At 72.5% G+C, this 112,275-nt stretch carries 109 protein-coding genes, 1 tRNA gene and 2 pseudogenes (2 of these 112 cut by a window edge); 59 read left to right on the forward strand and 53 right to left on the reverse strand.

The features are described from left to right. On the forward strand, window positions 1-787 hold the 3' portion of the coding sequence (locus ACLQ2X_RS11205; protein WP_425680914.1) for an NlpC/P60 family protein. 248 nt of this gene lie to the left of the window's left edge; only the last 787 of its 1,035 coding nucleotides appear in the window; the start codon falls outside the window, past its left edge; its stop codon occupies window positions 785-787. A gap of 74 nt (window positions 788-861) precedes the next feature. On the opposite strand, the gene dcd is transcribed toward ACLQ2X_RS11205, so the two are convergent. Continuing rightward, the gene (gene dcd / locus ACLQ2X_RS11210) at window positions 862-1,440 is read right to left on the reverse strand and encodes a dCTP deaminase (RefSeq protein ID WP_425680915.1); all 579 of its coding nucleotides are present in this window, start codon (window positions 1,438-1,440) and stop codon (window positions 862-864) included. A gap of 78 nt (window positions 1,441-1,518) precedes the next feature. Here dcd and ACLQ2X_RS11215 point away from each other — a divergent pair, with 78 nt between their 5' ends. Further along, complete coding sequence (locus ACLQ2X_RS11215) at window positions 1,519-2,064, forward strand: pyridoxamine 5'-phosphate oxidase family protein (protein WP_425680916.1); 546 nt, start codon at window positions 1,519-1,521, stop codon at window positions 2,062-2,064. A gap of 69 nt (window positions 2,065-2,133) precedes the next feature. On the opposite strand, the gene ACLQ2X_RS11220 is transcribed toward ACLQ2X_RS11215, so the two are convergent. Then, window positions 2,134-3,117: a zinc metalloprotease gene (locus tag ACLQ2X_RS11220; protein ID WP_425680917.1), complete on the reverse strand. Its 984-nt coding sequence runs from the start codon at window positions 3,115-3,117 to the stop codon at window positions 2,134-2,136. 271 nt (window positions 3,118-3,388) lie between these two features. Between ACLQ2X_RS11220 and ACLQ2X_RS11225 the strand changes: the two genes are divergently transcribed. Continuing rightward, a tRNA-Gly gene (locus ACLQ2X_RS11225) sits at window positions 3,389-3,462 on the forward strand. 38 nt (window positions 3,463-3,500) lie between these two features. Here the strand turns inward: ACLQ2X_RS11225 and ACLQ2X_RS11230 are convergent. Beyond that, window positions 3,501-3,871, reverse strand: a pseudogene (locus ACLQ2X_RS11230) (transposase); the annotation flags it as partial. A gap of 66 nt (window positions 3,872-3,937) precedes the next feature. Continuing rightward, window positions 3,938-4,396 carry a hypothetical protein gene (locus ACLQ2X_RS11235; protein WP_425680918.1) on the reverse strand — a complete coding sequence of 153 codons (459 nt, stop codon included), beginning with the start codon at window positions 4,394-4,396 and terminating at the stop codon, window positions 3,938-3,940. A 462-nt stretch (window positions 4,397-4,858) separates the two neighbouring features. On the opposite strand from ACLQ2X_RS11235, the gene ACLQ2X_RS11240 reads away from it, so the two are divergent. The 3 genes from ACLQ2X_RS11240 to ACLQ2X_RS11250 all read left to right on the forward strand — a co-directional run bounded on the left by ACLQ2X_RS11240 (window position 4,859) and on the right by ACLQ2X_RS11250 (window position 7,076). Next, on the forward strand, window positions 4,859-5,512 hold the full coding sequence (locus ACLQ2X_RS11240) for a Type 1 glutamine amidotransferase-like domain-containing protein (RefSeq protein ID WP_425680919.1): 654 nt from the start codon (window positions 4,859-4,861) through the stop codon (window positions 5,510-5,512). A 179-nt stretch (window positions 5,513-5,691) separates the two neighbouring features. Continuing rightward, the gene (locus ACLQ2X_RS11245; protein ID WP_425680920.1) at window positions 5,692-6,276 is read left to right on the forward strand and encodes an RNA polymerase sigma factor; all 585 of its coding nucleotides are present in this window, start codon (window positions 5,692-5,694) and stop codon (window positions 6,274-6,276) included. 20 nt (window positions 6,277-6,296) lie between these two features. Further along, window positions 6,297-7,076, forward strand: a complete 780-nt coding sequence (locus ACLQ2X_RS11250) for a hypothetical protein (RefSeq protein ID WP_425680921.1) — start codon at window positions 6,297-6,299, stop codon at window positions 7,074-7,076. A gap of 57 nt (window positions 7,077-7,133) precedes the next feature. Here ACLQ2X_RS11250 and ACLQ2X_RS11255 read toward each other — a convergent pair whose 3' ends face one another. The 3 genes from ACLQ2X_RS11255 to ACLQ2X_RS11265 form a co-directional block, all read right to left on the reverse strand. Then, window positions 7,134-7,535, reverse strand: coding sequence for a hypothetical protein (locus ACLQ2X_RS11255; RefSeq protein WP_425680922.1), 402 nt, complete (start codon window positions 7,533-7,535; stop codon window positions 7,134-7,136). A gap of 149 nt (window positions 7,536-7,684) precedes the next feature. After that, window positions 7,685-8,662 carry a phosphotransferase family protein gene (locus ACLQ2X_RS11260; RefSeq protein WP_425680923.1) on the reverse strand — a complete coding sequence of 326 codons (978 nt, stop codon included), beginning with the start codon at window positions 8,660-8,662 and terminating at the stop codon, window positions 7,685-7,687. Between the two features lie 67 nt (window positions 8,663-8,729). Next, on the reverse strand, window positions 8,730-9,347 hold the full coding sequence (locus ACLQ2X_RS11265; protein WP_425680924.1) for a hypothetical protein: 618 nt from the start codon (window positions 9,345-9,347) through the stop codon (window positions 8,730-8,732). 129 nt (window positions 9,348-9,476) lie between these two features. On the opposite strand from ACLQ2X_RS11265, the gene ACLQ2X_RS11270 reads away from it, so the two are divergent. Further along, a complete protein-coding gene (locus ACLQ2X_RS11270; protein WP_425680925.1) occupies window positions 9,477-10,361 on the forward strand; it encodes an aminoglycoside phosphotransferase family protein in 885 nt (294 codons plus the stop codon). Window positions 10,362-10,375: 14 nt separating this feature from the next. On the opposite strand, the gene ACLQ2X_RS11275 is transcribed toward ACLQ2X_RS11270, so the two are convergent. After that, window positions 10,376-11,221, reverse strand: coding sequence for an aminopeptidase (locus ACLQ2X_RS11275; protein WP_425680926.1), 846 nt, complete (start codon window positions 11,219-11,221; stop codon window positions 10,376-10,378). A gap of 48 nt (window positions 11,222-11,269) precedes the next feature. Further along, window positions 11,270-11,782, reverse strand: coding sequence for a GNAT family N-acetyltransferase (locus tag ACLQ2X_RS11280; protein WP_425680927.1), 513 nt, complete (start codon window positions 11,780-11,782; stop codon window positions 11,270-11,272). An 87-nt stretch (window positions 11,783-11,869) separates the two neighbouring features. Here ACLQ2X_RS11280 and ACLQ2X_RS11285 point away from each other — a divergent pair, with 87 nt between their 5' ends. The 3 genes from ACLQ2X_RS11285 (at window position 11,870) to ACLQ2X_RS11295 (ending at window position 14,496) form a co-directional block, all read left to right on the forward strand. Continuing rightward, entirely contained in the window at window positions 11,870-12,436 is a 567-nt protein-coding gene (locus ACLQ2X_RS11285) for an NUDIX hydrolase (RefSeq protein WP_425680928.1), read from the forward strand. A gap of 88 nt (window positions 12,437-12,524) precedes the next feature. Further along, complete coding sequence (locus ACLQ2X_RS11290; RefSeq protein ID WP_425680929.1) at window positions 12,525-13,565, forward strand: MerR family transcriptional regulator; 1,041 nt, start codon at window positions 12,525-12,527, stop codon at window positions 13,563-13,565. Window positions 13,566-13,614: 49 nt separating this feature from the next. After that, window positions 13,615-14,496: an LLM class flavin-dependent oxidoreductase gene (locus tag ACLQ2X_RS11295; RefSeq protein ID WP_425680930.1), complete on the forward strand. Its 882-nt coding sequence runs from the start codon at window positions 13,615-13,617 to the stop codon at window positions 14,494-14,496. On the opposite strand, the gene ACLQ2X_RS11300 is transcribed toward ACLQ2X_RS11295, so the two are convergent. Then, a complete protein-coding gene (locus ACLQ2X_RS11300) occupies window positions 14,493-14,906 on the reverse strand; it encodes an ASCH domain-containing protein (protein ID WP_425680931.1) in 414 nt (137 codons plus the stop codon). The genes ACLQ2X_RS11295 and ACLQ2X_RS11300 overlap by 4 nt on opposite strands. Before the next feature lie 117 nt (window positions 14,907-15,023). Further along, complete coding sequence (locus ACLQ2X_RS11305; protein WP_425680932.1) at window positions 15,024-15,563, reverse strand: phosphoribosyltransferase family protein; 540 nt, start codon at window positions 15,561-15,563, stop codon at window positions 15,024-15,026. A gap of 170 nt (window positions 15,564-15,733) precedes the next feature. Between ACLQ2X_RS11305 and ACLQ2X_RS11310 the strand changes: the two genes are divergently transcribed. From ACLQ2X_RS11310 to ACLQ2X_RS11325, 4 genes are all read left to right on the forward strand, one after another. Further along, on the forward strand, window positions 15,734-16,366 hold the full coding sequence (locus tag ACLQ2X_RS11310; RefSeq protein WP_425680933.1) for a septal ring lytic transglycosylase RlpA family protein: 633 nt from the start codon (window positions 15,734-15,736) through the stop codon (window positions 16,364-16,366). 64 nt (window positions 16,367-16,430) lie between these two features. Further along, the gene (locus ACLQ2X_RS11315; RefSeq protein ID WP_425680934.1) at window positions 16,431-17,558 is read left to right on the forward strand and encodes a PP2C family protein-serine/threonine phosphatase; all 1,128 of its coding nucleotides are present in this window, start codon (window positions 16,431-16,433) and stop codon (window positions 17,556-17,558) included. Window positions 17,559-17,672: 114 nt separating this feature from the next. Further along, window positions 17,673-19,529, forward strand: a complete 1,857-nt coding sequence (locus tag ACLQ2X_RS11320; protein WP_425680935.1) for an acyl-CoA dehydrogenase — start codon at window positions 17,673-17,675, stop codon at window positions 19,527-19,529. Window positions 19,530-19,705: 176 nt separating this feature from the next. Further along, a complete protein-coding gene (locus ACLQ2X_RS11325; RefSeq protein ID WP_013283345.1) occupies window positions 19,706-19,975 on the forward strand; it encodes a DUF6458 family protein in 270 nt (89 codons plus the stop codon). A 9-nt stretch (window positions 19,976-19,984) separates the two neighbouring features. Here the strand turns inward: ACLQ2X_RS11325 and ACLQ2X_RS11330 are convergent, their stop codons facing one another. Both ACLQ2X_RS11330 and ACLQ2X_RS11335 read right to left on the reverse strand, forming a co-directional pair. After that, a complete protein-coding gene (locus ACLQ2X_RS11330; RefSeq protein ID WP_425680936.1) occupies window positions 19,985-20,140 on the reverse strand; it encodes a hypothetical protein in 156 nt (51 codons plus the stop codon). Between the two features lie 10 nt (window positions 20,141-20,150). After that, window positions 20,151-20,531: a winged helix-turn-helix transcriptional regulator gene (locus ACLQ2X_RS11335; RefSeq protein ID WP_425680937.1), complete on the reverse strand. Its 381-nt coding sequence runs from the start codon at window positions 20,529-20,531 to the stop codon at window positions 20,151-20,153. A gap of 120 nt (window positions 20,532-20,651) precedes the next feature. Between ACLQ2X_RS11335 and ACLQ2X_RS11340 the strand changes: the two genes are divergently transcribed. After that, complete coding sequence (locus tag ACLQ2X_RS11340; RefSeq protein ID WP_425680938.1) at window positions 20,652-21,533, forward strand: NAD(P)-dependent oxidoreductase; 882 nt, start codon at window positions 20,652-20,654, stop codon at window positions 21,531-21,533. 27 nt (window positions 21,534-21,560) lie between these two features. On the opposite strand, the gene ACLQ2X_RS11345 is transcribed toward ACLQ2X_RS11340, so the two are convergent. Further along, on the reverse strand, window positions 21,561-22,097 hold the full coding sequence (locus ACLQ2X_RS11345) for a SixA phosphatase family protein (protein WP_425680939.1): 537 nt from the start codon (window positions 22,095-22,097) through the stop codon (window positions 21,561-21,563). A gap of 115 nt (window positions 22,098-22,212) precedes the next feature. On the opposite strand from ACLQ2X_RS11345, the gene ACLQ2X_RS11350 reads away from it, so the two are divergent. Next, window positions 22,213-22,500 carry a DUF6458 family protein gene (locus tag ACLQ2X_RS11350; protein ID WP_425680940.1) on the forward strand — a complete coding sequence of 96 codons (288 nt, stop codon included), beginning with the start codon at window positions 22,213-22,215 and terminating at the stop codon, window positions 22,498-22,500. A 60-nt stretch (window positions 22,501-22,560) separates the two neighbouring features. On the opposite strand, the gene trhA is transcribed toward ACLQ2X_RS11350, so the two are convergent. Next, window positions 22,561-23,238 (reverse strand): PAQR family membrane homeostasis protein TrhA, encoded by a 678-nt coding sequence (gene trhA / locus ACLQ2X_RS11355; RefSeq protein ID WP_425680941.1) that lies wholly within the window; start codon window positions 23,236-23,238, stop codon window positions 22,561-22,563. 75 nt (window positions 23,239-23,313) lie between these two features. Here trhA and ACLQ2X_RS11360 point away from each other — a divergent pair, with 75 nt between their 5' ends. Genes ACLQ2X_RS11360 through ACLQ2X_RS11370 form a run of 3 tightly spaced genes read left to right on the forward strand, consistent with a single transcriptional unit; the run spans window position 23,314 to window position 25,554 of the window. Continuing rightward, a complete protein-coding gene (locus ACLQ2X_RS11360) occupies window positions 23,314-23,928 on the forward strand; it encodes a 5-oxoprolinase subunit B family protein (RefSeq protein ID WP_425680942.1) in 615 nt (204 codons plus the stop codon). After that, complete coding sequence (locus ACLQ2X_RS11365) at window positions 23,925-24,821, forward strand: biotin-dependent carboxyltransferase family protein (protein ID WP_425680943.1); 897 nt, start codon at window positions 23,925-23,927, stop codon at window positions 24,819-24,821. The genes ACLQ2X_RS11360 and ACLQ2X_RS11365 overlap by 4 nt, the downstream gene beginning before the upstream one ends. Continuing rightward, window positions 24,805-25,554, forward strand: coding sequence for a LamB/YcsF family protein (locus tag ACLQ2X_RS11370; RefSeq protein WP_425680944.1), 750 nt, complete (start codon window positions 24,805-24,807; stop codon window positions 25,552-25,554). Before ACLQ2X_RS11365 ends, ACLQ2X_RS11370 begins: the two co-directional genes overlap by 17 nt. 64 nt (window positions 25,555-25,618) lie before the next feature. On the opposite strand, the gene ACLQ2X_RS11375 is transcribed toward ACLQ2X_RS11370, so the two are convergent. The 10 genes from ACLQ2X_RS11375 to ACLQ2X_RS11420 all read right to left on the reverse strand — a co-directional run bounded on the left by ACLQ2X_RS11375 (window position 25,619) and on the right by ACLQ2X_RS11420 (window position 40,961). Then, window positions 25,619-27,451, reverse strand: coding sequence for an NHL domain-containing thioredoxin family protein (locus ACLQ2X_RS11375; protein WP_425680945.1), 1,833 nt, complete (start codon window positions 27,449-27,451; stop codon window positions 25,619-25,621). A gap of 156 nt (window positions 27,452-27,607) precedes the next feature. After that, window positions 27,608-30,436: an LppU/SCO3897 family protein gene (locus ACLQ2X_RS11380; protein WP_425680946.1), complete on the reverse strand. Its 2,829-nt coding sequence runs from the start codon at window positions 30,434-30,436 to the stop codon at window positions 27,608-27,610. Window positions 30,437-30,779: 343 nt separating this feature from the next. Next, the gene (locus ACLQ2X_RS11385) at window positions 30,780-30,917 is read right to left on the reverse strand and encodes a hypothetical protein (protein ID WP_425680947.1); all 138 of its coding nucleotides are present in this window, start codon (window positions 30,915-30,917) and stop codon (window positions 30,780-30,782) included. Between the two features lie 219 nt (window positions 30,918-31,136). Then, window positions 31,137-32,621 carry a dihydrolipoamide acetyltransferase family protein gene (locus ACLQ2X_RS11390; protein ID WP_425680948.1) on the reverse strand — a complete coding sequence of 495 codons (1,485 nt, stop codon included), beginning with the start codon at window positions 32,619-32,621 and terminating at the stop codon, window positions 31,137-31,139. Beyond that, window positions 32,618-33,607 carry an alpha-ketoacid dehydrogenase subunit beta gene (locus ACLQ2X_RS11395; protein ID WP_425680949.1) on the reverse strand — a complete coding sequence of 330 codons (990 nt, stop codon included), beginning with the start codon at window positions 33,605-33,607 and terminating at the stop codon, window positions 32,618-32,620. Before ACLQ2X_RS11395 ends, ACLQ2X_RS11390 begins: the two co-directional genes overlap by 4 nt. Beyond that, window positions 33,607-34,782 (reverse strand): pyruvate dehydrogenase (acetyl-transferring) E1 component subunit alpha, encoded by a 1,176-nt coding sequence (gene pdhA / locus ACLQ2X_RS11400; RefSeq protein ID WP_425680950.1) that lies wholly within the window; start codon window positions 34,780-34,782, stop codon window positions 33,607-33,609. The genes ACLQ2X_RS11395 and pdhA overlap by 1 nt, the downstream gene beginning before the upstream one ends. A 775-nt stretch (window positions 34,783-35,557) precedes the next feature. Beyond that, complete coding sequence (locus tag ACLQ2X_RS11405; RefSeq protein ID WP_425680951.1) at window positions 35,558-36,037, reverse strand: hypothetical protein; 480 nt, start codon at window positions 36,035-36,037, stop codon at window positions 35,558-35,560. A gap of 71 nt (window positions 36,038-36,108) precedes the next feature. Next, window positions 36,109-37,335 (reverse strand): hypothetical protein, encoded by a 1,227-nt coding sequence (locus ACLQ2X_RS11410; protein WP_425680952.1) that lies wholly within the window; start codon window positions 37,333-37,335, stop codon window positions 36,109-36,111. Window positions 37,336-37,387: 52 nt separating this feature from the next. Next, window positions 37,388-39,058, reverse strand: a complete 1,671-nt coding sequence (locus ACLQ2X_RS11415; RefSeq protein ID WP_425681083.1) for a GTPase — start codon at window positions 39,056-39,058, stop codon at window positions 37,388-37,390. Window positions 39,059-39,122: 64 nt separating this feature from the next. Further along, on the reverse strand, window positions 39,123-40,961 hold the full coding sequence (locus tag ACLQ2X_RS11420; RefSeq protein WP_425680953.1) for an ABC transporter: 1,839 nt from the start codon (window positions 40,959-40,961) through the stop codon (window positions 39,123-39,125). A 213-nt stretch (window positions 40,962-41,174) separates the two neighbouring features. Between ACLQ2X_RS11420 and dnaK the strand changes: the two genes are divergently transcribed. From dnaK to ACLQ2X_RS11445, 5 genes are all read left to right on the forward strand, one after another. Further along, window positions 41,175-43,046: a molecular chaperone DnaK gene (gene dnaK, locus ACLQ2X_RS11425; RefSeq protein WP_425680954.1), complete on the forward strand. Its 1,872-nt coding sequence runs from the start codon at window positions 41,175-41,177 to the stop codon at window positions 43,044-43,046. 48 nt (window positions 43,047-43,094) lie between these two features. Further along, window positions 43,095-43,832: a nucleotide exchange factor GrpE gene (grpE, locus tag ACLQ2X_RS11430; RefSeq protein WP_425680955.1), complete on the forward strand. Its 738-nt coding sequence runs from the start codon at window positions 43,095-43,097 to the stop codon at window positions 43,830-43,832. A 79-nt stretch (window positions 43,833-43,911) separates the two neighbouring features. Then, window positions 43,912-45,096, forward strand: coding sequence for a molecular chaperone DnaJ (gene dnaJ, locus ACLQ2X_RS11435; protein WP_425680956.1), 1,185 nt, complete (start codon window positions 43,912-43,914; stop codon window positions 45,094-45,096). Window positions 45,097-45,120: 24 nt separating this feature from the next. Next, window positions 45,121-45,561 (forward strand): heat shock protein transcriptional repressor HspR, encoded by a 441-nt coding sequence (locus ACLQ2X_RS11440; protein WP_425680957.1) that lies wholly within the window; start codon window positions 45,121-45,123, stop codon window positions 45,559-45,561. Window positions 45,562-45,722: 161 nt separating this feature from the next. Beyond that, on the forward strand, window positions 45,723-45,929 hold the full coding sequence (locus ACLQ2X_RS11445; protein ID WP_425680958.1) for a hypothetical protein: 207 nt from the start codon (window positions 45,723-45,725) through the stop codon (window positions 45,927-45,929). Window positions 45,930-46,005: 76 nt separating this feature from the next. On the opposite strand, the gene ACLQ2X_RS11450 is transcribed toward ACLQ2X_RS11445, so the two are convergent. From ACLQ2X_RS11450 to ACLQ2X_RS11460, 3 genes are all read right to left on the reverse strand, one after another. Then, on the reverse strand, window positions 46,006-46,434 hold the full coding sequence (locus ACLQ2X_RS11450) for a hypothetical protein (RefSeq protein WP_425680959.1): 429 nt from the start codon (window positions 46,432-46,434) through the stop codon (window positions 46,006-46,008). Window positions 46,435-46,605: 171 nt separating this feature from the next. Next, entirely contained in the window at window positions 46,606-47,823 is a 1,218-nt protein-coding gene (locus ACLQ2X_RS11455; RefSeq protein WP_425680960.1) for a cation:proton antiporter, read from the reverse strand. A gap of 5 nt (window positions 47,824-47,828) precedes the next feature. Next, window positions 47,829-48,329 (reverse strand): cation:proton antiporter regulatory subunit, encoded by a 501-nt coding sequence (locus tag ACLQ2X_RS11460; protein ID WP_425680961.1) that lies wholly within the window; start codon window positions 48,327-48,329, stop codon window positions 47,829-47,831. A 174-nt stretch (window positions 48,330-48,503) separates the two neighbouring features. On the opposite strand from ACLQ2X_RS11460, the gene clpB reads away from it, so the two are divergent. From clpB to ACLQ2X_RS11540, 16 genes are all read left to right on the forward strand, one after another. Next, window positions 48,504-51,095, forward strand: a complete 2,592-nt coding sequence (gene clpB / locus ACLQ2X_RS11465; protein ID WP_425680962.1) for an ATP-dependent chaperone ClpB — start codon at window positions 48,504-48,506, stop codon at window positions 51,093-51,095. A 98-nt stretch (window positions 51,096-51,193) separates the two neighbouring features. Continuing rightward, window positions 51,194-51,574: a hypothetical protein gene (locus tag ACLQ2X_RS11470; protein WP_425680963.1), complete on the forward strand. Its 381-nt coding sequence runs from the start codon at window positions 51,194-51,196 to the stop codon at window positions 51,572-51,574. Window positions 51,575-51,654: 80 nt separating this feature from the next. Beyond that, window positions 51,655-52,293, forward strand: a complete 639-nt coding sequence (locus ACLQ2X_RS11475) for a DUF4178 domain-containing protein (RefSeq protein ID WP_425680964.1) — start codon at window positions 51,655-51,657, stop codon at window positions 52,291-52,293. A 1-nt stretch (window position 52,294) separates the two neighbouring features. Next, window positions 52,295-52,789 (forward strand): DUF2617 family protein, encoded by a 495-nt coding sequence (locus ACLQ2X_RS11480; RefSeq protein ID WP_425680965.1) that lies wholly within the window; start codon window positions 52,295-52,297, stop codon window positions 52,787-52,789. Beyond that, complete coding sequence (locus ACLQ2X_RS11485) at window positions 52,786-53,211, forward strand: DUF4247 domain-containing protein (protein ID WP_425680966.1); 426 nt, start codon at window positions 52,786-52,788, stop codon at window positions 53,209-53,211. Before ACLQ2X_RS11480 ends, ACLQ2X_RS11485 begins: the two co-directional genes overlap by 4 nt. Before the next feature lie 29 nt (window positions 53,212-53,240). Continuing rightward, window positions 53,241-53,663 carry a DUF350 domain-containing protein gene (locus tag ACLQ2X_RS11490; protein WP_425680967.1) on the forward strand — a complete coding sequence of 141 codons (423 nt, stop codon included), beginning with the start codon at window positions 53,241-53,243 and terminating at the stop codon, window positions 53,661-53,663. After that, window positions 53,663-54,415, forward strand: a complete 753-nt coding sequence (locus ACLQ2X_RS11495) for a hypothetical protein (RefSeq protein ID WP_425680968.1) — start codon at window positions 53,663-53,665, stop codon at window positions 54,413-54,415. The genes ACLQ2X_RS11490 and ACLQ2X_RS11495 overlap by 1 nt, the downstream gene beginning before the upstream one ends. Window positions 54,416-54,449: 34 nt before the next feature. Further along, window positions 54,450-54,872, forward strand: a complete 423-nt coding sequence (locus ACLQ2X_RS11500; protein WP_425680969.1) for a DUF350 domain-containing protein — start codon at window positions 54,450-54,452, stop codon at window positions 54,870-54,872. Continuing rightward, window positions 54,872-55,693, forward strand: a complete 822-nt coding sequence (locus tag ACLQ2X_RS11505; RefSeq protein ID WP_425680970.1) for a hypothetical protein — start codon at window positions 54,872-54,874, stop codon at window positions 55,691-55,693. The genes ACLQ2X_RS11500 and ACLQ2X_RS11505 overlap by 1 nt, the downstream gene beginning before the upstream one ends. Beyond that, on the forward strand, window positions 55,690-57,258 hold the full coding sequence (locus ACLQ2X_RS11510; protein WP_425680971.1) for a polyamine aminopropyltransferase: 1,569 nt from the start codon (window positions 55,690-55,692) through the stop codon (window positions 57,256-57,258). The genes ACLQ2X_RS11505 and ACLQ2X_RS11510 overlap by 4 nt, the downstream gene beginning before the upstream one ends. A gap of 9 nt (window positions 57,259-57,267) precedes the next feature. Continuing rightward, window positions 57,268-58,320, forward strand: coding sequence for a hypothetical protein (locus tag ACLQ2X_RS11515; protein ID WP_425680972.1), 1,053 nt, complete (start codon window positions 57,268-57,270; stop codon window positions 58,318-58,320). A gap of 112 nt (window positions 58,321-58,432) precedes the next feature. Then, window positions 58,433-59,173, forward strand: coding sequence for a hypothetical protein (locus ACLQ2X_RS11520; RefSeq protein ID WP_425680973.1), 741 nt, complete (start codon window positions 58,433-58,435; stop codon window positions 59,171-59,173). Window positions 59,174-59,245: 72 nt separating this feature from the next. After that, a complete protein-coding gene (locus tag ACLQ2X_RS11525) occupies window positions 59,246-59,974 on the forward strand; it encodes a hypothetical protein (protein ID WP_425680974.1) in 729 nt (242 codons plus the stop codon). Further along, window positions 59,971-60,780, forward strand: coding sequence for an SDR family NAD(P)-dependent oxidoreductase (locus ACLQ2X_RS11530; protein WP_425680975.1), 810 nt, complete (start codon window positions 59,971-59,973; stop codon window positions 60,778-60,780). Before ACLQ2X_RS11525 ends, ACLQ2X_RS11530 begins: the two co-directional genes overlap by 4 nt. 144 nt (window positions 60,781-60,924) lie before the next feature. Then, window positions 60,925-61,464, forward strand: coding sequence for an orotate phosphoribosyltransferase (gene pyrE / locus ACLQ2X_RS11535; protein ID WP_425680976.1), 540 nt, complete (start codon window positions 60,925-60,927; stop codon window positions 61,462-61,464). A 57-nt stretch (window positions 61,465-61,521) separates the two neighbouring features. Beyond that, window positions 61,522-61,899 carry an ArsR/SmtB family transcription factor gene (locus ACLQ2X_RS11540; RefSeq protein WP_007454255.1) on the forward strand — a complete coding sequence of 126 codons (378 nt, stop codon included), beginning with the start codon at window positions 61,522-61,524 and terminating at the stop codon, window positions 61,897-61,899. A gap of 182 nt (window positions 61,900-62,081) precedes the next feature. On the opposite strand, the gene ACLQ2X_RS11545 is transcribed toward ACLQ2X_RS11540, so the two are convergent. From ACLQ2X_RS11545 to ACLQ2X_RS11560, 4 genes are all read right to left on the reverse strand, one after another. Beyond that, window positions 62,082-62,927: a DedA family protein gene (locus tag ACLQ2X_RS11545; protein ID WP_425680977.1), complete on the reverse strand. Its 846-nt coding sequence runs from the start codon at window positions 62,925-62,927 to the stop codon at window positions 62,082-62,084. 23 nt (window positions 62,928-62,950) lie between these two features. After that, entirely contained in the window at window positions 62,951-65,467 is a 2,517-nt protein-coding gene (locus ACLQ2X_RS11550; protein WP_425680978.1) for a polynucleotide kinase-phosphatase, read from the reverse strand. Then, window positions 65,464-66,927 (reverse strand): 3' terminal RNA ribose 2'-O-methyltransferase Hen1, encoded by a 1,464-nt coding sequence (locus ACLQ2X_RS11555; protein ID WP_425680979.1) that lies wholly within the window; start codon window positions 66,925-66,927, stop codon window positions 65,464-65,466. The genes ACLQ2X_RS11550 and ACLQ2X_RS11555 overlap by 4 nt, the downstream gene beginning before the upstream one ends. 136 nt (window positions 66,928-67,063) lie before the next feature. After that, window positions 67,064-68,638 carry an LPXTG cell wall anchor domain-containing protein gene (locus ACLQ2X_RS11560; RefSeq protein WP_425680980.1) on the reverse strand — a complete coding sequence of 525 codons (1,575 nt, stop codon included), beginning with the start codon at window positions 68,636-68,638 and terminating at the stop codon, window positions 67,064-67,066. Between the two features lie 169 nt (window positions 68,639-68,807). On the opposite strand from ACLQ2X_RS11560, the gene ACLQ2X_RS11565 reads away from it, so the two are divergent. Both ACLQ2X_RS11565 and ACLQ2X_RS11570 read left to right on the forward strand, forming a co-directional pair. Further along, window positions 68,808-69,290 (forward strand): SigE family RNA polymerase sigma factor, encoded by a 483-nt coding sequence (locus ACLQ2X_RS11565; protein ID WP_425680981.1) that lies wholly within the window; start codon window positions 68,808-68,810, stop codon window positions 69,288-69,290. After that, window positions 69,290-70,342, forward strand: coding sequence for an LCP family protein (locus ACLQ2X_RS11570; RefSeq protein ID WP_425680982.1), 1,053 nt, complete (start codon window positions 69,290-69,292; stop codon window positions 70,340-70,342). Before ACLQ2X_RS11565 ends, ACLQ2X_RS11570 begins: the two co-directional genes overlap by 1 nt. Window positions 70,343-70,355: 13 nt before the next feature. On the opposite strand, the gene ACLQ2X_RS11575 is transcribed toward ACLQ2X_RS11570, so the two are convergent. Beyond that, a complete protein-coding gene (locus ACLQ2X_RS11575; protein WP_425680983.1) occupies window positions 70,356-70,568 on the reverse strand; it encodes a hypothetical protein in 213 nt (70 codons plus the stop codon). Window positions 70,569-70,705: 137 nt separating this feature from the next. On the opposite strand from ACLQ2X_RS11575, the gene ACLQ2X_RS11580 reads away from it, so the two are divergent. Beyond that, the gene (locus tag ACLQ2X_RS11580; RefSeq protein ID WP_425680984.1) at window positions 70,706-71,089 is read left to right on the forward strand and encodes a phage holin family protein; all 384 of its coding nucleotides are present in this window, start codon (window positions 70,706-70,708) and stop codon (window positions 71,087-71,089) included. Between the two features lie 164 nt (window positions 71,090-71,253). Then, complete coding sequence (gene fbaA / locus ACLQ2X_RS11585) at window positions 71,254-72,276, forward strand: class II fructose-bisphosphate aldolase (RefSeq protein WP_425680985.1); 1,023 nt, start codon at window positions 71,254-71,256, stop codon at window positions 72,274-72,276. Between the two features lie 100 nt (window positions 72,277-72,376). Here fbaA and ACLQ2X_RS11590 read toward each other — a convergent pair whose 3' ends face one another. Next, the gene (locus ACLQ2X_RS11590; protein ID WP_425680986.1) at window positions 72,377-73,588 is read right to left on the reverse strand and encodes an LOG family protein; all 1,212 of its coding nucleotides are present in this window, start codon (window positions 73,586-73,588) and stop codon (window positions 72,377-72,379) included. A 264-nt stretch (window positions 73,589-73,852) separates the two neighbouring features. On the opposite strand from ACLQ2X_RS11590, the gene ACLQ2X_RS11595 reads away from it, so the two are divergent. Then, the gene (locus ACLQ2X_RS11595; protein ID WP_425680987.1) at window positions 73,853-74,281 is read left to right on the forward strand and encodes a DUF3151 domain-containing protein; all 429 of its coding nucleotides are present in this window, start codon (window positions 73,853-73,855) and stop codon (window positions 74,279-74,281) included. Window positions 74,282-74,328: 47 nt separating this feature from the next. Here the strand turns inward: ACLQ2X_RS11595 and ACLQ2X_RS11600 are convergent, their stop codons facing one another. Then, window positions 74,329-76,425: a chromosome partitioning protein gene (locus tag ACLQ2X_RS11600; RefSeq protein ID WP_425680988.1), complete on the reverse strand. Its 2,097-nt coding sequence runs from the start codon at window positions 76,423-76,425 to the stop codon at window positions 74,329-74,331. A 72-nt stretch (window positions 76,426-76,497) separates the two neighbouring features. Beyond that, window positions 76,498-77,496: a hypothetical protein gene (locus ACLQ2X_RS11605; protein WP_425680989.1), complete on the reverse strand. Its 999-nt coding sequence runs from the start codon at window positions 77,494-77,496 to the stop codon at window positions 76,498-76,500. Window positions 77,497-77,618: 122 nt separating this feature from the next. Here ACLQ2X_RS11605 and ACLQ2X_RS11610 point away from each other — a divergent pair, with 122 nt between their 5' ends. Together ACLQ2X_RS11610 and purD are read left to right on the forward strand one after the other, a co-directional pair. Continuing rightward, complete coding sequence (locus tag ACLQ2X_RS11610) at window positions 77,619-78,908, forward strand: adenylosuccinate synthase (protein WP_425680990.1); 1,290 nt, start codon at window positions 77,619-77,621, stop codon at window positions 78,906-78,908. Between the two features lie 110 nt (window positions 78,909-79,018). Beyond that, window positions 79,019-80,266, forward strand: coding sequence for a phosphoribosylamine--glycine ligase (gene purD / locus ACLQ2X_RS11615; protein WP_425680991.1), 1,248 nt, complete (start codon window positions 79,019-79,021; stop codon window positions 80,264-80,266). Here purD and ACLQ2X_RS11620 read toward each other — a convergent pair. The 5 genes from ACLQ2X_RS11620 to ACLQ2X_RS11640 form a co-directional block, all read right to left on the reverse strand. Continuing rightward, on the reverse strand, window positions 80,250-81,491 hold the full coding sequence (locus ACLQ2X_RS11620) for a serine hydrolase domain-containing protein (protein ID WP_425680992.1): 1,242 nt from the start codon (window positions 81,489-81,491) through the stop codon (window positions 80,250-80,252). The genes purD and ACLQ2X_RS11620 overlap by 17 nt on opposite strands. Window positions 81,492-81,583: 92 nt before the next feature. Then, on the reverse strand, window positions 81,584-83,119 hold the full coding sequence (locus tag ACLQ2X_RS11625; protein WP_425680993.1) for a N,N-dimethylformamidase beta subunit family domain-containing protein: 1,536 nt from the start codon (window positions 83,117-83,119) through the stop codon (window positions 81,584-81,586). An 83-nt stretch (window positions 83,120-83,202) separates the two neighbouring features. Continuing rightward, entirely contained in the window at window positions 83,203-84,768 is a 1,566-nt protein-coding gene (locus ACLQ2X_RS11630) for an AMP-binding protein (RefSeq protein ID WP_425680994.1), read from the reverse strand. 180 nt (window positions 84,769-84,948) lie between these two features. Then, window positions 84,949-86,163 carry an acyl-CoA dehydrogenase family protein gene (locus tag ACLQ2X_RS11635; protein WP_425680995.1) on the reverse strand — a complete coding sequence of 405 codons (1,215 nt, stop codon included), beginning with the start codon at window positions 86,161-86,163 and terminating at the stop codon, window positions 84,949-84,951. Between the two features lies 1 nt (window position 86,164). Beyond that, window positions 86,165-86,617: an SCP2 sterol-binding domain-containing protein gene (locus ACLQ2X_RS11640; RefSeq protein WP_425680996.1), complete on the reverse strand. Its 453-nt coding sequence runs from the start codon at window positions 86,615-86,617 to the stop codon at window positions 86,165-86,167. Window positions 86,618-86,695: 78 nt separating this feature from the next. On the opposite strand from ACLQ2X_RS11640, the gene ACLQ2X_RS11645 reads away from it, so the two are divergent. Continuing rightward, the gene (locus ACLQ2X_RS11645) at window positions 86,696-87,334 is read left to right on the forward strand and encodes a TetR/AcrR family transcriptional regulator (protein ID WP_425680997.1); all 639 of its coding nucleotides are present in this window, start codon (window positions 86,696-86,698) and stop codon (window positions 87,332-87,334) included. A 45-nt stretch (window positions 87,335-87,379) separates the two neighbouring features. On the opposite strand, the gene ACLQ2X_RS11650 is transcribed toward ACLQ2X_RS11645, so the two are convergent. From ACLQ2X_RS11650 to ACLQ2X_RS11680, 7 genes are all read right to left on the reverse strand, one after another. Then, on the reverse strand, window positions 87,380-88,006 hold the full coding sequence (locus tag ACLQ2X_RS11650; RefSeq protein WP_425680998.1) for a DedA family protein: 627 nt from the start codon (window positions 88,004-88,006) through the stop codon (window positions 87,380-87,382). Window positions 88,007-88,031: 25 nt separating this feature from the next. Next, window positions 88,032-89,291 carry an adenylosuccinate synthetase gene (locus ACLQ2X_RS11655; RefSeq protein ID WP_425680999.1) on the reverse strand — a complete coding sequence of 420 codons (1,260 nt, stop codon included), beginning with the start codon at window positions 89,289-89,291 and terminating at the stop codon, window positions 88,032-88,034. Next, the gene (locus ACLQ2X_RS11660) at window positions 89,288-90,247 is read right to left on the reverse strand and encodes a hypothetical protein (RefSeq protein WP_425681000.1); all 960 of its coding nucleotides are present in this window, start codon (window positions 90,245-90,247) and stop codon (window positions 89,288-89,290) included. Before ACLQ2X_RS11660 ends, ACLQ2X_RS11655 begins: the two co-directional genes overlap by 4 nt. A 10-nt stretch (window positions 90,248-90,257) precedes the next feature. Continuing rightward, window positions 90,258-91,244, reverse strand: coding sequence for a serine/threonine protein kinase (locus ACLQ2X_RS11665; RefSeq protein WP_425681001.1), 987 nt, complete (start codon window positions 91,242-91,244; stop codon window positions 90,258-90,260). Continuing rightward, a complete protein-coding gene (locus ACLQ2X_RS11670; protein WP_425681002.1) occupies window positions 91,241-91,993 on the reverse strand; it encodes an NUDIX hydrolase in 753 nt (250 codons plus the stop codon). The genes ACLQ2X_RS11665 and ACLQ2X_RS11670 overlap by 4 nt, the downstream gene beginning before the upstream one ends. 85 nt (window positions 91,994-92,078) lie before the next feature. Then, on the reverse strand, window positions 92,079-93,134 hold the full coding sequence (locus ACLQ2X_RS11675) for a MaoC/PaaZ C-terminal domain-containing protein (protein ID WP_425681084.1): 1,056 nt from the start codon (window positions 93,132-93,134) through the stop codon (window positions 92,079-92,081). Continuing rightward, on the reverse strand, window positions 93,134-94,492 hold the full coding sequence (locus tag ACLQ2X_RS11680; protein WP_425681003.1) for a 3-oxoacyl-ACP reductase: 1,359 nt from the start codon (window positions 94,490-94,492) through the stop codon (window positions 93,134-93,136). The genes ACLQ2X_RS11675 and ACLQ2X_RS11680 overlap by 1 nt, the downstream gene beginning before the upstream one ends. A 54-nt stretch (window positions 94,493-94,546) precedes the next feature. Between ACLQ2X_RS11680 and ACLQ2X_RS11685 the strand changes: the two genes are divergently transcribed. Together ACLQ2X_RS11685 and purB are read left to right on the forward strand one after the other, a co-directional pair. Continuing rightward, a complete protein-coding gene (locus ACLQ2X_RS11685; protein ID WP_425681004.1) occupies window positions 94,547-95,839 on the forward strand; it encodes an acetyl-CoA C-acetyltransferase in 1,293 nt (430 codons plus the stop codon). 368 nt (window positions 95,840-96,207) lie between these two features. Beyond that, window positions 96,208-97,632, forward strand: coding sequence for an adenylosuccinate lyase (gene purB, locus ACLQ2X_RS11690; protein ID WP_425681005.1), 1,425 nt, complete (start codon window positions 96,208-96,210; stop codon window positions 97,630-97,632). 44 nt (window positions 97,633-97,676) lie between these two features. Here purB and ACLQ2X_RS11695 read toward each other — a convergent pair whose 3' ends face one another. Together ACLQ2X_RS11695 and ACLQ2X_RS11700 are read right to left on the reverse strand one after the other, a co-directional pair. Beyond that, window positions 97,677-98,195, reverse strand: a complete 519-nt coding sequence (locus ACLQ2X_RS11695; protein WP_425681085.1) for a YbjQ family protein — start codon at window positions 98,193-98,195, stop codon at window positions 97,677-97,679. 70 nt (window positions 98,196-98,265) lie between these two features. After that, window positions 98,266-98,949, reverse strand: coding sequence for a S1 family peptidase (locus tag ACLQ2X_RS11700; RefSeq protein ID WP_425681006.1), 684 nt, complete (start codon window positions 98,947-98,949; stop codon window positions 98,266-98,268). A 468-nt stretch (window positions 98,950-99,417) separates the two neighbouring features. On the opposite strand from ACLQ2X_RS11700, the gene purS reads away from it, so the two are divergent. From purS to ACLQ2X_RS11720, 4 genes and pseudogenes are all read left to right on the forward strand, one after another. Then, window positions 99,418-99,681, forward strand: a complete 264-nt coding sequence (purS, locus tag ACLQ2X_RS11705; protein ID WP_425681007.1) for a phosphoribosylformylglycinamidine synthase subunit PurS — start codon at window positions 99,418-99,420, stop codon at window positions 99,679-99,681. Next, on the forward strand, window positions 99,678-100,361 hold the full coding sequence (gene purQ, locus ACLQ2X_RS11710) for a phosphoribosylformylglycinamidine synthase subunit PurQ (RefSeq protein WP_425681008.1): 684 nt from the start codon (window positions 99,678-99,680) through the stop codon (window positions 100,359-100,361). Before purS ends, purQ begins: the two co-directional genes overlap by 4 nt. 28 nt (window positions 100,362-100,389) lie before the next feature. Further along, window positions 100,390-102,756 (forward strand): annotated as a pseudogene (gene purL, locus ACLQ2X_RS11715) (phosphoribosylformylglycinamidine synthase subunit PurL); the annotation flags it as partial. A 594-nt stretch (window positions 102,757-103,350) separates the two neighbouring features. Then, window positions 103,351-104,100 carry a 2-phosphosulfolactate phosphatase gene (locus ACLQ2X_RS11720; RefSeq protein ID WP_425681009.1) on the forward strand — a complete coding sequence of 250 codons (750 nt, stop codon included), beginning with the start codon at window positions 103,351-103,353 and terminating at the stop codon, window positions 104,098-104,100. A 124-nt stretch (window positions 104,101-104,224) separates the two neighbouring features. On the opposite strand, the gene ACLQ2X_RS11725 is transcribed toward ACLQ2X_RS11720, so the two are convergent. Further along, window positions 104,225-106,486, reverse strand: a complete 2,262-nt coding sequence (locus tag ACLQ2X_RS11725; protein WP_425681010.1) for a carboxypeptidase-like regulatory domain-containing protein — start codon at window positions 106,484-106,486, stop codon at window positions 104,225-104,227. 189 nt (window positions 106,487-106,675) lie between these two features. Here ACLQ2X_RS11725 and ACLQ2X_RS11730 point away from each other — a divergent pair, with 189 nt between their 5' ends. The 5 genes from ACLQ2X_RS11730 to amcA all read left to right on the forward strand — a co-directional run bounded on the left by ACLQ2X_RS11730 (window position 106,676) and on the right by amcA (window position 111,304). After that, on the forward strand, window positions 106,676-106,999 hold the full coding sequence (locus tag ACLQ2X_RS11730; RefSeq protein WP_425681086.1) for a sterol carrier family protein: 324 nt from the start codon (window positions 106,676-106,678) through the stop codon (window positions 106,997-106,999). A 166-nt stretch (window positions 107,000-107,165) separates the two neighbouring features. Then, entirely contained in the window at window positions 107,166-108,680 is a 1,515-nt protein-coding gene (gene purF / locus ACLQ2X_RS11735; RefSeq protein WP_425681011.1) for an amidophosphoribosyltransferase, read from the forward strand. 55 nt (window positions 108,681-108,735) lie between these two features. Beyond that, the gene (gene purM / locus ACLQ2X_RS11740; RefSeq protein ID WP_425681012.1) at window positions 108,736-109,890 is read left to right on the forward strand and encodes a phosphoribosylformylglycinamidine cyclo-ligase; all 1,155 of its coding nucleotides are present in this window, start codon (window positions 108,736-108,738) and stop codon (window positions 109,888-109,890) included. A 129-nt stretch (window positions 109,891-110,019) separates the two neighbouring features. Next, window positions 110,020-111,111 carry a cyclophane-forming radical SAM peptide maturase AmcB gene (amcB, locus tag ACLQ2X_RS11745; protein WP_425681087.1) on the forward strand — a complete coding sequence of 364 codons (1,092 nt, stop codon included), beginning with the start codon at window positions 110,020-110,022 and terminating at the stop codon, window positions 111,109-111,111. After that, a complete protein-coding gene (gene amcA / locus ACLQ2X_RS11750; protein WP_425681013.1) occupies window positions 111,092-111,304 on the forward strand; it encodes a multiple cyclophane-containing RiPP AmcA in 213 nt (70 codons plus the stop codon). Before amcB ends, amcA begins: the two co-directional genes overlap by 20 nt. A gap of 147 nt (window positions 111,305-111,451) precedes the next feature. Here the strand turns inward: amcA and ACLQ2X_RS11755 are convergent, their stop codons facing one another. Both ACLQ2X_RS11755 and ACLQ2X_RS11760 read right to left on the reverse strand, forming a co-directional pair. Beyond that, the gene (locus tag ACLQ2X_RS11755; RefSeq protein WP_073826739.1) at window positions 111,452-111,667 is read right to left on the reverse strand and encodes a DUF3073 domain-containing protein; all 216 of its coding nucleotides are present in this window, start codon (window positions 111,665-111,667) and stop codon (window positions 111,452-111,454) included. 302 nt (window positions 111,668-111,969) lie between these two features. Continuing rightward, on the reverse strand, window positions 111,970-112,275 hold the end of the coding sequence (locus ACLQ2X_RS11760; protein ID WP_425681014.1) for a Glu/Leu/Phe/Val family dehydrogenase. Its footprint extends 777 nt past the window's final position; only the last 306 of its 1,083 coding nucleotides appear in the window; its start codon lies beyond the right edge, outside the window — the gene reads right to left on this strand; the stop codon is at window positions 111,970-111,972.

Genomic DNA, 112,275 nt, shown 5'->3' on the forward strand with positions numbered 1-112,275 from the left:
CGCGGCGCGGCGCAAGCAGGCCGACGCCCTCGGCCGGCAGATCGCCCCGCTCCAGGCCCGGGTGGACGCCGCGCTCGGGCAGGTCGGCGGGCTCGCCGCCGACGCCTACAAGGGCGACAACCTCTCCACCGTCAACGTGCTGCTGGGCAGCCGGTCCCCCGGTGACCTGGTCAACGGCCTGGAACTGCTCGACCGCTTCGCGCATCACCAGCGCGAGCAGGTGCGATCGGTCGCCGCGCTGCGCGACGAACTGGCGGCCAGGAAGAAGCCGCTGGACGAGATGATCGTCGGCCTGGCCCGCACCGAGGCCCAGCTCGCGGCGAAGAAGAAGCAGATCGACGCCGAGATCGCCCGGCTGCAGAAGTTGCGGCTGAAGGTCTACGGCAACGGGGGTGGCGGGCCGCTACGCCCGGCGCCCTGCCCGGCCGGCTACCCCGGCGGCGCGGCGGGCACGGCGGTCAAGTTCGCCTGCGCCCAGATCGGCAAGATCTACGTCTGGGGCGCGGCCGGTCCGGACCACTTCGACTGCTCCGGCCTGACCCTCGCGGCCTGGGGCAGGGCCGGCGTCTCGCTGCCGCACAACGCCCGCCAGCAGCACGGCGTGACGAAGCGGGTGAGCCGCGCCGAGCTGCGCGCCGGTGACCTGGTCTTCTACTACGGGGACCTGCACCACGTGGCGATGTACGTGGGCGAGGGCTGGGTGGTGCACGCCTCCCAGTCCGGCAAGCCGATCACCATGAAGCGCGTCGAGGACGGCCCCATCCACAGCTACGGCCGCCCCGGCTGAGGTGTGTAAGGAAGGGCCCCTTCTTAACGCCTCCGGTAGAGGAAGGGGCCCTTCTTGACAGGTGTGGGGCGCGATCAGCGCGTCGGCCAGGTGCGCCAGCTCTGCCACGACCGGCTCGGCGTCGGGCCGCGCTGCCCCTGGTAGCGCGAGCCGTAGACGGCCGAACCGTACGGGTGCTCGGCCGGCGAGGACAGCCGGAAGATGCACAACTGGCCGATCTTCATCCCCGGTCGGAGCGTGATCGGCAGGTTCGCCACGTTCGACAGTTCCAGCGTGACGTGTCCGGAGAAGCCGGGGTCGATGAAGCCCGCGGTCGAGTGGGTGAGCAGGCCCAGCCGGCCCAGGCTCGACTTGCCCTCCAGTCGCCCGGCGAGCTGGTCGCCGAGCGAGATCACCTCAAGCGTGGAGGCGAGCACGAACTCGCCCGGGTGCAGCACGAACGCCTGGCCCTCGGGCACCTCCACCATCGACGTCAGGTCGTCCTGCTGGATCGACGGGTCGATGTGTGTGTAGAGGTGGTTGTTGAAGACCCGGAACAGCCGGTCCAGGCGTACGTCGATGCTCGACGGCTGCACCAGCGTCGGCTCGAAGGGCTCCAGCGCGAGCGTGCCGGCCTTGATCTCGGAGACCAGGTCGCGGTCGGAGAGCAGCATCGGAACACCATAGCGACCGGTATGGGTGACCTGCGTGTCGCACTACATCTTCGTACACGTGTTCGATAGGATGTCCGCATGGCTTCCTGGTCCGAATTCGCCGTCGACGAGCCTCGACTCGCCGACGAGATCCGCCTCCTGATGCAGCAGTACGGGCCGGGCTTCGGCTATCTCGCCACGGTCCGCGCCGACGGAGCCCCCCGGGTGCATCCGGTCTCCCCGGTGATCACCGACGACGGGCTCTGGTGCTTCGTCATCGACTCGCCGAAGCGCCGAGACCTCGAACGCGACGGCCGCTACGCCCTGCACTCCTTCCCCCCGGAGGACAGCGACGACGAGGCCTACGTGGCGGGCCGGGCCCGGCCGGTGACCGACCCGGCCACCGTGGCGAAGCTGGCCCGGATCAGCCGGGCGGCACCGCACGGCGACTGGCGGCTGTTCGAGTTCACCGTCGAGGCGGCCATGTTGACCCGCCGCGACCCGGTGGCCCAGCCCGGCGCGGGTCGGCCGCAGGTCCGCGTCTGGCTCGACCCGCGCGGAGCGGCGCCGGCCCGCCGGGACTCGCTCGTCGGGGAGGGCCGGCGCGGCCGGCACGGCTTCGACACCCGTCGCCCGGCCGCCTGACCCGGGCCCCCACGAGCGGTGCCGGCCCCGTCCGAGGACAGGGCCGGCACCGGTACGCGGTGACGGCGGTCAGGCCGCGCGGTAGGTGTTCCACGCGGTCAGCATCCGGCTCGCCTGGCCGGTGGTGAACTGGTTCATGCAGGTGTCGTACGTGTAGTCCATGAAGTTGTTGATCGGGTCCTTGCCGCTGGTGGAGCAGGTGTCCCGGCCGGTCGGGCACTGGTATGCCGGGGAGGCCTCGGCGGGGGTGTCGGAGACGCTGTCGCCTGAGCCGGAGCAGCCGCCCTGGAAGGTGTGGTAGAGGTTCAGCCAGTGGCCGACCTCGTGGGTGCCGGTGTCACCCTGGTTGTAGTTGGCCGCCGTGCCGCCCGGCAGCGACTCGGCGAGGACGACCACGCCGTCCATCTTGTCCAGCGTCCGCTTCGGGAAGGTCGCCCAGCCCAGCAGGCCGTCGCTCAGCTCGCCCAGGTAGATGTTCAGCGTGTTCTTGCCGCCCTGCCGCAGCGAGGTCTTCATCGAGCGCTCGGCGGAGGAGCCCTGCACGATCGGGTACCACGACGTGTTCGTCACCCGGTTGATCTTCGAGAGTTGGAACGCGAAGGCGGTGGCGGCGCCGCCGGTCGAGCCCGCGTACGACTGGTTGAGCACGCTGATCTGCTGGGTGATCAGCGAGTCCGGGATGTTGCCGCCGGCCCGGGTGCTGTTCTCCTGGATGACGTGCACGACGACCGGAATGGTCACCGTGGCGAGCGGGGCGACCGCCTCGGTCCGGAAGGCGGCCCGCTCGCGCTGCGCGGCGGCGAAGTCGGCCTCACGCTCGCGTACCTGCTTGGCGGTCAGCTCGTTCGGGTCGTGCTTGGCCTTGCCACCCTTGGCGACTCGGGCGGCGGTGTGGGCATCGGCCGGCTCGGCGCAGGCGGCACCGGTCGGGGCGGCCGAGAAGGCCGAGGCAGCGGGGACGACGCCGACGGCGGCGGTGCTGAGCAGCAGCGCGAGGGTCGACGTCGCGACACCGGCGGTACGCCGGGTCAGCAGGTTGGGACGGAGTCCCATGGGCCCACCTCTTTCTGACGGCGTGGCAGGGGGGTGTGTCACGCCGGTGCGGAAACGTGGGGCAGACGTTACAACCCATCGATGCATTTGAGAACGGCCGAATGTTGCCGGGAGGCAACATCCCTTGCTCAGCCGTGTTGCGGACTCTTGATCAACTCAATCTCGGTGAGGTGGTGCGGTCCGACACCCTCCGCGACCGCCACCGCGCCAACGTGGCGAGGGGGCACCTGGGTGCAGGGCGAGAAGGCGGTCAGGTAGAGTGGGGCCGCCTGCGGGTGTAGTTCAATGGCAGAACATCAGCTTCCCAAGCTGACAGTGCGGGTTCGATTCCCGTCACCCGCTCCACGCGAAAGGCCCTGGCCAGGACGACAGTCCCAGCCAGGGCCTTCGATCTTCTGGTCGATGCCGGAGGTGCGGTAGACGATGTTGTCGTTGCGGTTGCCGGGCTGCGGTTCACCCAGGGCCACGACGAGACGGGTGTGGGCGTCGATGGCGACGTGCAGGTTCGTCGAGTAGCGGTAGTTCTTGCTCGGTGCCGCGAGGTGGTGGTCGCGGGTCGGGACCAGGGTGCCGTCGACGATGGCGATCTGGTCAACCCGACGCCGGCGTACCGGAGGCAGGGCCAGCAGCGGCCCGAGGGTGTCGACGACTGCCGCCCCGGCCGCCCGTACGCGATCGCGTCAGCGCCGCGTTCAGCGACCAGCCGGACCAGCAGGCGGAACTGGACGGGCTGCAACCCGGTGAACGGGAAGATCTACTCCTGGCGGGCCGCCGGAATCACCTGCACCCCGGCACGATCCACCATGGACGGCCGACGGAACTACGAGACGTCCCTTAGACCGATACCAGGCCAAGGCGCGTGATCGGTCGCCGTGTGCCGGTTGTCGCGGCAGCGCAGCCAGCCCGCAACGACCACGGCGGGCAAGGCGAGGAACATGCCGACCAGATGGGAAGCCACTGCCCATGAGTCGAGGCCGGACCCGTCCATCCCCTCGTGGTCGATGAACAATGCCAAGCCGCCACACGGGGCTAACAGCACTGCCATCACGGCGGCACCCACCCATAGCAGAGCCGTCGAACGACGGATAGCAGCCGTCATCAAAACGACGCTCACCGCGATCGGCACGCCCAACAACACGCCCGCCCGACTCCAGTCGATCCCCTGCGGGCCGTCGGTCGCGAGACGAAGCTCGGCGTCAACCAAGGCCCAACTCCAACCAGCCGCGATGTTGGACAAGCTGAGAAACGCACCCGCCCACAGGAACGACACAGCCCGCACGGCGGCAGCGTAGTCGCCGCGTCAACTCACGGTCGACACTGCCAGCTTCCGCTCGGCGACTTGGCGGTGTGGCCAGACAGCGAAGGCCGTTCCGTCCGACCCCACGCCGACCGCCTCGGGCTCGGACTGCTGTCTCGATCGCGTCGGTCGTGCTCTTCACAGGTCGCCCGGAAAGGGTCAGCCCTCGACCGGGTCGAGAGTCAAGAACTACCCGCCTCGGGTCCTGGCCGAAGGGGCAGGCGGGGCTATCCGAGGGAAAACCTGGATGGTGTACGGCGGAGCGTCGCGACTGGTCCTGTGGGATGCCATCAGTCAGGTGACCGGTGAGAGGGCGGTGGAGGAAATCGCCGAAGCAGTGCCCAGCTGCGATCAGTTTGGTCATCGGGTCCGGTCTTTACCCCCGTGCACACCATCCCCGACTTTCGGGGAGAGCGTCATGACCGCTACGTACAGGAGGCAAGCATGAAGCTTCTGCTCACGTCCGCAGGCGTTCAGAACCCGAGCATCCGCGATGCGCTTGTCGACCTGTTGGGCAAGCCGATCGCCGACTCCAGTGCCCTCTGCATCCCTACCGCGGTCCACCCCATGGGCGGGCCGGCCTCGGCCTGGCGCTTCATCACCGGTGAGACGCCGCTACCCATGTCCGGCCTGGGTTGGAAGTCGCTTGGCGTCCTCGAACTGACAGCGCTGCCCAGCGTCGGCGAGGAGCGGTGGGTCCCGTGGGTCCGGGAGGCTGACGTCATGCTGGTGGCCGGCGGCGATGCGACGTACCTGTGCCACTGGATGCGGCAGTCCGGCTTGGCGGACCTCCTGCCGTCGCTGCGGGACACCGTCTGGGTGGGGTTGAGTGCCGGGAGCATGGTGCTGACACCCCGGATCGGTGCGGACTTCGTCGAGTGGCAGTCTGCCCCCGACGACCGCACGCTGGGGGTCGTCGACTTCTCGATCTTCCCGCACCTGGGCCTCGAGCCGGACAACACCATGGCTGATGCCGAGAGGTGGGCGGCCGAGATCGCGAGTCCGGCGTACGCGATCGACGACCAGACGGCCATCAAGGTGACCGACGGCAGCGTCGAGGTCGTCTCCGAAGGGCACTGGAAGCTGTTCTCCGCGTAGCCGCGGGCCAACGACGAAAGGCGGTTGGCGGCGCGCACAACCCGGTACCGAACGTCCCGTGGCCGGAAACCGAGTACTACTGACCCGGCGACGTAGCCAGCTTCGGGGCAGTCCGCACCTGGCTGGTCAGCACGATTCTCCAGCCGCAACAGGTTCGTTCCCGCCGGCGATAGTGGGGTGTGACGAGCCAGATGCAACCGTCTGACCAGGATCTGTGGTCGGCTATCGCGGTCGGTGACGAGATCGCTTTCGGTCGGCTCTTCGACCGGTACGCGCGGGCGGTGTACAACCACGCGTTCCGGCTCACTGGCTCCTGGACGCTCGCGGAAGACGTCACGCAATCGACCTTCCTGGTCGCGTGGCGCAGGCGGGGTGAGGCGAGCCTCGCTGACGGGTTGGCGTTGCCCTGGCTGCTGGTGGTCGCCACCAATGTGACCCGCACCGAGTGGCGTTCAGCCCGCCGTTGGTTGGCAGCCCTACGTAGGTTGCCGCCGGAGCGGGAGGCCGACGTGGACCCGGCCGGCGACGTAGCCGCGCGGCTCGATGACGAACGGCGGATGGCCAGGATCCTGCCGGTGGTCCGCCGGCTCCCCCGCGCGGAACGCGAAGCCGTTGCTCTGTGTCTGTGGTCCGGCGTGCCGTACGGGGAGGCGGCGAAGGTGCTCGGGGTCAGCGAAGGCGCCGTCCGTTCGCGCGTGAGTCGCGCACGGGCCCGGCTGGCACGGACGGCAAGTGACGACGACAAGCAGGAGGAGGAACGATGAGAGACATCCTCGACGCCCCTGTGGAGCGGGATCTGCCGGCCGGAACGGCGGCGCGGATGCGGGCGGATCTGATGAGGTCGATCCACCGGCCGCCGCCTCGCCGGTCGGTGCGACTGGGGATCGCCGCCATGGTTGCCGCAGCGGCGGTGGTGGTCGGCGTGGCGGTGGCGCCGGACAACGACGATGTGCAGCATCTGGCGATGGGGCCGCACGAGCTGTCACCGACGCTGCGCCGGGCGATGGAGCAGTGCCTGTCGTGGAACGCGCAGGCCGAGCGGCTTCCGGTGTCGATGGCCCACCTGGTCGTGGCCGCCGAACAGGACCACCGCGCCGTGGCGGTGTTCATCACGGATACCGGCTACTTCACCTGCGATGTCTCGATGCGCCCAGGCGCTGAGATCAGTGGGGGAATCGGCGGGGAACGCGATTGGCCACAACAGGGCTGGCTACCCGGCCCGGTCCAGCGACTCCTCCTCACGTCGACCGAAGTGGACGGTGGCGACGTCGCCGTGACCGGCCGGGTCAGCGCTCGGGTGCACCGGCTGGTGCTCGAACACGGCGACGGGCACACAACCACGGCACGGCTGAGCGGCGGCGTGTTCGGCCTGCTCACCGAGGGTGGCACGGTCAGGAGGGACGCCGAGTTGGTCAGCTATGACGCCAACGGCACCGAACTCGACCGACGACTGCTGTTCCGTCCCTCCGACGAGTTCGATCACTGCTTCACCGACTCATCCGGCAAGGTCGTCTACGGCAAGCCTGGCCCAGACTGCCTCCCGGCCGAGCGCTGGAGTCGATAGGCGACCCTGCGGTCGCGGTTCCCCGCGAGGCTACTGTCCGTCAGGGGCGCCGTACGACTACCAGGTGCGCCAGCGGTCGGTGATCTCCCACCGTTCGAGCCCTTGCCTGGCGGTCAGCGCGTCGGTGTCGACGCCTGCACCCACAAGCGCCTGATCGATGTAGTCACATAGCGCTTCGCGCTCGTCCGTGTCGTACGCAGCGTCGCTGTGGTTCGCGTTGGCGGCGTTGAGCGCGAGGACGACGTGCTGTACCGCGCCGAGGACGGCGGTGTCCGACTCCGGATCTGTCCGGGTGAGCACCTGCTCGAAGTCGGCGAGCGCGGTATCCGTCGCCGCTATGAGTGAGTCCGGGTAGGCCTCAAGTGCCCAGTCCTCGCCCTCCTTCAGCGTCCCCGCCCGGCGCTGAGCCCTCTGCTCTTCGAGGTGGTGGCGCCACCCGGCTGTCGGTCGTTCGGGCATGACGGGAGTATGCCGGAGCCGGGTGGTGGTGTCGTGGGCCGGTAACCGTCGTGCGCGACGGTCACGGGACGCATTCGCGCCCGCCCCGGCCTGAGCGCTGTGGCCCGGCCGTCGGGGAGATGCCGGGCCGGCCGCGGGAACGGGATGCGTCAGGTCGCGGCGAGTGCTTTGGTGATGTGGTGCTCGGCCAGGTCCAGCATCCACTCGCGGTCCGGGAAGTCGGTGTCCGCGATCCGTAGTGGGCCCTCGATCAGGGACAGCGTCTGCGCGTACCGGTAGAGCTCCAGGCGGTGCGGGTCGAGATCGACCGGACGTAGCGCGGGGTAGCTGTCGCCGAAGCGCATCTGCAGCCAGGCGTGGTCCCACTCGACGTCGAAGTAGGTCAGACCCTCAAAGTCGATCATGACGGGTTCGCCGGTCGGTGTGACGAGCACGTGGTCGGGGCCGAGTTCGCCGTGCACCAGCCCGTACTCCTTCCGCGCGGTGACCGCGCCCCTGAGCCGGCGTACGTGGGCGGCGATCCGGTGGTGCGCGTCGGCCAGCCGGGCGTCGCGGGCCGCCGCGGCGTCGAGGTGCCCGAGCGCGCGGTCGACGATCACGTCCTGCGGGGGTCGGGTCTGCGACGCCTCGCCGCGGGCGATGGCCGCGAGCTTGCCGTAGTCCGGGCCGAACGTGGTGTGCATGCGGCGCAGGGCGTCGCCGAGCGCGGACAGCGGCCCGGCGGCCGCGGCGGGATCGCGGTGCAGCAACGCCTCCAGCCGCAGCGCGCCGGCATCCTCGACCAACGCGAGGTCAGCGTCGAGATAGCGGCCGTCACGGTCGAGCATCATCAGGTGCGGCACCCGCACTCCGGCCGCGGTGAGCGCCGCGTGGCCGGCGGCGAACAGATCCGCGCCCGACGCGTCGGTGAACGGGTCGTCCGGGACAGCCGGCGACGGTGGCCAGTAGTTCTCCCCCGCGGCCCACACGTACAGCATCACGGTGCTCCGGTCGTCCAACCCGAGCCGGTAGACGCCCTTCTTGCTGCCGCCCGTCACCCGCTCCAGGACGGCGACCCGCCGGTCGCCGCCGAACTGTTCCACCACCAGCGCGTGCAGATCACCCGGCCGCAGAAACACCCGCGTCATGGCCGCCCCCCGCTACGCGCCGCTGCTCGGCCAGGCAGGGTGGCCGTTCGACCTGACGAGGGCATGCTCAGGTGCGCTCATGCAGTGCTCCATCCGGCTGGCGGAGTGTCCGCCGCCGACGGGCGACGCGGACCGCGACGAGCAAGCCGGCGAGCGTTCCCAGAATCACCATCGCCGAACCGATGGCGGTGTCCGAAACCGGCGCACCCAAGGTCACCATGCGGAAGGGGCCGCTGTGGCGAAGATCGTAGGACCAGGGGGCCGCGCCGATGGACAGCGTCGAGCCGGACGCCCCGGAACCCTCGCAGACGAGCCGGTAGGTGTCCGCGGGACTGCCGAGGAGCGCCAACGTCCCGCGCCATCGCTCGCCGTCGACGGTGAGCTCATACACGTCGCTCAGTGGGAATTCCTGGGTCATCGAGGCAAGCGCACCCGGCGTCGCCTCCTCGCACTGCACACTCGACACACCGTCCGCTTCCCTTGCCCACACCATCTGCGGCGACGAAGGGTGCAGCCGCACGCTCACCGGTTGTCCCGGCGTGAATCGTTGGCCGAGTTCCCCGTCAGGGGCCAGCAGCAGCACGATCCCGGACGTCAGTGCGCCGGCGGCGACCAGCCCTGCGACGACGAGCCACAAGCGGGTGGGTCGCGGCACCCGCCGACCGGCCGGTGGGGTGAGGGCCATGAGACTCACTTTCGACGGTGCCGCCGGCAGTGCCAGGGCACCTGCAAGCGTATGGGAACACACGGCGGTGCACGTTCCCGGTCCGAATGCGATGGACGGGACGTTCCGGCGGCTTCTAGGGTCACGCCGATGCGCCCCGGAGAGATCGTCGTCGCTGTCGAGCAGGTACGCGCCCTGATCGACGAGCAGTTCCCGCAGTGGTCGGACCTGCCGATCGTTGCGCAGCCGTTGACCGGCACCGACAACGCGCTGTTCCGGCTGGGTGATTCCCTGACGGCACGGCTGCCACGGGCACCGTGGGCGGTGGACCAGGTGGCGACCGACGCGACCTGGCTGCCGCGGCTGGCCCCGCACCTGCCGGTGCCGGTGCCGGTGCCGCTCGCGGTCGGCCGGCCGGGCGCGGACTATCCGTGGCCGTGGACGGTCGTGCCGTGGCTGGACGGGCGCAACCCGGAAGTGGGACAGGACCTCGTCGACCTCGCCGTCGACCTCGCCGGCTTCGTGCGGGCGATGATCGCGATCGACCCGATGGGCGGGCCGGTCCGGGAGGGGATTCAGCGCGGCGTACCCCTGGCGCAGCGGGACGAGCTGACCCGCCGGTCGATCGCGGCGCTCGGCGACCGGATCGACGGGCGGGCGGTGACCGCGGCGTGGGACGAGGCGATGGCGGCCGACGAGTGGCAGGGACCGCCGGTGTGGCTGCACGGTGATCTTCTGGAAGGCAACCTGCTGGTCGACCGGGGCCGGCTCACCGGGGTAATCGACTTCGGCGGTCTCGGCCGCGGCGATCCGGCGGTCGAGGTGCGGCCGGGCTGGAGCCTGTTCGACGCCCGTGCGCGGGCCGCCTACCGGGAGGCGCTCGGGTTCGACGAGGCGACCTGGGTGCGGGGGTGGGCCTGGATGCTGTCTGGTTCGCTCTACTGGCTGGCGGATCTGTGGGACTCGATAAGCGAGGACGACCGCGAGGACACGATCCGCCACCTCGACCACATCCTGCGGCACCGTCACGACTGACCGGGACGTGGAGCTCAGTGCGTCTCCCGCGCGCTGCCCAGCGCGCCGGCCACCACCAGCGCGGTGGCGGCGAACACCGCCAGGGTCGTACCGACGAGGGGCAGCACCACCTCGATCGCCGGGGGCGCATCGGTGGCGGCGGCCGCGAATCTCATCCCTGGTTCGAGGAAGGAGTCGCCGGCCGGTTCGGTCAGATCCCGCCAGAACGACCATGTTCCGGCCAGGGCCGCGTACGCCTGTGCCGCCGTGAGGGACAGCAGCACCAACCCCGACGGGAGCAGCCAACGCCTGTCGGTCCGCCACCCGGACACGGCGAGCGCCCCGAGGGCGGCCAGGGTGGCGAGCAGCGCCGGCCAGACCGTGCCGAGCAGGTCCGGCAGCGGATGGTCGCGCACGGTCCGCGCGTTGTCCACCCCGAACCAGACGAGCAGGAGCAGCGCCGCGCCCGTCGTCAACGCGCCACGTCCTGGGCGGCGCACCGGTAGTGCCAGCACGCCGGCCGCGAGGCAGACGACACCGGCCGCCGTACCGAGCGCGGCCAGCTTCTCCCGCTCGATCACCTCCGCCAACCGCGTTGCCACCGCCGGCGTCCCGCCGGGTGCCAGCAGGCCGAGTTCGTGGAACTGTTCCTGCGGCCAGAACAACCTGGCCGCGGTGACCACCGTGAACACCCCGACACCAGCGGCGAGGGGCCAGGTGACCGGGCGTACGCCTCGATCCGTCAGCACGTACCCCAGCAGGGCGAGAAGCGCGACGAGGCCGCACAACGACGACGCGCTCGGCAGGGCGAACGTCGCCGCGACGGCGGAGGCCAGACCGGCGGCGGCGGAGGTGAGAAGCAGTCCCGTCGGAAGACGCACGGGTGAGATCGTGACACATGGATGGGACGTCGGGGGCGGGCCGGCAGCCTACGGGGACGCTGTCGCGTCAGCGCCCGCACCGGCAAGGTCGCGGACGTGCCGCACGCCGGGCTCGCCGTCCAGCCACACGTCGCCGTCGGGTACGAACCCGGTCCGCCGCAGGACCGCCAGCGAGGCCGGGTTCGCCAGCGCCGCCGAGGCGACCAGCCGGCGCAACCCGTACGCGTCGCGGGCCAGCGCACAGACGCGCCGGACACCTTCCTGGGCGAGCCCACGCCCGACGGCGCGCTCGGCCACCCGGTAGCCCAGCTCGGCGCTGCCGTCGGCCACGTCGACCAGGTTGAACCGTCCGAGCACGGTGCCGTCGTCGTCGACGAGCACGTGGAAGTGGCAGGTGCCGCGTTCCTGCTCGTTCAGCAGGGCCGCGTGCCGGGCGGCGAACCCGGCGAAGTAGTCGTCGCCCCGGTCGGGCACGTACCGGGCGAAGTAGGCCCGGCTGTCCCGCTCGAACCGCAGCACGGCCGGGGCATGGTGGGCGGCGAGACGTTCCAGTTCCGGCACCGGCTCAGATTAGGCGGCCGGGCAACCACGTGCGACGGTGTTGCCGCCGGACTGCCGTTGTCGTACCCCGCTGGCAGTATCCCGGGGATGCGAGACGAGATCCGGGCCCTGGTCGAGGAGCTGACGCCGGCCGACGAGCAGGAGGCGCGGCACCAGGAGGCGGCACTGGCCTGGCTGGCCGGCACCGAGGACATCTTCCGCCGGGCCAAGCCCCGCACCCCGTCGCCGCACCTGGTCGCCTACTTCCTGCTCCGCGACCGGTCCGACGGCGCGGTGCTGCTTGTCGACCACCGCCTCGCGGGGATGTGGCTGCCGAGCGGCGGCCACGTCGAGCCGGGCGAGCATCCGGCCGACACGGTGTGCCGGGAGTTGCGGGAGGAACTGGGCGTGACAGCGGTCTTCGCGCCGCCGTTCGGCGCGCGCCCGGCGTTCCTCACCGTCACCGAGACGGTCGGCCCGCCTGAGCACCGGCACACCGACGTGAGCCTCTGGTACGTGGTGGACTCGCACCGTGACCAGCGGTTCACGCCCGATCCGGTGGAGTTCTCCGCCATCCGCTGGTGGACGGCGGCCGAGGTGGCCGACGCGCCCGCCGGCACGATCGAGCCGCATCTGGGTCGGATGCTGACCAAACTGGCGGCCGTTGCGCCTTGACCCGGCCCCTGCGGCAAGGCCCAGCGTGGTCCGTGCCGGTCACGGTGGCCGGCACGAGGAGCGCGACCGGCGCGCGAGGGAGGTCACGGTGCGGCTGTTGACCATCGGGGCGTTCGCCCGCGCGGCCCACCTGAGCACCAAGGCGCTGCGGATCTACGACGACTGCGGGCTGCTGCCGCCGGCCGCGGTGGACCCGCACTCGGGCTACCGCTACTACGCGCCGGAGCAGGTGGACCGGGCGCGACTGATCGCCGAGTTGCGCCGGGCCGGGATGCCACTGGCCGAGATCCGGACCGTCTGCGGCCTGCCGCCCGCTGCCGCCGCCGAGGCGCTCGACGTCTGGTGGCTGCGGGTCCGCGCGGACACCGCGGCGCGCGGCCGGGCCGTCGCGCTCCTTGTCGACCAGCTCAGCGAGAGGGGCACCACCATGTCCGACACCACCTTCCGGTACGCGGTGCGCTGCGAGACCGGCGGCGTCCGCGACTCCAACGAGGACACCGCGTACGCCAGTGGCACGCTGCTCGCGGTCGCCGACGGCGTACGGGGCCCCGGCGGTGCCGCCGCCAGCACCGCCGCGGTGGACGCGCTGCGGTCGCTGGAGCCGGCCGACGACCTGCTGGCCGCGGTGGCCGACGCGGTGACCAGGGCGGACCGGGCGGTACGCGCGCACGGCACCGACGCCGACCAGCCCGCGAGCACGCTCACCGCGATCGTGCGCCGCGGCACCCGGCTCGCGCTGGCACACGTCGGGGACACCCGGGCGTATCTGCTGCGCGCGGGCGAACTGTCCCGGCTCACCCAGGACCACACGTACGTGCAGACGCTCGTGGACCAGGGGCGGCTGACACCGGCCGAGGCGGGGGCGCACCCGCAGCGGGCGCTGCTGGCCCGGGCGCTCGGGTCCGGCACCGAGGTGGAGGCGGATCTGGCGTTGCGTACCGCCCTGCCCGGTGACCGTTACCTGCTCTGCTCCGACGGCCTGTCCGCCGTGGTCGACCCGGGTGCGGTGCACGCGGCGCTGACCGGGGCCGACGATCCGGAAGCCGCCGTCGCGCGCCTGGTGGAGCTGGCGTACGCGGCGGGCGCGCCGGACAACATCGCCTGCGTGGTCGCCGACCTGGCGGCATGAGCCCGCGACCCGGGTCGGCGTGTCCGACCCGGGTCGTACGCTGGCGACCATGCGAATCGGCATCGTGATCCTGCCCGACCAGCGCTGGTCGGAAGCGCGGCGGCGGTGGGCGCAGGTCGACGAGTGGGGTTTCGACCACGCCTGGACCTACGACCACCTCGGCTGGCGTGACCTGGTCGACGGCCCCTGGTTCGACTCGTGGACGACGCTGACCGCGGCGGCGGGCGTCACCTCCCGGATCCGGCTCGGCACGCTCGTCGCCTCGCCGAACTTCCGCCACCCGGCTGCGTTCGCCCGGCAGGTGACCGCGCTCGACGACATCTCCGGCGGTCGGGTGCTGCTGGGTCTGGGGGCGGGCGGCATCGGCTTCGACTCGGCGGTGCTCGGCGGCGAGACGTTGCCGCCGAAGCAGCGCGTGGACCGGTTCGCCGAGTTCACCGAGCTGCTCGACGCGATCCTGCGGGAGGACGGCACGACCTGGCGCGGTGAGTGGTTCACCGCGGTCGACGCGCGCAGCAACCCCGGTTGTGTGCAGCAGCCCCGGGTGCCGTTCGTGATGGCCGCGAACGGTCCCCGTTCGATGCGGCTGGCCGCCCGGTTCGGGCAGGGCTGGGTGACCATCGGGCAGGGCAGCGACGACGTGGACAGCTGGTGGGGCACGGTGGCCGAGCTGTCCGAGCGGATGGACCGCACGCTGGAGCGGGCCGGGCGCGACCCGGCGACGCTCGACCGCTACCTCTCGCTCGACTCGGCGCCGGTGTTCTCGCTTACCAGCGCCGACTTCTTCGCCGAGCAGGTCGACCGGGCAGCCCGGCTGGGCTTCACCGACGTGGTGACGCACTGGCCGCGGGCCAGCAGCTGGTACGCCGGTGACGAGGCGGTGCTGGTGGAGGCGGCGGCGCTGCTGCCGGAGCTGCGCCGGGCCGGTTAGGTGCCGACGCTGCCCTCGGTGCAGGTCAGCCGGAACCGGAGACAGACGACAGGGGTGTCGTCGGTGACCGGGGTGCCCTGCCGCGCCCAGTAGGCGCCGTGGCCTTCGCGCCACTCCTCGATCGACCGGTCGCCTTCGCCCTCGGCGCGGGCGAAGTCCCACGGCACGTCGGCGAAGCGCACCACCTCGACGCCGGTGACCTCCACGACGCCGACGAGCGCGTCGTTGTCGTCGACCAGGGCGAGCCGTTCGCCGACGTACTCCACCTCCTCGCCGTCCTCGGCGTACTCCTGGACCAGCCCGGCGGTGGCGGTCTTCACGCCGGCCAGCACGAGGGTGTTGAGTCGGGTCCGCAGCTCACCGGGCGTGCCGAGGGCGAGCGCGCGCAATCCACCGATGCGGGGCCACATCCTGCCGACGCTACGGCAGCCGCCGTGGCCGTCGGCGGGAAAGGCCACTCGTCCGGCCGACCCGGTACGGCGGCGCGGGCCGGGGACGGCTTGTCGGTCGCCGGCCCGCCCGGCGCCTCAGGGCAGGTGTTCGTCGGTGAGCAGGGCGCGTAGCCGCAGCCGCTCACCGACGTCGGGTGTGCAGGTCGCCACCAGTGCGGCGGTGCCGACCAGTTCGGCGCCGACGTCGCGGAGCACCCGGCACAGCGCGTCCAGTTGCGCGCCGGTGTCGACCCAGTCGTCGACCAGCAGCACCCGGTCCCCGGTGTGCAGCCGGCGACCGTCCACGCCGATCCGCAGTCGCCGTCCCCGGTAGTCGGTCGGCGTCTGCGCCCACCGCATCGGCGCGACCCGGCGCCGCTCGCCGCCGTCCTTGTACGCGGGCAGGAAACCGACGCCCGCCGCGACCGCGACCAGCGGGCCGAGCATCAGGCCGGTCGCCTCGGGGGCGATCACGAGGGTGGGGCGGGCGTCCGGGAACAGTCCGGCCAGTGCCGGACCGACCTGGGTGAGCACGTCGGGATCGCCCCACCAGGCGGAGGTGTCACTTATCAGGTGGGTGCTTGCCGGTCCGGGGTCGACCCACCGGAACAACTCGATCAGTCGCCTGTTCAGCACGGTCCCATCCTGGTGGGTCGGTGGGCCGTTCGGCGGAGCGCCGCTGGCTTGATCGGCTACACGTAACAGGGTAAATGCGGGCATAACATCATGATCACGTTGACGTCGGAAGTGCTTCTCTCGCTACGGTCCGGGCCGGTTTGTTCAGCTGACGAAAGGACCCCGGGCCGGTGACTGCTAGGCACCTTCGTACCCGCACGTTCTCCTCGCCCGCGGCCATCGCCGCCACCGCGGCGGTCGGCGTGGCGCTCGCGGTCGGCGGCACGGTCGGCGCGGTGCGGCTCACCTCGGCCGAGCCGCCCGCCGCCCCGGTCGTGGTCCAGGCCCCGCCCAGCACGCCCGCCCCCACCTCGGCCGCCCCCTCGCCGAGCGCGTCGCCCTCGCCGAGCGCGAGCCTCAGCCCGTCGCCGAAGGCCACGCCGAGCCCGAAGGCGAGCCGTACGCAGGCGGCCTCCCGGGGCAAGGCCCGCACCGCCGCGCCGGCGCCGAGCGCGAAGAAGACCAGCACGCCGAAGGTGGTGGACAGCGGGTCGTGCGGGGCCTCCTTCTACGCCGAGGGCCAGATGACCGCGAACGGCGAGACGTTCAACCCGAACGCGTTGACCGCCGCGCACAAGACACTGCCGTTCAACACGAAGGTCCGGGTCACCAACCCGGCCAACGGCAAGTCCGTCGTGGTGCGGATCAACGACCGCGGCCCGTTCATCGACGGCCGCTGCCTCGACCTGTCCCGGGCGGCGTTCGCCACCATCGCCGCCACGGGTCTCGGCCACGTCCAGGTCCGGTACGAGGTCCTGGGCTGACCAATCGGGCAGAACTTCCACGAACGACGGGCCAGGTTCGTTCTCCTGCTCACGTCCATCAGGCATGCTGTCCGGTGTACGTACCAAACGTCACCAGCCGGGCCGCGGCCCGCTGAGTCCCGGGTCCCGCGCCGGTCTCGGCGCGGCCCTCGCGCTGCTCGCGATCGTCGCCGCCGTGGAGTTCGCCGACGGTCCTCGGACGCACTACCTGGCGCTGATGGCCGCCGCGCCGTTCATCGCCGCGTCGTTGGCGTCCTGGCGGGTGGTCCTCGCCGTCGGCGGACTGGCCACCGCGACCGGCGTCGTCTTCGCCATGGGTGAGCCGGGCGCCCCGCTGGTGACCATGGTCAACGTGGCCGCGATCGCGGTGAGCACGGCCATCGCGGCCGCCACCGCGGGGGTGCGGCAGCGCCAGGTGGAGCGGATCGACGAGTTGACCCGACTCGCCTCGGTCGCCCAGCAGGCGGTGCTGCGCCCGCTCGGCCCGCAGGTCGGCACGCTTGCGGTGGCGGCCCGCTACATCTCCTCCACGGCCACCGCCGAGATCGGCGGCGACCTGTACGAGGCGATGGACACCCCGTACGGCGTCCGCATGATCATCGGTGATGTCCGGGGCAAGGGGCTCGACGCGGTCCGCCTGGCGAGCATCGTGCTCGGTTCCTACCGGCATGTGGCGTACGAGCGGGCCGACCTGCGCGCGGTGGTGACCGACCTGGACCGGGCGGTGGCCCGCAACGTGGGTGACGAGGACTTCGTCACCGCCGCGCTCGTCGAGGAGCGTGGCGGCACCCTCACCATCGTCAACTGCGGGCATCCGCCGCCGTTGCTGCTGCGTCGGGGCGCGGTGATCCCGCTGGAGCCGCCGGCGCCCGCGCCGCCGCTGGGCTTCATGCCTGTGGTCCGGCCCCGGGTGGAGCGGCTGGAGCCGGGCGACCGGCTGCTGTTGTTCACCGACGGGTTGGGTGAGGCGCGGCGGGACGGCGAGTTCTTCCCGACCGCAGACCGGGCCTGGCGGCTGCTCGGTCACGGCACGGTCGCCGACGGGCTGGCCTCGCTGCAGACCGCCCTGGTCGAGTGGGTGCACGGCCGGCTCGACGACGACATCGCATTGGTACTCATGGAATACACGGGTCCGCGCAGTGTTACTGCGGCGGCGGTGCCGAGCTGGGAGGTCGGCGCAACCGACGGGTAAGCGTGAAGTGTGTAATCTGTCACTTCCGAGATCCGCTTGTCGTTGCCTACCGATCAGTAATACAGTCTGGAGTTACTGATCGGTAACACCTGTCCGGAAGCGGGGCCAGCGAGCATGACCCACTACAAGAGCAACGTTCGGGACCTCGAGTTCAACCTGTTCGAGGTGTTCGGGGCGGACCGCACGATCGGCCAGGCCCCGTTCACGGAGCTGGACGTCGACACCGCCCGCAGCTTCCTCGCTGAGGTCGACCGCCTCGCCCGCGAGGACCTGGCCGCCAGCTACACGGACAGCGACCGCAACCCCCCGGTCTTCGACCCGGCGACGCACACCGCGCCGCTGCCGGAGTCGTTCAAGAAGTCGTTCAAGGCGTTCATGGACTCCGAGTTCTGGCGCCTGGACCTGCCGGAGTCCCTGGGCGGCACCAACGCCCCGCGCGCCCTCTGGTGGTCCCTGGCCGAGCTGGTGCTCGGCGCCAACGCCCCGATCTGGATGTACGCCTCCGGCCCGTCCTTCGCCCACGTGCTGCACGTCGAGGGCACCGAGGAGCAGAAGAAGTGGGCCCGGCTGTTCATCGAGAAGCAGTGGGGCTCGACCATGGTGCTGACCGAGCCGGACGCCGGCTCCGACGTCGGCGCCGGCCGCGCCCGGGCGGTCCAGCAGCCGGACGGCTCCTGGCACATCGAGGGCGTGAAGCGCTTCATCACCTCCGGTGAGCACGACCTGAGCGACAACATCGTCCACTACGTGCTGGCCCGCCCGGTCGGCGTGGAGGGCGTCGGAGGCCCGGGCACCAAGGGCCTGTCGCTGTTCGTCGTGCCGAAGTACCACTTCGACGCCGAGACCGGTGAGCTGGGCGAGCGCAACGGCGTCTTCGCGACGAACGTCGAGCACAAGATGGGCCTCAAGGTCTCGAACACCTGCGAGCTGACCTTCGGCGAGCACGGCGTACCGGCCAAGGGCTGGCTGCTGGGCGAGAAGCACGACGGCATCCGTCAGATGTTCATGATCATCGAGTACGCCCGGATGCTCGTCGGCACCAAGGCGATCGCCACCCTCTCCACCGGATACCTGAACGCGCTGGAGTACGCGAAGAACCGGGTGCAGGGCGCCGACCTGACCAAGCAGGCCGACAAGACCGCCCCCCGGGTGACCATCACCCACCACCCGGACGTGCGCCGCTCGCTGCTGATGCAGAAGTCGTACGCCGAGGGCCTGCGCGCGCTGGTCTGCTACACCGCGAGCTGGCAGGACAAGGTCTCGGTGGCCGAGGCGGCCGGCGACGAGAAGGCGACCAAGCTGGCCAAGCGGGTCAACGACCTGCTGCTCCCGCTGGTCAAGGGCGTCGGCTCGGAGCGCGCGTACGAGCTGCTCGGGCACGAGGCGCTGCAGACCTACGGCGGCTCCGGCTTCCTGCAGGACTACCCGCTGGAGCAGTACGTCCGGGACGCCAAGATCGACACCCTCTACGAGGGCACCACGGCCATCCAGAGCCTCGACCTGATCTTCCGGAAGATCGTCCGGGACAACGGCAAGGCCCTGATGGCGGTGGCCGCCGAGATCCAGGAGCACATCACCTCCGAGGCCGGCAACGGTCAGCTCAAGGAGGAGCGGCAGGCGCTCGGCAAGGCGCTCGCCGAGATCCAGAACATCCTCGGCGTGATGACCGGCTGGCTGGGCGAGGCGCAGGGTGGCGACACCCGGGCCCTCTACAAGGTCGGCCTGAGCAGCCGCCGGTTCCTGCTGGCGATCGGCGACCTGGTCGTCGGCTGGCTGCTGCAGAAGCAGGCGGACGTGGCGCTGAAGGCGCTCGCCGGTGAGGTGTCCGCCGCCGACAAGGCGTTCTACACCGGCAAGGTGGCCTCGGCCCGGTTCTTCGCCCGCGAGGTGCTGCCGCGCATCGGCGCCGACCGGCGGATCATCGAGGGCACCGACCTGGAGATCATGGACCTCCCGGAGGAGGCGTTCTGAGCCCTGGTGAGGGCTTTCTCCCCTGATGTGGCAATGCCGGTGGCCGGCGGGCGCCAGCCCGCCGGCCACCGTCGTCGCTGCGCCCCGGGGTGGATAGCCGGGCCGGTCGCGGGTAACCGTCGCGGACCACGACCGGAGCACGCCCAAGGGCCATCGCACGGGGGAGTGCAGCGCACATGGGCATTGGCAGCGCCATCTTTCTCATCGCGCTCGGCGCGATCATGACCTTCGCCATCCGAGCAAACGTCTGGTGGATCGACCTACGCGCGGTCGGCTGGGTGTTCATCCTGGCCGGGTTGGGCGTCCTGCTGACCACGCTGTGGTTCTGGCAGGACCGGCGCAAGCGCGCCCGCACCCTCATCGTGGAGGAGAACCGGCTCTCCCATCCGACCGCGATGATGCCGCCGCCGCCCGACCCGCCGCCGCCGACGGCCCCGCCGTCCTGACGTCGGGCGTCAGCGGCCGATCCGGTCCAGCTCGACGAGGTCGGCGTCGGACAGGAGCAGGCCGACGCCCGCGATGTTCTCGCGCGGGTGCGCGGTGGACTTCGTGCCGGCGATCAGCAGGATGTTGGGGAGCGCCGCAGCAGCCAGGCGGAGGGCGACGGACACCTGATTCCCGTCAGGTGTCGCCTACTGCTTCGCCAACGTCGACGGAAATCTTTTCCGCGCCGATTCGCCGGATGCGTTCGCTGCCCCATCTACCCAACGACGCCAGCGCGGCGTTGAGAGACACACCGTGCTCTGTCAGGGAGTACTCCACCTTCGGCGGCACCTCTCGGTAAACCTCACGATGCACGAGCCCGTCTTCTTCCATCTCCCGCAGATGTTGGATGAGCATCTTCTCGCTGACGCCCGGCAGGCCGCGCCGCAGCTCGGCGAACCGGCGGGTCCCGTAGTGGTGCAACTCCCAGAGGATCAGCGACTTCCACTTGCCGGCCACCACGTCCATCGCGGCGTCGATGCCGCAGAAGTAGGGGCCACGTCGTTTTGACGCTCGCATCCGCCCTTCCAAGGCCTACTTACCCGAAGGTGGGTACCTGACTAATTAGTCCGTACTGGTCAACAGTAACGGCAGCGGACAGGATCTCCCCTAACGACGAGCACGAGGGGAGCCGGGAACATGGCAACCAACGACACCGCTTCGGTGAGCGTTCTCGGACTGGGCGCGATGGGTAGCACACTGGCAGCCGCCCTGGTGAAGGCCGGATACCCGACAACGGTCTGGAACCGCTCGGCGGGAAAGGCGGACGACCTGGTCTCGCACGGCGTACGGGCCGCCGCCACGGCAGGCGACGCGGTCCGGGCCAGCCGGCTGGTGATCACTTGTCTGCTGGACCACGCGTCGGTCCGCGAGGTGCTCGATCCGCTCGCCGACGAGCTGGCCGGACGCGCCTTGATCAACGTGACCACGACGACACCGGAGCAGGCACGCGAGATGGCTGCCTGGGCCGGGCGTGCTGCGGTCGCGTACCTGGACGGCGGCATCATGGCCGTTCCATCGATGATCGGCCACCCAGGGTCATCGATCCTCTACAGCGGATCGGCCGCGGTTTTCCACAAGTACAAGCCGCTGCTCGACCTGTGGGGCGGCAGCACCTACGTCGGTGCGGATGACGGGCTGGCGTCCCTGTACGACCTCGCCCTGCTCACGGGCATGTACGCCATGTTCGCCGGCTTCATGCACGGCACCGCCATGGTCGCGCCCGCCGGCGTGACGGCGGGCGAGTTCGCCGCCATGGCCGGACCGTGGCAGACCGCCATGACCGGTGCGTTCCCACGGTTCGCCGCGGTCATCGACAACGGGGACTACACCGTCGAAGGGCAGCAGAGCCTGGAGTTCTCGGAACTCGCCCTCCGCGGAATCCTGGCCGCCAGTGCCGACCAGGACGTCAGCACCGAAGTGCCCGCCATGGTCCAGCGCCTCATGCAACGCCAGATGGACGCCGGTCACGGAGAAGAAGGCTTCACGCGGATCATCGAGAGCATCAAGCAACCGCGATGAGGAATGCGGCACGGGGGCCGGCCGGGCTCAGGCACGGGCGACGTGGTGGGCGGTGAGCGGGGCGCCCGCCGGCACGAGATCGGCCCAGCGGGTCGTCGGTCGGTGCACCGCCAGACCTGCGGTGCGCAGGCCCTCCGGTGCGGCGCGTGGCGGATCGAGCGACGCCGACAACAGCGAGATGCCCGGGTTGTGGGCGACCAGCAGCACCGTGACCGCCGCCGGATCCACCGCTCGGACCAGCTCCAGCAACTGCTCCGGGTGTGCGTCGTACGCGGACGGTTCGTAGCGGACCGCGGGTGTCGAACCGGCGGGACCGCGCTCCGGCGGCGCGCCGGTCATCCCCGTCGCCACGTCGTGCCAGGTCTGCCGGGTACGCCGGGCCGGCGAGCAGAGCACCACGTCGGGGAGCAGGCCGTGCCGGGCCAGCCAGGCACCGGCCGCCGCGGCGTCGGCGTGCCCCCGCACGGTCAGCACCCGTCGGGGGTCCGGGATGCCCGGGGACTGTTCGGCCTTCGCGTGCCGCAGCAGCACGAGTGTCCGCCGTCCGTTCCCGCCGTCCGTCATTCGCCCAGCTTGCCTGATTGACGATCAAACCGCCTGGGTATGTCGATGGGTGCCGCAACCTCATCCATGGCCGCGGCGGTAGGAAACGCCAGCAGTACGCCAAGGAGGCGACGTCATGGGCATCGGTGCCAGCATCTTCCTCATCGCGCTCGGCGCGATCTTCGCGTTCGCCATCGACGCTGATCTGGGATGGCTGAACCTCAACGTGGTGGGCTGGGTGCTCATGCTCGCCGGCCTGGCCGGCCTGCTCACCACGCTCTACTTCTGGAACAGCCGCCGCCGGGTGGTGGCCGCGCCGGTGCAGCGGGTCGTCGCCGAGCCGGTGGCCCCGGTGCAGGACGACCGGGTGGTCCGCGAGGAGTACCGCGAGGTGCGCCGCCCGGGCTCGGGTTACCCGGCCTGACCCTTCCCCTGACCCGAGGACCCCGCAACGGCGCGGGGTCCTCGTGCGTCCGGGGTGGGTTCAGGCGAACAACGCGAAGTAGATCGCGATGTGGTGGCAGATCGCCGCGAGCAGCGTGCAGGCGTGGAAGAACTCGTGGTGGCCGAAGACGGTGGGCCACGGGTTCGGCCGGCGCAGCGCGTAGAACACCGCGCCGGCGCTGTAGATCGCGCCACCGGTGGACAGCAGGACCAGTGCGGTGACGCCACCGGCGTGCAGGATCTGCGGCAGCATGGCCACGGCGACCCAGCCGAGCGCCAGGTAGAGCGGGGCGGAGACCCAGCGCGGCGCGTGCGGCCAGACCAGCTTGACCGCGACGCCGGCCAACGCGCCGCCCCAGACCAGGCTCAGCATGATCGTGGCCGACCGGGTGTCCAGCAGCAGCGCGCAGAACGGCGTGTAGGTGCCCGCGATGAACACGAAGATCATCGAGTGGTCCATCCGGCGCATGATCTGGTAGCCGCGTTCGGACCACACCCGCCTGTGGTAAAGCGCGCTGGTGCCGAACAGCCCGCACACGGTGAAGCTGTAGATCAGGCAGCTCACCAGCGGCGCCCAGCCCGGCCGGGTGGCGGCGACGGAGCAGAGGACGACGCCGCACACGAGGGCGGCGAAGAACGCGTACGCGTGCAGCCAGCCGCGCATGCGCGGCTTCCCGAGGTCGGCCGGCCGCAGCCGGAGCCGTGCGGAAGTGGTCACGTCAACAGGTTACGACGGCGTAGGTTACTTGCAAGTAGTGTGTACCGTCACGCCACCCGCCGGGATGATGATCGGATGCGTATCCGACCGGTCGGGGCACACGCCCTCCTCCTCGACTGCGACGACGCCGACCAGGCGCAGGCGTGGCGGGCCGAGCTGTGGCACCGGCGCGACACCGGAGAGCTGACCGCCACCGAGATCGTCCCCGGCGCGGTCACCGTCCTGCTCGACGGCGTGCCCGACCCGCCGGCCACCGCCGCCCGCATCGCCGGCTGGCGCCCCCGCCCCGCCGCCACCGGCCCGGCAACCAGCGAGGTCCGGGTGCCCACCGTGTACGACGGCGCGGACCTGCCGGCCGTCGCCGCCCACTGGGACCTCGACGTCCCGGCCGTGGTCGAGGTGCTGCGGCGCACCGAGTTCCGGGTCGCGTTCTGCGGGTTCGCCCCCGGGTTCGCCTACCTGACCGGGCTGCCACCGGAACTGGCGGTGCCCCGGCTGGCGACCCCGCGTACCCGGGTGCCCGCCGGCTCGGTCGCGCTCGCCGGCCCGTACGCCGGGATCTATCCCACCGCGTCGCCCGGCGGCTGGCTGCTTGTCGGCCGCACCGACCTGCGCCTGTTCGACGTGCACGCCGACCCGCCCGCCCGACTCACCCCCGGCACCCGGGTCCGGCTGGTCGACGCCCGATGATCGAGGTGCTGCGGGCCGGCGCGCTGACCACCGTGCAGGACCAGGGACGCCCGGGATGGGCCCACCTCGGCGTGCCCCGCTCCGGCGCACTCGACCCGGCCGCGCTGCGCCTGGCCAACCGCCTCGTCGGCAACCCCGAGGACGCCGCCGGCCTGGAGATCACGCTGACCGGCTGCACGTTGCGCGTCACCCGTGCGGTCGCCGTCGCGCTCACCGGCGCGCCGGCCGACGTGCGTGTCGAACGGCCGCCGGCTGGACCGCCCACCACCTGCCCGCCGGCACCCGCCCGGTGGCGTCCCGGGGACCTGGGACGGCCGATGTCACTGCCGGCCGGCGCGGTGCTGCGGGTCGGGCCGGCCCACACCGGGGTGCGGACCTGGCTGGCCGTTACCGGCGGGATCGCCGTCGAGCCGGTGCTCGGCAGCCGGTCCACCGACACGCTCTCCGGCCTCGGCCCGTCCCCGCTGCGCGACGCCGACCGGCTGCCCCTCGGCCGGCCCGCCGGCCCGCCCGCCCCGGTCGACCTCGCCGTCACCCGGCCGGTCCCCGCCGAACTGCGCCTGGCCGTACGCCCCGGCCCCTGGCAGGACTGGTTCGCCCCCGACGCGTTCGACCTGCTGGCGCGCCGCGCGTACACGGTGGGTCCGGACAGCAACCGGGTCGGCGTGCGGCTGGTCGGCCCGGCGCTGCCCCGCGCGGTGGCCGGCGAACTGCCGAGCGAGGGCATGGTGCTCGGCGCGGTGCAGGTGCCCCCGGACGGCCGGCCGCTCGTCTTCCTCGCCGACCACCCGAGCACCGGTGGCTACCCGGTCATCGGAGTGGTGGACGACGTGACCCCGCTCGCCCAGGCCCGACCAGGCACTACGGTGACGTTCCATGGACCTCAACGCTGACCTCGGCGAGGGATTCGGCCACTGGCGGCTGGGCGACGACGAGGCGCTGCTCGCGCTGATCAGCTCCGCCAACGTCGCCTGCGGCTTCCACGCCGGTGACCCGGCCACCATGCACCGGGTCTGCGCCGTCGCCGCCGAACGCGGCGTCGCGGTCGGTGCCCAGGTCGGCTACCGGGACCTCGCCGGGTTCGGGCGGCGGCACATCGCCTACGAGTTCGCCGAGCTGCGCGACGAGACGATCTACCAGCTCGGGGCGCTGGACGCGTTCTGCCGGGTGTACCAGACCCGGGTCCGCTACCTCAAGCCGCACGGCGCGCTCTACCACGCGGCGGCCCGCGAGGAGGCCCAGGCCGCCGCGCTGGTCGCCGCGATCAGCGGGTACGACCACGAACTGCCGGTGCTCTGTCAGGCCGGCACCGTGCTCGCCCAGCTCGCCACCGGCGCCGGGCTGCGGGTGGTGGCCGAGGGGTTCGCCGACCGCAACTATCTGCCCGACGGCCGGCTGGTGCCGCGCAGCGCCCCGAACGCGCTGGTCACCGACCCGGAGCAGATCGCCGTCCGGGCGGTACGGATGGCCACCGAGCAGACCCTGGTCGCGGTCGACGGGACGGTGATCCCCTGCCCGGTCGAGTCGATCTGCCTGCACGGGGACACTCCGGGGGCGGTGCGGTGCGCGGAGCTGGTCCGGGCCGCGCTCATCGACGCGGGGGTCACGCTCACTCCGTTCGCGTGAAAGGAAGGGCCCCCTGTTAACGCATCAGGTAGCGGAAGGGCCCCTTCTTAATGCGCCACCGGCGTCAGGCGTCCATGCCGCGCAGGACCAGCGGGAGACGGCTCGCCCCGTCGGCGACCACCCGGACCGGTACGCCCCAGTCCTGCCGGGTCAGGTGGCAGGCGGCGTGCTCCACGTCCGCGTCACAGGTCGCCGCCTGAGCGGTCACCTGGAGCACCCCCTGCGCCACGTCACGGCCGACCACCAGCCGGCGGGACAGGTCGGTGGTCGTACCGGCGCCCTCGACCAGCAACTCCGGCGGGGACGCCGACACCACCAGGCGGGTCGACGGCCCGTACGTCTCGTCCAGCTTCTGGCCCGGAGCCGGCGTGAAGATCACATCCAGGGTCAGCTCCCCGGCCGCCACGTCGGTGGGCGTGCGCTCCAACCGGTGCCGCGGCCCGTCCACGGTGCTCGCGCCGGCCGAGGTCAGCGCGCCCGGCGCCAGCCGGGTCAGCCGGTGCGCGGCCGACTCGACCACGAGCACGTCACCGTCGCCGGTGAGCACCAGGTCGCTCGGCTCGGCCAGCCCGTCGGCGACGGTGCCGACCTGCCCGGTCGCCGGGTCGAAACGGCGTACCGCGCCGTTGTACGTGTCCGCGATCAGCACCGAGCCGTCGGGCAGCGCGCACACGCCCAACGGGTGCTGGAGCAACGCCTGATCGGCCGCACCATCGACGTGCCCGAAGTCGAACAGGCCCTGACCGACGGCGGTGTGCAGCACCCCGTCGGCGACCCAGCGGACCGCGCTGGTCTCGCTGTCGGCCACCCACAGCCGGGCTCCGTCGGCCGACACGGCGAGACCGGACGGCTGGGCCATCCACACGTCCGGCAGCGGGCCGTCGCGCAGCGCCTCGACCGTGGTCCCGGCGTACATGCCGGCGGTCCGCTTGATCGGGTCGAACCACCAGAGCTGGTGGATACCGGCCATCGCCACGATCACCCGGTCGTCGTACCAGGCCACGTCCCAGGGGGAGGAGAGATCGACCGAGCGGGCGTCGTGCGCGTGGTCGTCGACCGTCGAGCGCCACTGCCGGCCGGTGCCCGCCACGGTGACCACCTCGCCGGAGGACAGCCGCACCCCGCGCAGCAGGTGGTTGACCGTGTCCGCGACGACCAGGTCGTAACCGGCCACCTCGGCCGCGTGCGGGGGCAGCAGGCACAGCCCCTGCGGCTCGGCGAACGTGGCGGCGGTCGCCGGGCCGTCCGCCCGGCCGCGCGCGCCGGTGCCGATCCGGCGGACCACCGTCTCGCCGTCCGGGGCCAGCTCCACCAGGGAGTGCCGGGCCGAGTCGCTGACCAGCAGGTTGCCGCCGTCGAGCGACACCGCCTTGCCGGGGAAACGCAGCACGGTGTCCGGCTCGGCGGGCGGCACGTACGGGCCCTCGCCGCGGTGCAGGGTGCCCTTCGCCTCGTGGGTGGCGATGAGGTCGTCGATCAGCCGGACCAGCCCTTCGGCGTGTCCCTCGCCGGCCATCGTGGCGACCACGTACCCCTCGGGGTCGACCACCGCCAGCGTCGGCCACGCCTTGGCCGCGTACTGCTGCCACATGTCCATCTCGGCGTCGTCGAGCACGGGGTGACGCACGCCGTACCGCTCGACGGCCGCGGCCAACGCCGCCGGGTCCTTCTCGTGCTCGAACTTCGGCGAGTGCACCCCGATCACGACCAGGACGTCGCCGTACTTCTCCTCCAGCGGGCGCAACTCGTCGAGCACGTGCAGGCAGTTGACGCAGCAGAAGGTCCAGAAGTCCAACACCACGATCCGGCCCCGCAGGTCGGCCAGCGTGACGGCCTTGCCGCCGGTGTTCAGCCAGCCGCGACCGCGCAGCTCCGGTGCCCGTACTCGTGCGCTCATGCTCTTATCGTGCCGCACGGCGGTCGGTCACCGGCGCGGCGGTGAGGACCGACACGTCGGTCGGACCGCCCGCGCGCAGCGCAGCAGCGGCCGGGCCGTTGGGAGACGACGACGGCGGGGCCACGGATCACCGTGACCCCGCCGTCGGGAACCGTGCTACTGGCCGGCCGGCTTGAGGCAGAGGACGCGGGTGCCGCCGCTGCCCTCGACAGCGACCGAAGGCTGCGACAAGTCGGTGCACTTGTCCTTGTTGTCCACCTTCGACACGACGCTGAACGCACCCTGCTCGCCGCAGTCGACGGCCACGGCGCTCTGCCCGGACTGCTTCACGCAGGAGCCGACCGCCGGGTCGAAGCCCGCCGGCTTGTCGTCGTCGCCGACCTTCCCGAGCAACGTCAGCAGCCCGAGCGGTACGGCGAGGATGAGCACCGCCGCGACCAGCACGGCGGCCAGCACCCGGCCGTTGCGCACCTTCGGCGGAGGGGCCTCGGCCGGCGGCTCGGCGTCCGGCTTGAACGCGTCGAACCGGCCCTGATCCTGGTCACCGACCGGCCCGTCCTGCGGCCAGGACGGCGCGCCCTGCGGGGACGAGGACGGGAAGCCACCGTCACCCGCGGACCGCTGACCCGGCACGGACACCGAGGCCCGTCCGCCGGCCGGCGAGCCGTACTGCTGCGATGGACCGCCGAACGGGTCCCGCTGGTCACCGGGCCCACCGAACGGGTCGGGGCGGCCACCGGGCCCGCCGAAACCGTCCTGCTGGCCACCGGGCCCGCCGAACGCGTCCTGCTGGCCACCCGGGCTGCCGAACGGGTCGGGACGGCCGCCTGGCCCGCCGAACCCGTCCGGCCGGCCGCCGTACGGGCTCTGCGGGCCGCCGAACGCATCCCGTGAACCGCCGGGCTGCTCGTCGCCGGGGTGCACCCCGTTGGTCGGCCGGTAGTTGCCGGGCGGGTCCACGAAGGACGGCACGTCCGCCGGGAACGCCGGCGGACCGGCGGCCGGCGAGGACGACGGGGCGTCGGCGTACCCGTAGGCCCCGTCCGGGTCCGCGGACCGGGACTGCGGGCCCGGCCCCGGGAAGTCGGGCGCGTTGTCCTGGTCGAAGCCGGACGGCCCGTCCGGACCCGGGAAGCCGCGCGCGGGCTGTTCCCGGCCGGCGAAGCCGTACGCGGGTTCCTCCGGGGTCTCCTCGGGCTCCGGCTGAGCCGGTCGGCCGTACACCCGGGGTTGCGGCGTCGGTGCGCCGGTGGGCAGCGGCTGGTCGGACGGCGGGGTGACCCGGCTGGACACCGGGACCGAGGCGCTGGCCGAGACCGGCCCGGCCTCCGGCGAGGTACGCGGGCCGGGCACCACCGCCGATGGCGGTTCCTCGTGGCCTGACCGGCCGGAGTCCCAGCCGCCCTCGCCGTGCTCCGGCTCGTACCGCTGAGGTTCGGCCGGGTGGTCGGCGGGCGCCGACGCGGCCAGCGCAGCTCCGGGCACCCGTTGCTGCTGCGCGGGCAGCGGCACCGCGTTGCCGGGGGAGACACCCGGCGCGGGGGCGGGCTGGTAGGCGGGCGCGGCTTCCTCGGCCCGCCCCCATGCCTCGGCCGAGGACCACGGCTCGACGTTCGGCACGGCGGGGCGTTCGGGCGCGGGGTCGTCCTGGTTACCGCCCCAGCCCGCCGGTGCGTCGGGAGCCGGTACGGACGCGCTCGCCCGGGCCGGCGCCTCGTTCGGTGCGGCGGCGCCCCAGGTGGGCCGCGCGGGCTCCTCGCCCGGGTGACCGGGCTCGCGCTGCTGCGGCACGGACGCCGCGCCGCTCCAGCCGCCGGCCTGCCGGGGCTGGTCCGGCTCGCCCCAGCCGCCCGGCTGCGGGGCCGGGCGCGCGGCGCGGCCGGCGGCCCAACCGCCGGACCGGTCCGGGTCCTCGTCCCGACCGGGCTCGTCCCAGTTGCCCGCCCGGTCGTCGGCCTGCGAGGTGGGCCAGCCGCCCGAGCGGCGCGCCTCGTCGGGCTGCTGCCCGCCGCTGGACCGCCATCCACCGGACCGGTTCGGGTCGTCGTCGGCACCGGCCGGACCGGGCCGGGCATTGTCCTGATCGGACTGTTCCGTCGCGGGCCACGCGTGCTCCGGGTGGACCACGCCGGGCACCGAGGCGGCGGCGCGGGCGGGCGGCTCGGCCGGCGGCCAGGTGGCGCCGGTCTGCTGGCCGGGTTGCGGGGACCAGGCGGGCTGGCTTTCCCGCGGGGTCCAGCCGCCGGACCGGTTGGGGTCGTCCGCCGGGGCGGGCTGTTCGTTGCGAGGGGTCCAGCCGCCGGCGCGGCCCGGGTCCTCCGGCGGGGCGCCGGTGGCCCAGCCACCGGAGCGGCCCGGCGCGTCGTCGTGCGCCCCGGCGGCGAACCCGCCGGAGCGGTTGGGGTCGCCCGCGGGGGCGGGGGCGGCCCAGGACTCGTTCGGTACGGTCGCCGGCGCGGGCACGTAGCCGGTGCCACGCGCGCCGCCGTCCGCCTGCTGCGGCCAGGACGACTGCTCCCCGGAGGGGCCGCCGGTCCCCCAGGCGGGACGGCTCTGCTCGCCGCCCCAGGCGGGCGGTGTCGGCTCGGCGCGGTCCGGGGCGGGCTGCTCGGTGGCGGCCCATGCCGGGTTGCCCTGACCGGACGCGGGCCAGGTCGGGCCGCCCTGCTCGGGCGCCCCCCACCCGGGCTGCGGCGCCCGGCCGTGCGGGTCGGCGGACGGTGGCACCTGGGCGGTGGCGCGGCCGGTGACCGGTGGCCCGGCCGGTGGCGTCCAGGCGGCCGGCTGGCCGTCGTTCGCGGCCCACGTCGGAGCCGGTTGCCCGGGTCGACCGGTGGGCGGGGGTGGCGCCCAGCCGAGGTCGGGTGCGTCGTCGTACCCGTTGTCCTGCTGCGCCGGCTGATCGCCGTACGGCACCGGTCCGCCGGTGCCCGGCGACACCTCGCCCGGCTCCTGGCCGGGGCGGTGCGGAGCCTCGGACGTCATGGGTGCGCCTCCTCCATACAGGTCGGCTGCCGATGCCGGTCGGAAACCGTCGGCATGGCGACCGGCGTTGCCGGCGGGGTACCGGCCGTGCGGGCTCCCCGCACCGTATCCGGTGGCCGCCCGGACACAACCCGGGGAGCATCAGCCGTCACCGAAAGTCACCGGCCGACGTCGATGGGTTTCGTTATCGAATCGTCCGGAGTCAGCCGGTTGGCGACCGTGCCAACCGTACCGGGCGGTGCCGCGGGGTGGAATCCCGGTGCCGGTCGACCGCCGATACGCCGAAGACCCACCCGGTTCGGGTGGGTCTTCGGACTGAGGAGGGAGAGAAAAGTCGGTGGCGTCAGCCGACGTGACGCTGGGCGATGGCGAGAAGCTCGGCGCGGACCGCGGGCGAGTTGGCGGAACGCAGGGCGTGCTCGATGGCACGGGCCCGGCGGTTGGCGTCGCGGCGGGTGCGGATTCGCTCGATCATGCTCATCTTGGGTCTCTCCTCCTGGCTATTCGGTTGTCAGCCCTTGATGACTCCATTGAACAGCACGCGGCAGGGGATTGCCATCGATTATTAGGTGAGCTGAGCCACGTGCCTAAGGATCGTAGGTCATCTGCGGGTCTGGGCCGACGAATCTGACCCCCAGCGGTTACGGCCGGTGTGGCGGGCATTCACCCGCTGCACACCGGCCGCAGCCGTGGCAAAGCATCAGGTCCAGGCGAGCAGTGCCGCCTCCGGGTCGGCCAGGAAGTCCCCGACGTCGCGGAGGAACTTCGACCCCAGCTCTCCGTCGATGATCCGGTGGTCGAAGGAGAGGCCGAGCGTGGTGACCAGGCGCGGCTTCACCTTGCCCTTGTGCACCCACGGCTGCTCGCGCACCGCGCCGAAGGCCAGGATGGCCGACTCACCCGGGGGCAGGATCGGTGTGCCGGTGTCCACACCGAACACCCCCACGTTGGTGATGGTGAGCGTGCCACCGGACATGTCCGCGGGCGAGGTCTTCCCGGCCTTGGCGGTCTGCACCAGACCGGTCATCGCGTCCGCCAGCTCACGCAGCGAGAGCCGTCCGGCGTCCTTGATGTTCGGCACGATCAGACCACGCGGGGTGGCCGCCGCGATGCCCAGGTTGACGTACTCCTTCACCACGATCTCGTCGCCGGCCCAGGTCGAGTTGACCATCGGATGCCGCCGGACCGCCAGCAGCACCGCCTTCGCGACCAGCAGCAGCGGCGAGACGCGGACCTCGCGCCACTCGCGCCGCTCGCGGAGCCGGTCCAGCGCCTTCATCGCCCGGGTCACGTCGACGGTCAGGAACTCCGTCACGTGCGGCGCGGTGAACGCCGAGCGGGCCATGTTCTCCGCGGTGAGCTTGCGTACCCCCTTGACCGGAATGCGCTGCTCGCGGTCCGCGCCGAAGCTCGCGGCCGACGTGGCCGTCGCCTCGACCGTCAGCGGCTCGGCCGCCGCCGGGGTCGCGCTCACCGCCCGCTGTACGTCCTCGCGGGTGATCGAGCCCAACGGACCCGAACCGGTGAGGGTGGCCAGGTCGACCCCGAGGTCCCTGGCCAGCTTGCGCACCGGCGGCTTGGCCAGCACCGGGCCGGTGACCCGGCCGTTGCCGGTCACCACCGGCGCCGCCGACTGGGCGGGCACCGCGGGCTGAGTCGGCGGTGCGGGCTGGGCCGGCGCGGCGGGCTGGGCCGGCGCTGCCGACGCGGGGGCGTCGCCCCGACGCGGGCGGCGCTTGGCCGGGGCATTGCGCGGGCCGTAGCCGACCAGCACGGCGGTACGCCCACCCGGGGCCGCGCCGCCGATCAGACCCGGCTCGACCATGCCCTCGGCGGGCGCGATCTGCACGGCGGCCAACGACGCGGCCGACGGGGTCGGCAGCTCCGACGCCGGGGCGCCGGTCGTCGACTGCTCCACCGGCCCGGCGCCCGGGTCGGTGTCGATCGCGATGATCGGTACGCCGACCTCGACCGTCGCACCCTCCGGGTGGAAGATCGCCTGCACCCGGCCGGCCCACTTCGCCGGGATCTCGACCGCCGCCTTCGCGGTCTCCACCTCGACGATCGGCTGGTTCAGTTCGATGTCGTCGCCCACCTTGACCAGCCAGGCGAGGATCTCCCCCTCGGCCAGGCCTTCGCCCAGGTCGGGAAGGTTGAACTCCTTGATCCGTGACATGTCGCTCACCATCCGAACGAGCGGTCGACGGCGTCGAGCACCCGGTCCAGGTCGGGTAGGAACTCCTCCTCCACCCGGGCGGCCGGGTAGGGGATGTCGAAGCCGGTCACCCGCAGCACCGGGGACTCCAGGGAGTAGAAGCACTCCTCGGTGATCCGGGCCGCGATCTCCGACCCCATGCCCAGGTTGCCCGGCGCCTCGTGCACCACCACGCAGCGGCCGGTGCGGCGCACCGACTCGTACGCGGCGGTCAGGTCCAGCGGCGAGAGCGTACGCAGGTCGATGACCTCCAGGTCCCGGCCGTCCTCGGCGGCGGCGGTGGCCGCGTCCAGCGCGGTGCGCACCATCGGGCCGTACGCCAGCACCGTGGCGTCGCTGCCGGGCCGCACGACCCGGGCCGAGTGCAGCGGGTACGCGTCGGCGAGCGGCGCGTCCACCTCCACCTGGCCCTTCTCCCAGTAACGCCGCTTGGGCTCCAGGAACACGATCGGGTCGTCCGACGCGATCGCCTGCTGGATCATCACGTACGCGTCCTGCGGGTTCGAGCAGCTCACCACCTTGAGGCCGGCGGTGTGCGCGAAGTACGCCTCCGGGGACTCGGAGTGGTGCTCGACCGCGCCGATGCCGCCGCCGAACGGGATGCGGATGACCATCGGGATGCGTACCTTGCCCTGCGAGCGGTAGTGCATCTTCGCCACCTGCGACACGATCTGGTCGTACGCCGGGTAGACGAAGCCGTCGAACTGGATCTCGCAGACCGGCCGGAAACCACGGATGGCCAGGCCGACCGCGGTGCCGATGATGCCGGACTCGGCAAGCGGGGTGTCGATGACCCGCTGGTCGCCGAAGTCCTTCTGGAGGCCGTCGGTGATCCGGAACACGCCGCCGAGCTTGCCGACGTCCTCGCCCATGATGACGACCTTCGGGTCGTTCTCCAGGGCCCGTCGCAGGCCGGTGTTGAGCGCCTTGCCGAGGGTGAGCGTCTCCGTGGCCATCAGTGCGCGCTCCCCTCGAACGACTCCATGTACTGCGTGAACCGGGCCCGCTGCTCGTCCAACTCGGGCGAGCCGTGCGGGTAGACGTGGTCGAACATGGTCACCGGCTGCGGGTCGGGCATCGAGAGCACCCGTTCGCGCAGGTGCACCGACTCGGTGCGGGCCTGCTCGTCGACCTCGGCGAAGAACGACTCGTCGGCGATCTTCTGCCTGGTCAGGAACGCCTTCATCCGGGCGATCGGGTCCTTGGCCTGCCACGCCTCGACCTCGCTGGCGATCCGGTAACGCGTCGGGTCGTCGGAGGTGGTGTGCGCGCCCATCCGGTAGGTGTAGGCCTCGATCAGGCTGGGGCCCTGGCCGTTGCGCGCGGTGTCCAGCGCGTGCCGCGTCACCGCGTACGAGGCGAGTACGTCGTTGCCGTCCACCCGCACGCCGGGGAAGCCGAAACCGCCGGCCCGCCGGTACAGCGGGACGCGGGTCTGCCGCTCCAGCGGCTCGGAGATGGCGTACTGGTTGTTCTGGCAGAAGAACACCAGCGGGGCGTTGAAGACGCTGGCCCAGACGAACGACTCGTTGACGTCGCCCTGGCTGGTGGCGCCGTCACCGAAGTAGGCGATCACCGCCTCGCCGTCCTCGGCGCCGGTCCGGCCGTCCATGGCGACGCCCATCGCGTAGCCGGTGGCGTGCAGGGTCTGCGCCCCGATCACGATCGTGTACATGTTGAACTTGAACTCGTTCGGGTCCCAACCGCCCTGGTCGACACCACGGAACAGGCCGAGCGGCATGATCGGGTCGATGCCGCGGCAGTAGAGGACGCCGTGCTCCCGGTAGGTCGGGAAGGCCATGTCCTGCGGGCGCAGCGCCCGGCCGGAGCCCACCTGCGCGGCCTCCTGGCCCAGCAGACTGGCCCACAGGCCCAGTTCGCCCTGGCGTTGCAGGGCGGTGGCCTCGGCGTCGAGCTTGCGGACCAGCACGAGGTCGCGGTACAGCCCGCGGTACTCCTCGTCGGTGAAGTCGACGCGGTACTCGGTCCCGTCCGGGCCGAACGCCGTCTCGATCCGCTCTCCCTCGGGGGTGAGCAGTTGTACGAGTTCCGGTTCACCGGCGGCGGCGCGCCTGGTGCGGGGTGCGGCCCGCTTGCTGCGGGTGGCGGCCCCGGGGTCGCCCTTTGCCATCCGTCTCTCCCTGTCTGTCTGCGCGGGCGCCGGGGGTGACCCGAGCCGCGCACGTCGTGCGCCCGCCCGACTGGTGCCGGGTCGGTCCCTGGCGACCGCGCCTGGCCCCGGTGGGGGTTGCCGCGCGGCGTGAGCCGGGTCCGTCTTGGGACCCAGGCCCGGGAGTGCCGGCGCCGTTCCGCACCCGCCGCGGGGTGCGCGGAGGTGACGGTTGCGTTGCCGTCGTGACTGAATGATGGCAGAGGAGGTGAGCGGGCCCACAGTACGGCCTCCTCGGCCGGTGGGATCCCGTCGGATTCATGACCAATAGACCTTTTGTCGCAGGTGGCCTGCGGGCCGGCGGACAAAATGTGTGTCGACACGCGGTTACGGCTGGTGGACTGAGCGCCACTGGACCAAGCTGGCGGTGAGACGCTGCGCGGTATTTGTCCTAATAGCTGCGCATGTGGTTGCCGTCCGTCGACGCTACGAGGAGTGAGCCGGTGTCCGAGCCTGAAGGTCCCCCCGGCACGCCCCTCCTCGGCCGGCACCGGGCGCTCCCCGCCCAGGGCTACCGGCGGGTGGTCGGCACCCATCGCGCCCCCGGCGTCGGCGGCCCCAGCCGCGGCTACCTGCTGACCGTGGCGCTGCTCGCCGGCACCGCGTCCATGCCGATCCTCGCGGCACTCAGCACCGGGTCGGCGACCGTCGGCAACAGCGCCCTCCCCGACGCGGGCATCCCGTTCATCCCGACCCCCTCCGTCGGGCCGGTGGTCATCCCGCTGCCCCAGGCGAGTCAGCCCTCCGCACCACCGCTGCCCACACCCGGGGTCGGTGCCACCACCGTGCCTCCGCACCCGGTGCTGCCAGCCGCCCCGGTCCTGCCCGACGACCGCGACCTTGCCTCCCGGTACCGGTCCCGACCGGTCGTCGCCCCTCGGCCGCCCGCCCTGCCGATGCCGCCCGCCCGGCCGGCGCCGGTCCGGCCACCGAGTCCGTCCCCGGTGCCCTCGCCGTCCCCGGTGCCCTCGCCGTCGCCGGTGCCGACGCCGACGCCGACGACCTCGCCGTCCCCGGAGCCCTCGCCCTCCCGGTCCCCGCCACCGTTACCGGCGCCGTCGTCCCACCCCACCTCGGCGGAGCCGTCCGCCGAGCCGACCCCAGAGCCGTCGCCGAGCGGTCCCCCGCCCACCACCAGGACGCCGGAGCGCACGCCGACCCCGCAGGCCACGCCGACGCCGGCCGGCACCCGGGCACGGCCGTAGGCAGAACGCAACGGTCGTCCGGGCGTGCGCCGCACGGAACGACCGCGCAGGGCCGGGCCGGCGGGAAACGGGAGGCGGGCCGTCAGGCCGGGTCGTCGGTGAGGCGGTGCCGGTTCGCCTCGATCCAGGCGTTCAACGCCTCCGGGTCGTCCGGGTCCACACCGTCGGCCATCAACTGGGCCACCGCCGCGGTGGCCGGGCTGCGCCGCTCGCCGGTGCTGTAGAGCCGGGCGAACTCGGGCACCATCTCGGTGATCGCCTCGTCGGTCCGGTCCGCGGCGGGCTGCGGCAGCCCTCGCTGCCGGGCCGCGTACGCCGACCAGGCGCGCAGCACCCGGGGCAGCATCGCCGCGTCGTCCATGTCCAGCACGGCCCGGCGGTGCACCCAGTCCAGCAGGAACAGCTCCGCGACCATCGGGCTCCACCGCATCGGGTCCGCGTCCGGGAAGCTGGCCGCGTGGTCCAGCAGCAGACCCAGGCAGAAGTGCAGCGAGGCCAACTCGCCGTCGGCCACCTCGGGCAGGCCGAAGCGGGTCGCCTCCGGCGAGTTGAGGAAGGCGCGCACCAGGCGCGTCCGCTCCTCGTCGGTCGGCGGTGCCACGACGGCCGGTCCGGCCGGTGGCGTCGGCCCGGGCAGCGCGGCGAGCCGCGCGCCGACCAGCGCCCGGTCGGTGGCGAGGGAACCCTGCGCGGGCAGCTCCTCCAAGCCGTCGGTGACAGCCAGGTGGCGGCTCACCTCGGCGTGCATCCGGGCCGGGTCCTCGGTGCGGAACCAGGTGAACTCGTCCTCGGTGCAGATCTCCCGGGCCTGCTCGACGATGCGCCCCGCGGGACCGCCGACGAACACGTCCTTGGTGATGCCGATGTTGTGGTCGACGAGGGCCACCAGGGCGTGCTCCGGCCCGCCGGCCTCCTCGTCGTCGTAGGCGAACGTGGCGAGGTACGACGTCTGGTCGCCGTACACGTCGCCGTAGGCCCAGGTGCCGGTGACGCGCACCCGGCCGAGCTGCCCGGCCCAGGACGGGGCGTAGGCGCCCGCGCGGACCCGGGCAGCGCCCTCGGCGTCGGGCACCAGCGCGGCGAAGACCGCGCGGATGGTGGTCGCGGCGGCGCTGCGCCGGCGGGACGTGGCGGTGAGGAAGCCGGCGACGAACTCGCGTACGGCCTGTTCCCGGTCGTGCTCCGCGACGGCGTAGACGCTGCCCAGCAACGCGGCACCGAGCATCTCCGCGTCCAGGGCGGAGTCGAGCCTCGTCACGTCGCGCGCGGCGTGCAGCACCGCGTCGTAGGGGGTCTGTGGCGTGGCCATGCATCGACCCTACGCCGCCCGGGCCGCCCCGACACCGGGCAGCACGCCGGGTTCAGCGTCGACCCGCCTCACGCAGCGCCTCCCGGGCCGTGCCGTAGCGGGCCAGCACCGCCCAGACCGGGTCCAGCACGTACTTCTCGCCGACGCTGCCCACCGAGGTGAGCAGGCGGCGTTCGGCCCGTCGCCGGGCCCGCCGGCCCGCCCAGCCGACGACCGGCCTGGTCATCGCCGCGACCAGCAACCCGGCCACCAGGCCACCGAGCAGCAGGACGGTGGGCCAGGGCACCACGCCGAGCGTCGGGTGTTCCAGCGCCGGCAGGCCGAGCAGGCGCAGCGCGTACCCGAAGGCCAGCCAGAGCAGCCCACCCAGCGCGGCGAGGGTGACCAGCCACTGGACCACGCCCACCACCCGCCACCAGGCCGGCCGCCGATCCATGCCCAGGTCGGTCGCGGCGACCGCGTGGTCCAGCGCGCCGGGCAGGTCGGCCAGCCGGGACCGCGCGGCGGTGGTGAGCGCGGTCGGCCACGGCGCCGGCAGGTCGGCGCCGACGCGGTCGGCCACCGCCCGGATGGCCAGGTTGAGCGCCGACCGCTGCGCGGCCGTCGGATCGGGTACGGAGGTGGCGGCGACCAGGCTCTCCGCGGGCGCGTCCGGGTCCCGCCCGGCCAGGTGCAGCCGGCGCAGCGGATCCGGCCGCAGTTTCCGCCAACCGCGCACCAGCGGCCAGCCGGTGCTGCCGCCGGCCCGATGCCGGTACGCCCCCTCGACCGCCTGCGCCACCGTCGGCACCCCGGCCGCCCCGGCCAACGCACGGGTCAACTCCTGTGCCGACGCGTCACCGGGCCGGGTGCGGGGCGGCTCCGGCCCGACGAGCGGTTCGAGATCGGCCACCACGGCGTCGACGTCGCCGGAGAGGCGGCGCAGGGCAGCCTGCCGCTCGGCGACCGCCCGTTCCAGCTCGGCCCGCAGCCCGTCCAGCCCGGCCGGGTCCACCGCCACGGTGGGCAGCAGCGGGACACCGCCCAGCCCGTCCGCGTCGAGCAGCCGGCGCAGGTCGTCGAGGACCTTCGGCAGCTCCGCCGGGGACAGCCGGTCGGCCTGGTTGAGCACCACGACGGTGACGTCCCGGTGCCTGTGGAACTCGCGCAGGTAGCTGGTGTGGATCACGCGGTCGGCGTACTTCTGCGGGTCCACCACCCAGACCACGAGGTCGACCAGGCCGAGCAGCCGGTCCACCTCCAGCCGGTGGGCCTGCTGCACCGAGTCGAAGTCGGGCAGGTCGAGCAGGACCAGGCCGTGCAGTCTGGACTCGTCGTCGCCGTCGAGCGGGCTCTCCCGCACGAACCGGTGACGGGGCAGCACCCCGATCCAGTCGAGCAGCCGGACCGCGCCGTCCAGCGGCCCCCACACGCAGGCATGCGCCACGCCGGTGGTGGGCCGGCGTACACCGACCGGGGAGAGATCCAACCGGGCCAGCGCGTTGAACAGGCTGGACTTGCCGCTGCCGGTGGCGCCGGCCAACGCGACGACGGTGTGCCGGCCGGAGAGGGCGAGCCGGTCCCCGGCCCGCTCGACCACCGTGTGCGCGGCGACGAGCTGCGCGTCGGGCACCTCGCCGTCCACCGCGTCGAGAAAGCGCTGGACCGCCCGAAGGCGTGCGATCAGCACGTCCGGGTCGATCCGCTGCTCGCCCCGGAACGCCTCACGCATCCGTCCCACCATGTTGCTCACGGTGCAATCCTCGTTCGCGACTGCGGGGCTCGCAGGGTCGGCTCACTCCTCGCGCTCACGGGCGGTCGCCCCGAACCGTGGGGGGCAACGGCACCTCGCCGGTGCCGAACAGGTCGCTGCGGTGCCGCGCCCGCTCGACCTCCGCGGCGGCCCGGCGCAGCGCCGCGCCGGCGTCGCCGGTCGGCCGGGCGGCCTCGGTGCGGGTCAGGAAGCGCGCGGCCTCCTCCGCCAGCAGCGCGCCGACCCGTTCGAGCAGGTCCACCCGCGCCGCGCGGGCCAGGTTCCGCACCGCTTGGTCGCCGAAGATCGCCTGGAGCACGGTCTGCCCGGCGACTGCGGTGCCGGTGCCGGCCGCCACCTCCAGCCCGGTGGGGATGAACGCGGTGGAGGCGAACACGCCGATCATGACGGCGAGCCCGGTGGCGTTGACCGCGTACGCGGCGGTGCGGGCCACGAAGCGCCGGTCGGCGCCCTCGACCCGGACCAGCTCCAACACGGCACGCTGCCAGTCGCGGACCAACTGCTCGGCGCGCGCCGGCAGCTCCGCCGAGGCGTGGGCGAGGTCGGCGGCCAGCAGCGCTGCGCCGGCCGGGTGCGCCTTCCACCCGGTGTACGCGTTCTCCGCCGCCTCGGCGGCCACCCCGCGCAGCAGCGTGACCAGTTGGGACTCGATCGCGGTCCGCAGCTCCGCCGCCGGGGCGGGTCGCCCGGTGACCGTCGCGACGATCCGGTCGCGGAGCCGGCCGATGCGTGCCTCCAGGCCCCGGAAGAACTCGCCGGTGCCGACGAACTCCTGCCACCGGGCCAGCACCTCGCCGCGGAGCAGCCGCCCGTCCTTGAGCCCCTGGTCGACGGTCCGTTCCGCACCCCGGTAGGCGGCCTGCACGCGCTCGTCGAGCGCGTCGGCGGCGGCCAGCTGCTCGTCGGCGGCGTCGGCCATCGCCTCGACCACCGGGTGCAGCGCGGCCAGCGCGCCGTCGAGGGTCTGCCGGACCACCGCCGCGCGGGCCTCGGCATCGGCGGCGAGGCGGGTGAACCAGTCGCTGAGCGGGGCGGTGATCCGGTCCGGCAGCAACCCCTGCCCGTCCACCCAGGTCTCCGGCAGCACGAACAGCGGCGCGGCGCCCAGCTCCTGCGCGGCGAGCATCTCGGACAGGTGGGCGGCGATCTCGTCGGCGGCCTCGGGCGGGACCCGGTCGAGCACCATGGCGACGGCGGTGCCCCGGGCCCGCGCGCTGCGCAGCAGCTCCCAGGGAACGGCGTCGGCGTACCGGGCGGCGGTGGTGACGAACAGCCACAGGTCGGCGGCGGCGAGCAGTTGGCCGGCGAGCGCGCGGTTGGCGTCGACCACCGAGTCGATGTCGGGGGCGTCGAGGAAGGCCAGGCCGGGCGGGAGGGCCGGGGCGGTGACCAGGTGCAGGGTGCCCGGCTGCTCGCTCGGGTCGGTGGTGCGGGTCAGGCCGGGCAGCAGGTCGCCCTGGCGGAACCAGGTCGCGTCGGTGGGGCTGCACACCAGCACCGGGGAGCGGGTGGTCGGGCGGAGCACGCCGGACGCGCTGACCCGCGCCTTGACCAGGCTGTTGACGAGCGTCGACTTTCCGGCGCCGGTGGAGCCGCCGACGACCACCAGCAGTGGGGCGTCCAACCGGGCCAGCCGGGGCAGCAGGTAGTCGTCGAGTTGGTCGATGAGGCTGGTGGCGGCGTGTCGGGCCGGCGCGGCCGAGGGCAGGGCCAGCGGGAAACGGGCGGCGTCGATCGCCGTCCGCAGGCCGGTAAGCGCGGCGGGCAGGCCCTCCGCAGCGTGAACAGGCTGGTCATCGCCGGTGGCGGCCCCGGCGCGGGTTGCGACGGCGGGCGCGCCGGCACGGGTGGCGGGATCGCCATGCGTCGTCACCGCTAAAGCGTGCCCGACCGACGCAAGGTAAGACAACCGGACGCCAGTAACGGTCGGGTTGCGCCGGGTCGGCTCAACCTCGACTTGCGGTTTGGCGATCGCGTGGCACTATTGAGTCAAGTTCACTCAACTTGTGGTGCGGTCGCCTCCGGGCGGCCCCCCCCGGGCAGGCCATCTGACCTGCCCAACCCGTTACGAAGCGAGGAAGCGAACATGGCACGTGCGGTCGGCATCGACCTCGGCACGACGAACTCCTGCGTCAGCGTTCTCGAGGGCGGTGAGCCCACCGTCATCGCCAACGCCGAGGGCTCGCGTACGACTCCCTCGATCGTCGCTTTCGCCCGCAACGGCGAGGTGCTCGTCGGTGAGGTCGCCAAGCGCCAGGCGGTGACCAACCCCGACCGGACCATCCGCTCGGTGAAGCGGGAGGTCGGCACCAACTGGACCGTCGACATCGACGGCAAGAAGTACACCCCGCAGGAGATCTCGGCCCGCACGCTGATGAAGCTCAAGCGGGACGCCGAGGCGTACCTGGGCGAGCAGATCACCGACGCGGTGATCACCGTCCCGGCCTACTTCAACGACGGGCAGCGTCAGGCCACCAAGGAGGCCGGTGAGATCGCCGGCTTCAACGTGCTGCGGATCGTGAACGAGCCGACCGCGGCGGCCCTGGCGTACGGCCTGGACAAGGGCTCCAAGGAGCAGACCGTCCTGGTCTTCGACCTCGGCGGCGGCACCTTCGACGTGTCGCTGCTGGAGCTGGCCGAGGGCGTGGTGGAGGTCAAGTCCACCAGCGGTGACAACCAGCTCGGTGGCGACGACTGGGACCAGCGCATCATCGACCACCTGGTGAAGACGTTCCGCGGCGAGCACGGCATCGACCTGTCCCAGGACAAGATGGCCCTGCAGCGGCTCAAGGAAGCGGCCGAGAAGGCCAAGATCGAGCTGTCCGCCGCCACCACCAGCAACATCAACCTGCCGTACATCACCGCCGGGTCGGCCGGCCCGCTGCACCTCGACGTGACGCTCAGCCGCGCCGAGTTCCAGCGCATGACGCAGGACCTGCTGGACCGCTGCAAGGGTCCGTTCGAGCAGGCGGTCAAGGACGCCGGGATCAAGGTCGCGGACGTCGACCACGTCATCCTGGTCGGCGGCTCGACCCGGATGCCGGCCGTGACCGACCTGGTCAAGCAGCTCACCGGCCGCGACCCGAACAAGGGCGTCAACCCGGACGAGGTCGTGGCGGTCGGTGCCGCCCTCCAGGCCGGCGTGCTCAAGGGCGAGGTCAAGGACGTCCTGCTGCTCGACGTGACCCCGCTGAGCCTGGGCATCGAGACCAAGGGCGGCATCTTCACCAAGCTCATCGAGCGCAACACCACCATCCCGACCAAGCGCTCCGAGGTGTTCACCACGGCCGACGACAACCAGCCGTCGGTGCTGATCCAGGTGTTCCAGGGCGAGCGGGACATCGCGGCCTACAACAAGAAGCTCGGCACCTTCGAGCTGACCGGCCTCCCGCCGGCCCCGCGCGGCGTGCCGCAGATCGAGGTCACGTTCGACATCGACGCCAACGGCATCGTGAACGTGCACGCCAAGGACCTGGGCACCGGCAAGGAGCAGAAGATGACGATCACCGGCGGCTCCTCGCTGCCGAAGGACGACATCGAGCGGATGCGCCGGGACGCCGAGGAGCACGCCGACGAGGACAAGCGCCGCCGTGAGGAGGCCGAGACCCGCAACGTCGCCGAGGCCCTCCAGTGGCAGACCGAGAAGTTCCTCGCCGAGAGCGGTGACAAGCTCCCCGGCGAGAACCGCGACCAGCTCAACGAGGCGCTCGGCGAGCTGCGCAGCGCCCTCGGCGGGCAGGACATCGAAAAGATCAAGACTGCGCACGAGAAGCTGGCGCAGGTCTCCCAGCAGGCCGGCTCGCTGCTCTACGCCCAGCAACAGGAGGGCGAGCAGGGTGCGCCGGGTGCGGCCGGGCCGGGTGCCGGTCCGGCCGGTGGGCCGCAGGCCGGCGGCCCGCAGGCCGGTGGCGCCGACGACGTGGTCGACGCGGAGATCGTGGACGAGGACAAGAAGTGACGTTCGGTCCCGGACGCGATCCGCACGGCAGAGGGATGAGGTAACCGCATGACGGACAAGCCACGAGCGGCCGACCCGGATGCCACCGGGTCGGCCCCGGGCGCCGGCAAGGACGCCGGCGACGAACCCCGCGTCGTCATCCGCGACAAGCGCAAGCTCGGCAAGGTGACCGAGCAGCCGGCGGCCGACGCGGCGGCCGACGCGGCGGCCGACGCGCCCGCCGAAGGGCTGGTCGAGGAGGCCGAGGTCGTGGTCGACGAGATCGACGGCGAGGCCAAGGTCGCCGGACCGCCCGTGGTCGACGCGCCCGCCGAGCCGAAGGGGGCGGCCGACAAGACCGCCGCGCCGCTCGGCGCCGAGTTGGAGTCGCTCCGCACCGACCTGGGGGAGCGCACCCGCGACCTCCAGCGGGTCACGGCTGAGTACGCCAACTACCGCAAGCGGGTCGACCGGGACCGCAACCTGGTCCAGGAGCAGGCGACCGGCACGGTGCTCACCGCGCTGCTGCCGATCCTCGACGACCTGGACCGGGCCCGCGAGCACGGCGACCTGGTGGGGCCGTTCGGCAGTGTGGCCGACCAGCTCACCACCACGCTCGGCAAGTTCGGCCTGACCGCGTTCGGTGAGACCGGCGACCCGTTCGACCCGACCCGCCACGAGGCGGTGGCGCACCAGACCTCCGCCGACGTGACCGAGCCGACCTGTGTGCAGGTCATGCGCCGGGGCTACCAGCTCGGCGAGCGCCTGCTGCGGCCGGCAATGGTCGCGGTCGCGGACCCGGAGTAGTGCCGACCCGTGACGTCCCGCCCGCCCGCACCGGGCGGGCGGGACGACCGGGATTCGACCACCGGAAGGGGGTGGACCGGTGAGTTCCAAGGACTGGATCGAGAAGGACTACTACGCCGCGTTGGGCGTGGACAAGGCCGCCTCGGCGGAGGACATCAAGAAGGCGTACCGCAAGGTGGCCCGGGAGTCGCACCCGGACCACAACCCCGGTGACGCCGGCGCCGAGGAACGGTTCAAGGCCGTCTCCGAGGCGTACGCGGTGCTCGGCGACGACAAGAAGCGCCGCGAGTACGACGAGATGCGGTCGCTGTTCGGCTCGGGTGCCTTCCGGCGCAGCGCCCGTGGCGCGGGCCAGCCCGGCGGGGTGCCGTTCGACGTCTCCGACCTGTTCGGCGGCGGGGCGGGTGGCGGCGACAACCGGTTCAGCGGCGGCGGGTTCACCGACCTGTTCAGCTCGATCTTCTCCGGCGGGGGCGCCGGCGGCCCGGCGCGTCCGCGTGGACCGGCTCGCGGCCGGGACGTCGAGGCCGAGGTGTCGCTCGATTTCGAGGACGCGGTACGCGGTGTCACGCTGCCGCTGACGTTGCGCGCCCCCGGGGTCTGCGACACCTGCCACGGCACCGGCGCGAAGCCGGGCACCACGCCGGTGGCCTGCCCGGTCTGCCACGGCGCCGGGATGACGAACCGTAACCAGGGGTCGTTCAGCTTCTCCGAGCCGTGCCGCAACTGCCAGGGCGTCGGCACGATCGTCGAGGAGAAGTGCCCGGAGTGCCACGGCACCGGCGGGGTGACCAAGACCCGCACCCTGAACGTGCGTTTTCCCGCCGGGGTGGCCGACGGGCAGCGTATCCGGCTGGCCGGCCGGGGTGAGCCCGGCGAGCGGGGCGGTCCGGCGGGTGACCTGTTCGTGCACGTGAAGGTCCGCCCGGATCAGCTGTTCGGGCGCACCGGGGACGATCTGACCCTGACCGTCCCGATCACGTACGCCGAGGCGGTTCTCGGCACGGACCTGCGGGTGCCGACCCTGGACGGCACGGTGACCCTGCGGGTGCCACCGGGTACGCCCGGTGGGCGGGTGCTGCGCGCCCGCGGCAAGGGCGTCGTACGCAAGGACGGCCACGCCGGTGACCTGCTGGTCACGCTGGACGTGGTGGTCCCGGCGAAGGTGTCGGACGAGGCGCGGGCGGCGCTGGAGACCTTCGCGGCGCAGACTCCGCCCGCCGCGCGGGAACATCTCGACGCGCGGGTACGTCGGTTCGGTTGACGACGGCAGCGGAGGTGAGCGGGCATGTCGCAGGAGTACGTCGGCTCAGGTGACCCGGCCTACGAGGCCAAGGTCCTGATGATCTCGGTGGCCGCGCGGATGGCGGGAATGCACCCCCAGACGCTGCGCCAGTACGACCGGTTGGGCCTGGTGCAGGCCGGCCGGGCGTCCGGTGGCGGTCGCCGGTACAGCGTCCGGGACGTGGTGCTGCTCCGCGAGGTGCAGCGGCTCAGTCAGGACGACGGGATAAACCTGGCGGGGGTCAAGCGGATCATCGGGTTGGAACGGCTGCTGGAAGAGGCGCAGGAGCGGGTGGCCCGCCTGGAGGCGGAACTGGACGCCGCGTACCGGCGGGTCGCCGAACTGGAGTCGTTGGGCGGCTTTCCCCGGGGCGATCTCGTGCCCACCAGCCGCACCTCCACCGCGCTCGTCGTCTGGCGTCCCCGCCGCCCTCCCGAGCGCTGAGCACGTGTCCGAAGGACGGTGCCGCCCCGAGGCGGTGTCGGGGCCTGATCGGTCGAGGGCCCCGTGCGGTCGGGGAAAGCCGACCCGGGCCGAGTGGGCTGGACTAGGGTAACCGGTAGGGCGAAAGCCTCAAATCGGACGCCGAGCTGGCAGGGGGAGCCATGGCGGAACCGGCGAAGAGGGTGGCGCAGCGCGCCGAGGAACGGCTGGAGAAGGTGGCCGAGACCGTCCGCGAACGGTTCGACCGGGTCACCGACGGTCGCTTCAGCGACAAGGTCAGGGACGGGCGTTTCGCCGACCAGACGGACCACGGCGTGGACCGGGCCCGGGACGACGAGCGACGCCGGAAGCAGGGCGGGTCGACCTGATCGAGCCGCCCACGAACGGGCCGGGACCCACGGGGGGTCCCGGCCCGTTCGACGTCCGGACCACCCGCCGGGCTGGTCAGAGGCGGCGGTCCTCGCGGACCAGACCGCCCTCGCACCAGTCCCGGTAGACGAAGAGGTCGGGCCGGGCGAGCAGTACGCGGCTGTTGTGCGCCCAGTTGCGCATCAGGTCGTCGCCGGACTTCTCGGCCTGTTCGACCAGTTTGCGGAACCGGCGCTTGGGGTGGGCGCGGAAGCTCGTCCGGATGCCGTCGGCGGCGTAGATGTAGAGGCAGTGCAGCGCGAACCGGCGGGCCGGGCAGCCCTGGTCCATGGCCAGTTCGAACAGCGTCTGGACCAGGCGGTCACCGGCGACCAGCAGGTCCCAGTCGGGCGGCATCGACGACAGCGGCACCGAATCCGGCTGGTAGGCCCAGGCCCGCAGTTCGGCGGGCGAGGGGTCGACCGGGTTGGTGAAGCCGTGAAACGTCTTTTCCCGCACGCTCACCGGCCGACCTTCCGCTTGCGCTGGCGGGGGGCACCGGCCACCCGCGGACCCTGGCTGCTGGGCCGAAACGTTAACGCGCCCGGGCGGCCGGGGGTAGGCCTTCCCGGATTCAATTTGACAACCCTTTGCCGGGCCGGGCCTGCCGTGCGGCAGATCCGGCCCGGCCCGGGCTCAGTCGCCGGCCGTCGCGGTCAGCGGTGCGGCCGGCCTGGCGGCGGCTGCCTGGCGGCGTAGCCACTGCTTGAACCAGCGGGTGTCGGGCAGCCGGGCCAGCAGCGGCCCGCTCACCACCGTGATCAATACGTACGCGGTGGCGAGCGCCGCCAGCTTCGGGTTCACCGGGTACGCGGCCGCGACGGCGAGCCCGGCGATGACGATCGAGAACTCGCCGCGCGGGGTGAGCGCCAGGCCGGCCCGCCAGCGACCGGGTTCGGCGATCCCGGCCCGGCGGGCGGCCAGGTAGCCGGTGGCCACCTTCGTCGCCATGGTGACCACGGCCAGCAGGAACGCGGGCAGCAGCACCGGCGGCATGTCCAGCGGGTTGGTGACCAGCCCGAAGAACACGAAGAAGACCGCGGCGAACAGGTCCCGCAGGGGTGAGAGCAGTTCGGTGGCGTGGTGCGCCACCGGCCCGGACAACGCGATGCCCACGAGGAACGCGCCGACCGCGGCGGACACCTGGAGCTTGGCCGCGATGCCGGCGACCAGCAGGGTCAGGCCGAGCACCCCGAGCAGCAGCGCCTCCGGGTCCTTGGCGGAGAGCGCGGCGGAGATCAGGTGGCCGTACCGGATCGCCACGGCCAGCACGGCGACCACGGTGAGCACCGCGACGGCGAGTGCGATGCCGCCCTTGACCAGACCGACCCCGGCGAGCAGCGCGGTGACCAGCGGTAGGTAGAGGGCCATCGCCAGGTCCTCGATGACCAGGACGGAGAGGATGACCGGGGTCTCCCGGTTACCGACCCGGCCGAGGTCGCCGAGCACCTTGGCGATCACGCCCGAGGACGACACCCAGGTGACGCCGCCGAGCACCACGGCGGCGACCCAGCCCCACCCGAGCAGCAGCGCGAAGGCGAATCCGGGCAGCGCGTTGAACACCGCGTCGATCAGGCCGGCCGGCGCCGCCGAGCGGAGGTTGCCCACCAGTTCGTTGGCGCTGTATTCCAGGCCGAGCATGACCAGCAGGAGGATCACGCCGATCTCGGCGCCGACGGCGAAGAACTCCTCGCTGGCGTTGAGCGGCAGCAGGCCACCGTGCCCGAAGGCGAGGCCGGCCAACAGGTAGAGAGGGATGGGCGAGACCCCGACGCGACGGCTGAGCCGGCCGAGCAGGCCGAGCAGGAGCAGCAGCGCACCGACCTCGATGAGCAGGATTGTGGTTTCGTGCATACGCGTCAGCGGTCCGAGTCGGTCTCGGCGAGGATCGCGGTCACACCGTCGAGCCCCTGCCGGGTGCCGACCACGACGACCACGTCACCGGCCTGGAACCGGAAGGTGGGGTCGGGCGAGACGTTCACCTCGCCCTGACGCAGCACGGCCACAATGGACGCGCTGGTTCGGGTGCGTGCCTTGGTGTCACCCAGCCGCTTGTTGACGTAGCGGGAGCCGGCCGGGATCGCGACCTGCTCGGTGAGCAGGCCGGCGGCCTGTTCCCGCAGCCCGGAGAGCTGACCCAGCATCAGCGACGCGCCGAGGATGTCGGCCAGCGCCTCCGCCTCGTCGTCGGTGAGCGGTATGTCGTGTTGGCACGAATCGGGATCATCCGGGTCGTAGAGGACCAGGTCGCGGCGGCCATTGCGGTGGGAAACCACACCGAGTCGGCGGCCGGACTCCGTCATCAGGTCATGACGTACGCCGATTCCCGGCAGGGCGGTTTGCTCGACACGTACTCGCACGTCGGTGAGGCTACCGCTGCCGCGCACGCGCTGTGTCCGGGGTCGAGCGGGAGTGACCGCGACCAGCAGCCGGGGGGGCGTATTGGTGACTCAGGTCACACAGAGGGAGTTGAGCGGAATAGGCTCAACTCTGGTTGTGTCATGTCCAGTGGACACGCCGATCCGGGGGAGCCCATGAACACGGAACGTCTCACCACCAAGAGTCGCGAGAGCATCACCGGTGCCGTCGCGCTGGCGAACCAGCGTGGCCACGCCACCGTGGAGCCCTGGCACCTGCTGCTGTCGCTGCTGGACACCGACGGTTCGACCGCCGCGGGCCTGCTGCGCGCCGTCGGGGCCGACCCGGCCGAGCTGCGCCGCGTCGCCATGCGCTCGGTCGACGCGCTGCCCGCCGCACGCGGGTCCAGCATCGCCGAGCCGACGTTGGCCCGCGAGTTCGTCAACGCCATCGGCGCCGCCGAGCAGATCGCGCGCCCGCTGGGCGACGAGTACACCTCCACCGAGCACCTGCTCGCCGGGCTGGCCCGAGTCGGCGGCGCGGTCTCGGTCGCGCTGAAGAACTCCGGTGCCACCGAGGAGAACCTGGTCGCGGCGTTCCCCACCGTCCGGGGCGGGGACCGGCGGGTCACCACCGCCGACCCGGAGCAGACCTACCAGGCGCTGGCCAAGTACGGCGTCGACCTCACCGCGAGCGCCCGCGACGGCAAGATCGACCCGGTGATCGGCCGGGACTCGGAGATCCGCCGGGTGATCCAGGTGCTGTCCCGCCGCACCAAGAACAACCCGGTGCTGATCGGCGAGCCGGGCGTCGGCAAGACCGCAATCGTGGAGGGCCTGGCCCAGCGGATCGTGGCCGGCGACGTGCCCGAGTCGCTGCGCGACAAGAAGCTGGTCTCGCTCGACCTCGGTGCGATGGTGGCCGGCGCGTCCTACCGGGGCCAGTTCGAGGAGCGCCTCAAGTCCGTGCTGGAGGAGATCAAAAACTCCGACGGGCAGGTCATCACGTTCCTCGACGAGCTGCACACCGTGGTCGGCGCCGGCAAGGGAGAGGGCTCGATGGACGCCGGCAACATGCTCAAGCCGATGCTGGCGCGTGGCGAACTGCGGATGGTCGGCGCGACCACGCTCGACGAGTACCGCGAGCACATCGAGAAGGACCCGGCGCTGGAGCGCCGCTTCCAGCCGGTGCTGGTCGGCGAGCCGACCATCGAGGACACCATCGGCATCCTGCGTGGGCTCAAGGAACGCTACGAGGTGCACCACGGCGTACGGATCACCGACGCCGCGCTCGTCGCCGCCGCCACGCTCTCCGACCGCTACATCGCCGACCGGTTCCTGCCGGACAAGGCGATCGACCTGGTCGACGAGTCCGCGTCCCGGCTGCGCATGGAGATCGACTCGCGGCCGGTCGAGGTGGACGAGATCGAGCGGGCGGTGCGCCGGCTGGAGATCGAGGAGATGGCGCTTGCCAAGGAGCCGGACGCCGCGTCCGCCGAGCGCCTGGAACGGCTGCGCAAGGAACTGGCCGACAAGCGCGAGCAGCTCACCGTGCTCTCCGAGCGGTGGCAGACCGAGAAGAGCCACATCACCAAGCTCTCCACCGCCAAGGAGGAGCTGGAACGGCTCGGCGGCGAGGCCGAGCGGGCCGAGCGCGACGGTGAGCTGGAACGCGCCGCCGAGCTGCGGTACGGCCGGATTCCCGCCCTGCGCACCGAGCTGAAGCAGGCCACGGAGGAGCTGGCCCGGCTCCAGGCCGACGGCGCGATGCTCAAGGAGGAGGTCGGCGCGGACGACATCGCCGCCGTGGTCGCCGCCTGGACCGGCATCCCCGCCGGGCGGCTGCTGGAGGGCGAGACGGCCAAGCTGCTGAGGATGGAGGAGTCGCTGCGCGCCCGCGTGGTCGGCCAGGCCGAGGCGGTCGGCGCGGTCTCCGACGCGGTCCGCCGCGCCCGGGCCGGCGTCGCCGACCCGGACCGCCCGACCGGCAGCTTCCTCTTCCTCGGCCCGACAGGTGTCGGCAAGACCGAGCTGGCCAAGGCGCTCGCCGAGTTCCTCTTCGACGACGAGCGGGCCATGGTCCGCATCGACATGAGCGAGTACGGCGAGAAGCACTCGGTGGCCCGGCTGGTCGGCGCCCCGCCCGGCTACGTCGGCTACGAGGAGGGCGGCCAGCTCACCGAGGCGGTGCGTCGCCGGCCGTACTCGGTGATCCTGCTCGACGAGGTGGAGAAGGCCCATCCAGACGTCTTCGACGTGCTGCTCCAGGTGCTCGACGACGGTCGGCTCACCGACGGTCAGGGCCGGACCGTGGACTTCCGCAACGCGATCCTGATCCTCACCTCGAACCTGGGCTCGTCGGTGATCAGCGACCTGACGCTGAGCGAGGAGGAACGCCGCGAGGGTGTGCTCGCGGTGGTCCGGTCGCACTTCAAGCCGGAGTTCCTCAACCGCCTCGACGACATCGTGGTGTTCGCCGCGCTCCAGGGCGAGGACCTGCGCTCGATCGTCGACATCCAGCTCACCCGGATGCGCCGCCGCCTCGCCGACCGCCGGCTGGGCCTGGAGATCACCGAGGCCGCCCGGACGTGGCTGGCCGAGCACGGGTACGACCCGATCTACGGTGCCCGCCCGCTGCGCCGGCTGGTCCAGTCGGCGATCGGCGACCAGCTCGCCAGGGCGCTGCTGGCCGGCGACATCCGCGACGGCGACACCGTCCGTGTCGACCTGTCCGACACCAAGGACTCGCTGGCGGTGACCGCAGGCTGACCCGTACCCACCCCGCGAGGGTCCGGCCGTCCGGCCGGGCCCTCGCCGTGCGCGGTGAGGGTGGCGTGAGGGGCGGGGTGCGTGGGCAAATAGGAGGCATGGGCGTGACGTGGGAGCGGGAACTCGACTCGGCCGTGCGGGAACTCGACGGGTCCGACACGGTCGCGTTCGGCGGGGTGGGGTTCGCCGGTCAGGTCCTGCCGGTGACGGAGGCGTACCGGCGGCTGGAAGACGGCCTGCGGGAACACCCGGAGGCGGCCCGGAAACGGGTCGACCGGCTGCTGCGCAAGGGCTCGCCGGCCGCCCGGGCCTATGCGGCCACCCTGCTGACGGCGGTCGATCCGGCCGCCGGGCGGGACGCCTGGCTGCGGCTGCGCGACGACCGGGGCGAGTTCACCGTGTTCTCCGGCTGCGTGATGGGCCGCACGACGCTGGGTGAGTACGCCGCCGATCGACTGACCGATGCCGGCGGTAACTGACCACACACTCAGCGACAGCACCTCGATGGGGGTGCGCGTTGTTGCTACCGTCTCCGCCGAGCACCTTAGGGGGAGGCGTCGTGAACGGTTCGATGGCGTACGTGGTGACCACGCTGGGATGCCTGATCGGGGTGGCCGGCGTGGTGGTCGCTGTGATCGCACTCCGCAGGTCCCGCGCGCCGAAGTCGACCCCGAAGCCGGCGTCGTCTGTCGACCCGTTCCGGGACCGGGACTCGGACGCGCTGCGCGGGGATCCGCGCGCGCTCAAGCCCGGTGACATCGTCGAGATTCGCGCGGTGACGTACACCGTGCGCGGTTCGGTGCAGCTGGTCGAGGGAGGCTGGAGCTGGTCGGAGCACCTGCTCGACGACGCCGGCGGGGTGAAGCGCTGGCTGTCGGTCGAGGCCGACCCGGATCTGGAGATGGTGTTCTGGACCAGCGAGCCCGGCGCCACCGTCACTCCGGGCGCACCGACGCTGGAGATGGCCGGCCGCCGCTACAACTGGGACGAGTCGGGGCAGGCCCGGTACACCGCGACCGAGGGCACCGGCCTCGACCCGCGCGGCACGATGCGCTACTACGACTACCAGGCACCCGGCGGGGCCCGACTGTCGTTCGAGGCGTACGGGGAGTCGGGCTGGGAGGTCAACCTCGGCGAGGAACTGCGCCGCGCCGAGGTCATGATCTACCCGCAGGGCGGCCCGGAAACGGTGCGCTGACGTGCTCGTCTGCCTGGACGCGCCCTACGTCGACACCAGCGCCGCCGACCTGAGCCTGGCCCTCGGCGGCCCGGAGCTGCCGGCGCTGGCCGTACGCGACCTCGACCTGCCCGGCCTGCCCCGGCTGCGGCTGCGCCTGCTCGGCGCCTCCCACCAGGTGGTGCTCGGCGGGCTCACCGAGACCGTCGCCTGCCTGCCCGGCCGCCCGCCGCACCTGCCGGACGCCCTGCACGACGAGACGACCGGTTACCGGTTCCTCGCCACAGTGCTCCGGCCGGACGGCGACGGCCTGCGTGCCCGGGTCGCGGCGCTGCGCGCCGAACTGGCCGACGACCCGTACGCGCTGATCGGGGTCTTTCCCGGCGACGAGGACGCGGTCACCGCGCTCTCCATCCGGCCCCGCCCGCCGGACGGCGCGCTCGCCTGGCGCACCTGGCACGTCTACCCCCAGACAAACGAGCTGGTCCTGACCGAGACCGTGGTGGAGGAGCTGTGACATACCGACGGTGGTTCAAGGTGGGCGTGGCGGTCGCCGTCGTCGGCGCGCTCCTCGCCGCCTTCGCGATCTTCTACGGCAACTTCTCGCCCCGGGGCTACGTGGAGGACACGTTCCGCCGCGCCCCCACGCGCGACATCGGGTCGCAGGCGATCGCGTACACCTCGAACAAGGCGCCGAGTCAGGTATCCAAGCAAATCACCGACGCGTGGAAGCCGGCCGACCAGTACGTCGACGGCAGCGGCATCTACCTGCGCTACAACGACGACTCGGTGGTGATCCTCCCGGTCGCGGTGGGATCGGTGATCCTGCTGGAGAAGATGACCACCGCCTACCCCCGCTACCACACAGTCGTGGGCAACAGCTGGGGCTGGGGCCGAGGCAGCAGCGTCCGGGGCGGCGGCCCCGGCTCCGGTAAGTAGCCCCCACCTCCCTCATTCTGGAGTCTTCTGTGCAGAACCTCGTCAACGACCTGCTGGTCACTCTCGCGTACGGCGCGGTCGGCGTCGTTCTGATGGCCTTCGGCTATGTCCTGGTCGATGTGGCCACGCCGGGCAAGCTGCACGAGTTGATCTGGGCGCAGCGCAACCGCAATGCGGCGTTGTTGCTTTCGTCGAACCTGGTCGGGGTGGGGACCATCGTGGTGGCCGCGATCGTGGCCAGTGACAACGACTTCAGGTTGGGGCTGATCGGGGCGGCGGCGTACGGCGTCCTCGGTTTGGTGATCATGGCGGCGGCGTTCATGCTGCTCGACGTGGCCACCCCGGGCAAGCTTGGTGAGCTGCTTGTCGATCCGGAGCCGCATCCGGCGGTGTGGGTGTCGGCCACCGTGCACGTCGCCACCGGCGCGATCATCGCGGCCGCGATCCTCTGATGAGTGGCACTGTCGCCGAGCACTCGACGCCGCCGCGCACGAGCAAGCTCGCGGAGGTGGTGAGCTGGACCGCGGTCGTGGGGTGCCTGGTCGGCCCCTGCGTCATCGGCTGCGTCATCGGCACGTTGGACCGGGATTCGGACACCTCCGTACCCGCCCCGGCGGTCGACGAGCGTTCCGGCGCCGTGCCGATCCTCCGGGCCGCCGCCGACAGCCAGGGCATCTGCTACGGCTGGGAACTGCTCAACCGGTCCGACCAGGTGAGTGTCGGCTCCAACGTCGGTGACGGGACGCCCGTGGCCGACGCGTCCGGCTGCACGCGCTGGATCCAGGTCTCCGCGGAGATCAGGTACACCGGGTCCAGCAGCCAGGTGGAGGACTCCGTCATCGTCCGGGTCGGGGGCTCGGACGACATCGAGGCCGTCGACCTGACCGCGATCGAGACAGGGCTGGGCCGCTTCGGGCTGGACGCGGGCGCGTTCCTCGGCGACCCGGGCTGGGCCGTTACCCGGGCCGCCACGATCCTGCCGCTGCTCGCCGCCGAGCGGGGGCTCGCCGAGCCGGCCGTGGCGCCCACCGCCGGGCCGTCGACCGCTGCCGCACCGTTGTCGGACGCAGGCAACGACTTCTGGCGGGACCGGTGGCGCTACGTCCTCGGCTCGGCCGGTTTGTTCCTGCTCGCCGCACTGTTCGTCACCGTGGGCGTGCGCCAGCGCCGCTCTGCCGTCGCGCGCCCCGGTTCCGGTAAGTAGCCCCTCGTTCGATTCCCTCATTCTGGAGTCTTCTGTGCAGAACCTCGTCAACGACCTGCTGGTCACTCTCGCGTACGGCGCGGTCGGCGTCGTTCTGATGGCCTTCGGCTATGTCCTGGTCGATGTGGCCACGCCGGGCAAGCTGCACGAGTTGATCTGGGCGCAGCGCAACCGCAATGCGGCGTTGTTGCTTTCGTCGAACCTGGTCGGGGTGGGGACCATCGTGGTGGCCGCGATCGTGGCCAGTGACAACGACTTCAGGTTGGGGCTGATCGGGGCGGCGGCGTACGGCGTCCTCGGTTTGGTGATCATGGCGGCGGCGTTCATGCTGCTCGACGTGGCCACCCCGGGCAAGCTTGGTGAGCTGCTTGTCGATCCGGAGCCGCATCCGGCGGTGTGGGTGTCGGCCACCGTGCACGTCGCCACCGGCGCGATCATCGCGGCCGCGATCATCTGATGGACGGCACTGCCGCCACGTCACCGGCGGGGAAGGGCGGGGAGAAGCGCAAGCAGGCGGTGGTCTGGACCGTGGCGGTGAGCGTGATGGTCATCTGCGCCATCGGCGAGATCAGCGGCGGTGGCGATTCGGACACCTCCGTCCCCGGTCCGGCGGCCCAGGAGCGCTCCGGCACCGTGCCGCTCCTGAAGGCCGCCGCCGACAGCCAGGGCATCTGCTACGGCTGGGAACTGCTCGACGTGTACGACGACGTGAGCGTCGGCTCCAACCTCGGCGACGGCGTGCGCGCCGCCGAGGCGCCCGGCTGCGCGCGTTGGATCGAGGTCTCCGCCAACATCAAGTACACCTCGGCCACCAGCGACTTCAAGGACTCCGCCACGATCCGGGTCAAGGGCTCCGACGACATCGGGTACGCCGACCTCTCCGCGATCGAATCCGGCCTGGCCCACTTCGGGCTGGACGAGGACGCGTTCGTCGACGACCCGGGGTGGGCCGTCACCCGGGCCGCCACGATCCTGCCGCTGCTCGCCGTGGAACGGGGACTGGCCGGTGCGGCCGCACCCCCCACCCCCGGCCCGTCCACCCCGGCCGCCGCGCTGCCGGACGCCGGCAACGACCTCCTGCGGGACCGGTGGGTCCTGCTGCTGGTCGCCGCCGGGCTGCTCCTGTTCGCCGCGCTGTTCATCGCCGTGGGGGTGCGCCGGCGCCGCGCCGCGACACCTGCGGGCCCCGCCTGGCCGAAGCACGGCACGGCCCTGATCCCGGAGAACACGATGCGCCTTGAGATCGCCCCCGCACGGCGTACCCGGAGCAGGCCGTGACCGCCGAGGCGGCCGCACGGCCGCGGTGGCGCCTGGCCCGCGCGGCGGTCCTGCTCGCCGTCTTCGTCTGCGCGGCCTGCGGCCTGGTGTACGAGCTGGCGCTGGTCGCGCTCGGCAGCTACCTGATCGGCGACACGGTCGGCCAGGCGTCGATCGTGCTCGGCGTGATGGTGTTCGCGATGGGCGTGGGCGCGTTGGTCGCGAAGCCGTTGCAGTCCCGGGCGGTGGTCTCGTTCGCGGTGATCGAGCTGACCCTGGCGCTGCTCGGCGGCCTGTCCGTGCTCGGCCTCTACGCCGCGTTCGCCTGGCTCGACCTGTACGGCCCGGCGCTCGTCGGCACCGCGTTCGTGCTCGGTCTGCTGATCGGCGCGGAGATCCCCCTGCTCATGGTGATGCTGCAACGCATCCGGGAGCAGTCCGCGGGCAGCGCGGTGGCCGACCTGTTCGCCGCCGACTACGTGGGCGCGCTGCTCGGCGGGCTGGCCTTCCCGTTCCTGCTGATCCCGGTCTTCGGCCAGCTCAAGGGCGCGCTCGTGGTCGGCGCGGTGAACGCGGTGGCGGGGGTCGTGCTGGTCTTCACGGTGTTCCGCGCCGACCTGAGCCGCCGGGCGCGGGTCGGGCTGGGCGCCGCCACCGTCGCGGTCGGCCTGCTGCTCGGGTACGCGTGGGTGACCGCGCACGACTTCGAGGTGACCACGCGCCAGCAGCTCTACCGCGATCCGGTGGTGCACGCCGAGCGCAGTCGCTACCAGGAGATCGTGCTGACCCGCTCGGTGCGGGAGGCCGGCCGCTCCACCACCGACCTGCGGCTGTTCCTCAACGGCGATCTCCAGTTCAGCTCGATCGACGAGTACCGCTACCACGAGGCGCTTGTGCACCCGGCGATGCGCGGGCCGCACGGCGACGTGCTGGTGCTCGGCGCCGGAGACGGGCTGGCCGCGCGGGAGATCCTCAAGTACCCGGACGTGCGGTCGGTGACGCTCGTCGACCTCGACCCGGCGGTGGTTGAACTGGCGCGCCGGGAGCCGCAGCTGCGCGAGCTGAACCGTGGGTCGCTCACCGACCCCCGGGTGCGGGTGCTCAACCTGGACGCGTTCGCCTGGCTGCGTACCGCCACGGACCGCTTCGACGTGGTGGTCGCCGACCTGCCCGACCCGGACGAGACGGCCACCGCCAAGCTCTACACGATCGAGTTCTATTCGCTGATCCGACCGGTGCTGGCCCCCGGCGGGCGGCTGGTCGTGCAGTCCGGGTCGCCCTACTTCGCGCCCCGGTCGTTCTGGTCGATCGAGCGGTCGATCCGCGACGCCGGCTTCGCCACCGTGCCGTACCACGTCGACGTGCCGAGCTTCGGCGACTGGGGATTCGTGCTCGCGGCGCCGGGTGATGTCGCGCCGGAGTTGGCGCTGCCGGACGGCCCGCCGCCGCTGCGCTTCCTCACCCCGGAGGTGCTGGCCGCCGCCGCCACGTTCCCCGCCGACCGGGCCCGCCTGGACGTGCCGGCCAACACGTTGTTGCGGCCCAGGGTGCTGGACTACGCCCGCGAGGAGTGGCGCGGCTACTAGTTTCATGACATGCCCCCCGAACCGCTGCGCCACCGGCCGGTGTTCGGCTGGCTGGTCCACCGATTACCACCCCGGGCGATCGAGGCGGCGTCCTACCTCCAGGCTTTCGTGCTCTCCGGCGTGGTCACCGTGCTGGCCGTGCGGGCCTACCTCGAGGCCACCGACTATCCGCAGCTCGGCGGCGGCGGTCTGCACATCGCACATGTGCTCTGGGGCGGTCTGCTGCTCGCCGTCGGCCTGGGCATCCCGCTCGTCTTCCTCGGCGGCGGCGCCCGGACCGGCGGGGCGGTCGTCGGCGGCATCGGGTTCGGTCTGTTCATCGACGAGGTGGGCAAGTTCGTCACCGCCCGCACCGACTACTTCTACGCTCCCGCCGCCGCCATCATCTACGTCGTGTTCGCGCTGCTGGTCCTGCTCACCCAGGCGGTACGCGAGCGCACCGGCCGGTCTCGGCTGACGCCGGCCGAGCGCACCGCCAACGCACTGGACGCGGTGCTCAGCGGCCTGCCCGGCGGGCTGACCGAACGGCGCCGGTTCGCCGTGCTGCGTCTCGTGCAGGGCACCGGCCCGACCACCGAGGCGGCGATGACACAGCTGCTGGACGCCGTACCCCACCGGGAGCCACCGCCGGTGCGGTTCTGGCAGCGGGCGGCGGACCGGGCCCGGCGGGTCGCCGCCTGGGCGGTCGGACGCCGCTGGCTGGTCTGGCTGGTGGTGGTCTACCTGGTGGTGACGCCGGTGCTGACCGTGGTGGCGGTGCTGGTGGACGGCGTCACCGGGAAGCTGGACCAGGAGCGGGAGTGGGGTGCGGTGCTCGGCGTCAGCGCCTCCGCGCTGGTCACCGCCGTGCTCGGCCTGTGGGCCGCCTGGCTGCTGCGGCGGAACCGGGTCGAGGCGTTCCGCCTGTTCAAGCTGGCGCTGCTGGTCGACCTGCTGTTCGGGCAGGTCTTCAACTTCACGGTCAACCAGTTCGGCGCGGTCTCCGCGGTCGCGCTCGACCTCATGCTGCTCGGCGTGGTCACCGCCGAGCACCGTCGGTTGCGCCACGCCACCGACAGGTGAGGCTCTACAGCGTGCTGAGCTGGTGGTAGATCGCTACGGTGGGCTTCTGATCAAGGAAGGGAGAATCATGGCCGATGCACCTGGCACTCCGCACCGCGCCCGTCCTGGCGTGGTGACGATATCCAGCTGGCTGCTCATTTTCGTCGCCGCCCTCCAGGTGGTGAACCTGATCGTGGCGCTGGCCGTGGTCGGCACGATCCGCGACGTCATGACCGACGCGTACGAGGGCACCTCGGTCGAGGGCGTCGCTGACGTCACCTATGCGATCACCATCGGCACGGCCATCCTGTCGCTGCTTCTCGCGGCCGGCCTCGTCGTGCTCGCCGTGCTGAACAACCGGGGCAAGAACGCCTCCCGGATCACCACCTGGGTGCTCGGCGGCATCATGCTCTGCTGCACCGGCGGTGGGCTGCTCAACGGTCTGGCCGGCGGGATGACCGGTGGTGACGCAGGCGGCGACGTGCCCAGCTCGCAGGAGATCCAGCGCCGGCTGGAGGACGCGTTGCCGTCCTGGTACACGCCGGTGAACCTGCTGCTGGGCCTGGTGGCGCTGCTCGCCCTGCTGGCCGCGCTGATCCTGCTGGCGCTGCCGAAGGCGAACGAGTTCTTCCGCAAGCCGCAGGCGGCCTGGGAACCGCCGGTTCCGGGTGGCGCCTATCCGGCGTACCCGTCGGCCGGTGGGCAGTCGACCGACCCGGCGTACCCGTCGGCCGGTGGGCAGTCGACGGACCCGGCGTACCCGTCGGCTCCCGGCACTCCGCCGCCCACCCCGGGCGGCCAGTCCACGCCGGGCGGGCAGCCGCCGGCCACGCCGGGCGAGCGGCAGGATCCGGAGCCGCCACCCGGAAGATGACGTCGGGATAGGAGCGACGCGGACGGTCCCTCCGAGTAGGTTGCAAGCCGACGCCTACCGGAGGGACCCGTCGTGTCGTACCCCGATCAGGCCGCACCCCGCCGGCCGGGCGCGGTCCTCGCCGCGGTGGCGGTGCTGTTGCTGATGGCGGTCGGCGCCGTGGCGTACGCGGTGGCCAACCTGCTCGTCACCGGCGGCACGGTCGACCGGTTCCGCGCCGCGGCGCGGGCCACCGACGCGGGCGACGGTGACATCGACCGGGTGGCCCGGCTGCTGCCCGGCTCCGCCGTGCTGGCCGCCGTGCTCGGCGTGCTGGCCGCGCTGGTGCTGGTCGGGCTCGCGCTGGGCCTGCGTGCCGGCCGTCCCGGTGCCCGTACGGCCACCTGGGTGGTCGCCGGGACGGGACTGTTCTGCGGCTGCTGCGGTCTGGCGGTGCTGGTCGGGCAGCGGGCCGCGCCACTGCGGCTGGACGCCGACGACCGGGTCACCGCCGACCTGCTCGGGCTGCTCGGCGACGCGTATCCGACGTGGTGGATCCCGGTGAACGCGACGCTGTCGGTGGCGCAGATCCTCGGCTATCTGACGGTCGCCGCGCTGCTCACGCTGCCGTCGGCACATGCGTTCCTCCGCGGCCCCGGCGGCCCGGCCCGGCCGTCCGGCTACGGCGCGACCGTGGCTGGCACCCCCGCCGCCGGCCCCACGCCCTGGGGGCCGCCCCCGGGGCTGCGATCGCCGTCCGCGCCACCGCCGTCCGCGCCACCCCCGTCCGGGTTCCCCCCAGCCCTCGAGGACCGACCATGACCGGTGCCGCCCACCCCTCCCCGCGCCGGGCGTTGGTCACCGGCGCCAGCCTCGGCATCGGCGAGGCGTTCACCCGCCGGCTCGCCGCCGACGGCTGGGATCTCGTCCTGGTGGCCCGGGACGCCGCCCGGCTCGACGGTCTGGCCGCCGAGCTGACCGGCCGGCACGGCATCGAGGTGGAGACGATCCCGGCGGACCTGTCCACCGACGAGGGTTGCGTGGCGGTGGAGCGTCGGCTTTCCGCCATACCACCTGTGGAGCTTTTGGTGAACAACGCGGGGTTCAGCCTGAGCACCCCGTTCGTGCGGTCCTCGGTGGAGGACGAGGCGCGGCTGATCCGGCTCAACGTGCTGTCTGTGCTGCGTCTGACCCATGCCGCGCTCGGTCCGATGTCCGAACGAGGCCACGGGGCAGTGATAAATGTCTCTTCCGTTGCGGGCTTCGGTGTCCCCATGCCGGGATCGACGTACTCCGCCAGCAAGGCCTGGGTGACGAATTTCAGTGAGTCGATCGGTCAGTCGGTCGCTCCTCTGGGTGTACGCGTGATGGCGCTCTGTCCCGGCTACACCCGCACCGGCACGCACGAGCGAGCCGGCATCGACATGTCGCGGCTGCCCGCCTGGGCCTGGCTGCGAGCCGATGATGTTGTCGCCGAAGGGCTGCGTGACCTGCGGAAAGGCAAGCTGGTGAGCGTTCCGGACTGGAAGTACAAGGTGGCCGCGGCCGGGCTGCGGCACGCACCCAGGCGGCTGCTGCGCGGCTTCCGGCGGGACACCCGCGGGGCGGCCGACCGCGCGGACGGTTGACCGGCCGGCACCGGGCGGGGCGCGACGTACCCGGCTCGCGGTCGCACAGCGTAGCCACCCCCCGCCACCCATCGAGGGTCCACGGGGTTGACCAGGGCAGACCCGGAGGACGGCGCCCAGACTCGCGAAGTACGCTCTATCGCCATGGAGGCCCACGACGACCTGCGTAAATTCATCACCGACCTGGCTGTCGTCCACGGCCGGGTGGTCCTCTCGTCGGGCCGTGAAGCGGACTGGTACGTGGATCTGCGTCGGGTCACGCTCCATCACGCGGCGGCCCCGTTGATCGGCCGGGTCATGCTCGACCTCACCGCCGACTGGGCGTACGACGCGGTGGGTGGGCTGACCCTCGGTGCCGACCCGGTCGCCGTCGCGATGCTGCACGCGTCGGCCGGGACCGACCGCCCGGTGGACGCGTTCGTGGTCCGCAAGGCGGGCAAGGCACACGGCCTCCAACGCCGTATCGAAGGGCCGGACGTGGCCGGCCGGCGTGTTCTGGCGGTCGAGGACACCTCCACAACCGGTGGAAGTGTGCTCACCGCGGTCGAAGCATTACGTGAGGCCGGGGCCGAGGTGGTCGGTGTTGCGGTTATTGTTGATCGAGGTGCCGGCGACACGGTGCGAGCCGCCGGACTGCCCTATCGGGCGGCCTATACGTTGGCTGACCTCGGCCTTGTGGCGTAAAAGTTTGCCGATTCGGATCTGCTGATATGCAGGCGGATCGATGCTGCTGGTGGAAGGATGGAATACGTGGGAACTGCGTTGGCTGAAATGACCATGCCTCAGATCTCGCCGCTTGCCGGCGAGCCGATCGAACGTGCCGACGCCGAGCGGCTTGCGGGGGTCCTCAAGGCCCTCGCGGACCCCGCCCGGCTGCGGCTGCTCAGCCTGATCCAGTCGGCTCCCGAGGGGGAGGCGTGCGTGTGTGACCTCACCGCGCCGCTCGGCCTCTCGCAGCCGACGGTCAGCCACCACCTGCGAATCCTCACCGAGGCCGGCTTGCTGGAGCGGGAGAAGCGCGGGGTCTGGGCGTACTACCGGCTGGTGCCGTCCGCGATCGCGACGATCGCGGATCTGCTCACCCCGCCGCGCAAGCGGGCCACGAAGAAGGCTCGCTGAACAGTCCGGGTCGGCCCCACCGCGGGGCCGTCCCGGCCGGGTGCGGGTGACCGGTGGCGTGACAGGGGTGGCGCCACCAGCGCACGATGACGGCTGTCCGTTGTCGTGTCACCCGAACGCGTTGACTCATGTCGAAGGCCGGCTCTCTGCCCGAGGGCTGGCCTTCGTCGTCCGTGCCCACCTCAACTGCGGTGCTGACCGCCGTGGCCGTGCTCATGGCCCGGACCGTGCTCCTCAATGGCGTCGCGGGCGGCCTCCACAGTGCCGGCCACGGTCGCCGCGGTGATCACCGCGACCGCCTCGCCGCGCCTGCGCGCCCTCCGGTCCCGCAGGAACTCGAAGAAGATCGGCAGCACCGAGATCAGGATGATGAGCGCCACCACCGGCAGGATGTAACGGTCGATCTTGTCGCCGATGGCGTCGTAGATCTGGCGGGCCAACAGGTAGCCGATGAGCAGGATGCCGTCCACCCAGAGGATCGCACCGACCACGTTCCACACGAAGAACTGGCGCGCCGGCATGCCGAGCACCCCGGCCACCGGGTTGAGGAACGTCCGCACGATCGGGATGAAACGGGCCAGCACCACGGCCTTCGCCGGGCCGAACCTCTGGAAGTAGTACTCCGCCTTCTCCACGTACTCCCGCTTGAACAGCCGCGAGTTGGGCTTGTCGAACATGCGGCGGCCGTAGCGGGCGCCGAGCCAGTGCCCGAGCTGGGCGCCGGCGATGGCGCAGAGCGGCCCGCCGATCATCAGCCCGGCCAGGGACAGGCGGGTGCCGTCGCCGAAGATCGCGTCGGCCACCGGGGAGGCCGCCACCCCGGCCAGGAACAGCAGCGAGTCGCCCGGGAAGAAGAACCCGACGAGCAGCCCGGTCTCGGCGAAGAGAATCACCCAGACGCCGATCACGCCGAAGGTGTGGATGAGGTCCTTCGGGTCGAGCGGATTCAGCGCCACGCTCTCGGAGAACATCCGGGTCTTCTCTGCTGTGTCCACGGCCACACAGGGTACTCCGGCCCGGCCCGGCATTTGGGCCGGACCGGGCGTACTCGTCAGAGGCGGGGATCGACTGGTTCGGACTCGCAGGCGAGGATCGCGAACACCAGCTCGTGGCGGCGCCACAGCGGTGCGTCCTCGGCGAGCGCGTCCAGCACGGCCAGTCCCAGGCCGTGCTCCCGCAGCGCCATCCCGCGCTTGCGGCCCAACGAGCGCCGGCGCAACGCGGTGAGCTGCGCCGGGTCCGTGTACCCGGGGCCGTAGATGATCCGCAGGTATTCCCGCCCCCGACACTTGATCCCCGGCTGGAGCAGCGAGCCCTTCGGCGAGCGGGCAGCCAGGCCGGCGTACGGCTTGACCACCATGCCCTCACCGCCGGACGCGGTGAGCGCCAGCCACCACTCGGTGGCGGACGCCACCGCGGCCTCGTCTGCCAGCTCCACCACCTGCCGCCGGGTCGGCGTGAAGAACTCCGGGTCGGCCGCGCACAGCCGGTCCGCCAGCGCCAGATGCCAGCCGTGGTCTCGGTCGGCGAAGCTCGCCCCGGCGCCCGCCAGCACCGCGAACGGCGCCAGCGTCACGCCGCGCAGCCCGTCGGTCGGCGCCACGTACGCCCGGTAGGCCGCCGAATAGGCGACCACCTCGGCGGCCCGCGCGGTCATCCGGGCGTGCAGCTCCGCCACCGGCAACCCGCGCCCGGCGCTGGTGTCCAGCGCAGCGAGCACCGCCGGCAGCGCCGCCCGCCCGGCCGCGCCAACCCCCGCGTACTGCTCGCGGATCAGCCCACCCGCCTTCGCCGACCAGGGCAGCAGCTCGGCGTCGAGCAGCAGCCAGTCGGTGTCCAACTCGGCCCACAGGCCGGCGGTGGTCACCGCGGCACGCACCCGGGCCAGCAACTCGTCGTCCAGCGGTGGCCCGAAGAACGGCCGACCGGTACGGGTGTGCACCGCCCCGCCGCCGAACCGGCCCGGCTCGCGCTCCACAAGCACCACGGCCCGCGAGCCCATGTGCTTCTCCTCGCAGACCACCCGGTCGACGCCGGCCGCCCGGTAGTCCGCGAACGCCTGGGCCGGATGCTCCAGGAAGCCGTCCACCGTCGACGTCGAGCAGGGCGCCATCGTCGGCGGCAGCCAGACCAGCCGCCCCGGGTCGACCGCGAACCGGCTCATCACCTCCAACGCGGCGGCGGCGCTCTCCGCCGGCACGGTCAACGACCCGTACGCGTGGGTGAGGTGCCGGCGTCCGGTCACGTCGGACAGGTCCAGCACGGTGTCCGGTCGCGCCGGTGCCACCGGGAACAGCGGACGGGCCGGGGCGTACCACTCCTGCACCGCCGGGACGGCGATCAGCTCCCGCTCCGGGTAGCGCAGCGCGGTCAGCTTGCCGCCGAACACGCAGCCGGTGTCCACGCAGATGGTGTTGTTCACCCACTCCGCTTCGGGCGTCGTCGTGTGCCCGTACACGACCATGGCCGAACCCCGGTAGTCCCGCGCCCACGGGTAGCGCACCGGCAGGCCGTACTCGTCGGTCTCGCCTGTGGTCTCGCCGTAGAGCGCGAACGAGCGCACCCGGCCGGACGCCCGCCCGTGGTAGGCCTCCTTGAGCCCGGCGTGCGCCACCACCAGCCGGCCACCGTCCAGCACGTAGTGGCTGACCAGGCCGTCGATGAACGTCTCCACCCCGGCGACGAACTCCGGCGGCTCGGTGGCGAGCTGCTCCATCGTCTCGGCCAGCCCGTGGGTCAGCCGGACGTCCCGGCCGCGCAGCTTGCGCAGCAGCTTCTGCTCGTGGTTGCCCGGCACGCAGATCGCGTGCCCGGCCGCCACCATGCCCATCACCAGGCGCAGCACGCCGGGGGAGTCCGGGCCGCGGTCCACCAGGTCACCGACGAAGACCGCGGTACGCCCGGCCGGGTGCGCCGCGTCCACCGGGCGGCCCGAGTCGTCGTGCCGCAGCAGGTAACCGAGGCGGGACAGCAGCGCCTCCAGTTCGGTGCGGCAGCCGTGCACGTCCCCGATCACGTCGAACGGCCCGGTCAGCTCCCGCCGGTCGTTGAACAGCCGCTCGTAGCGGATCTCGGCGGCGTCGATCTCCGACACCCCGCGCAGCACGTGCACCTTGCGGAAGCCCTCCCGGGCCAGCCGCCCGTACGACTGCCGCAGGTCACGCTGCATCCGGGTGAGCACCTGCCGGCCGAAGGCCCGGTCGGCGCGGGCCTGCGTACGCTCCCACGCCACCGACTCCGGCACGTCGAGCACCACCGCCACCGGCAGCACGTCGTGCTCCCGGGCCACCTGGATCAGCCCGGCGCGGGCGTGCGGCTGGAGGTTCGTCGCGTCGACCACCGTCAGGCGTCCGCGCCGCAGCCGGATGCCGGCCACGTGGTGCAACGCCTCGAACGCGTCACCGGACGCGGACTGGTCGTTCTCGTCGTCGGCCACCAGCGCCCGGAACGTGTCCGAGGAGAGCACCTGGCTGGGTGCGAAGTGGCGGCGGGCGAACGTCGACTTGCCGGAGCCGGAGACGCCCACGAGCGCAACCAGGGCCAGCTCGGGAATGTCCAGGGTGGTCATCGGTTCGTTCCCTCCTTCCGGTCGTTGCGCGGTGCCCGGCCGTCCTCGCCGTTGCGGTCGTCGCGGGTCAGCACCGCGAGCTGGGTCGGCGCGCCCACCTCCGGGTCGTCGTCGCCCACCCCGCCGATGGTGGCCGTGTAGCCGTGCGCCGCCGACACCCGCCGCACCCAGGCGGCGAACTCCGCCCGGGTCCACTCGAACCGGTGGTCGGCGTGCCGGAACCGGCCCGGCCCCAGCCCCTCGTAGCGGACGTTGTACTCGACGTTCGGGGTGCTCACCACCACCGTGCCCGGTCGGGCGTGACCGAAGACCGCGTCCTCCAACGCCGGCAGCCGGGGCGGGTCCAGGTGCTCGATCACCTCCATGAGCACCGCCGCGTCGTACCCCCGCAGCCGGTCGTCGCGGTAGGTCAGCGCCGACTGCCACAGCCGGATGCGGTCCCGCTGGCGCTCCGGCAACCGGTCCAGACGCAGCCGCCGGGCGGCCAGGCCGAGCGACCGGTCGGCGACGTCGACGCCGACCACCTCGGTGAACCGCCGATCCGCGACGAGCGCGGAGAGCAACGCCCCTCCGCCGCAGCCCAGGTCCAGCACGCGGCTCGCGCCGCTGTCCCGCAGCGCGGCGAGCACCGCCTCCCGCCGCCGTACCGCAAGCGACGCCCGGGGCGTCTCGGCGGGCTGCTCCGGGTCGATGCTGTCGTCGGCGGGCGGCTCGTCGGCCAGGCGCAGCTCGGCCAGCCGGGCCATCGCCACGTCGGCCAGGGCCCGGCGGTGCGCCAGGTAGCGGCGGGTGATCAGGGCCCGCTGGGGATGTTCACCCAACCAGTCCGCGCCAGCCCGCAGCAGCTTGTCCACCTCGTCCGGGGCGACCCAGTAGTGCTTGGCGTCGTCGAGCACCGGCAGCAGCACGTACAGGTGGTTGAGGGCGTCGGCGAGGCGTAGCGTCCCGGTCAGGGTCAGGTCGACGTATCGGCTGTCCCCCCATTCCGGGAACGTCTCGTCGAGCGGGATCGGTGTCGCCGTGACGGCCCAGCCGAGCGGCGCGAAGATCTTCACGGCCAGCTCGGCGCCACCGCGACAGCGCAGCACCGGAACCCGTACGGTCAGCGGGATCGCGGTCGCGGCCAGCTCCGGGCGGTCCCGCGAGCCGCCGCGCAGGGCGGACCGGAACACCTTCGTCAGTGCGGACGCGAGCAGGCTCGACGCCGCGTACGCGCGGTCGTTGACGTACTGCCCGAGCGCGAAGCCCTCCGGCGCCCTGCCCTTACGTCCCCCACCCAGCTTGAGCGGATCCACCTCGACCAGCAGCGCCGCGGTGCAGCGCGCCTCGTCCGCCTCGGGGTAGAACACGTGCGCGGTGCCGGTGGGCAGGTCGAAACTCTGCACGCGGTCCGGATGCTTCACCAGGAGATGACCGAGGTCGGTCGCCGGGTGGTGGGTCGTGGTGATCGTCAGCAGCACGGGTCAGATGCTCCCAGTGTTCTGTTCTCTCGTCGTGGGGGTTTCCGGGGAGCCCGACCCGCTCCGGGCGATCAGGTTCCCTATGTGGCGGTGCCCCGCCGACCGGTGGTCGGCGGGGCACCCGGGGTGCTTCGGATCAGGCGACGAAGCGGGTCCTGCGGCGGCGGGTCAGCACGTAGCCGACGCCACCGGCGGCGAGCAGCACCGCGCCGATGCCGGCGATCAGGGCGGTGGACGAACCGGTGATCGGCAGCGTGCCGCCGTCACCGCCGCCCTGGCCACCGTCGCCGCCACCCGGCGCCGCGTTGACGACGACCTTGGCGGTGTCGTTCGCCGGCTTGACGTCACGGTAGAAGCCGCCGTCGCACTCGCACGGCACGTTGATCTTGACGAGGCCGGTGTCGTTGGCGATCACCTTGTCGATCTTCAGGCCGAAGTCGAGCGTGACGGTGGCGCCGGCCTTCAGGAACGAGTCGAAGTAGCAGCGGTAGTGACGCCCACCAGCCTGACCCGGCTCACCCCACTCGTCGCCCTTCACCGGGGAGCAGTTCTCCGGAACGGCAGTCGTGGTGGTCCCCTTCGGCACGTCGAAGGCCAGGTAGGTGACCGAGCTGCCGGCGTGGCTGTAGTCGAGCGTGGCCGGACCGTTGTTACGCAGCCCCACAGTTGCCTTGACCTTCGCGCCGACCGGGCCGGACACCGTGGCGCCGAGCGCCTCCAGGTCGGTGCTGTTGGTGCCGGTCACCTTCACCTGGAGAAGCATGCCGTTGTTCTCCGGCCGCTTGTCGGCCTGGGCGCCCCGGGCGGCGACCCGGCCGGTGGCCTCGGCCAGCGTCAGCTTGCCGTCGGTGCCCGGCTTGCCGATGGTCACGTCGTAGTTGCCGAGGTAGTTCGTGTAGTCCTCGAACTCGGCCGGGGTCATCCAGAGGGTCTGGCCGTACTTGTAGCTCGGGGCCAGGGTGTCCGTGCCGAGGGCGTACGGCAGCGTCGCGCCGAACGTGCTGCCGGCCGGAAGCTCCTCGTCGAAGCGGCAGGTGCGCAGCTCGTCGCCGACGTACGTGCAGTTGCTGTAGTGCTTGGTGGCGTTCAGTCCGTAGTCGTTGTAGAAGATGACGGAGGCACCCTTGGCGGTGGTCCCGCCCGCGTTCGTCACCTTCAGCGGCGCGGTGAAGTTCTTGCCGGGAGCCGCCGACACGGTGGCCTCCGGGCCCGCCGCCAGGTCGACGCCCTCGCCGACGCGCACCTTCGCCTCGTGCGAGACGCCGTCGAAGCCGGTCGCCGACAGCGTGACCTTGAGCGTGCCGGCGTCGCCGTCCTCGGCCTTGCCGGTGGCCTTGATCTGCACCGGGAAGATGCCTGCCAGGCCCCACTCGTCGAGCTCCAGCTCCCACGGCGAGGAGCAGACGAGGACGTTCGCTGCGGGCGAGGTGCAGTCAATCCCGGTCTCCTCCTCCTCGCCGAGTGTCACCTTGCCGGCGAGTCCGGTGAGGTCGTAGCGGACGGTGACATCGTGCAGCACGACCGGCGCCGAACTGCGGATGATGCTGTAGTCGACCTTGCCGTCCGAGTCGGTGGCGATCGTCGTGTCGCTGAAGTAGACACCGAGCTCGGCCTGTGGGGCCGCGGCGAGGACCGGGGTGGCGGAGGCGGCGACGAACGCGCCTGCGACGCCCACCCCGGCAAGCCAACGCCGAGTGGAATTGCGGAGCATGTGGAGGGTCCTCCCGTGGGGGTGATCAGGTGGAGCCCACGGAGCTTAAAGATTCCTTAAGGGACCGCGTTGTCCCGGATCATGAATATTGACCGAACGGATGATCGGCGCCACCGCAATGTTCCAGTCGCCCGGAACCGTCCATGAAATGGGGACACCGGGAGGTGCAGTGACGTACGAGGAGTTCGCCGACGCGCGGTTGGCAGCCCTGCTGCGGTACGCGGTCATGCTGACCGGAGATCCGCACCAGGCCCAGGATCTGGTGCAGGAGACCATGGTCCGGGTCCAGCTCCACTGGCGACGGGTGGCCCGCAGCGACGCCCCGGAACGGTACGTGCGCCGGATGCTCACCAACCAGTTCATCGACTGGCGGCGCGGCTCCTGGGCGCGGCGGGTGCTGCTGCGCGGCGAAGCGGACGAGACGGTGCCGGCGTCGACCGACCACGCCCAGTCGGCCGTGGAGCGGGACCAGGTCTGGTCCTGGCTGTCCCGGTTGCCCAGGCGGCAGCGTGCCGCCCTGGTGCTGCGCTACTACGAGGACCTGCCGGACGGGGAGATAGCCGAGGTGCTCGGCTGTGCTGTGGGCACCGTCCGGTCCAGCATCTCGCGCGCGCTGGCCACCCTCCGAGCCGAACTCGTGGAGGTCTGCTGATGATCGAGGACGAGCTGCGGGCCGCCTTCGCCCGCATCGAGGGGTTGACCCCACCCGCCGGTCCGGTCCGGGCCGCCGTCGACCGGGCGGTGGCCCGTCGCCAGCGGCGCCGTCGCCGCGTACGGGCCGGCGCGGCGCTGGCGGTCGTCGCCGCCGCGCTCGTCGGTTTCACCGCCATGGTGCCCCGGCCACCGGAGCCGGCGCTCCCCCTCGCCACGCCCGCTCCGGCTCCGGCGCCTGCCGGCGCCCTGAACCTGCTGCTGCTCGGCGTCGACCAGGCCGACGGCAGTCGGCGCGCCGACTCGATCCTGCTCGTGCACCTACCGGCCGACCGGAGCCGGGTCTACCTCGTGTCGCTCTCGCGCGACGTGCTGGTGCCAATGCCGCCGCCCGGCGGGAGGGAGAAGCTCAACGCGACCTTCTCCCGAGCCCCCGGTTCGGGTACCGACCTGGCCGCCGGCTACCGGGCGACCCGCCAGGCGGTCGCCGACCTGACCGGGGTACGCGTCGACGCCGGCGCGGTGCTCACCTACCCGGGGACACGTGAACTGACCGACGCGGTCGGCGGCGTGCCGGTCTGCCTGCCGGCGCCGGTGCGCTCGGTGCACACCGGGCGGCGGTTCCCGGCCGGATGCCAGCGGCTCGACGGCGCGCAGGCAGTGGATCTGCTGCGGCAACGGTACGGCCTGCGCGAGGGTGGCCTGGACCGGGACCGCAACGCGGCGCGCTACGCCGGCGGCCTGCTCCGCCGGCTCCACCAGCAGGGAACGGCGACCGACCCGGCGCAGCTCGGCCGGCTGCTCCTGCGGGTCGGACCGGCCATCAGGACCGACACCGGTGAGCTGTCACTGCCGGCGCTGGTGACCGTGAGCGGTCGGGCGCTCGCCGCCGAGCCGGTCATGGTCGCCCTTCCGGTGCGGCGCGAGGCGCGCACGGATGGCGGGATCGAGCCGGATTCGACGCTCGCGCCCGGGTTCCTGGACGCGCTACGGGCCGACCGCCTGGCGGAGTGGACCGCCGCCCACCCGGAGCAGGTCACCACCCCCCGGTGACCCGGATGTCGGATCAGCGGTAGTCGTCCTCGTCGGCGGCGACCACCCGGGCCTGCTCCATGGCGTCCCAGTCGTCGACCTCCAGGCCCCGCTGCGGCTCGCCGTCGGTGTCCTCGGGGGTCACCTCGGCGGCCTGCTCGACCGCGTCGGCCGGTTCCGCCTCCGGATCCCGCTCCTCCGGGGCGAGGTGGTCACTCGGGGTGAAGTCCTCGTCGGGCTGACCCATCGTCCCTCCTGATCTCCGTGCGGGCACCTGTCCCCACCACCGTACGGGCTGGTCAGGGACGCCGCTGGCGGGCGGGCGGAACGGTGGAGTCGGCGATTGTCCCGCTCGGGCGCACGGCCGGTGCCAGGATGGGAGGCATGGGCTTCCTGATCCGACTGGCGATCACCGCGGTCGCGCTGTGGATCGCGACGTTGATCGTGCCCGGCGTGGAGGTGAGCGGCCGGAACACCGGCAGCAACGTGCTCACCCTGATCGTGGTGGCGTTGGTCTTCGGTGTGGTCAACGCGGTGCTCAAGCCGCTCATCAAGGTGTTCGGCTGCGTGTTCTACCTGCTCACGCTCGGTTTGTTCGCGCTCGTGGTGAACGCGCTGCTGTTCCTGCTGACCGACTGGATCGCCGGTGTCCTCAAGGTTCCCTTCCACGTGGACGGGTTCTGGGCCGCCTTCTGGGGGGCCATCGTGGTCGCGGTGGTGAGCTGGGTGATCAGCGTCGTCGTGCCGGACCGGCTGGAGAATCGGTGAACGGCGTCCGGGCCGGTTGTGCCCCGCCGGCGCTCCTACGGGATACTGCCCGCGGTGGACAGCGCGGTCCGGCGCACCCGTGGACCTCAGCGGCCGGAACGGGCCGCGCTCCATGGAAGACAGCGGCCTGCACGGCCGAGAGCGGTAAGTAAGGAGCGTTCGACATGCCCATCGCTTCCCCCGAGGCTTACGCGGAGATGCTGGACCGGGCCAAGGCCGGCCGGTACGCGTACCCCGCGATCAACGTGACCTCCTCGCAGACGCTGAACGCGGCGCTCAAGGGCTTCGCCGACGCGGAGAGCGACGGCATCATCCAGGTCTCCACGGGTGGCGCGGAGTACCTGTCCGGCCCCTCCGTGAAGGACATGGTGACCGGCGCGGTGGCGTTCGCCGCGTACGCGCACGAGGTGGCCAAGAAGTACCCGGTGAACATCGCCCTGCACACCGACCACTGCCCGAAGGACAAGCTGGACAAGTTCGTCCGGCCGCTGATGACCATCTCCCAGGAGCGGGTGAAGGCCGGCCAGGAGCCGCTGTTCCAGTCGCACATGTGGGACGGCTCGGCCGTCCCGGTGGCCGAGAACCTGGAGATCGCCGAGCAGCTCCTCGCCGAGGCCGCCAAGGGCAAGATCGTCCTGGAGATCGAGGTCGGCGTGGTCGGTGGCGAGGAGGACGGCGTCGAGAACGCCATCAACGACAAGCTCTACACCACCGTCGACGACGGCCTGGCCATGGTCGACGCGCTCGGTCTGGGCGAGAAGGGCCGCTACATGGCGGCGCTGACCTTCGGCAACGTGCACGGCGTCTACAAGCCGGGCAATGTCAAGCTCCGCCCCGAGGTGCTCAAGCAGATCCAGGACGCGGTCGGCGCCAAGTACGGCAAGGACAAGCCGCTCAGCCTGGTCTTCCACGGCGGCTCCGGCTCGCTGCTGTCGGAGATCCGGGAGGCGCTGGACTACGGCGTGGTGAAGATGAACATCGACACCGACACCCAGTACACGTTCACCCGCCCGGTCGCCGACCACATGCTCCGCAACTACGACGGCGTGCTGAAGATCGACGGCGAGGTCGGCAACAAGAAGATGTACGACCCGCGCGTCTGGGGCAAGGCCGCCGAGGCCGGCATGGCCGCCCGGGTGGTCGAGGCCTGCGAGCACCTGCGCTCCACCGGCACCACCATGAAGTGACGCCCTCCGTGTAAGGAAGGGCCCCCTATTAACGCCTGCGGTAGAGGAAGGGCCCCTTGTTAACACCCCGTGTTAACAAGGGGCCCTTCCTTGCATGCGGTCAGCGCACGAGCAGGGCGACGGCCTCGCGGACATCGTCGGTCAGGTGGATCGTGCGGGACAGGTCACCGAACGGCGACGCCGCGAACAGCGGCCGCAGCAGCGACTCCACCGGCAACTCCGTGGTCCAGAACGCGCGGTCCAGGAAGACGTACGCGCCGCTCGCCCCGTCGGTGCCGTAGAACGTCTTCGTGGCCGCCTGGAACACCTCCTGCACGGTGCCGGCCCGGCCCGGCGCGAACACGATGCCGCCCCGGGCCAGCCGCAGGATCGTGTCCTCCCGGATGGCGTTGGAGAAGTACTTCGCGATCCGGCCCGCGAACAGGTTCGCCGGCTCGTGGCCGTACAGCCAGGTCGGGATCGCCAGCCCGCCGGAGCGGGCCCACTCGGTGCCCGGGGCCGCCGGGCGGGGTGAGGGCAGCGACGGCCCGTCCGCGTACCGCCGCCGCACCGCCAGCGCCGCCGCCGTGTACCGCTCGTGGTCGGTGAAGTCCGGCGCGCCGGCCAGCTCGTCGATCGCGGCGGTCAGTTCCTCGGCCGGCCAGGCCGCGAGGAACGCGCCGAGGTTCGCCGCCTCCATCACGCCCGGACCGCCGCCGGTCACCACCAGGCGGTCGGCCCGGGCCAGCTCCCAGCCCAGCACCGCCGCCATCCGGTACGCCGCGCTGCCGCGTGCCACCGCGTGCCCGCCCATCACGCCCACCACGGACTGCGGCCCGTGCGCGGCCAACCACGCCCGGGTGGCGTCGACAAGCGCGTTGTCCACGCCGTGGTCGTGCAGACGCTGACCGAGCGCCTCCCGTACGTCGGGCAGCGCGCCGCCGTGCGCCCGGAAGTGCGCGTACACCCGGGTGTCGTACATCGCGGCGAACCCGCCCTCGGCGAATCCGGCGGCCAACTCGTCGGCGGTGTAGAGGTGCGACGGTTGGGTGGGGTAGGGCAGCCCGGAGAACGGCGGTACGACGTTGGCGCCCCGGCGGACCAGGTCCGCGCCCACCTCGCGGTCGGCGAACCGGCAGCCCACGAAGAGGGTGCCGGCGACGTCGACGTCGCGCAGGTCGGGGATCGGGTCCAGATCGAGACGCAGACCCTGCACGGTCAGGCCGGCGAGCGTCCCGCCGGCCAGTCGCCGGTCGAACTCGTCCCGGGTCTGGATCTCGTTGACGTGGGGGGCGTGCGGCTCGATGACGTCCGCGGGTGGTGGGGTCGGCACCAGATCATCGTGCCCCGGTCCGGCAAGGTGCGAAACGGCAGGGGGCGGACCGACAGGAGCCCGGCGGGATTACCGCCGGGCTCCTGCGTAACCGGTTCCTGGGGAGGCTCCGGATATGTAGTTGTAGTGCAATAGCTGTGGCCGCGGCATGGGCCGGGGGTACGTGTGACGTCGCCGCAGGCGTGACGAAACCCTCAGCCGTTCAGCCAATCCGACGGGCGAGGCCCCTCGCGTACCCGGGGGCGAAGCGGGTTGAATGGGGCGATGCAGAACCTGTTGCCTGAGCCACCGGCCACCCTGCTCCCGGTCCACGAGGAGGCCGACGCCGCGCTCGCGGCGGCGACCGAGCAGGGCACCGACGAGGCGTACGCCGGGGTCGCGGCCCGTTTCCCGACCTACAGTGCCGGCTGGGCGGCGCTGGCCGGCCGCGCGCTCGCCACCGGCCAGGTCGTCGCGGCGTACGCGTACGCCCGCACCGGCTACCACCGGGGCCTGGACCAGTTGCGTCGCAGCGGCTGGAAGGGGCACGGCCCGGTCCCCTGGTCGCACGTGCCCAACCGGGGTTTCCTCCGCTGCCTCCACGTCCTCTCCCGGGCTGCCGGGGAGATCGGTGAGGCGGACGAGGCGGCCCGTTGCGCCCAGTTCCTGCGCGACTGTGACCCGGCCGCCGGGGACGCGCTGGCCAGCGCCTGACCCGAACGCGCGACGGCCGGCCCGCCGTGGGCCGGCCGTCGCGCGTCCTACAACCCTTCCGCCACCGACGCGGCGATCTTCAGCCAGGCGTCCCGGGTGGCGGAGGAGAGCTGCCCGTACCGCAGGGGCTCGCCGGTGTCGATGAGCCGCTCGTACGGTGCCAGCAGCACCGCCCGGGTCCGCGCGGCGAAGTGGGCCTGGATGGCCGGCAGGTCGATCTCCTTGCGCGACGGCGGCATCGAGACCACGGTGACCGCCTGTCGGACCAGCCGTTGCCGGCCGCTCTGCTCCAGGTGGTCGAGCATCCGGGCGGCGGTCTCCGCCGAGTCGTTCCGGGCCGACATGGTCACCACGAGCTGGTCGGTGGCGTCCATGGCGGCCTGCCAGTTCTGCGCGCGGACGTTGTTACCGGTGTCCACGAAGATCAGCTTGTAGAACCGGCTGACCACGTCCCGGAGATCCGCGAACGCGGCGGCGGTGAGCATCTCACCGCCGGTCGCGGACTCGTCCGAGGCGAGCACGTCGAACATGCCCGCGCCCTGCGACCGGACGTACTGCGAGAGGTCACCGATCCGGCCGTGCGACCCCTGGAACTGGGGCAGGTCCCGCAGCATGTCCCGCACGGTACGGGCGTGGAAGTCCTGCTGGGCCCGCATCCCCAGGGTGCCCTGGGTCTCGTTGTTGTCCCAGGCCAGCACGTATCCGCCGCGGTTCTGCCCGAACGTCATGGCGAGCAGCAGGATGGCCACCGTCTTGCCGGCGCCGCCCTTCGGGTTGACCACTGTCACCTGGCGCAACCCGCCGAAGTTGCGGCGGACCGTCTCGATGTCCCGCTTCAGTTCCTGCTCGTGCCGGCCGGGCGGGAGCCGGACCAGCCCGATCTTGTTGACCACCGCGCGTACGCCCATGGTGGCCACCGGGTCGACCGGCCGGGCCTGACGCCGCCGGGCGAAGTCCTCCGCGGTCGGGGGCGCCGCGTGTTGTGGAGCCCAGCCCTGCTCGGGGTAGCCGCCCTGCTCGGGGTGCGGCCCCTGCTCCGGGTAGCCCACCTGCCCCGGGTAGCCCTCCTGCGCGGGGTGCGGCCCCTGCGTCACCGGGGCGGGCTGCTGCGCCACCGGGCCCGGCTGCTGCGCCACCGGGCCCGGCTGCTGCGTCACCGGGCCCGGCTGTTGCGTCACCGGGGCGGGCTGCTGCGCCAGCGGGCCGGGCGGCTGCGGCGGCGTGACGGACGCCTGCGGGTGCGCCTGGTGCCTCGGTGATGCCGGCTGGGTGGGCACCGCCGGGTAGCGCCCGGACTGCGTCGCCCAGCCGGGCGATGGGTACTGGCCGCTCTGCGTCGGGTATGGCGCCGGCGCGTACGGCTGGATCGGCACACCCGGCGACGGGGGGAACGGCCCGAGCCGGGGTGCCCCCTCCTCGCCCGTGGTGGTCGACCCGTCCGCCGGCACGGCCGACCCGGGACCCGGCGTCGGACCGCTGATCGGGGCAGCGCTCAGCGCTGGGGCGTCGGGCGTCGGCACGGCCTGCGGCGCGAGGGCCTCCGGTGTGGCGCGCTGCGGTGGCTGGGCCCAGGGCGACGCCGGCCGTTCGTTGCCGGTGGCGTCGTCCAGACCGGCGGTGGCCGCGGCGGGCTCATCGACCTCGGGCGGGGACACCTCCCGGGATGCGGAGGTCGGGATCTCTTCCACCAGGGACGGGTACGTGTTCCGGGGGAGCGACGACGGTGTCGGACCGGCCAGCGGCGGTCCCGGTGCTGCCGGCTCGGCCGCGGGCACGACCGGAGCGGACCCGAAGGCCGGCGGCTCCACCGGGGCGGATCCGAAGGCCGGCGGCCCGGGCGGTGGCCCGGGAACGGCCGGCCCTGCCGTCGTCGTCGGCGGTGGCCCGGGCGGTGGCTGGTCCATGGTGAACGGCTGGTCCATGTCGACGGCCTGCCTCGGTGGCCCGGCCTCACCCCCCGCCTGGGTCGTCGGCGTGGGCGTGTCGGCGGGCGGAAGCGGCCAGGACATGGCCGCCGGTGTCGCCCACGGTGGAGCAGTGACCACGCCGTCGGTCTCCTCCGGCGGCCAGAGCGGTTCGATGTCCCGCCCGGACGCCTGCGGTCGGCCCGGTACGTGGGCCCGGTCGTCGTTCTCGTGCACCACGAATCCTCCCCATTCCTATCGCCGAGGATAGGCGTTCCCGCCAGTCGCGCGACCCGGGGGAATCGATCGAGGTCAGCCGGCCCAGACCGCCCATGCGCCCGGCTCGGTCCACCAGGACCGTTTCCGGTTCAGTTCACCCTCGACGCCGTCGTCGAGGAAGGGCACCTTCCCGTCGCGGGGTACCACGGCCACCGCCCGGCCGCGGGCCCGGCGCACCTCGAGCCGCACCTTCTTCCGGCCCCACGCGGACCTGGTGACCACCGGCACGGCCACCCCCACCGCCACCCGACCGTCGGCCGGGTCGGGGTCGCTCAGCAGGGTCACCTCGCCGAGTTGCGCGTACCCGCCCGCGTTGCCGATCGCGCACGCCGTGATCGGCTCGCTGCCGTCGCTGAGCACCGTACCGTCGACCTCCACCCGACCCCGCCAGTGCAGCGGCCGTCCCGCGTCGTCGGCGGCACCCAACAGCGCGCCGTCGAGCGTCACCGAGCCACCGTCGTTGCGCAGCAGATCCAGCCGTCGGGGCGTGCCGTCGAGCACCGCGGCGGCCACGGCCGCCGGGTCGCGGGGCAGCCCGAGTTGTGCCACCAGGTCCCGCGCCGTCGAGGACCGGGCCGGGTCCAGCGGGAGTATGCCGACCGGGGGCAGGTCGGGCACCGTCCGGTTCCCGGCCAGGTCCGCGGGACGGCGGCTGGGCGGCGGAGCGTACCGGCGGACCAGGCGGCGCAGCACGGCGCGCAACTGGCCGTCACTGGCCGCGGCGACGACGAGCCGGGTCTTGCCGTCGGAGTCCGGCCAGATGAGGCCGTCGGCGCGGGGTGGGCCGTCCAGCCGGGCCAGCACCTCGTCGATCTCGGCGTCCGACCGGGCGGTCACCGTGGTCACCCGGGCGCCCCGGGCGGTCAGCGCGTCCGCGCAGGCCAGCACCGGTACGCGGGGAGTCTCGCAGCCTTCGGCGTCGGTTCCGGCGGCGGTCTCGTCCGCACCACCGCAGCAGGCCCCGCCGCTGCCGCAGCCTCCACCGGGGGCGTCCCGCCCCGAGCCGAGGGTGAGCAGCACCACGTCGTACACGAAGGAGCCTCCTGCTTCTCGACGAACCCCTGCCGGTCCCGCCGGCACTACTTGTTAGCCTGACACCCCGGGCTCGCTTACCGGTCGCCACCTGGCACCCGAGCCTTCTGGAGGCGGAGAAGATGCCAGCGATCGTGCTCCTCGGCGCCCAGTGGGGCGACGAGGGCAAGGGCAAGGTTACCGACCTGCTCGGTGGGCGGGTCGACTACGTCGTGCGCTACTCCGGCGGCAACAACGCCGGCCACACGGTGATCACGCCGGACGGCCAGAAGTACGCGTTGCACCTGATGCCGTCCGGCGCGCTGTCCCCGAGCGCGATGATCGTCATCGGCAACGGCGTGGTGGTCGACCCGAAGGTGCTGCTGGAGGAGATCGACGGGCTCGCCGAGCGGGGCGTGGACGTGTCCCGCCTGCGCATCTCCGGCGACGCGCACCTGATCATGCCGCACCACCGGGCGCTGGACCGGGTGGTCGAGCGTTACCTGGGCAGTTCCCGCATCGGCACCACCGGCCGGGGCATCGGCCCGGCGTACGGCGACAAGGTCGCCCGGATGGGCATCCGGCTCCAGGACCTGCTCGACCCGGGCATCCTGCGCAAGAAGCTGGAGTTGGCGCTCCGGGAGAAGAACCAGCTCCTGTTCAAGATCTACAACCGCAAGGCGATCGACGTCGACGAGACCGTCGAGGAATACCTCCAGTACGCGGAGCGGCTGCGCCCGTACATCGCGGAGACCCGGGTGATGCTCTGGGACGCGCTGGACCGCGGCGAGACGGTGCTGCTGGAGGGCGCCCAGGCCACCATGCTCGACATGGACCACGGCACCTATCCGTTCGTCACGTCGTCCAACCCGACGGCCGGCGGGGCGTGCGTGGGCGCGGGCATCCCACCGACCGCCATCACCAGGGTCATCGCGGTCAGCAAGGCGTACACCACGCGGGTGGGCTCCGGCCCGTTCCCGACCGAGCTGTTCGACGACAACGGGCAGCACCTGCGCAAGGTCGGCCACGAGTACGGCACCACCACCGGCCGGGAGCGCCGCTGCGGCTGGTTCGACGCCGTGGTGGCCCGGTACGCGTGCCGCCTCAACGGCGTCACCGACCTGGTCGTCACCAAGCTGGACGTGCTGACCGGCCTGCCCAAGGTGCCGATCTGCGTCGGCTACGAGATCAACGGCGAGCGCTTCGACGACATGCCGATGACGCAGACCGACTTCCACCACGCCACGCCGATCTACGAAGAGCTCGACGGCTGGTGGGAGGACATCACCAAGGCCCGCACCGAGGACGAGCTGCCGGAGAACGCCCGCCGCTACATCGCCCGCATCGAGGAACTGACCAGCACCCGGGTCAGCGTGGTGGGCGTCGGACCGGGTCGAGAGGAAAACGTCCTCCGCCACCCCCTCCTCCCGTAACCGGCCACCGCTGCGGCGATCAAGGAGTTCGCGGCCCGGCACCGCCGATTCTGGGACACGGACTCCTTGATCAACAGGGCGGCGTGGGGCGGTCGGTAGGATGCGGGGCCGTGCGGGTACTTCTTGTGGGTGGTGGTGGGCGGGAGCACGCTCTCGCGCTCGGGTTGGCCGGCGATCCGGCCGTCGAGGCGATCGTCGCGGCGCCGGGTAATCCGGGGATCGCGGGCGTCGCCGAGCTGCGGGAGGTGACCGCCACCGATCCGGCGGCCGTCGCGGCGCTCGCCGTCGAGACAGCGGCGGACCTGGTGGTCATCGGGCCGGAGGCGCCGCTTGTGGCGGGCGTCGCCGACGCGGTACGCGCCAAGGGCATTGCGGTGTTCGGCCCGGGTGCCGATGCGGCCCGGCTGGAGGGCTCGAAGACGTTCGCGAAGGACGTGATGACCGCCGCCGGCGTGCCGACCGCCCGCGCGTACACCTGTGACGACGCGGCCGCCGTGGCCCACGCGTTGGACGAGTTCGGCGCGCCGTACGTGGTGAAGGACGACGGGCTGGCCGCCGGCAAGGGTGTGGTGGTCACCGACGACCGGGCCGTCGCCCAGCGGCACGCGGCCGAGTGCGGCCGGGTGGTGATCGAGGAATACCTGTCCGGCCCCGAGGTCTCCCTGTTCGTGGTCACCGACGGCGAGGCGGCGCTGCCGCTGCTGCCCGCGCAGGACTTCAAGCGCGTCGGCGACGGCGACACCGGGCCGAACACCGGCGGCATGGGCGCGTACACGCCGCTGCCGTGGGCCCCGCCGAACCTGGTCGACGACGTGATGCGCGACGTGGTGCACCCGACGCTGGCGGAGATGCGCCGCCGGGGCACCCCGTTCGCCGGCCTGCTCTACGTGGGCCTGGCGATCACCCCGTCCGGCCCGCGGGTGATCGAGTTCAACGCCCGCTTCGGTGACCCGGAGACCCAGGCGGTGCTGGCCCTGCTGGAGACGCCGCTGGCCGGGCTGCTGCACGCCGCCGCGACCGGCACGCTCGGCGCGCACCCGCCGCTGCGCTGGCGCGACGGCGCGGCGGTCGCCGTCGTGGTCGCCGCCGACGGCTATCCGGCCGGCCCGCGTACCGGCGATGTGATCACCGGTGCGGACCGCGCCGGGATCATCCACGCCGGCACCCGCCGGGACGCCGACGGCACGTTGCGCTCCGCGGGCGGCCGGGTCCTCTGCGGTACGGCCACCGGGCCGGACCTGGCCGCCGCGCGCGACGCCGCCTACCGGTTGGTAGACGGCGTCGCGCTGGCCGGCGCCCACCACCGCACCGACATCGCGGCGGCGGCGGTGGACGGCCGGATCACGATCCCGAGCTGACCGGTGATGCGGGCGCGGCGGCCGGCAGCATCCCGATCGCGGCGGCGATCACGGCCTGGACGGTGCGACTCAGCACCTCGCTCTTCGCGTCCGTCGCGGTGATCGAGTACTCCACCCGGAACCGTCCGTCCCGGGTGGAGGCGACACCGGCGAGGTAGCCGAACCGGCTGCCCGTCTTGATCCACAGGGTTTGCCCGCCCACCGACATGGCGTTCAGCCCCGCGCTGTGGTCGCCGGTGCGGCCGTCGGCCCGCACCGGTCGGGTGAACATCTCGGTCAGCCACGGCTCCGGCACCACCCGGCCGGCGAACAGCGCGGTCATGAAGGTGTCCAGGTCGGACAGGCTGGAGATCATGTCGCCGGAGGCCGGGGTGAAGGTCTGGCTCCACACCGTCGCGTCCACCAACTCGGTGCCCGCGTCGCCGACGACCGCCTGGTACCCGTGGGCATGCGGTCCGCGGATGCGGGGGTCGTCGCCCGGGGCGTACGTGTCGCGCAGGCCGAGCGGCCGGGCGATGCGCTGCCTCACCTCCTCGGCGTACGAGTGTCCGGTCACCTTCTCGATCAGCATGCCGGCCACGATGTAGCCCATGTTGGTGTAGCGCTGGTCCGTGCCGGGTTCGACATCGCGCGGATTACGCAGACCGAGCCGGACGATCTGCTCCGGGGTCCACCTGTCGTAGCGGTGGTCCAGTTGCCACCCGATCCCGCCCGGTAGCGTCGGGCTGGGGATGCCACTGGTGTGGTTCAGCAGGTTCCGGACCGTCACCGGCGGATAGCCGGCGGGCAGCAGGCCCGGCAGGTACCGCTGCACCGTCGCGTCGAGGTCGAGCCGGCGCTCGGCGGCCAGTTGCAGCACCAGGGCGGCGGTGAACACCTTGGTGACGCTGCCGATGCGGAATCGCGCGTGCGGCGGTACGGGAGCACCGCTGCGCAGGTCGCGTACGCCGCTGGTGCCGGTCCAGCAGCCGTCCGGCGTGGTGATGCGCACCTGGGCGCTTGTGGCGTCGTCGGTGGGCAGCCCGGCGATGGCCTGCCGCAGCGGCGTCGGGTCGAGGGAGCCGGCGGGGCAGTCCGGCCGGTGCGGCGAACCGGCGGTGGCGGGCAGGGCGGGTACGGCGGCGGCGAGCAGCGCGCCGGTCAGCACCGTGGCGAGCAGGCGACGGCGGGACGGATCAGTTCTCTTCATGTCGTCGATCTTGTCGACGTGGATCGATCCGGGCATCCAGGGACATCCCCCACCGCACCCTGGACGTCCTCGGATGACATCGGGGTCGGAGCCCGTAGGTGGTCCGGTCGGCAGCGTCGCGGTGCGACTCAGGCGTCGCCCACCATTCGGTCGAGAACGTTCGCGGTGGCCCGTTCGATCCGCGGGTCACGGTGGTCGCGACGGTCTAGCGCCATGGTCCAGCCGAGCGTCCCGGTGGCGAAGACGACGCCGCCCTGCGGCGTCTCGTACACGTGGCTGCTCTGGAGCCGTTGCCCGCCCTGCTGCGCCGGGTACGGCGAGGAGCTGAGCAGCGTCTCACCGAGTTGGGCCGGTCGCGCGAGGGCCCTGTGGAGGCCGTCGGCCTCACCGGCGACCAGCCCGGGGATGCGGTCGCCGTCGGCCACCCCGGTGCCGGCCCACACCCAGTGGTCGGCGGAGCGCACCACGAGCGGCTGCGGGGTGAGCACGATGCCGTTGTACTGCACGCCGAGCAGGGCCTGCTCCGGCCGGCCGAGGTCGCGCCAGGTCACCGTGGGACCGGTGGCGTCAGCGCCGGGATCGGGCAACGTCTTGGCGCACTCGACGACCCGTTCCTGTCGACCGTCGGCGGCGGCGCGGACGCGGATGCGCCAATAGACGCTGTTCGCGCCGAGGAACGCCAGGCTCGTGCCGCCGGCCAGCCCGGCTTCGGTGGCCCGGCGCATCTCGTCCGACCAGTACTCGTCGTGCCCGCAGAACACCAGGCCCCGGTGCCGGGCCGGGTCGAGCCGGCCGGAGTGCAGGTCGAGACTTGTGGCGTAGCTGACGTCGTAGTGCTGGCGTTCCAGCCAGCGGATCGCGTCCTGGTCCCGGTCGAAGTGGGCGGGCAGGCCCGCGCCGGCGTACGGTCGGTCGAACGTGACGGCGCGTGCCCGCAACGCCGGATCGCGTCGCCCGTCGGGCCGGTAGCCGTGGTAGAGGCTCTTGCCGACCCGCCGGTCGCGGGGCCACTGGTTGTACGCCTGCCAGGTGGTCATCGGCAGCACCACGCAGAGCGCGGCGGCCCGCCTGTCGTCGCGGACCACGAACGGGGTGCACGCCCGCCAGCCGTCGGCGGACGTGAACACCGCCTGGTAGAGCCCGGAGACCCAGTCGCGGGGGATCGGCAGGCGCCAGGACACCGGCCACCGGCAGTCGAGCGCGCCGCTGTCCGGGTCGGCGGCCGGCACCGGCTGCGGCACGCCCCTGAGTTCGGGACTGGTGAGCAGCGTGCGGGCGCCGGCCCCGGCGTACCAGCCGAGACGGTGCACACCGACCCGGAACCGGCCGGCCGGGTTGACCGCGACGTGGAAGTCGACCACCCCGCCGGGGGCGACGCTCGTCGTCGAGGCGTACCCCTGGATCTGGCGTCGCCTGTCGTTCGTGGACCGGCCGCGGCGCGGCGGCCACCACGGCTCGCCGGCCGCGCGGTTCTCCGCCTCGACCGGCGAATCCTGCCGCCTGCGGGGCGGTGGGGCCTGCCGCCGGGGTGGCGGAGTTTGCCGGTCGGGTCGGGGCGGGGCGTCGGGGGCGCTGCTGAGCACCGCGTCGACGGGGGCGACGGCGGCGACGGACGCGCCGCCGAGAAGAAGGCCGAGAGCGGTACGCCGTCGGAGCCGGACCATCGTGCTGTTCCCCGTTCACCCGCTCGATCAGGGGAAACCTAGCAGCGGGGGTGGTCTTCGTGCTGTCCCGCGGGTATGGCCGATCAGTCGAAAAAGCGACCCAACTCGCGGGTGAGCACCTTGCCGGTGGCGTTGCGCGGCAGGTATTTCACGAACACCACGTCCCGGGGCACGGAGAAGCGGGCGAGGTAGCGGCGTACGTATTCGCGGACCGCCTCCGGGTCGAGTGTCTCGTCCGGGTGCAGGGCCAGGAACGCGGCGAGCCGCTGGCCGTACTCCGGGTCCGGTACGCCGATCACCGCGACCTCGCGGACCTGCGGCAGCCGGGCGATCAGATCCTCCACCTCGGACGGGAACACGTTCTCCCCACCGGAGACGATCATGTCGTCGGCGCGTCCGTCCACGAAGAGCAGACCGTCGGCGGTCACCCGACCGAGGTCTCCGGTGTCCAGCAGGCCGTCGCGGCTCTCCCGACCGGTGCCCGAGGTGTAGCCCTCGAACAGCATCTCGTTGCCCACGAAGATCCGTCCGACCTGCCCCTCGCCCACCGGGTGGCCGTCGGCATCCAGGATGGCCAGCCGGGTGCCGTGCGGGGGCCGGCCCGCGGTGGTCGAGGCGGCGCGCAGCTCCGCCGGGCCGGCGATGGACGCCCAGGAGACCTCGGTGGAACCGTAGAGGTTGTAGAGCACGTCGCCGAACCGGTCCATGAAGGACGTGGCCAGGTTGCCGGGCAGCGCCGAGCCACTGACCGCGACGACCTTGAGCGGTGGCCGGGGCTGCGGCGGCGGTGCCTCCATCAGCCGTTGCAGCATCACCGGCACGGCGAACAGCGCGTCGCAGCGGTGCCGGGTGAGCGCGGCGAGCGTGGTGGCCGGGTCGAAGCGGCGGTGCAGCACGATCGTGGCGCGCAGCGCGAACGAGACCTGGAGGGCGGCGTACCCCCAGGTGTGGAAGATCGGCGCGGAGATCATGATGGTGTTGCGCGCGCGCAGCGGAATCCGGTCGATGATGGACACCAGCGGTCCGAAACCGTGTGGGGTGGGACGGCGGGCGCCCTTGGGCGCGCCCGTGGTGCCGGAGGTCAGCACAATGGTGCGGCCGTCCCGCTCCGGCGGCTGGAGCCGGTCGCCGGGCGCCGCACCGGCGATCAGTGCCTCCTGCGCCCGCTCGTCGACCCGGTGTACCCCGGAGGGGAGGCCGACGACCCGCTCGCCGAACTCGGCGTCGTGCACCAGGACCCGCAGTCCCTGCTCCTCGGCAACGGTGCTCAACTGCGCGGCGGACAGGCCGGTGTTGACCAGGACGGCGTCCGCGCCGATCAGCATCGCCGCGACGATCGCCTCGATCAGACCGTGGTGGTTGCGGCCGAGCACGCCGACGCGGTCGCCGGCCCGCACGCCCAGGCCGGACCGCAGGGACCTGGCGAGCCGTTCCGCGCGGTCCAGCAGTTCCTGGTACGTCGTGGTGGCGCCGTGCTCGTCGATCAGCGCGATGCGGTCGGGCTCGCGGGCGGCGGCCTGGCGCAGTTCGCCGCCGAGGTTCCAACCCCACCGGCGAAGCGCGTTCAGTTGCGAGACGACCCGGATCGGGCCGCCGGGGGTTAGTAGTCCACGTCGGGTCAGCGTGGCGGCGATGAACGGCAGGTCCAAGGCGCGACTCCTTCGCGTTCGTGGTTCGTCGACCAGGCATCCGGGCGGGTGGCCGTCCGGTTCGGCGTGATCTTGCGCCCGATCGCGGGTTGGGGCGGCCACGGACCGCCGACCCGACCCGCGACGGGACACGGCCGATGGGGACGTGCCGTCGCGGGTCGGACCGGAGCCCGACGGTGGTCAGCGGATCTGCATCCCGGAGATGGCGCGGGAGATGACCAGTCGCTGGATTTCCGAGGTGCCTTCGAAGATGGTGTAGATCTTGGCGTCGCGGTACCACCGCTCGACCGGGTGGTCGCGCAGGAAGCCCGCCCCACCGAGGAGCTGGACCGCCCGGTCGGTCACCGAGACGGCCACCTCGCCGGCCTTGAGCTTCGACATCGAGCCCTCGCCGGCGGCGAACGGCCGGTTGTTGCGGCCCATCCAGGACGCCCGCCAGACCAGCAGCCGGGCCGCGTCGATCTCCATCTTCATGTCGGCGAGCGCGAACGCGACCGCCTGGTTGGTGATGATCGGGCGGCCGAACTGGACGCGTTCCTTGGCGTAGTCGAGGGCGTACTCGTAGGCGGCGCGGGCCACACCGAGCGCCTGCGCGCCGACGGTGGGCCGGGACAGCTCGAACGTGCGCATCGCGGCCTGCCCGGAGGCGCGCTGCCCGGACCGGGCGCGGGCGAGCCGCTCGTCGAGCGCGTCCTTGCCGCCTAGCAGGCAGCGGCCCGGCACCCGGACGTCGTCGAGGAAGACGTCCGCGGTGTGGGAGGCGCGCAGCCCGAGCTTGCGCAGCTTGCGGGTGGCGCTCAAGCCGGGAGTGCCCGGGGGTACGACGAACGCGGCCTGCCCGCGTGAGCCCAGCTCGGGTTCGATCGAGGCGGTGACCACGTGCACACCGGCGATCCCGCCGTTCGTGGCGTACGCCTTCTGCCCGTTGAGCACCCACTCGTCGGCGGCCTCGTCGTAGATGGCGCGGGTCCGCATCGAGCCGACGTCGGAGCCGGCTTCCGGCTCACTGGTGCAGAACGCCGCGACGGCCGGCTTGTCGACGTCGCCGAAGCACTGCGGCACCCACTCGACCATCTGGTCGGGGGTGCCGGCGCCGTAGATCGCGGCGACCGCGAGCGAGGTGCCGAAGATGCTCAGCCCGATGCCCGCGTCACCCCAGAAGAGTTCCTCGCTGGCGATCGGCAGGGAGAGGCCGGTGGGGTCGGCCCAGCAGGTGGCGAGGAACTCGAAGCCGTACAGCCCGACCTTCGCCGCCTCCTGGATGATCGGCCAGGGGGTTTCCTCCCGGGCGTCCCACTCGGCCGCGGCCGGGCGCACGACCTCGGCGGCGAAGCCGTGCACCCAGTCGCGAAGGTCCCGCTGTTCCTCGTTCAGGTCGAGCGAGAACTCAGCCATGTCAGGCCTTGGGAATGTCGAACAGGTTGGCGATGTTCGCGGCCAGGCCCAGGTCGCCCTTGGCCTTCAGCTTGCCGGTCATGAACATCATCACCGGGTTGGCCCCGCCGGAGACGATCTTCAGGAACTCGACCGGGCCCATGGTGAGGCTCAGCTTCGGGTCGCGGGTCGCGGTTTCCGAGGCGGTGCAGGTGCCGTTCTCGATGACGATCTCGTAGGTGTCGGTGCCACCGTCCGGACGACCGGTGATGTTCCAGTGGATGACCGCGTTGGTGGAGCCGGCGCGGTCGGCGCGGAACAGCGCGGGCATCCGGTGGAAGACCTCGCTGAGGATCTTGTCCCGGTTCTCACCGGCCATGATCTCGGCGATCTTGGCGTCCGGCGTGGACTTGACCAGCTGCGCGAATTCCTTGGGGCCGACGTTCGCGAAGGCGGCCGGGTCGAAGTCAGTCATGGGGAAAAGCACCTCTCGGAGCGGGCGAATCTGGTTACTCCCGCGTAACCTTACGCACGGGTAGGTATGCTCGCAAGAGTGGCCAGCACGCCGACCTTCAAACGCCTTCCCCGCGCCGTACGCGAGCAGCAGATGCTCGACGCGGCGGTGAAGGTCTTCTCCCGCCGCGGCTTCCACGCCGCCAGCATGGACGAGATCGCCGACGACGCCGGCATCTCCAAACCGATGGTGTACGCCTACCTCGGCACCAAGGAGGAGCTCTTCGTCGCCTGCCTGCACCGCGAGGGCACCCGGATGATGGAGGCCATCGCCGGAGCCGCCGCCCCCGACCTGCCCGCCGACGAACGGCTCTGGCGCGGGCTGCGGGCGTTCTTCAGCTTCGTCGGCGCACACCGCGACGGCTGGGCCGTGCTCTACCGGCAGGCCCGTGGCTCCCAGCCGTTCGCCGGTGAACTCGCCGCCATGCGCGGCCGACTCGTCGACGTCGTCGCCGGGATGCTCGACCACGCGCTGCGCGCCACCGGCCGCGAGATCGGCGCCACCGACCTGGAGGTGGCCGCGTACGCGCTGGTCGGCGCCACCGAGTCACTCGCCGACTGGCTCGCCGACCACCCGGAGGCGGACGCCGAGAAGACCGCCACCCGGATGATGAACGTCGCCTGGCTCGGTGCCGACCAACTGCTGCGCGGCGTCACCTGGCACCCCGGTTCGGGGTAAGGAAGGGCCCCTTGTCAACGCCTCCGATAGAGGAAGGGCCCCTTGTTAACGCCCGCGCCCGCCGTCAGCGGCCCGGGCACGCGCACGGCGGCGGGCCCAACGGGCGGCCTCGGCCAGCCCGGTGACGGCCAGGGACAGACCGACGCCGGCGAGCAGACCGGTGAGCGGGTTGTGTTCGAAGGCCAGCCCGCCGAAGTAGCCGAGCAACCCGCAGTAGATCCCCCAGGTGATGCACGCCAGGCCGTCGTACAGGAAGAACGTGCGTAACGGATAGCGGACCGCGCCCATGGTGAGCGTGACGGCGGTGCGGCCGCCGGGCACGTACCGGGCGGTCATCAGGATCATCCCGCCGCGCCCGTCGACGGCCCGGCGGGCCCACTCGGAGCTGGCCCGCCGGCGGCTGCCCGCGGGCAGCCGGGCCAGGCGGTTCGCGCCGCCGCCGCGCCCGATGGCGTACGAGATGTGGTCGCCGACGAGCGCGCCGAGCGCGGCGGTCACGATCACCAGCACGAGGTTCGGCTCGCCGCCGGCCGCGAAGACGCCGGCGGTGATCACCACGGTCTCGCCGGGTACGGCCGGGAAGAACGCGTCGATCGCGGTGACCGCGATGATCAGCAGGTACACCCACGGCGAGGTCACCGTGTGGTGCAGCAGGTCGAGCACGTTCCCCATGCACCCCATGCTCGGCGGTGCGGTGTTAAGCGGGGGCCCTTCCCAGGCAAAAGGCGTTAAGAAGGGGCCCTTCCTTCTCCTCGGCGGTGGGGCCGTGGGAGGTGAGCACCACGGGTGCGCCGAGCGCCTCCTCGACGGTCGCCGGCCAGTCGCTCGGCGCCTCGGCCAGCACCGGACGGGCGCGCAGCAGCCGCCCGGTGAGCGCGGCCTGCCGGTCCAGGTCGCCGGGCGGGCCGGGGACGAGCCGGTCCAGCCCTTCGTAGCGGCGACAGATCCGCAGCGGCGGGCCGGCCAGGTCGAGGTGGGTCAACGCCAGCCCGTCCACACCGCCGGCCACCTCCAGCGCGTACCGGTGGGCGACCGCGTCGAAGTGCCCGAACCGGAACCGGCCCTGCCAGGGGTTGGTGGGGTTGTGCGGGTCGGTGAACGGCAGCGTCGGGTCCTCGGTGACCAGCGGGCCCGGCCCGTGCCGGGTGGTGGTCGTCCGCAGCACGCCGAGCCGCTTGGCGGTCCCGGCCAGGCCCGCCTCGGCGAGCAGCGTCTCGGCGTTGGCGAACGTCGTGGTGCTCCACGTGGTGTACGGGTGGAAGCCGTGCCACTCGTCCAGCAGCACCCCCTGCGCGCCCTCGAAGACGCAGGTGCCCTCGCGCAGCGCCCCGGCCAGCCAGCTCCGGTCGACGATCGCCACCCGCCGCGCGAAGGCCGCGCACGCGGGCAGGCAGTCGTCCACCGGCGGCGCGTCCAGTGGCCCCAGTTCGGCGGTGAGCCGGTCGCGCAGGGCGGTGAGGCGGCGGCGCAGCACCGCCGGGCGGAGACAGTCGGCCACCCGGGGCGCCTCGTCGGGGTGGGCGAGGCCGTACGCGACCGCCTCGCCCACCCCCAGCCCGCAGGAGCCGTGCCGGTCGGCTCCCCGGGCGATCTCCCGGGCCCGGTTGGCGGCCCGGTGGTACGGGGTGGCCAGCAGCGCCTCCCCGTCCACGGTCAGCCGGTCGAGCGCATCGGGCATCCCGACCGACGTGAGGTGGTCGGCCTCGGCGGCGAGTGCCAGCGGGTCCACCACGACGTGCCGCGCCAGGTGCGTCCGCACGCCCGGACGGAACGTGCCGGCGCCGAACTGCGCGAAGGTGTGGTGCCGTCCGTCGCGCAGGACGACGTTGTGCGCCGCCTGCGCGCCCCCGTTGAACCGGACGACCGTCCGCACCTGTCGGGTCGCGCAGAGCAGGTCCACCACGGTGCCCTTGCCGGCGTCGCCGTAGCCGAGGTCGACCACCATCACGTGGTTCACAGCCGGGTGACCCCGCTTCCGCCCTCGGTCGGGGTGAACGGCAGCGTGGCCACCGCACGCCGGCCCGAGTCCAGCGGGGCGAGCGCCTTGGACACCGTCCGGCCGGCCGTCGAGCCGGCCCGGTCCAGGTCACGCAGCCCGGCCTCCAGGTCGATGGCCTGCTCGCCGAGCCCGACGGTGAGTGCGATGGTCTCGCAAACCGCGTCCAGGTCGTCCAGCTCGACCGCGTTCTGCCCGAGCAGGCCGCGCCAGAAGTCGAGGATCTTGCGGTTGCCGGCGTAGTGGCTGCCGGCGGGCAGCAGGTAGTAGGTGTCCCAGCGGGCGGTCACCTCGTCGACGATCTGCCGGACCGGCATGTCCTCGCCCAGGCCGTCGCCGATCAGCCGGGCCACCTCCGCGGTCTTCACCGCCGGGTACGCCAGTTCGTCGCCGATGATGAACAGGTAGCCGCGCCGGCCGCGCTTGGACCAGCTGTCGGTGACCGTGTGCCGGGCCATGAAGTACAGCGCCAGCTCGTACGACTCCATCATCTGGCCGCCACCGCCGCCTTCGAGCACGATCTGGCCGAGGTCGTCGTCCATCCGGTTGTCGGACTCGAACTGCCCGACCTGCAACGGCACCCGGTCGCAGGTGGCGTCGCCGATCGCGCCGAACATGACCTGCGGGTCGCGGGCGTAGCCCTGGCGCAGCAGCAGGCCGAGCAGTTGCGGCAGCTTGCTCTGCAGCACCCGGGGCACGTGCCCCATCGAGCCGGTCACGTCGAAGAGCACCGCGATCGGTGTCGACTGGGGGTGTTCGGCGGAGTCTCGGCTCTCCCGTACGGCGTCGCGCGGGTCGAGCGCCGGGTGCACCGTGCGGGCCCCGCTGTCGCTGTAGGAGAACGCGCTCCTGCCGGTGCGGCGCCGGTAGCGGTCGGCGGCGTCGTACACGTTGGTGGACCAGATTCCGCTGCCCATGGCAGCCTCCCTAGGGGTTGAGGGTGGAGGGTCGGAAGGTGCGCGGCCCGTACAGCCGGTGCAGCACCTCGTCCAGTTCGCGCAGCAGCCGCCACGCGTCGTCGGGTCGGGCGGCGAGCGCGGGTTGCCGGCAGCCGTCGGCGAAGGCACGCAGCTCGCGTGGGGCGCGGTCGGCCATCAGCCAGGTCATGCAGCGGGCGGCCAGCGCGATGTCGGTGCCCGGGCCGCAGGGTCGCTTCCCGGCGACCTCCGGCGGATACCAGTCCTCCTGGCCGGGGACCTGCGCCGGCACGAGCCCGCCCGGTTCGGTGGAGAAGCACCAGTCGACGAGCACCAGGCCGTGCGCGTCCGGCTCGATCAGGACATGCCGGGGGAGCACCGCGCCGTGCACCACGCCGGCCCGGTGGGCCAGGCCGAGGGCGACGAGCAGCCGCCGCCACATCCAGGCCGCGTCGCGCGGGTCCACCCCGTGCGGGTACGCCCGGCGTACGTCGGCCAGGCTGTGCAGTCCGGGTGCGGTGGTCAGCTCGTTGACCAGCCGCTCCACACCGCTGGCCGGGTCCCGTGCCGGGTAGGAGTCGACGAGTCGGGGCACGTACGCGAGGTGTCGGGCGTCGCCGCGCTCGGCGATCCGGCGCAGGGCGCGCGCCTCGCGGGCCATCAGGTCGTTGTCGCCGGGGTGCCGCGGCACCTTGATCAGGTGATAAGAAGGGGCCCCTCCTCTACCGGAGGCGTTAAGCGGGGGCCCTTCCTTGCGGTGCAGGTCGGCGAGGTCGCCGACGTGTGCGGGGGTGGGGGTGGTGCCGCGCCAGCGGGTGGTGACGGTGGTCAGGGCGTCGGCGGCGGCGGCGCGTACCCCCGGGTCGGCCGCGCCCAGCCGGTCGGGGTGCAGTGCGCCGACGAGTGTGCGGTAGCGGCGGGCCGGCGCCTCGGTGCCGAACAGGTCGGCGTCGGTGCGCGCGGCCGCGACCAGCTGGATCGCCTCCTCGGTCCTCACCGCACGGTCTCCTCGCGGGCGGGGCGCAGCAGCGCCGGGTGCAGCAGCCGGGCGTCTCCGGCGCGGTAGAGCTTGGCCCGGGGGCCGCCGCGTGCGCCGCCGCGTTCGGTGCTGGCGCCGGTGCTCTCCACGAAGCCGGGCACGGAGAGCACCTTGCGGTGGAAGTTGCCGGCGTGCAGCGGGTGGCCCCAGACCGTCTCGTAGACCTCCCGCAGCTCGGTGATGGTGAACTCGGGGGCGAGGAAGCGGGTGGCCAGCGGCGCGTACTCCAGCTTGGACCGGGCCCGTTCCAGCCCGTCGTCGATGATCCGGCCGTGGTCGAAGGCGAGTTGCCGGCTGGTCAGAGCGGTGACCGGTAGCCAGAGGGCCTCGTCGGCGTCGCTGTCGGCGACCGGGTCGGGCAGGTCGGGGGCGAATGCCAGGTGGGCGACGGAGACCACCCGCATGCGCGGGTCGCGGTCGGGGGTGCCGTAGCTGCCGAGCTGTTCCAGGTGCACCCGGCGCAGCCGGTCGCCGCCGAGGCCGGTCTCCTCGGCCAGTTCGCGCCGGGCGCCGGTGGTCAGGTCCTCGTCCGGTTGGACGAAGCCGCCTGGCAGCGCCCAGTGCCCCTCGTACGGCGGCGCGCCCCGGCGGATGAGCAGCAGGTGCAGCCCTCCTTCGCGGATGGTCAGCGCGACCACGTCGACGGTGACGGCGACCGCCGGGTAGTCCCGGGGGTCGTAGCCGGCGAGGAAGTCCTGCTCGTTCACGACGCCCAACCTCTCACTTAGAGAACAACTCAATCTGAGAACAACTTAGCGCCGAAAAGAGGGGACGGCAAGTCCCCTCTTCTCGTCAGCGGACGGAACCGACCAGGTGCGGTCTCCCGTCCCGGGCACTGTGCAGCGCGAAATCCCAGCTCGTGCCGGTCGGCGAGGCGTTGAACGCGACGGTGGACGGCAGCGGCACCGGCAGCTTGAAAGACACGTCCACGGTGTACGCCTCGGGCAGCCGGGGCTCCAACGCGGCCAGGCACCGCGCCTTGCTCCACATGCCGTGCGCGATCGGGCGCGGGAAACCGAACAGCCGCGCCCCCACCCTCGACGTGTGGATCGGGTTGTGGTCGCCGGAGACCCGGGCGTAGTCGGTGCCCACCCGCGGCGTCACCCGCCACTGCGCGGAGGCGGTCGGCGGAGCCGGGCGGTCGCCCCGGTCGCGCCGCGGGCCGCCGCCCGCGGTGCGCTCCTTGCCGAGGTACGTCGACACGCCGCGCCAGACCTCCTCGCCGCCGACCGAGCCGACCAGCACCACGTCGAGCTGCCGGCCCCGCTCGTGCGGGCGCAGGTTCTCCGCGTACGTGTGGAAGTCGACGCTCTCGCCGACAAGCACCGGCCGGTGCACGGTGATCCGGTTCGCCACGTGCACCACACCGGTGAGCGGGAGGGGGAAGCCGGGTGCCGTCATCAGGCGCAGCGACAGCGGGAACCCGAGCACGTGCAGGTACGTCGCCGGCAGCCGGTCGGCCAACCGGAACCCGCAGACCCGGTCGTAGTCGGCGAGGTGCCGCTTGTCCACGGTGACCCCGTCGACGGCCAGCTCAAGATCCGGCACCTCCGTCCCGCGCCGCCCGCCGACCCCCGGCACCGCACCGAGCAGTGCCCGCCGGTACAACGCCCCGGTGGCCGGCAGCCGCGACAACCCCACCCGCCGCCGCGCCCCGCCCGGCTCCCCGCTCCGCTGCTCAGCAGGCCGGCGGCGTTGTGGATCTCCGGAACCGTCGCCCGGCCCATGATCGATGCGGCCGGGGGTGGAGCGGGCCAGGGCGGCGGCGCGCGCGGACGTGAGGTCCTGGGTGGGACCCTCGATCATGTCGTGCAGGGTCAGGTCGTTCTTCTTGCGGTCCCCCGCCATCACGCCCCCAGCAGGCTCTGGCCGCAGACCCGGACCACGTTGCCGCTGACCGCGCCGGTCGCCGGCCAGGAGAGCCAGCCGATCGTCTCGGCCACGTCCACCGGCAGTCCCCCCTGGGACATGCTGTTCATCCGCCGGCCCGCCTCGCGGATCGTCAGCGGGATACGCGCGGTCAGCCGGGTCTCGATGAAGCCGGGGGCGACCGCGTTCAGGCTGATCCCACGTTCGCGCAGCACCGGCGAGAGTGAGTCGACCAGGCCGATCACGCCGGCCTTGCTCGTCGCGTAGTTGGTCTGCCCCCGGTTGCCGGCGATCCCGGCGATCGAGGACACCGAGACGATCCGGCCGCCGGTCGGGATCAGGTCGCGTGCCAGCAGCACGTCGTTGATCCGCTCCTGGCTGGACAGGTTCACGTCGATCACCGAGTCCCACCGGTCGGCGTCCATCCGGCCGAGCGTCTTGTCCCGGGTGATGCCGGCGTTGTGCACCACCACGTCGACCCGGCCGTGCCGGGACGCCAGATGCTCCGCCAGCCGGGTCGGCGCGTCCGGCGCGGTCAGGTCGAGCTGCACCGCGCTGCCGCCGATCTCGTTGGCGACCGTGGCCAGCTCGTCCCCGGCCGCCGGGATGTCCAGCGCGACCACCTGCGCGCCGTCGCGGGCCAGCACCTTCGCCAGCGCCGCGCCGATGCCCCGGGCCGCGCCGGTGACGAGCACCACCTGCCCGTCAAGCGGCCGGTCCCAGTCGGCCGGCGCGACGGCGGTGCCCGCGCCGACCCGCACGACCTGGCCGGAGACGTACGCGGAGCGGCCGGAGAGCAGGAACCGCAGGGTGGACTCCAGGCTCACCGGCGTGCCGGCGTCGCCGTCGCGGGTCACGTAGACCAGTTGGGCGGTGACGCCCCGGCCGAACTCCTTGCCGATGCTGCGGGTCAGCCCCTCCAGCGCCCGCTGGGCGGTCGCCTCCCGGGGTGAGCCGCACTCGGCCGGCGGGGTGCCCAGCACGATCACCCGGCCGCTGGGCAGCAACGACCGGGCCTGCGGGTGGAAGAAGTCATAGAGCTGACGCAGCTCGGCGGAGTCGGTGATGCCACTGGCGTCGTACACCAGGGCGGCGAAGCGGCGGTCGGGCTCGGCGACGGCACCCGGGTCGACCAGCTCGACCCCGGCGGCGGTGAGGATCTTGCCGGCCGGTTCGGCGAGCCGGCCGCCGGTCGAGGAGCCGAGCAGCACCGGCCCGGGGACGAGCGGGTCACCCGGCGTGTGCCGGCGCAGGCGGGGCGGGTCGGGCAGCCCGAGGCGCTTGACCAGCGCGCGACCGGCCCCTGTCTGGACGAAGCTCGCGTACCTGTCGGTCATAGGCGTAGCCTACTGGCGAGTAGGGTTCGGGCAACAGTTTCGAGGAGGCCGATCGTGCAGAGTGTCCGGCGGGTCGCGGTCATCGGGGGCAACCGCATCCCCTTCGCCCGGTCCAACTCGCGCTACGCCCAGGCGTCCAACGCCGACATGCTGGGCGCGGCGCTCGACGGGCTGGTCGCCCGGTTCGGGCTGGCCGGCGAGCGGGTCGGCGAGGTGGTGGCCGGCGCGGTGCTCAAGCACTCCCGCGACTTCAACCTCACCCGCGAGGTGGTGCTCGGCTCCCGGCTCGACCCGCACACCCCCGCCTACGACATCCAGCAGGCCTGCGGCACCGGCCTGGAAGCGGCCATCCTGGTCGCCAACAAGATCGCCCTCGGGCAGATCGAGGTCGGCATCGCCGGCGGCGTCGACACCACCTCCGACGCGCCGCTTGCCGTCAACGAGGACCTGCGACGCACCCTCATCCAGCTCAACTCGGCCCGCACCCTCGGCCAGCGGATGAAGCTCGCCGCCAAGCTGCGCCCGCTCCAGCCGTTCAAGCCGGAGATCCCGCGCAACGCCGAACCGCGCACCGGCCTGTCCATGGGTGAGCACGCCGCCCGCACCGCGCTGCGCTGGAACATCGACCGGACCGCCCAGGACGAACTGGCCCTGCGCTCGCACCAGCGGCTCGCCGCCGCGTACGACAAGGGGTTCTTCGACGACCTGATGACCCCCTACCTGGGGCTGACCCGCGACCAGAACCTCCGGCCGGACACCAGCGTCGAGAAGCTCGGCTCGCTCAAGCCGGCCTTCGGCGCGAAGGGGCCGGACGCCGAGCGGGCCACCATGACCGCAGGCAACTCCTCCCCGCTCACCGACGGCGCGTCGACCGTGCTGCTCGCCTCCGAGGAGTGGGCCAAGGCGCACAACCTGCCGGTGCTGGCCTGGTTCTCCTGGTCCGAGACCGCCGCCGTCGACTTCGTGCACGGCGACGAGGGCCTGCTGATGGCCCCCGCGTACGCGGTGCCGCGGATGCTCGCCCGCGCCGGGCTCAGCCTCCAGGACTTCGACTTCTACGAGATCCACGAGGCGTTCGCCTCGCAGGTGCTGGCCACGCTCGCCGCCTGGGAGTCGCCGGAGTTCTGCAAGGAGCGCCTCGGCCTCGATGCGCCGCTCGGCCCGATCGACCGGGACAAGCTCAACGTCAACGGCTCATCGCTGGCGGCCGGGCACCCGTTCGCCGCCACCGGCGGGCGGATCGTCGCCACCCTGGCCAAGCTGCTCGATCAGAAGGGGAGCGGGCGCGGCCTCATCTCCATCTGCGCGGCCGGCGGGCAGGGCGTGACGGCGATCCTGGAGCGCTGAATCCGGCGACCCGGCTGGATCCACCGCCTGCGCGGGGCAACCCGCGCGGGCGGTACCTCCGTTCTGAAGGCATGAGACGAACCCGCGGCGAGCGGCACCGCACCGCCACCACCCGCAAGGCGACGACACCGCCACCCAGCGGGAGATCGACGTACGACGCGGCGACGGCGTGTGGTTGCGGGTGACGCTGGCCGCGAGCGTGGAGGGCCGGTTCCCGCTCACCGAGGGGCAGCACCGAGGGCTCGCGCTCGACCCGACGGTCAGGCTCCCCGCCCGGTGATCTCCTCGGCTCGCCGTACGCCGGGTCGTCCCGCGGCGGGACCGCCCGGCGTACGGCGACCACCCGGGCGTACGGGAGAATGAGCGGCGTGACGACGATCCCGAACGTGCTCGCCAACCGGTACGCCTCGCCCGAACTGGTCGCCCTGTGGTCGCCGGAGGAGAAGGTCCGGATGGAGCGCCGGTTGTGGCTGGCGGTGCTCAGGGCCCAGCGGGATCTCGGCGTGCCGGTGCCGGACGGGGTGGTCGAGGCGTACGAGCGGGTGGTCGACGACGTCGACCTGGCCTCGATCGCCGCACGGGAGCGGGTCACCCGGCACGACGTGAAGGCGCGGATCGAGGAGTTCAGCGCGCTCGCCGGGCACGAGCACGTGCACAAGGGGATGACGTCCCGCGACCTCACCGAGAACGTCGAGCAGCTCCAGATCCGGGCCTCGCTGGAGCTGATCCGGGACCGGGTGGTCGCCACGCTGGCCCGGTTGGGCTGGCACGCGGGTGAATACTCGGCCCTGGTGATGACCGGCCGGTCGCACAACGTGGCCGCGCAGGCCACCACGCTCGGCAAGCGCTTCGCGTCCGCCGCCGAGGAGCTGCTGATCGCGTACGAGCGGCTGGAGGACCTGATCGGCCGCTACCCGCTGCGGGGGATCAAGGGGCCGGTGGGCACCGCCGCCGACCAGCTCGACCTGTTCGACGGTGACGCCGGGAAGGTGGCCGAGTTGGAGCGCCGGGTGGCCGGGCACCTCGGGTTCGCCCGGGTGCTGGACAGCGTGGGCCAGGTCTATCCGCGCTCGCTGGACTTCGACGTGCTGGCCGCGTTGGCCCAGGTGGCCGCCGCGCCGTCGTCGCTGGCCACCACGATCCGGCTGATGGTCGGCCAGGAGTTGGTCACCGAGGGCTTCAAGCCGGGGCAGGTCGGCTCCAGCGCGATGCCGCACAAGATGAACACCCGCTCGTCGGAGCGGGTGAACGGCTTCGCCGTGATCATCCGGGGTTACCTGTCGATGGTCGGCGAGCTGGCCGGCGACCAGTGGAACGAGGGGGACGTCTCCTGTTCGGTGGTGCGCCGGGTCGCGCTGCCGGACGCGTTCTTCGCCGCCGACGGACTGTTCCAGACGTTCCTCACCGTGCTCGACGAGTTCGGTCCGTACCCGGCGGTGATCAACCGGGAGCTGGAGCGGTTCCTGCCGTTCCTGGCCACCACGAAGATCCTGGTGGCGGCGGTGCGGCGGGGGGTCGGCCGGGAGGTCGCGCACGAGGTGATCAAGGAACACGCGGTGGCGGTGGCGCTGGCCATGCGGGAGAAGGGCGCGGCCGAGAACGACCTGTTCGACCGCCTCGCCGCCGACGGCCGGCTGGGCCTGACCCGATCCGAGATCGACACTCTGGTCGCCGACCGCAACGCCTTCGTCGGCGCCGCCGCCGACCAGGTGAACCGCATGACCGCGCGGATCACCAAGATCGTCGAGGCCCATCCGCACGCCGCCACCTACTCCCCGCCCCCCATCCTCTGACCCCGTCCCGCCTCCCTCGGGACCCCCTGGTGATCAAATGGGGGTCAGGGGCCGGTGGGGGTTTCGGCGGCGGAGCTCAGGTTGGGGGCGCTCGCCGGTTCGGCGATGCCGCCGGGGGCGGAGGCGATCTCCGGCTCGTGGGCGGTCTCCGCCGCGATCATCGGCTGGTCCGGCGGCATGACGTCGGGCGTCTTCGGCGCGACGATCACGGCGGTGCCGTACGCGCAGATCTCCATCCACATCTCGCCGCAGTCGCGGCTGTCGAAGCGCATGCCGATCACCGCGTTCGCGCCGAGGCGGCGGGCCTCCTCGCCGAGCCGGGCCACCGAGTCGGTACGCCACCGGGTCAGGTTGTCCGGCGCCATCGGGTCGTAGGCGCCACCGCGCAGGTTCTTGACCCCCTCGCGGTACGGGTTGCGGGTCCTCGCCATCGAGGAGACCACTTCGCCGAGGATCTGGCGGATCTCGTAGCCGGGCAGTTGATCCGTCGTCACGACCAGCACGTTTCTGATGCTGTCAGTCCTCGGCCGGGTGGTTCGCGAGCCGTGGTCACCTGATCGGATGCTGAAAAACAGCGCGGCGCGGACGGTCGGGCCGCACCCGACCGATCCGCGCCGCGATCGGCATCAACCGTCAGACACCGGCTGTCGAGGAGATCCAGGACCTGTTGTACGCGACACTGCCGTAGTTCTGGATGCTGGAGCCGTCGGCGGTGGAGGCGACGCCGACCTGCCGGCCGTTGTAGAACTGCGGGCCGCCCGAGTCGCCCCGCCACGCGTTGCCGTTGATCCGGGTGCTCCGGATCGCCTGGCCGCCGTACGCGTCCGTGGCGTTGGTGCTGGTCACCTGCACGCTTGCGGTCTTGAGCTGGGACGAGGCGCTGCACCCGCTGTAGCAGGTCATGCCCCAGCCGTAGATCGTGTTGGTGGAGCCGACCGGCGGGTTGCTGCTGGCCAGCGTCACGGCGGACGTGCTGACCGTGCTGGACAGCCGCAGCAGGGCCAGGTCGTAGCGGGTGTACGACGCGCTGACGGTGCGGGTCACCCCGCCGGAGGAGCGGTAGACGCTGCCGACCCGTACCGACATGGTGCCGCTGACGCAGTGCCGGGCGGTGAGCACCCACTGGGGCGCGATCACGCTGCCGGAGCAGGTGAACGAGCCGTTGCTGAGGACCGCGGCGGCCCACGGGGCGGACGAGACGGTGCCGCCGCCGATGATCGGCTGCGGGCCGGCGGGGGCGGCGGTGGCGCCGGACGCGGTGGCCAGTACGCCGGCCAGTGCGGTGGTGAGCACGGCGAGCAGGGGACGGAGGCGCATGTCGGGGCTCCTTCGGCCGGACGCCCGGGGGTGGCCGGGCAGGGTGGGCACCCGCCGGATGGGGTGGGCCGGTGGGCGGACGTCGATCACATGCATCGACATCTGACGATGCATGCTACGGCCGCGCCACGCCCTGTCACAAGACGCGGATCGAATCTCGCCGATGGCGTGACTCATTCGTCCGCCCGGCGACGCGCCGTCGCAAATCGGTCCACATGCGCGCGCTTCCCGGCATAATTCCTGCTGAGAGGCGGTCCGGCGGGTGGGTTTCCGACCCGCCGGGCAACGAATTCATATCGACGTCGCAACGAACGCGCAACGGTGTCCGCGCTGCGCCGGCAGAGCTGCCCGGCAACGCCGGAACTGCCCCCGGCCGGTGCGGGTCGGGCGGTATCTGCCAGGTAGGCTGGCTCCGCTCGCCCGATTGTTGGGCCGGCACCCAACTGCGTACACAGTCAGGAGTGCCCAGTGCCTCGCGTCGTCGTCGACGTCATGCTCAAGCCCGAGATCCTCGATCCGCAGGGCCAGGCCGTCGCAAACGCGCTGCCCCGGCTCGGCGTCAGTGACGTCGCCTCGGTACGGATCGGCAGGCGGATCGAGATCGAGTTCACCGGCGAACCGGACCTGGACCGGGCCCGGGAGATCGCCGACAAGCTGCTCGCCAACCCGGTCATCGAGGACTTCACCGTCCGCGTGGTGACCGTCGACGAGACCACGGGCGCACACTCGTGACCGCCCGGGTCGGTGTGGTGACGTTCCCCGGCTCGCTCGACGACGGGGACGCGGCCCGGGCCGTCCGGATCGCCGGCGCCGAGCCGGTCCGGCTCTGGCACGGCGACCCGGCCCTGCACGGGGTGGACGCGGTCGTCCTGCCCGGCGGCTTCTCCTACGGCGACTACCTGCGCTGCGGCGCCATCGCCCGGTTCGCCCCGGTGATGGAGGCGATCGTCGACGCCGCCCGGGGCGGCCTGCCGGTACTCGGCATCTGCAACGGCTTCCAGATCCTCTGCGAGGCGCACCTGCTGCCCGGCGCGCTCACCCGCAACCAGCACCTGCACTTCCGCAACCGCGACCAGGCCCTGCGGATCGAGGCCACCGGCACCGCCTGGACCAACACGTTCCAGCCCGGCCAGGAAATCCTCGTCCCGGTCAAGAACGGCGAGGGCTGCTACGTCGCCGACGCCGCGACGCTCGACCGGCTGGAGGGCGAGGGTCGCGTCGTCGCCCGGTACATCGGCGGCAACCCCAACGGATCGCAGCGCGACATCGCCGCGATCACCAACGAGACCGGCAACGTGGTCGGCATCATGCCGCACCCCGAGCACGCGGTGGAGGCGCTCACCGGCCCCTCCCTGGACGGCCTCGGCTTCTTCACCTCGGTGCTCAAGCATCTGGTGGGAGCGCCGGCGTGAGCGGCGCCGACCGCAACAAGGAGACGTCATGACCACCCATCCGGACCCGGCCCCACGAGCGCCGCAGGTCGGCCCCACCGGCGACTGGGCACCGGTCGTGGACACCGTGTCCCGGGCCGCCGGCACCCCCGAGGAACTGCAGCCGTACGCCGATCTCGGCCTCCGGGACGACGAGTACGACCGGATCCGGCACATCCTCGGCCGCCGGCCCACCCAGGCCGAGCTGGCGATGTACTCGATCATGTGGAGCGAGCACTGCTCCTACAAGTCGAGCAAGGTGCACCTGCGCCAGTTCGGCGAGAAGGCCCCGCCCAGCGACCGGCTGCTCGCCGGTATCGGCGAGAACGCGGGCGTGGTCCAGGTCTCCGACAACCTGGCGGTCACCTTCAAGGTGGAGTCGCACAACCACCCGAGCTTCGTCGAGCCGTACCAGGGCGCGGCGACCGGCGTCGGCGGCATCGTGCGTGACATCCTCGCCATGGGCGCCCGCCCGGTGGCCGTGATGGACCCGCTGCGCTTCGGCGCGGCCGACCACCCGGACACCGCCCGGGTGCTGCCCGGCGTGGTGGCCGGCGTCGGCGGCTACGGCAACTGCCTCGGCCTGCCCAACATCGGCGGCGAGGTGGTCTTCGACCCCTGCTACCAGGGCAACCCGCTTGTCAACGCGCTCTGCCTGGGCGTGCTGCCGGTCAACCGGCTCCAGCGCAAGGACGCCACCGGCCCCGGCAACATCGTGGTGCTGATGGGCGCCAAGACCGGCCGGGACGGCATCGGCGGCGTGTCGGTGCTGGCCAGCGCCACCTTCGACGAGGGCAGCGAACAGCGCCGCCCGTCCGTGCAGGTCGGAGACCCGTTCATGGAGAAGCTGCTCATCGAGGCGTGCCTGGAGCTGTACGACGCCGAGCTGGTCGTCGGCATCCAGGACCTCGGCGGTGCCGGGCTGACCTGCGCGCTCACCGAGACCGCCGCCTCCGCCGGCACCGGCATGCGGGTCTGGCTGGAACGGGTGCCGCTGCGCGAGCCCTCGATGGAACCGCACGAGATCCTGGCCAGTGAGTCCCAGGAGCGGATGCTGCTTGTCGTCTCGCCGGACAAGCTCGACGCGGTGCTCAAGACCGCCGAGAAGTGGGGTGTCTGGGCCACCGCCATCGGTGAGGTCACCGCCCCGTCGCCGGACGGTCGCCCGGGTCGACTGATCGTCACCTGGCGTGACCAGCTCGTGGTGGACGTGCCGCCGGGCTCGCTCGTCGATGACGGCCCGGTGTACGCCCGGCCGATGCGCGAGCCGGCCGACCTGATCCTGCTCCAGGCCGACCGCGCCGAGACGCTGCCCCGCCCGGGCACCCCGGACGCGCTCCGGGAGACCGTGCTCCGCATGATCGCCTCGCCGAACCTGGCCGACAAGACCTGGGTCACCGAGCAGTACGACAGGTACGTCCTGGGCAACACCGTGCTCGCCCAGCCGGAGGACTCCGGTGTGATCCGGATCGACGAGCGGACCGGCCTCGGCGTCGCGCTCTCCGTCGACGGCAACGGCCGGTACGCGCGCCTCGACCCGTACCACGGGACGAAGCTGGCGCTGGCCGAGGCGTACCGGAACGTGGCGGTGACCGGCGCCAAGCCGATCGCGGTGACCAACTGCCTGAACTTCGGCTCCCCGGAGGACCCGGGCGTGATGTGGCAGTTCGCCGAGGCCGTGCGTGGTCTGGCGGACGGCTGCCTGGAGCTGGGCATCCCGGTCACCGGCGGCAACGTCAGCTTCTACAACCAGACCGGCGCGGCGGCCATCCACCCCACGCCGGTGGTCGGTGTGCTGGGCGTGCTCGACGACGTCGCCAACCGGGTGCCGATGGGCTTCGCGCCCCGGCCGGCCGGCGACCACGACCAGCTCTTCCTGCTGGGTGAGACGCACGTCGAACTCTCCGGCTCGGAGTGGGCCTGGGTGACGCACGAGCACCTGGGCGGCATCCCGCCGCAGGTCGACCTGGCCCGTGAGCGGCAGCTCGCCGAGCTGCTGGCCGAGGCCGCCCGGGTCGGGCACCTCAGCTCGGCGCACGACCTGTCCGACGGCGGCCTGGCGCAGAGCCTGGTGGAGTCCGCGCTGCGGCATGGCGTCGGCGCCCGGGTGGTGGTGCCGGAACACTTCAGCGGCGGGTCGATGCCGTTCGTGTTCCTGTTCAGCGAGTCCGCCGGCCGAGCACTGGTGTCGGTGCCGCGTGGGCACGAGAAGGCGTTCACCGGGCTGTGCGCCGAGCGCGGCGTGCCGTGGGAGTTCATCGGCGTCACCGACCCGGGCAGCGGTGCGCTTGAGGTGCACGGCCAGTTCCGGCTTGGCCTGGACGAGCTCCGCGAAGCGCACACCGGCACGTTGCCGCGCCTGTTCGGCGCCGCCGAGGCGGCCCGGGTGGAGGTGGCGGCGACCCGTACCGGCACCACCACCGTGCTCCCGGCGACCGCCGAACAGCCGATCGGCATCGAGGTGGCCCAGGTCGAGTCGGAGCCGATCGCCGCGAACGGCTCGGCCACCGACACGGCGGCCGAGACCGCCCCGGGCCACGCCGCGCCGGCCGAGACCGAGGCAGCGCTGATCGAGCGCCCGCGGGCCGAGCGCTTGGAGGCCGAGCGCCCGCGGGCCGAGCGCTTGGAGGCCGAGCACCCGCAGGCCGAGCGCTTGGAGGTCGAGCACCCGCAGGCCGAGCATCCGCAGGTCGAGCACCCTCAGGTTGAGGACGCGCAGGCCGAGGATGCGTCCGTCCCGCGGCGGGCTGAGCCGGCTCTGCCGGAGGCGGGCGCGGACGCCGGTGGCCCCGCTCCGGCACCGGCGCAGAGCACGCCGGTCGGGCAGGAGCCGGCGGAGGCGCCGCCGAGCGGGGATACCGCAGCGGCGGAGGAGACGGTCGACCCGTCGCCCCACGCCGGCGGGACGGCGACCGGCCCGGACAGCACCCGCACTGCCACCGGTGAACCGGACCAGCGCTGAGCGTTCGCCTTGACCGTCTTCACGCAGCCCGGTGCCGGCGCCCGCTTCGACTGGGGACTGACCGGGGCGGCGGAACTCGGTCGGGTCTGCGCCGCCCTGGTGGTGGTGGACGTCCTGTCGTTCACCACCACCGTGGAGGTGGCGGTGAGCCGCGGCATGCGCGTACACCCGTTCCCGTGGGGCGAGCAGGCCGACGAGTACGCCCGGCGGATCGGTGCCGTCGCGGCCGTGGGACGGCGTCAGATGACTCCGGAGCGCCCATGGTCGCTGTCCCCGGCGGCGTTGCGGACCGCGCCCGTCGTGGCGGACCTGGTGCTGCCGTCGCCGAACGGCTCGGCGATCAGCGCCGCCGCGAGCACCACCGGAGTGCCTGTGGTCGCGGCCTGTCTGCGTAACGCAGCCGCCGTCGGGCGTTGGCTCCGCGCGCAGGGGTACGGCACGAACGACGCCCCGGTCGGCGTGGTGGCCGCCGGGGAGCGCTGGCCCGACGGGTCACTGCGCCCCTGCGTGGAGGACCAGCTCGGGGCGGCCCGCGTGCTGGACGTGCTGGCCGAGGCGCCCGGCGGGCTGTCGGTGGAGGCCGCGATGGTGCTGGCCGGGTTGGCCAGCACGCCCGACGTGGCGGCGGCGGTCCGCGGCTGCGTCTCCGGCCGGGAACTCGCCGAGGGTGGTTTCGCCGAGGATGTCGCGGTCGCCACCGAGGTCGATGTCTCCGCGGTGGTGCCGGTGCTCCGTCAGGGCTACTTCGCCCCGGCCTGAGCGCGCGCCGGGACCTGCGGGGAACACCCATGTGGGCGTCGGGCGTCTGACGGCGTCGGGCGTCCGTGACGGCGATGGCCGCCCGCGGGAAGCGGACGGCCATCGGGAGTCGTGACGGTGCCGGTCAGTCGTCCAGCCAGTCGAGGCGTCGCCCGCCCCGATCCGCGCCGCCGTCCGGGCGGGCGCGACCGGTCTGGGCCGGGTCGTCGTTGTCGTAGCCGCCACCGCGCTGCTGCGGCGTCTCCTGGCCGTAGCCACCCTGCTTGCCGTAACCACCCGGTGCGGGCTGGCCGTAGCCGTCGCCGTATCCACCGGGCTGGCCGTAACCGCCCGACTGGTGGCCGCCTTCGTAGCCGCCGTAGCCACCACCACCGGCGGGGGCGTCGCCGTATCCGCCCTGCGGGCGCCCGGCGTCGTAGCCGCCGGCCGGGCTGTCGTACCCACCGGCGGGCGCGGCGTCGTACCCACCCGCCGGGGCGCTGTCGTACCCGCCGCCCGGTCGGCCGCCGCCGTAGCCCGGCGCGTCCCCGTAGCCGCCGGCCGGCGCGTTGTCGTATCCGCCCGCGGGGGCGTTGTCGTATCCGCCGGCCGGGGCGTCGTAGCCACGTGCCGCCGGGTCGCCGTAGCCGCCGCGCGGGGAGCTGCCGTAGTCGCCGCTCGGGGCGCTGTCGTAGTCGCCGGTCGGGGCGCTGTCGTACGCGCCCGGCTGACGGCCGGCGTCGTATCCGCCGGTCGGGGCGGCCGCACCGTAACCACCCGACTGACGACCGCCGTCGTAGCCGGTGGCAGCTCCGCTGTCGTAGCCGGTCGAGCCGGTCCCGTAGCCACCGCCCGCGCCGTAGCCACCGCCCGCGCCGTAACCGTCGCCCTGCTCCGGCTGGTAGGTGCTGGTCGGGTACGGATCGGCGGCCGGACCGTAACGGGTGCTGTCGCCGGTGTAGCGGCCGGTCGGCTCGTCGAAGCGCTCGGCGCCGTACCCGCCGCCGTCCTGGCCGGGCGGGTAGCCGGCCGCGCCGGCGGCGTAGTCCTGGCCGCCGTAGCCGGCGCCGGAGGACGGGCCGGTTCCGTAGCCGCTGCCGGAGGACGGCGCGTTGCCGTAGCCGCTGCCGGACGACGGCGCGTTGCCGTAGCCGTAGCCGCCCTGGGCGGACGTGTCGTCGCCGTAGCCGTAGCCGGCCTGCCCGGCTCCGACGCCGTACGCGGCACCGGGCGGCGCGGCGTACGGGTCCGGCGGGACGTCGTCCACGACCGGACGCTGGAGCATGGTGGGCGCGTCGCCGATCGACGGGCCGCCGGCCATGCCGGACGCCGCCCCGGCGCCCATCCCGTTGACCACCCGGGTCTGGTCGTCGGTGCCGTGGTAGGCGCCCCGCGCGGCGGGGATCGCGCCGGCCGCGGCGGTCCCGCCCGGACCACCGGGACCGATCGGCCCGTCGGGGCCGTCGTCGTCCCCGTCGTTCTTGCGTCGCATGTAGAGCAGCACGATGGTGCCCACGCCGACGGCGACGAACAGGCCGCCGAGCAGGATCAGCAGCCAGGAGCCGAAACCGCCGGAGGCCTCGTCCGCGGCGGGCTGCTGGGCGGGGGGCGCCTCGGTGGCCGGGGTGTCGGTCACCTCGTCCGCGGTCGGCTCCTCGGACGGGAGGGCCGACTCGCTCGCCGACGGGCTCGCGCTGGGGCTCGCCGACGCCCTGAGCGCGATGCTGAGCCGCAGGCCGGTGACGGACTGGCCGGCGGACGCGTTGATCGACCTGCTGCTCGGGGCCGCGCCTTCCGTGGAGGCGCCGAGGTCGAGCCGTCCGGGCGCGATGGGCTGGGAGGCGGAGCCGCTGAAGCTGAAGTTGCCGTTGCCGCTGGTGTTGGTCTGGCGCTGCTTGCCGGCGCTGTCGCGGAGCATGACGAGCGCACCCGAGATCGGGTCGCCGTCGGAGTTGGTCACCTTGCCGGAGACCGTCTTCACCGTCTGCGGCTGGTCGGGCGTGGGTGGGGCGGCCGCCCGGACGGTGACCCGGAGCTGACGACCACCGTCGCCGGTCACCGTGATCCTCGCCTGCGAGCCGTTCGTGGCCGGTGCGTTGGCCGCGGCCGACAGGTTCAGGCTGACGGCCTTCGTCTGCTGGTCGCCGAAGTCGATCGGACCGCAGCCTCCGCAGGTGACTCCGTCGGGCAGCCCGGTCACGTCGATGTCGGCGGACGTCTCGCCGGGGCTCAGGCGGACCAGTACGTTGACCGTTCCGCTGCGACCGGCGTCGATGGCGACGGAGTTGTCCGCCGTGACGATGTTGGCAGCCAGGGCGGGGGCGGCGGGGACGGTGAGCAGGGCGCCGAAGACCAGCGCTACGACCACACCGGCCCGCTGCTTCCAGGCACGTCGGTGTGTTGACACGTCCACCGCCTTCCGAGTCTGATCAGCTCGCCGGCCGCGAGACCGAGGTTGATCACTCACGGTACGAATACGCCGTCGGCAACTATGCCTTGTCTGACCGGATCATCTCTACCCAGGGCCGCCGCCCGGTGGCCTTCTGCCGGGTCGTATCGTCCCCTCGTGTCCTCTCCGCACGCTTATTCCGCCGCGGTGCTCGCCGCCGTGACGGCGCTCGACGAGGGGCGTACGCCCGAACGGCCGGTGCTCCGGGAGGCGGTCCGGACGCTCTTGGCTGCCCTGGCGGAGCGCGCCCCCGGCCGATCGGTGGAGGTGCGCGTCCCACCCTACGGTGCGGTGCAGTGCGTGAGCGGGCCGCGACACACCCGAGGGACGCCGCCGAACGTGGTGGAGATGGACCCGGCGACCTGGCTCGCGGTCGCGACCGGGCGCCTCGGTTGGACGCAGGCGGTCGCCGGGGGCCGGGTCCGGGTCTCGGGCAGTCGTGCCGATCTCTCCGCGCACCTGCCGATCTGACCGGTTCCCGGGGCGGCCCGGTCTCACTGTGCGCGGCGATCTCGTGACTGTCGGTGTCAAGTCCGGTTCGCGTACACTGAGAGCCGACGACGGTCCCGGCCCACGGTGCGGAGCTGCCCCCCGACTCCGCCAGGCCAGTCCAGACCCCACGAATAGGGAGCGGCAGGTGCCCCGAGGCGATGGCCGGCTGAGCCACGACCTTGACCCCCAGCGACCCGGCCCCCAGGACGCGTGTGGCGTCTTCGGTGTCTGGGCGCCCGGGGAAGAGGTAGCCAATCTGACCTACTTCGGGCTCTACGCCCTCCAGCACCGTGGCCAGGAGGCCGCGGGCATCGCGGTCAGCGACGGTTCCGGTGTCGTGGTCTACAAGGACCTCGGTCTGGTCGCCCAGGTGTTCGACGAGCCGACGCTGGCCAGCCTGCGCGGGCATGTCGCGATCGGCCACGCCCGTTACTCCACCACCGGCGGTTCGACCTGGGAGAACGCCCAGCCGACCATCCGGGCCACGACCGCCGGCACCACGATCGCGCTGGCGCACAACGGCAATCTGGTGAACACCGCGGAGCTGCAGCGGGAGGCGGCGGCCCGGGGGTTGGACTCGGACGGGTCGACGAACGACACCTCGCTGGTGACCATGCTGCTGGCCAGCCGACCCGACCTGTCGGTCGAGGCGGCCGCGCTGGAGGTGCTGCCGCAGCTGCGGGGGGCGTTCAGCTTCGTGTTCATGGACGAGTCGACGCTCTACGCCGCGCGGGACGCGAACGGCGTCCGCCCGCTGGTGCTCGGCCGGCTGGAACGCGGCTGGGTGGTGGCGAGCGAGACCGCCGCGCTGGACATCGTCGGCGCGAGCGTGGTCCGCGAGGTGGAGCCGGGCGAGCTGATCGCGATCGACGAGAACGGGATGCGCTCCAGCCGGTTCGCCGCCCCGGAGCCGAAGGGCTGCCTCTTCGAGTACGTGTACATCGCCCGGCCGGACGCCACCATCGCCGGCCGCAACGTGCACGCCGCCCGGGTGCAGATCGGTCGCCAGCTCGCCAAGGAGCACCCGGTCGAGGCCGACCTGGTGATCCCGGTGCCGGAGTCCGGGACGCCGGCCGCGATCGGCTACGCCGAGCAGTCCGGCATCACCTACGGCCAGGGCCTGATGAAGAACCCGTACGTCGGGCGCACGTTCATCCAGCCCTCGCAGACGTTGCGTCAGCTCGGTGTCCGGCTCAAGCTGAACCCGCTGCGGCAGAACGTCCGGGGCAAGCGCCTGGTGGTGGTGGACGACTCGATCGTCCGGGGGACCACGCAGCGGGCGATCGTCCGGTTGCTGCGCGAGGCGGGCGCCCTGGAGGTCCACGTGCGGATCTCCTCGCCGCCGGTCAGCTGGCCCTGCTTCTACGGCATCGACTTCGCCACCCGGGCGGAGCTGCTGGCCAACGGGCTGGACAACGAGGGCATCCGGCGCTCCATCGGTGCCGACACGCTCGGGTACGTGTCCCTGCCCGGCCTGATCGCGGCGACCGAGCAGCCGAAGAACCGGCTGTGCCGCGCGTGCTTCGATGGTGAATACCCGATCGAGCTGCCGGCCGGGAACCTGATTGGCAAGCACGTGCTCGAAGGGGTTGGCCGTCGGGTCGCCGCCGAGGCGCCCGAGCCGACCAACCCGCTCGTCGCCACACCGAACCGCCCGTAGCACCGCCGACGCGGGGCCGCGTTCCGGGCCCGCGGGAACCACAAAGGGGAGAACCGTGACGCACGTTTCCGAGCGCAGCGGCGCAGGATCCAGCCCGAAGGGCGCCGGCGGCGACCGCCAGCCCTGGTCGGCAGGGTCCAGCCGTACGCAGCGCAAACGCGCGGTCTCGTACGCTGATGCCGGGGTGTCGATCGAGGCGGGTGACCGCGCGGTCGAGCTGCTCAAGTCCAAGGTCAAGGAGACCCGGCGTCCGGAGGTCATGGGCGACCTGGGTGGCTTCGCCGGCCTGTTCCGCCTGGACACGAAGAAGTACAAGAGTCCGATCCTGGCGTCCTCCACCGACGGTGTGGGCACCAAGCTGGTGATCGCCCAGCAGCTCGACATCCACGACACGGTCGGCATCGACCTGGTCGCCATGGTCGTCGACGACCTGGTCGCCTGCGGCGCCGAGCCGCTGTTCCTCCTCGACTACATCGCCACCGGCGAGGTCGTGCCGGACAAGGTCGCCGAGATCGGCGCGGGCATCGCGGACGGCTGCCGCTACGCCGGCTGCGCGCTGCTGGGCGGCGAGACCGCCGAGCACCCGGGCGTGCTGCGTCCCGACGAGTACGACATCTCGGCCACCGGCGTGGGCGTGGTGGAGGAGAGCGAGATCCTCACCCCGGACCGGGTGGAGGTGGGCGACGTGGTGATCGCGATGCGCTCCTCCGGCCTGCATTCCAACGGCTACTCCCTGGTGCGGCACGTGCTGCTGGGCGCCGGCCGGATGCGACTGGACGTGGTGATCGACGACTTCGGGCGCCAGCGCACGCTCGGTGAGGAACTGCTCACCCCCACCAAGATCTACGCGAAGGACTGCCTCAAGCTGATCGCCGAGGCGGAGGTGCGGGCGCTGGCCCACGTGACCGGCGGGGGCATCCCCGGCAACCTGGTCCGGGTGCTGCCGGAGAACGTGGACGCGGTGGTCAACCGGTCCACCTGGAAGCCGCAGCCGATCTTCGACCTGATCCAGTCCAAGGGCCGGATCGAGGACCCGGAGATGGAGGCCACGTTCAACATGGGCGTCGGCATGTTCGCGATCGTCTCCGCCGAGGACACCGACCGCGCGCTGGCCACCCTGACCGGCCGGGGCGTGGACGCCTGGCAGGCCGGCGAGATCATCGAGGGTTCCGGCAACGTGCAGATGGTCGGCCAGCACACCCGGGGTTGATCACGGTACGGTGATCGGCCGCGCACCTGATCGGGGGTTCACCCGAGCGGTGGCCGCCGCCTAGCCTGAGGGTTCGGATTTTTCGGGCGGGCGGGGGAGGTTTCGATGGCTGTGCGGACACCCGAGGGAATGCGGGGCCTCGCCGTCGTTCCTTCATACGTGGTGATGCAGCCGACCACCCTGTGCAACCTGGACTGCGCCTACTGCTACCTGCCGCTGCGTGCGGCCGACCGGCGGATGCCGGTGGCGGTCGCCGAGGCGGTGGCGGCGTCGGTGAACCGGTGGGCGGCCGAAGGGCGGTTCTCGGTGGTCTGGCACGGCGGGGAGCCGCTCGCCGCCGGCCGGGAGCACCTGGCGGCCCTGCTGGCCCCCTTCGGACCGGATGTCGAGCACCACGTGCAGACCAACGCCACGCTGATCGACGACGCCTGGTGCGCGTTCTTCGCCGAGCACCGGCTACGGGTGAGTGTGAGCGTGGACGGCCCGCGGGCGCGTAACGGGGAGCGGGTCACCCGGGGCGGCCGGCCGGCGTACGACCGGATCATGGCTGGTGTGGCGGCGCTGCGCCGGCACGACCTGCCGTTCTCGGCGCTGGCGGTGGTGTCCCGGCCGGAGCCGGGGCTGGCGACCGAGTTGTACGACTACTTCCTCGATCTGGGCTGCGACGTGCTGGGGATCAACATCGAGGAGACCGAGGGGGTCAACACCCGGACGAACGCCCGGGACGCGGGCGCGGTCACCGGGTTCTGGGCGGAGCTGGTCGCCGCCTGGCGCCGGGACCCCCGCATTCACCTGCGCGAGGTGGAGTGGTCGCTGCGGTACGCGGGCGCGGTGTTGGCCGGCACCGCGGACGGGTTGCTGCCGCGCCGCCTCGACCCGATTCCGACCGTCGGTCACGACGGTTCGGTGGTGGTGCTCTCGCCGGAGCTGGCCGGCTTCACCGATGCCCGGTACGGCGATTTCGGCAGCGGGAACGTGCTCGCCACCCCGCTGGGCGAGATCCTCGCCGGTGCGGCCGACACGCCGTGGGTGGGCGAGTTCCTCGCCGGGGTGGAGGCGTGCCGGCGGTCCTGCGCGTACTTCGGTTTCTGCGGTGGCGGGCACGCCGCCAACCGCTACTTCGAGCTGGGGCGTTTTGACGGCACGGAGACCGAGCACTGCCGCAACAGCAAGATCCGCCTATTGGAGGGAGTGTTGGAGCATGCCCGAGAGCATCAGTGACATGGATCGGGATGTGGTCGCCGACCGGGTGCGGGAAGCTGAGACGGGGCTGACCGCGCTGCTCCAGGAGGCGGAGGCGGCGCGCCTGCTGCGGGCGGAGGTGTCGGGTGGCGACGGGGCCAGCGCGGTGTGCGCGTGGAACCACTTCGAGAACATCCCGACGTTCTACAACTGGAACAACCGCCCGCGCTGAGACGCCGGTCCGCGATCGAGGGACCTGCCGGTGCGGCCGGGGAGTGCCCCGGTGCGGCAGGTCCCTGATCGTCGGCGGTACGTCGGTCTCAGCAGAGCACATGCGTGAGCACGCGGGGGTTACCGCGTGCTCAGATGTGACCGGAGGTCAGCGGGTCGGGCGGACCCAGGTGTCCGGGTCGTCGTCCGCATGGTCCTCGTCATCGTCGTCGACATACTCTTTGTAGTCGTCGTCGAAATTGTGCTCAGACTTCCCACTACCCGCCAGCTCGCGCTGCAAGGCGGTTAGGTCGGTGTTCGGGGAGTGGTATTTCAACTCCCGGGCCACCTTCGTCTGCTTGGCCTTAGCACGGCCGCGCCCCATGGCTCGACCCCCTCGCACAGAATGCGGGGCAGCCCGAAGGCGGGCCCCGATGACGTCAGGCATCTCTCGTGGCTCTTACGGTACATGGGGATGCCACCGTTCGGCACCTCGGGTCACCGTCGACCGGCCCTGCGCGTCGCAGCGTCCCGGCCGGGTCAAAGTGTACCCGGTAAGGGGCGGCCACCGGGCGTGGCCGTGACAGCGGACAAACCAGGCTCAAGTGATGCAACTGAGCCTAACGTCGATCGGTCCGCCGGGGCCCCCGGGGGTGGGTGGATCACCCGCCCCCGGAGGGGTGAGCCTCACCTCAGATGGATCGTGCGCAGCCGGCCGACCTCGGCCATCCGCCGCTCGGCGAGCCGGTCCGCGGCCACCGCCGGCGGCACACCCTCGTCGTCGGCGAGCCGGAGGATCTGCCGGGTGGTGTCGAAGATCCGGGTGGCGCGCAGCTTCGCGCGGTCGAAGTTGAAGCCCTCGATCTCGTCCGCCACCTGGATCACGCCACCGGCGTTCACCACGTAGTCGGGCGTGTAGAGAATGCCGCGATCGGCGAGGACCTTCTCCACGCCCGGGTGGGCGAGCTGGTTGTTGGCCGCCCCGGCGACCAC

The sequence above is a fragment of the Micromonospora sp. DT31 genome, from assembly GCF_049841795.1.
Classification (GTDB): domain Bacteria; phylum Actinomycetota; class Actinomycetes; order Mycobacteriales; family Micromonosporaceae; genus Micromonospora.

Bases quoted from the DNA above. Each gene is read 5' to 3' on its own strand.
- ACLQ2X_RS11255 (WP_425680922.1), bottom strand. From the start codon at position 7,535: ATGCCCGAACGACCGACAGCCGGGTGGCGCCACCACCTCGAAGAGCAG.
- ACLQ2X_RS11415 (WP_425681083.1), bottom strand. From the start codon at position 39,058: ATGGTGGGACGGATGCGTGAGGCGTTCCGGGGCGAGCAGCGGATCGAC.
- ACLQ2X_RS11240 (WP_425680919.1), top strand. From the start codon at position 4,859: ATGAAGCTTCTGCTCACGTCCGCAGGCGTTCAGAACCCGAGCATCCGC.
- ACLQ2X_RS11385 (WP_425680947.1), bottom strand. From the start codon at position 30,917: ATGAGCATGATCGAGCGAATCCGCACCCGCCGCGACGCCAACCGCCGG.
- ACLQ2X_RS11625 (WP_425680993.1), bottom strand. From the start codon at position 83,119: ATGGTCCGGCTCCGACGGCGTACCGCTCTCGGCCTTCTTCTCGGCGGC.
- ACLQ2X_RS11530 (WP_425680975.1), top strand. From the start codon at position 59,971: ATGACCGGTGCCGCCCACCCCTCCCCGCGCCGGGCGTTGGTCACCGGC.
- ACLQ2X_RS11515 (WP_425680972.1), top strand. From the start codon at position 57,268: ATGCCCCCCGAACCGCTGCGCCACCGGCCGGTGTTCGGCTGGCTGGTC.
- ACLQ2X_RS11570 (WP_425680982.1), top strand. From the start codon at position 69,290: ATGATCGAGGACGAGCTGCGGGCCGCCTTCGCCCGCATCGAGGGGTTG.
- pyrE (WP_425680976.1), top strand. From the start codon at position 60,925: ATGGAGGCCCACGACGACCTGCGTAAATTCATCACCGACCTGGCTGTC.
- ACLQ2X_RS11285 (WP_425680928.1), top strand. From the start codon at position 11,870: ATGCGAGACGAGATCCGGGCCCTGGTCGAGGAGCTGACGCCGGCCGAC.
- ACLQ2X_RS11300 (WP_425680931.1), bottom strand. From the start codon at position 14,906: ATGTGGCCCCGCATCGGTGGATTGCGCGCGCTCGCCCTCGGCACGCCC.
- ACLQ2X_RS11575 (WP_425680983.1), bottom strand. From the start codon at position 70,568: ATGGGTCAGCCCGACGAGGACTTCACCCCGAGTGACCACCTCGCCCCG.
- ACLQ2X_RS11315 (WP_425680934.1), top strand. From the start codon at position 16,431: ATGCTGTCCGGTGTACGTACCAAACGTCACCAGCCGGGCCGCGGCCCG.
- ACLQ2X_RS11650 (WP_425680998.1), bottom strand. From the start codon at position 88,006: ATGGGGAACGTGCTCGACCTGCTGCACCACACGGTGACCTCGCCGTGG.
- ACLQ2X_RS11260 (WP_425680923.1), bottom strand. From the start codon at position 8,662: ATGACGCGGGTGTTTCTGCGGCCGGGTGATCTGCACGCGCTGGTGGTG.
- ACLQ2X_RS11495 (WP_425680968.1), top strand. From the start codon at position 53,663: ATGAGTGGCACTGTCGCCGAGCACTCGACGCCGCCGCGCACGAGCAAG.
- ACLQ2X_RS11375 (WP_425680945.1), bottom strand. From the start codon at position 27,451: ATGAGCGCACGAGTACGGGCACCGGAGCTGCGCGGTCGCGGCTGGCTG.
- ACLQ2X_RS11660 (WP_425681000.1), bottom strand. From the start codon at position 90,247: ATGGGCAGCGGAATCTGGTCCACCAACGTGTACGACGCCGCCGACCGC.
- fbaA (WP_425680985.1), top strand. From the start codon at position 71,254: ATGCCCATCGCTTCCCCCGAGGCTTACGCGGAGATGCTGGACCGGGCC.
- clpB (WP_425680962.1), top strand. From the start codon at position 48,504: ATGAACACGGAACGTCTCACCACCAAGAGTCGCGAGAGCATCACCGGT.
- ACLQ2X_RS11445 (WP_425680958.1), top strand. From the start codon at position 45,723: ATGGCGGAACCGGCGAAGAGGGTGGCGCAGCGCGCCGAGGAACGGCTG.
- ACLQ2X_RS11360 (WP_425680942.1), top strand. From the start codon at position 23,314: ATGCGTATCCGACCGGTCGGGGCACACGCCCTCCTCCTCGACTGCGAC.
- ACLQ2X_RS11620 (WP_425680992.1), bottom strand. From the start codon at position 81,491: ATGCCCGGATCGATCCACGTCGACAAGATCGACGACATGAAGAGAACT.
- ACLQ2X_RS11610 (WP_425680990.1), top strand. From the start codon at position 77,619: ATGCCAGCGATCGTGCTCCTCGGCGCCCAGTGGGGCGACGAGGGCAAG.
- dcd (WP_425680915.1), bottom strand. From the start codon at position 1,440: ATGCTGCTCTCCGACCGCGACCTGGTCTCCGAGATCAAGGCCGGCACG.
- ACLQ2X_RS11220 (WP_425680917.1), bottom strand. From the start codon at position 3,117: ATGGGACTCCGTCCCAACCTGCTGACCCGGCGTACCGCCGGTGTCGCG.
- ACLQ2X_RS11755 (WP_073826739.1), bottom strand. From the start codon at position 111,667: ATGGGGCGCGGCCGTGCTAAGGCCAAGCAGACGAAGGTGGCCCGGGAG.
- ACLQ2X_RS11635 (WP_425680995.1), bottom strand. From the start codon at position 86,163: ATGGCTGAGTTCTCGCTCGACCTGAACGAGGAACAGCGGGACCTTCGC.
- ACLQ2X_RS11215 (WP_425680916.1), top strand. From the start codon at position 1,519: ATGGCTTCCTGGTCCGAATTCGCCGTCGACGAGCCTCGACTCGCCGAC.
- ACLQ2X_RS11345 (WP_425680939.1), bottom strand. From the start codon at position 22,097: ATGACGGACGGCGGGAACGGACGGCGGACACTCGTGCTGCTGCGGCAC.
- pdhA (WP_425680950.1), bottom strand. From the start codon at position 34,782: ATGGCAAAGGGCGACCCCGGGGCCGCCACCCGCAGCAAGCGGGCCGCA.
- ACLQ2X_RS11350 (WP_425680940.1), top strand. From the start codon at position 22,213: ATGGGCATCGGTGCCAGCATCTTCCTCATCGCGCTCGGCGCGATCTTC.
- ACLQ2X_RS11410 (WP_425680952.1), bottom strand. From the start codon at position 37,335: ATGGCCACGCCACAGACCCCCTACGACGCGGTGCTGCACGCCGCGCGC.
- ACLQ2X_RS11440 (WP_425680957.1), top strand. From the start codon at position 45,121: ATGTCGCAGGAGTACGTCGGCTCAGGTGACCCGGCCTACGAGGCCAAG.
- ACLQ2X_RS11675 (WP_425681084.1), bottom strand. From the start codon at position 93,134: ATGGCGGGGGACCGCAAGAAGAACGACCTGACCCTGCACGACATGATC.
- ACLQ2X_RS11640 (WP_425680996.1), bottom strand. From the start codon at position 86,617: ATGACTGACTTCGACCCGGCCGCCTTCGCGAACGTCGGCCCCAAGGAA.
- ACLQ2X_RS11595 (WP_425680987.1), top strand. From the start codon at position 73,853: ATGCAGAACCTGTTGCCTGAGCCACCGGCCACCCTGCTCCCGGTCCAC.
- ACLQ2X_RS11700 (WP_425681006.1), bottom strand. From the start codon at position 98,949: ATGCGCCTCCGTCCCCTGCTCGCCGTGCTCACCACCGCACTGGCCGGC.
- ACLQ2X_RS11335 (WP_425680937.1), bottom strand. From the start codon at position 20,531: ATGCGAGCGTCAAAACGACGTGGCCCCTACTTCTGCGGCATCGACGCC.
- ACLQ2X_RS11340 (WP_425680938.1), top strand. From the start codon at position 20,652: ATGGCAACCAACGACACCGCTTCGGTGAGCGTTCTCGGACTGGGCGCG.
- amcB (WP_425681087.1), top strand. From the start codon at position 110,020: ATGCGGGGCCTCGCCGTCGTTCCTTCATACGTGGTGATGCAGCCGACC.
- ACLQ2X_RS11370 (WP_425680944.1), top strand. From the start codon at position 24,805: ATGGACCTCAACGCTGACCTCGGCGAGGGATTCGGCCACTGGCGGCTG.
- ACLQ2X_RS11540 (WP_007454255.1), top strand. From the start codon at position 61,522: ATGGAATACGTGGGAACTGCGTTGGCTGAAATGACCATGCCTCAGATC.
- ACLQ2X_RS11580 (WP_425680984.1), top strand. From the start codon at position 70,706: ATGGGCTTCCTGATCCGACTGGCGATCACCGCGGTCGCGCTGTGGATC.
- ACLQ2X_RS11505 (WP_425680970.1), top strand. From the start codon at position 54,872: ATGGACGGCACTGCCGCCACGTCACCGGCGGGGAAGGGCGGGGAGAAG.
- ACLQ2X_RS11270 (WP_425680925.1), top strand. From the start codon at position 9,477: ATGCGCCCCGGAGAGATCGTCGTCGCTGTCGAGCAGGTACGCGCCCTG.
- ACLQ2X_RS11380 (WP_425680946.1), bottom strand. From the start codon at position 30,436: ATGACGTCCGAGGCTCCGCACCGCCCCGGCCAGGAGCCGGGCGAGGTG.
- amcA (WP_425681013.1), top strand. From the start codon at position 111,092: ATGCCCGAGAGCATCAGTGACATGGATCGGGATGTGGTCGCCGACCGG.
- ACLQ2X_RS11545 (WP_425680977.1), bottom strand. From the start codon at position 62,927: ATGCCGGGCCGGGCCGGAGTACCCTGTGTGGCCGTGGACACAGCAGAG.
- ACLQ2X_RS11560 (WP_425680980.1), bottom strand. From the start codon at position 68,638: ATGCTCCGCAATTCCACTCGGCGTTGGCTTGCCGGGGTGGGCGTCGCA.
- ACLQ2X_RS11365 (WP_425680943.1), top strand. From the start codon at position 23,925: ATGATCGAGGTGCTGCGGGCCGGCGCGCTGACCACCGTGCAGGACCAG.
- ACLQ2X_RS11455 (WP_425680960.1), bottom strand. From the start codon at position 47,823: ATGCACGAAACCACAATCCTGCTCATCGAGGTCGGTGCGCTGCTGCTC.
- ACLQ2X_RS11395 (WP_425680949.1), bottom strand. From the start codon at position 33,607: ATGGCCACGGAGACGCTCACCCTCGGCAAGGCGCTCAACACCGGCCTG.
- ACLQ2X_RS11320 (WP_425680935.1), top strand. From the start codon at position 17,673: ATGACCCACTACAAGAGCAACGTTCGGGACCTCGAGTTCAACCTGTTC.
- ACLQ2X_RS11550 (WP_425680978.1), bottom strand. From the start codon at position 65,467: ATGACCACCCTGGACATTCCCGAGCTGGCCCTGGTTGCGCTCGTGGGC.
- grpE (WP_425680955.1), top strand. From the start codon at position 43,095: ATGACGGACAAGCCACGAGCGGCCGACCCGGATGCCACCGGGTCGGCC.
- dnaK (WP_425680954.1), top strand. From the start codon at position 41,175: ATGGCACGTGCGGTCGGCATCGACCTCGGCACGACGAACTCCTGCGTC.
- ACLQ2X_RS11325 (WP_013283345.1), top strand. From the start codon at position 19,706: ATGGGCATTGGCAGCGCCATCTTTCTCATCGCGCTCGGCGCGATCATG.
- ACLQ2X_RS11680 (WP_425681003.1), bottom strand. From the start codon at position 94,492: ATGACCGACAGGTACGCGAGCTTCGTCCAGACAGGGGCCGGTCGCGCG.
- ACLQ2X_RS11295 (WP_425680930.1), top strand. From the start codon at position 13,615: ATGCGAATCGGCATCGTGATCCTGCCCGACCAGCGCTGGTCGGAAGCG.
- ACLQ2X_RS11470 (WP_425680963.1), top strand. From the start codon at position 51,194: ATGGGCGTGACGTGGGAGCGGGAACTCGACTCGGCCGTGCGGGAACTC.
- ACLQ2X_RS11265 (WP_425680924.1), bottom strand. From the start codon at position 9,347: ATGGCCCTCACCCCACCGGCCGGTCGGCGGGTGCCGCGACCCACCCGC.